The sequence below is a fragment of the Streptomyces marispadix genome (assembly GCF_022524345.1).
Lineage (GTDB): Bacteria > Actinomycetota > Actinomycetes > Streptomycetales > Streptomycetaceae > Streptomyces > Streptomyces marispadix.
On the sequence record NZ_JAKWJU010000002.1, the window covers coordinates 516228 to 631570 of the forward strand.

Consider the following 115343-nt stretch of genomic DNA (forward strand, 5'->3'; position numbering starts at 1 on the left):
TGCAGGGCCGCGTTGGACCAGGGCGTGCCGCTGCTGGGCATCTGCCGCGGCATGCAGATCCTCAATGTGCTGCTCGGCGGCACCCTCGTACAGCATCTGGAGGGCCACCGCGGCACCCCGGGAGTCTTCGGGGAGCACCCGGTGCGGCCCGTGGCCGGGACGCTGCTGTCACGGGTGCTGCCCGAGGCGGTGTCCGTGCCGACGTACCACCATCAGGCGGTGGCGCGGCTCGGCGAGGGGCTTGTGGCGGGCGCGCACGCGGAGGACGGCACCGTCGAGGCGCTCGAACTACCCGACGGGACGCACCCGTTCGTCCTCGCCGTGCAGTGGCATCCCGAGGAGGGGCAGGACGTGCGCGTCATGCGTGCCCTGGTGGAGGCCGCTCGGGAGCGCGGGCGGGAGGCCGGGCGACCGGAGAACGCGTCGCCGGGATCTCCCGCACCCCCGGAATCCGGTGAGCCCCCTGAGTCCCCTACGGCGCGTACGGCACCCGCGGCCGGCTGAGCGCTGAGCCCAGCGCCGCCGTCAGGGCTTTCGGCGCCTCGATGAGCGACGGCCCGTACCAGGTCAGGGAGCGGCCGTCGACCAGCGCGGAGGGCAGCTCCGGGAACGCCTCCGGGCCGTCGACGCCGGTGAAGCGGTAGGGCTCGTCCGGGAGTACGACCAGATCGGCGAGCCCGCGCCGGTTCAACTCGTCGATGGGGACGCGTGGATAGCGCTCGGCGTGCCGCCCGTAGACGTTGTGCACCCCGAGATGTGCCAGCAGGGCGCCCGCGAAGGTGTCCCGGCCGAGCACCATCCACGGCCTGCGCCAGACCGGGATCACCGCCCGCACGTCGAACTCCGCCCGCGCCCCTCGCCAGGCGGCCTCCGCCTCGTCCAGCCAGGCGGGACGCGCGAGGCCGCAGCCCGAGGTCAGCATCCGGTCGAGTTCGGCGAACGCCTGCTCCAGCGTGCGTACTTCGGTGACGAGGACGTCCAGCCCGGCGGCGCGCAGGGCGGCGAGATCCGCCTCCCGGTTCTCCTCCTCGTTCGCCACGACGAGGTCCGGGGCGAGGGAGACGACGCGCTCGACATCGGGGTTCTTGGTGCCTCGTACGCGGGCGACGTCCAGCCCCGGAGGATGGCTGCACCAGTCGGTGGCACCGGCCAGCAACTCCGGTTCGGTGGCGGCCAGCGCCTCGGTGAGCGAGGGGACGAGGGAGACGACGCGTCGCACGGTGCCGGTACTCGAGTGCGCCATACCGGCACCGTACGCCCCCCGTGCGGCCCAAGGTGCCGCTCCCCCGTACGGCGGCCCGCCTCCCGGTGGTCGCCCGCCTCGATTCCGGCGGCCGGAGGGCGCGTTCCTCGTACGAAGAAGAGCGTAGGCATGTATCGGCCGATGGGGCAGGGCCAATTTGCGCCATGCGCAGCCGGCGGGGAGATCCGGGGCGGCAGCACACCGGGAGCGAACGCGGCCACGGCGGCCCCAGCGGCGAGGACGGGCGCGGCCTGGCGTCCGGGGCGCGCTGTCGGACCCGTACGGCATCATCGGGACCGTGACTACGACGACGGCGCGACGCCTGATGCTCCTGGACACCTCGTCCCTCTACTTCCGTGCCTACTTCGGCGTTCCGGACTCCGTGAGGGCGCCCGACGGCACCCCGGTCAACGCCGTGCGCGGGCTGCTCGACTTCATCGCGCGCCTGGTCGCCGGCCGTCATCCGGGCTCGCTGGTGGCCTGCATGGACTTCGACTGGCGCCCCCAGTGGCGCGTCGATCTCATCCCCTCGTACAAGGCGCACCGCGTGGCCGAGGAGGTGGACGCCGGCCCGGACGCCGAGGTGATCCCGGACACCCTCAGCCCGCAGGTGCCCGTGATCGACGAGGTCCTCGACGCCATCGGCATCGCCCGCGTCGGCGCCGCCGGTTACGAGGCGGACGACATCATCGGCACCCTCACGGCCCGCGCCGCCACTCCGGTCGACATCGTCACCGGCGACCGCGACCTGTTCCAGCTCATCGACGACGAGCGGGGCGTGCGGGTGCTCTATCCCGTCAAGGGCGTGGGAAATCTCGACGTCTACGACGGCTCGGCGCTGCGTGCCAAGTACGGCGTGGACGGCGGGGGTTACGCCGATCTGGCCCTGCTGCGCGGCGACCCCAGCGACGGACTGCCCGGAGTACAGGGCATCGGCGAGAAGACGGCGGCGAAGCTGCTGGAGCGCTACGGCGACCTGGCTGGGATCGTCGCCGCCGCGGCCGACCCCGGGTCGGGGATCACACCGGCACAGCGCAAGCGCCTGGCGGAGGCCCGGGACTATCTGGCCGTGGCGCCGAAGGTGGTGAAGGTGGCCGACGATGTCGCCCTCCCGCAGTTCGACGCGTCGCTGCCGACACGGCCCCGGGACCCTCAGGCCCTGGTTTCGCTCGCGGAGCGATGGGGCCTCGGCGGCTCCCTGGAGCGGCTGCTGAACGTACTGGCGGAACGGGAGGGCTGAGCCGGGCCGGTGCGCCGACCGTGGGCTGCAAGGAGGCTTCCCCGCTGTGAAGTGGTACGTTTGGAGAACTTAGGCAAGCCTAACCACGGAGCCTCGCCGGTCCGTCGACCGGGCGGCCCCTGCGTTCCGGCTCCGTCTCCCCCGCTTCCGCGCCGCCCCTGGAGATTCACGTGGCAGACCGCACGGCCCGCAAGAACCAGGTCCACCACGCACAAGTGGTCCGCACCGAGCAGCTCACGCCCCATATGGTGCGCGTCGTACTCGGAGGTGCCGGGCTGGCGGACTTCGACGCGGGCGAGTACACGGACCACTACGTCAAGCTGCTCTTCCCCGTGCCGGGCGTGGAGTATCCCGAGCCCTTCGACATCACGCGCATCCGTGCCGACTTCCCGCGCGACCAATGGCCCATCACCCGTACGTACACGGTGCGTTCATGGGCCCCGTCCGCACGGGAGCTGACCCTCGACTTCGTCGTACACGGCGACGAAGGAGTGGCCGGTCCATGGGCACGCGCCGCCCGGCCCGGCGACGAGGTCCGCTTCCTCGGCCCCGGTGGTGCCTACGCCCCCGACCCGGACGCCGACTGGCATCTCCTCGCGGGCGACGAGAGCGCCCTTCCGGCCATCGCGGCGGCCCTCGAAGCGATGCCCGCGGACGCTCATGTGAAGGCGTTGATCGAGGTCGAGGGCCCCCAGGAGGAGCAGAAGCTGAGCCTGCCGGACACGGCGGGCGTGGTGTGGCTGCACCGAGGTGCGGCCCGTGTCGGGCAGAAGCTGGCGGAGGCCGTACGGGCGCTGGAGTTCCCGCCTGGTACGCCGCAGGCGTTCGTGCACGGCGAGGCGGGGTTCGTCAAGGAACTCCGCCGTCATCTGCGTCTCGAACGCGGCCTGGAGCGCGGTCAGTTGTCCGTATCGGGCTACTGGCGGCTCGGACATGACGAGGACGGCTGGCAGGCGTCGAAGAAGGAGTGGAAGGCACAGGTGGAGGCGGAGCAGGAGACCGCCAGTCTGTATTGATCACGAGCGTTGTTGACGCTCGGAGTCTTGATCACAGCGAAGGCCTCCGCTGTGGTGGAGCTGTCTAAGGACTGCACCGCAGGGAGGCCTTCGTGTACCACCGTAATGCCCGTTTGACCGTGATCGGTCGGCGGCTGCTGGTTGAACGAGTCGGATCCGGCCGTCCTGTCGCGCACGTCGCGGCCGAGATGGGCATCTCGCGAACCACCGCCTACAAATGGGTCCGCAGGTTCGCCGCTGAAGGCGAGGCGGGGGTTGGCGTAGGCACGGCTCTGAGCTGAACATAGCCCGGCGGCAGGGCTGTTGACCTCCGGTCTGTTTCGGGACCCGCGCGGGTCAGGCCCGCCGCGGGACCGCCGGGCGTCAGGTGGCCGTACGACGCTCCTCGCCACTGGCCTGCCGGAGCGCGTCGGTGTGGCGGGTGAGGGCGTCGACCTGCGTGGCCAGGTCGTCGTGGCTGCCGGTGAGGTAGCGACGGGCGCCGTTCAACGGCCCGAGGAGCGCGGCGGGGTCGCTGCTGCCGAGAGCTTGCGCGAGGGGAGTCCGGACCTTGGCGGGCAGGTCGGTGAGTGCGGTGACCTGCCCGGCGAGCCGGCGGAGATCGGCGGCGTTGCCGCGGGCCCAGGTGGTGACGGTGCGATCGGCCGCGCGGCGATCGCGGACGGCCCGGATGCGCTCTTCACCGTTGGCCCCGGGGGCCCCGGGGCGCAGCCGCAGATAGCGGCGTTCGGCGGCCTGGCGGCTCGCGACGCCGAGCGGGTGGGCGAGTTCGGCCCAACTGGCGCCGGCCTCACGGGCCGTTTCGATCAGCCTGGGTTCCCAGCCGGCGAGCTGATCGCGCAGTTCGCGCAGAAGCAGGAGGGCGGCCAGAGCCTGCTCGGAGCTGGCGTCGGGGCCTGGCTCCTCCTCGCGCCGCCGGGTCTGAGCGGTGCGGACGGCTTCCTCGATGGTCTCCAGCGCTGCTCTGGCGGCGAGGAAGGAGCTGGGCGAGGAGGTCGATGCCTGATCCTGTGCGGCCATGCGATCACCTTCCGCATCGTCAACCGTCGGATGACGAGCTTGCTTGTCATCGTTTCGATGACATGTTACAAGAGAGGCAGGTACCAGCGCATGGGCATGGATTACCTGGAGTGGAGGTGTTTTCACGATGCTGATGCGCACCGATCCCTTCCGTGAACTCGACCGGCTCGCCCAGCAGTTCTTCGGCAGCACATCCGGCACCTGGTCGCGCCCCGCGTCGATGCCGATGGACGCCTACCGCGAGGGCGATGAATACGTCATCGCCCTCGATCTGCCCGGCGTCGACCCGGATGCCATCGACGTCAACGTCGAGCGGAACATGCTGACGGTCCAGGCCGAGCGCCGTCCCCTCAGCAAGACCGACGAGACACAGGTGGAACTCTCCGAGCGGCCGCTGGGTGTCTTCTCACGCCAGCTGGTGCTGGCCGACACGCTGGACACCGAGCACATCAGCGCCGACTACGACGCGGGAGTCCTCACGGTGAGAGTCCCGATCACCGAGCGTGCCAAGCCGCGCAAGATCGCCATCGGCGCGTCCCCGGGACGCAAGGAGATCCGGGCCTGAGGCACGGCCTCACCGGCAGCGGCGCAGGGCGGGCTGCTCTCCCCTCCCTCCGCGACTCCCGCCCTCCGCCGCTGCGCCCTCCGCTGACGAGCCGGAAGGAGGAACGGGGCAGTCATGGTGGCCGTACGGTGGGAGGCGTTCCTTGAGCAGGTGCAGGAACGCGGCGAGTACCCGACCCATGCCGAGGCCGACCGGGCGGCGCGCACCGTACTTGCCCTGCTGGGGGCGCACTTGGTCGGCGATGTACGGGCCGAGCTGGCCGCCCGGCTCCCGGAGACCTTCGCGCTGATCCTGCTCAACCCTCTTCAGGCGGCCGAACCGCTCTCCGCCGAGCGGTTCGTGCGGGCCACTGCGGCGTGGATCGAGGGAGCCACCGAGCAGACGGCGGCCTGGGACGTGGGCGCCGTGCTCAGCGTGGCCGCCGACGCGGCAGGCGAAGAGCTGACCCGCCGTATCCTGCTCCAACTGCCCCCGGGCTACGACCTGCTCTTCGGCCGCCCCCAGGACACCACGTCCCACGAACACAGGCCGCAGAACCGGTGACCGCGCTGCCACCGGCCGACCGACACCAGCCCATCCCACAACGAGAAACGAGAAAGGTGCAGCCCGCCCATGCCGTACTCGTCGGGACACTCGACGACTGTCACGCCGACCACCACCGTCACGCCCGCCATGTCGTACGCGCAGATGCTGGAGCGCGTGCGCTACGACGGCGCCTACCCCACCTGGGAGCGGGCTGAGGAGACGCTCCGCGACGTTCTGGCCGCACTCGGTCGCCGGCTCGCCGGACAGGAGAGGGCGGAACTCGCCGCCCGCCTCCCCCGCGAGGCCTCCGCGATCCTCACCGCGCAGACACCCGAGTCCGACCGGCTGACAGGGTGGGCGTTCGTCAAGGACCTGGCCGTGCGCACCGGCGGCACGCTCGCCACCACCCGCTGGGATGTCGGTTCCGTCCTGGGCGTCGTGGCTCACCTGGCGGGCCCCGAGCTGCTCGACCGCGTACTCGCGCGGCTTCCCTCCGGCTACGCGATCCTCTTCGGCCGCGCCGAACTCGTCCAGGCGGCGTGACGGCGCCCGCGCCCGTGCCCGAGTGAGCCCGAGTGAGGCGGTCTCGACGAGCCCTCGACGAGCGTAATGCCGCCGGTGACCCAGCACGACAGGAGCCCGGCATTCCGGGGCAGGCCGACGGCAGCGCGGCACCTCGCGCGGCCTGCTCCGGAACGTGCCGGGCCGGGCGCATGGCACGCTGAACGCACCGGACGCGCTCAAGCACGCGAAGGAGACGGGGGTGGAGCGAACGGTGTTCGAGACGGTGTTCCGGGGCGCGGAACTGCCCCCGGCGGAACGGTTCGACGGATGGCGGCAACTGGCCTTCGCCAGCCATGCGCCGACCGAGCTCCGTACCGACCACGCCGACGACTTCGACGCGACGCTGCGCCTGCTGGAACTGGGCCCCGTCCAGGTGTCCGTGCTCGCCTGTCCCTCGCTGCTCGGCGACGGCTCCGAAACCCTCGTCGGCCCAACCGCCCTGCTGCCCGGCCATGTTCGCCCCCCAGTTCGCGCCTGCGATTACGCTCGCGGCGCCATCGGCCGGATCACGCTACGCGGCGGCCCCGTGGCCTCACGAATGGATTTCCCGCCCGCTGCCGGTCGCTTCCCGCCCGCCCTTGCGGGCGGCCGCCTCGCCCGGCTCAGCGCTCCAGCTCTCCCGGTGGGCACTCGGGCCGTGGCGCCGTGACCGGATTGCAGCGCACCGGGCCGCTGCCGTGCGGGAGTTCGGCCACGTAGTCGGACCCGTAGCGCGCGGCGAGACCGGGCACGGGGAAGTCGGTGGAGACCATCTGCGCACCCGAGGACAGAGCGTCGCGCAGCATGCCCTCGTCCCCGCTCTCCGCCTGATCGAGCGGCACATCGGAGCGGGTCCTGACGAAGTACCCCTTGCGCACCAGGTCCCGGATGACGGCCTTGCCGGAGCCGGTCGGATCGTTGACCTTCATGAACGCGGCGTCGGGACGGCCCGGTTCGGAATCGGTGAACAGGACCCTGCCCTGGAGGCTCTCCCGGCCTCCGGCACGGTAGGCGTCCTGAAGCCGCCGGTCGTCGTTGTCCATCAGGAACATCGCCTTGCCCCGAGCGTCGGACAGGCGCGGCCAGCCGTGCCTGAGCACCGACTCCTCCAGGGTCTGTCCGGGCCTGCGGATGTCGTCGGCGGTGATCGTGTCCTCGTCCGGGAAGACGCTGCGGATCTCCGCGTCCAGCGCGTCCAGCATCTTCGTGTCCCAGGGCGGACTCTTCGCCCCGCCGCGTGCCTCCAACTCCGGGTCGGTCTCCTTCAGTTCGAGCAGTACGGGCACCGGCACGCCACCGGGGCGGCTCTCGGACCACTGCTTGACCTGACGCAGACAGCGCCTGAGCGAGACACAACTGCTGCGGTAGTCGAAGTCGGCCCAGTGCAGCACCTTGAAGCCCGGCTCGCGCAACTCAGGGTCGGTGAGCGGGGGAAGCCCGGCCTCCTTGCGGATCAGGGGGTCGGCGTAGAGGCCGCCGTCGGGGTCGGGGAAGACGTCCAGTTCGATGCCGCGTGCCTGCTGGAGGGAGAACTGCACGGGCAGCGACGCATGGCTGTAGAGCAACGTGCGGAAGCTCGGATCGTGCTGTGCCATCAACTGCTGCTCGGCGAACGGAGCTTCACGGTGATAGCTGTTGTGCGTGGCCATCGCCTGGATCTGGGTGACGCGCAGTGAGCCCGTCCCGGCAGCCGCCTCACCGGACGGCGGGGCGGGCGCCGCCGAGGAGAGCGTCACCGTGGCGGCGAGCGCGGCGCCGGCGGCGAGGATTCGCCGTGCGGCACGGCGCCCGGCCCCCGAGCCGGACGCAAACGTGGACCTGAGCCTGGACGTGTATCCGTACGTGGTGCGCACATCGGCCTCCCGCGGCACGAGAACATCAGGCGCGATGTACATGCCCGCGCGGCGCACGGCGCCAACACCGGCCCGCGCCAAGGAAGTTCACCGGACCCCGCACTTGGACTCCCGGCCTGGGACCCCGAGCCTGGGACCCCGAGCCTGGGACCCCGAGCCTGGACGCAGGCCGGGAACCGCCCGGGGTCACCGGGTCACCGGGTCACCGGGTCACCCCACGCTCGTGTACTCCACGACGCCGCGCCGCATCGACTCCAGGGCCCTGCGCGCGTTCTTCGCCACGTCTCCCCCGGCGGGAGCGGCAACGGCGATCTGCCCCAGTACGTCGATGCACTGCTTGCACCAGCGCACAAAGTCACCGGCGGGCATATCGGCGTCGCGCAGCACGGAGTCCAGACCGTGGCCCTCGGCCCAGCGGTACGCGGCCCAGGCGAAGCCCAGATCGGGCTCGCGCTGGCCTACGCCCTCGGTCTGGCTGATGCGGTGATCCTCCTCCAGGGCGTCCAGTCGGCCCCAGATCCGCACCATCTCCTCCAGGGCTTCGCGTGCGCCGCCTCCCGGGAGCTTCGGCGGCAGCGCATCGTCGGCCGCACGCGACTCGTAGACCAACGCCGAGACGCAGGCGGCCAGTTCGGACGGCGGCAGCCCCTCCCAGACGCCGTCGCGAAGGCATTCGCTCGCCAGCAGGTCCAGCTCCCCGTAGAGCCGCGCCAGTCGCCTGCCGTCCTCCGTGACCTCGTCGCCACGTAGATAGCCCAGCTCCGTCAGCACCGCCGAGACCCGGTCGAAGGTGCGGGCGATGGTGTTCGTACGGCCCTCGATCTTGCGCTCGAGCTGACGGGTGTCCCTCTTGAGCCTGTGGTATCGCTCCGCCCAGCGTGCGTGGTTCTCCCGCTCGTCGCAGCCGTGGCAGGGGTGGCGGCGGATGTCCGCGCGCAGCTTCGCGATCTCCTCGTCGTCGGCCGCGGCGGAACGCTCCTTGCGGTGCCGTGGCGGCGCATGGTGCCCGGCCTTCGTACGCAGTGCCGACGCCAGGTCGCGCCGCGACTCGGGACTGCGGGCGTTGAACGACCGCGGAATGCGCATCCGTTCAAGCGCCTCGACCGGTACGGGGAAGTCGATGGAGCCCAGCCGCTTCACCTGCCGCTGGGCCGTCAGCACGAGCGGACGCGGCCCGTCGTGCTGATGCCAGCCGCGCTGATGCGACGGGCCACGTCCGCCACCGCCGCCCGTACCGGGGTCGAGCACCAGCGCCAGCCCCGCGAACTTGCCCGTCGGCACATGGATGACGTCGCCCGGCCTCAGCTTCTCCAGCGCTGCGGCGGCCTGCGCCCTGCGCTGAAGTGCGCCCTGCTTGGCCAGTTCGGTCTCACGGTCCTTCAGCCGGCGGCGCAGCCGCGAGTACTCCTCGAAGTCGCCGAGGTGGCACGTCATGGACTCGCGGTAGCCCTCCAGGCCCTCCTCGTTGCGCTGCACCTGCCGGGAGATGCCGACGACGGACCGGTCGGCCTGGAACTGGGCGAAGGAAGTCTCCAGCAGCTCACGCGAGGTGTGCCGCCCGAACTGCCCGACCAGGTTCACGGCCATGTTGTACGAGGGCTTGAAGGACGAACGCAGCGGATACGTACGCGTACCGGCCAGCCCCGCGAGGGCGCCCGGGTCCATGCCGCGCTGCCACAGCACGACGGCGTGGCCCTCGATGTCGATGCCGCGGCGCCCCGCCCGGCCGGTGAGCTGGGTGAACTCGCCGGGCGTGATGTCCGCGTGCTGCTCGCCGTTCCACTTGACCAGCTTCTCCAACACCACGGAGCGCGCAGGCATGTTGATGCCGAGCGCCAGGGTCTCCGTGGCGAAGACGGCCTTCACCAGGCCGCGTACGAAGAGCTCCTCCACGACCTCCTTGAAGGTCGGCAGCATGCCCGCGTGGTGCGCGGCGATGCCCCGCTCCAGGCCCTCCAGCCACTCGAAGTACCCGAGTACGTGCAGATCGGTGTCCGGGATGTCGGCCGTGCGCTCCTCGACGATGTCGCGCACCCGGGCCCGCGCCGCGCTGTCGTTGAGCCGCAGCCCGGCGTAGAGGCACTGCTGGACGGCCGCCTCGCAGCCCGCGCGGCTGAAGATGAAGGTGATGGCGGGCAGCAGGCCCTCGGAGTCCAGCCGGTCGATGACCTCCGGGCGGCCCGGCGTCCATACGCGGGAACGCCTTCGCCGCTCACGCTCGCGGTCGGCCTCCCTGCGCGGGCTGCCCCAGCCGGCGGTCGCGCGGCCCGGTCAGCCGACTGTTCTCCATGCGGGCCATGCGCACCAGGTCCGGATTGACCTCGCGCTTCTCGCCCTTCTCCTCGAAGAGGTCGTACATACGGCGGCCCGCGAGTACGTGCTGCCACAGCGGCACCGGGCGGTGCTCGGAGACGATCACCTCGGTGTCGCCGCGCACCGTGTCGAGCCAGTCGCCGAACTCCTCGGCGTTGGAGACGGTCGCCGAGAGCGAGACGAGGGTGACCGACTCCGGGAGGTGGATGATCACTTCTTCCCAGACGGCGCCGCGGAAGCGGTCGGAGAGGTAGTGCACCTCGTCCATGACCACGTATCCGAGGCCGTCGAGCGCCTGCGAGCCCGCGTAGAGCATGTTCCGCAGGACCTCTGTCGTCATCACGATGACGGGTGCCGTCGCGTTGACGCTGTTGTCGCCCGTGAGCAGGCCGACGCGGTCCGCGCCGTGCCGCTTGACCAGGTCGTTGTACTTCTGGTTGGAGAGGGCCTTGATCGGCGTCGTGTAGAAGCACTTGCGGCCCTGCGTGAGAGCCAGGTGCACGGCGAACTCGCCGACGATCGTCTTGCCGGAGCCGGTCGGCGCCGCGACCAGCACTCCCTTCCCGGCTTCGAGGGCTTTGCACGCCTCGATCTGGAACTCGTCGAGATCGAAGTCGTACAGGTCACGGAACGGGGCGAGAGCGGTGGCCTGCTCTGCGGCACGCAGCCGCGCCAGTGCGTATCGCTCTGCGGGGGACAGATCCTCGGTCATCGTGACTACGAGCCTACCGGCCACCTCCGACAGCCACTCACGATCATCATCCGCCTACGAGCAGCCGCACCGCCCTCGGCTCGACCCCCGCGGTCAGCGGCAGCGGCCCCAGCGGCTCCCCGTCCGCGTAGCCCGTCACGTCGGGCGCCTCCAGCCGCACGCTGCGCGCACGGTGAGTGGTGACGACGGGATGGGACAGATGGGTGCCCTTGTAGACGCGGGGGAAGACCCGCAGCAGCGTGGCCCGGCTGCACTCCCCCACGACCGTCACGTCGAAGAGCCCGTCGTCCATGTCGGCGCCGTGGCAGATGCGCATGCCGCCGCCGTACGAGGGGCCGTTGCCGACGGCGACCAGCGTGGCCTCGACCTCCAGCGGTTCGCCGTCGTCGAGCGTGATGCGGTACGGGATGGGCTTGAACGCGGCCAGCTCGGCCAGGATCGCCAGGTCGTACTTGGCCTTGCCCGAGGGCCAGCGCATCCGGTTGCCGCGGTCGTTGACGCGGGAGTCGAAGCCGGAGGCGAGCACCGAACCGAACCAGCGGTCCCCGGCTCTGCCGAGGTCGATGCGCCGCTCGTGCCCGGCCTTCAGGGCCTCGGCGACGAGCCTTCCGGCCTCGGCGGGCTGCCGCACCGGCAGGCCCGTGGCGCGGGCGAAGTCGTTGCCGGTGCCCACGGCCACGACGCCGAGCGGGGTGTCCGTACCGGCGACCGCCTGCAACGCCAGGGACGACATGCCGTCGCCGCCGACGGCGATCAGGGCTCCGGTGCCCGCGTGCACGGCCTCACGGGCTCTCACGAGGGCGTCGCCGGCGTCGTTGCCGACGACCGTCCGTACGGCGAACCCGGCCCGGCGCAGTGCGTCGGCGGCGGGCTGTGCGGCGCCGGCGCCCCGGCCACGGCCCGCGGTGGGATTGACGAAAAGGGTGATCTCGCTGGTCACGCGCGGACCCTACCGGGTCAGGTCGCGTCGTCGTAACCGTCCCGTCCCTCCGGGATCTCCCGGCCCGCCTGTCCGTCCCGTCCGGCCGCCTCGCCGTCGGGAAGGGCGCGGGGCGCGGGGACGGTCTCGCTCTCCTCCAGGGCGTCGGGCCCGTCGATCTGTGAGGCCTCGTCGTCGTCGAGTTCCGCGTACGGGTCGCTGCGGGCGCGGCGGCGGTCGTTGAAGAGGCAGACCGCGACGGCGCCGAAGTAGAGCAGCACGATGGGCGCCGCGAGAGCCCCCATGGTGAGGGGGTCGCCGGTGGGTGTGGCCACGGCGGAGAAGATCGTGATGCACAGCACCATCGCCCGCCACCAGCTCAGCAGCCTGCGCCCGCTGAGGATCCCGGTGAAGTTGAGCATCACCAGCAGCAGCGGCAGTTCGAAGGCGAGCCCGAAGACGATCACGAGCCGGGTGACGATGTCGAGGAAGTCGTCGAGCGGGATCAGGTTTCCGGTCCCGTCGGGGCTGAAGTCGAGCAGCGTCGCGGCGGCCTTCGGCAGTATCAGATACGCGAGGTAGGCGCCGCCGAGGAAGAGCGGCACGCCTGCTCCGACGAAGGCACGAGCGTACTTCTTCTCGTGCTTGTGCAGCCCCGGGGCGAGGAAGGCCCAGAGCTGGTGGAGCCACACGGGCGACGCGGCGACCACGCCCACGGTCAGTGCGACCTTGAGCATGATCGTGAAGGGGGCGATCAGGCCGTTGATGGTGATCTCGGCGCAGGTCTCGCCGTTCTCGGCGGCCCGCCCGAATCCCTCGGTGCAGCCGACGGACTCACGCACCGGGTCGGTGAGGAAACCGGCGATCGGCTTGTAGTAGATCATCGCCACGACGGTGACGACGAGGATCGCCAGCACCGCCTTCATCAGCCGGTTGCGAAGCTCCCGCAAATGGTCCGCGAGCGGCATCCGCCCCTCGGGGTCCTTCTCCCTCTTGCCCTCTTTACGGGCTGACTTGAGCAACCCAGGTCCTCGTTGTCTAAAGGTGTCGGAAATACCGGTCGTGCCGTGCGTCCCCTGCGGGGGCCGTACGGCGAAGTCGCACGACGGTCAGGACTGGTTCTGCTGCTTCTGGGTGCTCGGCTCGGAGACGGGCCGGGAGCTGGCGACGTCGCCTGGCGCGGCCTGGATCGTCTTCGGTGCCGCCTGCTGCGACTCGGCGGTGGTGCCGGTCTCCCCGTCGTCGCCGTCCTTCTTCATCTGCTTGGCCTCGCTCTTGAGGATGCGGGCAGACTTGCCCAGCGAACGAGCCATGTCCGGAAGCTTCTTGGCGCCGAACAGCAGCAGGATGACCAGGACGATCAGAACGATCTCCAGGGGCTTCAGGTTGCCGATCATGTGCCACTACCTTCTCGCCGGGGCCGGCGTGTGTCCTTGCCTGCCGTGTGAATCGGACGGGCTGCGTCGAGCGAGTGCTTCAGCGATCGTAACCCTGTGCCGTGAACCTCGGGCAATGCCCGTACTGGCCAGAGGTTGCGCTCGCCCCCCCGCTGCCGCGACGCGGCACTACGCAGCTTACCGCTCAAAGGTACGGGCCAGGCAGGGCGTCCGTGCACCCCGCGCTCGTGGATGCTCACGCACAACCCCCGGACAGAAAGGGTCATTTACGTACATCTACGGACGTTCGCGAGTGCCCGCGGGCCTCACATCACCGTGGACTCCGCCCTCTCCCGCGGCACCGGCCCGCCCGGCCAGCGGCACCGCGGCACGCTCCAGGTCCTCGGCGGCACGGGTGATCCGCTCGGAACCGTCACCGACGGCCCGCGCGAAACGGCGCACTTCCAGCCCGACCCGGACGGCCAGCACCCCGAGCACGGCGGTTCCGCAGAAGGCGATCGTGAGAAAGAACATGGGCCAGAGCATGAGGCGAGCCTAGTGGCACAAGAGCGGACCGCCGCCCGCCCTCGCGCCACCTGCCTTCGCGCCCCCGCCGTCATCCCGCCGGCGGGCATGCCCGCCGCGCTCACTCCCCGTAGGCCGCCAGCGCCGTGCGCGCCGCCTCCCGTGCGCTGTCGGCGAGTTCGCGCGGAGCGACGATCCTGCCGTCGTGGCCCAGCCGGAGCGCCAGCCGCCGCAGCGACGCCGGATCGGGGGTACGCAGGGTCACGCGAAGACCTCCGTCGGGCAGCTCCTCCGCGCTGTCGTACGGGTAGTACTCGGCGACCCAGCGGCCACCGGGCCCCACCTCGACGACGACCTCCGGATCGTCGGCGGAGGGCTGCACCAGCCCCTCGCTGAGATCGCGCAGCTCCACCGCGGGCGGATCGGCGGGCTCGTCCAGCAGCCGGATCGCGGCCACCCTGTCCAGCCGGAAGGTACGGCGGGCCTCCGAGAGCCGGCACCAGCCCTCCAGATACGTGTGGCCGACGGCGAAGAGACGGATCGGGTCGACCTCACGCTCGGTCAACTCGTCGCGCGCCGGGGAGTAGTAGCGCAGCCACAGCCGCCGCCGCTCGGCGATGGCACGGTCCACGTCGGCGAAGACGCCGCCCTCCGACTCGAAGGTCACCGACAGCCGCGAACTGGCGCTCGCGCTCTCCCCCGCGGCCTCCTCCAGCTTGGCCGTCGCCCGGCGCAGCGCGTCCCGGTCGCTCTCGCGCAGGCCCGGCAGGGTCGCCACCGCGCGGGCGGCGACGAGCAGCGCGGTCGCCTCGTCGGACGCCAGGCGCAGCGGCTGCGCGGTGTCGCTGCCGAGGGCGTCGGCGTTGCGCCACCAGATGCGCTCGCCGTCGGTGTCGATCTCCAGCAGGTCGCCGCCGCGGAAGCTGGTGCCGCACATCGGCAGCACGTCCAGGTCGGCGATCAGCTCGTCGGCGGTGATGCCGAAGGCGCGCGCCACATCGTCGATTCGCGCGCCGGGCCGTTCACGCAGATATGTGACCAGCGACAGCATCCGCCGGGTCTGGTCGATGGCGTTCGGTGCCACGGTCCTGTGCTCCCCCTCAGCCCTTGGCGACGGCGCGCAGCCGGTCCACCACTTCGGCCCGCAGTTCGGCCGGTTCCAGCACGATGACGTCCGGCCCGAACTCCACCAGCCAGGCGTCCAGGCCGTGACCGTACGGGATCTCCAACTCGTCCCAGCCGTCGGGCAGTTCGCGTACGTCGTTGGCCCGGGAGCGCAGCGGATAGCCGGCGCCGGCGCGCAGCCGGATGCGTGCGGTGCGCGACGCGCTCTCCCCCGCCCAGCGCTCGACGGTCTCCCTCACGGTCACCTGGTCGGGAACCGGAGCGGTGAACGCCGAGGCACGGGAGCGCACCGCACCCGTGATGCGCGAGAGGCGGAAGACGCGCTCGGCCTGCCGGTCGCGGTCGAAGCCCGCGAGATACCAGTGGCCGCGCCAGCACTCCAGCGTCCAGGGCTCGACCTGACGGCGCTCCGGGCGGGCGGCGTTGGACTTGCGGTAGTCGAAGACGACAGGACGGCGGTCACGGCACGCGAGCATCAAAGGCTCGAACGCCGCCTCGCGGGCGGGGATATGGGGCTCCAGCGTGCTGTGCGGTACGGAAGGGACGGCACCGCCGTCCTCCTCGCCGTTGTGCGGCATGCCGCCCGCGGCGTGCAGCTTCTGGAGGGCGCCGCTCGCGGCTCCGGCGAGGCGTGCCTGCTGCCATACGCGTGCGGCGAGACCGAGGGCCGTGGCCTCCTCGGCGTCGAGGGCGATGGGCGGGAGGCGGTTGCTGTCGCGCTGCGCCCGGTAGCCGATCTCGCCGTCCAGGCTCTCCACCGTGTCGATCACGAGGCCGAGTTCACGCAGATCGTCCTTGTCGCGCTCGAACATCCTGTTGAAGGCCTCGTCGCTGCCGGCCTCCAGATAGGCCTCGATCGAGGTACGCAGCTCGCGCTTGGTCAGCGGGCGCCGGGTCCCCAGCAGGCACAGCGCCAGATTCATCAGCCGCTCGGCCTTGGCAATCGCCATGGGCTCCCTCGCGCTCCCGTACTTCTCGTACTGCTCTGTGCTCTTCTCGGCAATTGACCGTACCGCTCGCGGGGTTCCGCGCAAAAGCAAGGGCGTACCGCCCGAAAACAAGACCGGAGGCCCCGCCCTCGGGCGGGACCTCCGGTCGAAGCCGCGTCGCGGCCCGGCTCAGACGGAGACCAGGTCGCAGACGAAGATCAGGGTCTCGTTCGGCTTGATGCGGCCGCCGCCCGCGCCCTGCTCCCCGTACGCGAGGTGGGCGGGGATGGTCAGCCGGCGGCGCCCGCCGACCCTCATGCCCTGCACACCGCGGTCCCAGCCGGGGATGACCTGGCCGGCGCCGAGCTGGAACTGGAGCGGCTTGCCCCGGTTCCAGCTGGCGTCGAACTCCTCGCCGCTGGAGAAGGAGACGCCCACGTAGTGGACGGAGACGTTGTCGCCGGCCTTGGCCTCGGGCCCGTCGCCCTCCCAGAGATCCACGATCTCCAGATCGGCAGGCGGCGCGCCCTCGGGAAAGTCGACCTCGGGCTTGTCGATGCTCACGAAATGGCTCCTAGCAACGAATCATTCGGACAACCGCGCCAGTGTGTCACGCGGGGTCATTTGACGCTCAGCACGTCCACCGAGAAGACCACGCCCGACGAGAACTGCTTGCGCTGCTGCTTCGGGAACTCGCTCTTGGGCACCGAGACCACGACACGGCTGCCGGCCTTCTTGCCCTTCAGCGCCTCGGCCCAGCCGGGGATCTTGTTCACGGGGATCTCCTGGGGACCGCCCTGGGCCCAGGTGTTGTCGAGCTGCCTGCCGCCCTTCCACAACTTGGCCGAGAACTGCGTCAGTACGGTGCTCTTCTCGGTGACCTTCTTGCCGTCGCCCTCGATGATCGTCTCGTCGAGCAGCTTGTCCGGGGCCTCGTCCTTGCCCTTCGGCATGGTGATCTCCGGCGCCTTGTCCGCCTCGACCTTGGTGCTCACCTTGGGCAGATCGGGGTTGTGGTCGCCCTTCACCGGCTTGCCGTCGATCTTGTTCGGCATGATCTTCTCAAGGTCGACGACGAAGACGAGGGTCGAGTTCTTCGGGATCGTGGGCGGCTGGCCCTGCTTGCCGTAGCCCTTCGACGGGGGGACGACCATCTCGACGCGACTGCCGAGCCTCTTGCCCACCAGGGCCTCGTCCCAGCCCTTGATGACCTTGCCGGTGCCGATCTGGAACGTGGCGGGCTGACCGCGCTTCCAACTGCTGTCGAATTCCTTACCGTTCCACAGCTGCCCGTGGTAATTGGCGTTGAGCGAGTCGCCCTTCTTGACCTTCTGCCCCTTGCCCTCCTTGAGGACCTTCACCTTCAGGTCCTTCGGGGGCTTGCCCTTGCCCTTGGCCACCTTGGGCTTCTTGTCGGTCGCACCGGTGACCTGCGGGGGCTGACCGTTCTCGTCCTCGCCTCCGCAGCCGGCGACCGTGGCGATCAGCGCGGGTACGGCGAGAGCCACGACGAGGCGGCGCGCGAAGCGGTTCCTGGGGCGGGGGGTCGTTCCCCGGGGGGTATGCAGCATTGTGTCCAACTCGCGGTCTAGGGATGTCCGGACGGTCGGGGGCAACCCTACGGCCCCGTCCGGACATCCCGACCCCGCATCGACACGTCTTACATTCCGGCGATGAGCTTCTCCACCCGCTCGTCGACCGACCGGAACGGGTCTTTGCACAGCACAGTGCGCTGTGCCTGATCGTTGAGCTTGAGGTGGACCCAGTCGACGGTGAAGTCCCGGCGCTGCTCCTGCGCCCGCCTGATGAAGTCGCCCCGCAGTCGCGCACGGGTCGTCTGCGGCGGCACCGACTTGCCCTCGAAGATCTTCAAGTCGTTGCAGATACGGGCGGCTTGGCCGTTGCGCTCCAGCAGGTAGTACAGCCCGCGGCGGCGGTGGATGTCGTGGTACGCGAGATCTATCTGCGCGATACGCGGGTGCGACATCGTGATGTTGTTCTTGTTCCGGTAGCGCTCGATCAACTGGTACTTCATGACCCAGTCGATCTCCGTGTTGATCTTGTCGAGTTCCTGGGTGCGGATCGCGTCCAGCGAACGTCCCCACAGCTCCAGTACGCGCTCCACCCGGCCCGTGCGGATGCCGCGGCGGTCGCAGAAGTCCAGCGCCTTCTCGTAGTACTCCTGCTGCACCTCCAGCGCGGAGGCCTCCCGTCCGCTCGCTAGGCGCACCTTGCGCTGCCCGGTGATGTCGTGGCTGACCTCGCGGATGGCCCGGATCGGGTTCTCCAGGGTCAGGTCGCGCATGACGGTGCCCGCCTCGATCATGCGCAGCACCAGGTCGGTGGCGCCGACCTTCAGCAGCATCGTCGTCTCGGACATGTTGGAGTCGCCCACGATGACGTGGAGCCGGCGGTACCGCTCGGCGTCCGCGTGCGGTTCGTCGCGGGTGTTGATGATCGGGCGGGAGCGGGTGGTCGCCGAGCTGACCCCTTCCCAGATGTGCTCGGCGCGCTGGCTGACGCAGTAGACGGCGCCTCGCGGCGTCTGGAGGACCTTCCCCGCACCGCATACGAGCTGCCGCGTGACGAGGAAGGGGATGAGCACGTCCGCCAGCCGCGAGAACTCCCCGTGCCGTGCGACGAGATAGTTCTCGTGGCAGCCGTAGGAGTTCCCCGCCGAGTCGGTGTTGTTCTTGAAGAGGAAGACGTCGCCTGCGATTCCTTCCTCGTGCAGGCGCCGTTCGGCATCGACGAGGAGGCCCTCGAGGATGCGTTCGCCGGACTTGTCATGGGTGACCAGCTCGGTCACGTTGTCGCACTCGGGAGTCGCGTACTCGGGGTGTGACCCCACGTCCAGATAGAGGCGGGCCCCGTTGCGCAGAAAGACGTTGCTGCTGCGGCCCCATGACACGACACGGCGGAAGAGGTACCGCGCCACTTCGTCGGGGGACAGACGGCGCTGACCCCGGAACGTACACGTGACGCCGTACTCGTTCTCAAGCCCGAAGATTCGGCGGTCCATGACTGAACATTACGCCTGGGGGCCGGTTCTGAAACCGGGTTGGGGTGCACCGTTGCGATCATTTTCCGCCTCGGTGACCGGCGCCGACGCAGGTCCGCGGCCCGCATCGGGGCCTCGTCCAGGACCTGATTCCGTGCCCGTCTCCGTGCCTGCGGCGGCGCTCGTAGCAGGGCCCGCGACCGGGGCGGAACCGCTGCGGAAGCCCCTCGCCGGTGCCGCCGCCAGGGCCCGTGCCGTCAGCAGCAGCACGAGAAAGGCGGCCAGCCCTCCACCGCCGACGACGGCGAAGCCCGCGGAGGACCCGCCGCGCTCGATGACGGGACCCACTACGCCCGTACCGGCGGCCGCACCCACACCGAACGTCGTCACCAGCCAGGAGAACGCCTCGGTGACCGTACCCGAGGGAGCGTGCCGGTCGACCACCACGAACGCGCAGGCCAGTGCCGGTGCGAGGAAGACGCCCGAGATCCCGGCGAGGACCGTCATCGCGACGACCCCCGGTACGAGAACGAGCGGCATGTAACCCAAGGCAAGGGCGAGAACAAGCCAGATCAGCCGGCGTTCGGGAGCGCCCGCCCAGTGCCGCGCGCCGTAGACCACGCCCCCGACGAGCGCGCCGAAGCCCAGCGCGGAGAGCAGATAGCTGGAGATGAGGGCCTCGCCGTGATCGTCGGCATAGCTGACGGAGGCGACGGCCACGGCGCCCAGCGCGAGCCCGACGAAGAAGAAGGTCCCCAGCAGCGCCAGCAGGCCCGGCGAGCGGAGCGCGCCCAGCCAGTGGGGCTCGCGAGGAGCCGACCGCCAGGCACGCGACGGCGGCGAGACCACGACCGAGAGGGCACCCAGGACGCCGAGCGCGTTGATCAGCAGCAGCGCGGCCGCCTCGTTCCACATCGCCACGAACACCGTGACCAGCAACGGCCCTACGGCGAACATGACTTCCTGGGCCACGGCGTCGAGCGCGTACGCCCTGTGCACCTTCTCGGGGCCCTTGAGCACGCTCGGCCACAGCGCCCGCAGCCCGCCTTCGAGCGGCGGTGTGCAGATCCCCGCGACGAGCACGCCCGCCGCGGCGGCCCACACCCGTCCCGTACCGGCGACCGTCAGCAGCAGCATGCCCAGAGCCGAGAGCACCGCCGCGGGAAGCATCACCCGAGGCTGCCCCCGCAGATCGACGAGGCGCCCCAGCAGCGGCTGGCCCACCGCGGTCGCGAGTCCGTAGACGGCGGAGAGCACGCCCGCGAGCGTGTAACTGCCGCCCTCGGCGCGGGTGAAGAGCACGATCGCCAGCGGGCCGGTGGCATTGGGCAGCCGTCCCGTCAGCGTGCCCGCGAGCAGGCGCATCGCATGGCGGGCACGCAGCAGTTCGGCATAGCCCGTCGCCATGGCTTCCGTCTCCTCCCGGCGCTCGCGGGGCGCCGTCCTCGGTCCGCGCACCGATACGTTGTACGTATAACGGCCGCCGTCATACGTACCATGTCGCTCACCCCACGGTCCACCCCGGCAGCCACGGGACGCCCGGGACCGGGCCACGGATGGCGAAGGAGCACGGATGGCGAGCACCAGGCGGCCCCGGCGCCCCGGCGAGGCGGACCGGCCGCCCAACGGGACCTCGGCGGGCCGCCCCACCAGCCGCGACGTCGCCCGGCAGGCGAGCGTCTCCCAGGCGACGGTCTCCCTCGTGCTGGGCGGCAAGTGGCAGGGCCGGGTCTCCCCGCGTACCGCCGAGACCGTCCGTACGGCCGCGAGGGAGCTCGGCTACCGGCCCAACCTGGCCGCACGCAGCCTCCGTCTGGGCCGCACCCGCACCGCGCTCCTCGTCGTGCCTGCCCTCACCCACGACTACTTCGCGCGGGTACACGCCGGTGCCTCCCACGTCGCCGAGGAGCACGACTTCGGCGTCGTCCTCTACCCCTCCCCCGCCGGCACAGGACCGGCCGTAGACCCCTTCGGCTCGGCACGGGCCGCGCTCGACGGCGTGATCGCCTCCTCGATGGCGGCCGACGCGCTGGCCGCCCTGGGCGAGGGCGGACTGCCGCTGGTGATGCTCGACACCGACCCGGACAGCGACCGAGCAGCCGCCACCGTGAACCTCGACATCGCCGACGGAATGCGCCAGGCCGCCGGGCACCTACTCGGGCTCGGCCACCGTCGTCTCGCGCATCTGGCCGCCGCCGTGGACACCTGGACCTTCCGCGAGCGGGCACGAGCGCTGACCGACACCGTCGCCGAAATCCCCGAAGCGTCCGTACGGACCGAGGCCAGCGCCCTCGACATCGAGGACGCCCTGCGTGCCGCGACCCGCGCCCTCACCGCCTGCCCCCGGCCCACCGCGCTGGTCTGCGACGACGATCTGCTGGCCGCCGGAGCCTGCAAGGCCGCACGGCGGCTGGGACTGCGCGTGCCCGAGGACGTGTCCGTGACGGGCTTCGACGATCTGAGCCTGGCGACCGCGCTGGAACCGGAGCTGACGACGGTACGGCTGCCCGCGGAGGAGGTCGGCGCGGCAGGCATGCGCGCGCTGCTCGCGACGCTGGAGGGCCGGGCGGCCGACGCACCAGTGCTTCCCGTGCGGCTCGTACGACGCGGCTCCACGGCTGCGCCGTCCGCCACGGACGCCCCTGGCAGTTGAGGGGCGACGAGGACCGGTCCTCAACGCCGCGTGCCCCGCGGGCAGTTGAACCCGCGGGGCACGACGTAGGCGTTTCGCTGGAGCGCTACTCCTCCGAGCCCTCGCCTGAGGACTCCTCCGAACTGTCCTCGTCCGAAGAGGAGTCAGAACTCCCCGAGCTCTCGTCCTCCCCCAGCAGCCGCCGCAACTGACTGCCCAGCACCCGCTTGAACTTGCGCTGCTGGACACGGCTGCGGTCGAGCAGCGCGACCTCCAACTGGTCGGCGGTCACCTCTCGTTCGCCGCCGTTGTTGTCGCGCGCCAGGGACTCCTTGCCGAGCTTGACGGCCTCCGCGAGGGTCATGTCGTCGCGGTGCCGCTGTTCCAGATAGCTGTTGATCTGGTCGGAGTTGCCGCCGACGGCGAGCGAGCCGTGCTCGTCGACGATGGAACCGTCGTGCGGAAGCCGGTAGATCTGGTCGTCCTCGGGGGCGGGCCCCACCTCGGCGACGATCAGCTCGACCTCGTACGGCTTCTCCGCCGCGCTGGAGAAGATCGTCCCCAGGGTCTGCGCATAGACGTTGGCGAGCCCACGGGCCGTCACATCGGCGCGGTCATAGGTGAATCCACGCAGATCCGCGTAGCGGACGCCGCCAATCCGCAGATTCTCGAACTCGTTGTACTTGCCCACCGCCGCGAACGCGATGCGGTCGTAGATCTCGCTGATCTTGTGGAGCGACCGCGAGGGGTTCTCGGCGACGAACACGATGCCGTCGGTGTACTGGAGCACGACCACGCTGCGGCCCCGCGCGATGCCCTTGCGGGCGTACTCGGCGCGGTCCGCCATGGCCTGCTGTGGTGAGACGTAGAACGGCGTCGACACCGGCTATCCGTCCCTTCCTTCTCCTGTCAGAGGGCGCTGAAGGCCCCGTGGCCTTCGTCAGGTGAGCGGGGCCTGCGGCCCGTTGGGCTGCTGGAGGCGGCCTTCGTGCATCGTGCGTACGAGCGCGGAGACGTCGTCCTCGTCGAGCTTGCGGCAGCCCTCGTCGGAGATGACCGTGAGCGTCGGATAGATCTTGCGTGCCATGTCGGGGCCGCCCGTGGCGGAGTCGTCGTCGGCGGCGTCGTAGAGCGCCTGAAGCGCCACCGTGCAGACCTGCTCCTCCGTCAGGTCGTCCCGGTGCAGCTTCTTCAGCGACCCTCGTGCGAAGACCGAACCGGAACCCACGGCGGTGAAGCCGACCTCTTCGGAACGACCGCCCGTCACGTCGTAGGAGAAGATCCGGCCCTTCTCGCGGTCCACGTCGTAACCCGCGAAGACCGGGACTACGGCCAGGCCCTGCAGGGCCATGCCGAGATTGCTGCGGATCATCGTCGAGAGGCGGTTGGCCTTGCCCTCCAGGGACAGCGTCGAGCCCTCGACCTTCTCGAAGTGCTCCAGCTCCAGCTGGAAGAGCTTCACCATCTCCACCGCGAGCCCCGCCGTGCCGGCGATGCCGACGGCCGAGTACTCGTCGGCTGGGAAGACCTTCTCGATGTCGCGCTGCGCGATGACGTTCCCCATCGTCGCGCGGCGGTCACCGGCGAGCACCACACCGCCCGAGTACGTCGCCGCGACGATGGTCGTGCCGTGCGGAGCCTGCACGGCGCCCTCGACAGCAGGCAGGGGCCGGCTGCCGGGCAGCACCTCAGGGGCGTGCTCGGACAGGAAGTCCATGAACGAGGACGAGCCGGGCGTCAGGAAGGCAGTCGGCAGACGCCCTGTGTCACGAGTGTTGGCTTCCACACGTTTCCTTCCACAGTTCGGAAGTCGGTTCAGAAGAGATCTTGGAATACTGCACGGACCCTACCCACAGGCCCGGAAGTCACCCGTCCTGCGCCCCCGGTGACCGGGGACGCAGGACGGCGATCACGCGACTACTCTCCGCCCTTCTGAACGAACGACCGCACGAAGTCCTCTGCGTTCTCCTCGAGGACGTCGTCGATCTCGTCCAGGACGGAGTCCACGTCATCCGAGAGTGCTTCCTGGCGCTCCTTGAGATCCTCGGAGACCTGCGTCTCCTCAGCCTGCTCCTCGGTGTCCTCGGTCTGGCGGGTGGCCTTCTGCTGCCCGCCGCCGGTGTCCTTGGTCGCCATATCCTCACCCCGCTCGGTTCGGTGTACGCGTGACGTACAAGATCAGACCCTACAAGCAGGGACTGACATCGGCCCTTCACTTCTCCAACGTCGGAGTACCACCCCGGTGATTCCCGCATGCGGCACCGAATAGCCGTCCTCAGCCCCCGGAAAGCACTCTCACCAGCTCCTCCGCCGTGCGGCAGCGGTCGAGCAGCTCCTTGACGTGGTCGCGGGTGCCGCGCAGCGGCTCAAGCGTGGGCACCCGTTGCAGAGAGTCACGACCGGGCAGATCGAAGATGACCGAGTCCCAGGAGGCGGCGGCGACGTCGTCCGCGTACTGCTCCAGGCAGCGGCCCCGGAAATAGGCGCGGGTGTCCTCCGGCGGCTTGCCCACGGCGCGCTGGATGTCGTCCTCCTGAAGCAGCCGCTGGATGTTGCCGCGGTTGGCCAGGCGGTTGTAGAGCCCCTTGTCGGGCCGTACGTCGGCGTACTGGAGGTCCACCAGGTGCAGCCGGGCCGCGTCCCAGCCCAGGTTGTCACGGCGCCTGTAGCCCTCCATCAGCTCGCGCTTGGCGACCCAGTCCAGCTCCCCGGAGAGGCTCATCGGGTCCTGCTCGAGCCTGGTGAGGACGTCCTCCCAGCGTGCGAGCACGTCCTTGGTCTGCTCGTCGGCGTCGGCGCCCCAGCGCTCCTCGACGTATTTGCGCGCCAGCTCGCAGTACTCCATCTGAAGCTGTACGCCCGTGAGCGTGCGGCCGCTGCGCAGCGTGATCAGCTTGCCGAGCGTCGGGTCGTGCGAGACGTGGTGCAGGGTGCGTACGGGCTGGTCGACGGCGAGGTCGACCGCGATGAAGTTGTCCTCGATCATCGACAGGACCAGAGCGGTGGTGCCGAGCTTGAGGTAGGTGGAGACCTCCGAGAGGTTCGCATCGCCGATGATCACGTGGAGCCTGCGGTACTTCTCCGCGTCGGCGTGCGGCTCGTCACGGGTGTTGATGATCGGCCGCTTCAGAGTCGTCTCCAGGCCGACCTCGACCTCGAAGTAGTCGGCCCGCTGGCTGAGCTGGAAGCCGTGCTCGCTGCCGTCCTGGCCGAGCCCGACGCGTCCGGCGCCGCAGACCACCTGACGGGAGACGAAGAACGGCGTGAGGTGCCGCACGATGTCCGAGAACGGCGTCTCCCGCTTCATCAGGTAGTTCTCGTGCGTGCCGTAGGAGGCGCCCTTGTTGTCGGTGTTGTTCTTGTAGAGGTGGATGGCCTGGGTGCCGGGGACCTCGGCCGCCCGCTCGGCCGCCTCGGCCATGATCCGCTCGCCGGCCTTGTCCCACAGGACGGCGTCCATGGGGTTGGTGACCTCGGGCGCGCTGTACTCGGGGTGGGCGTGGTCGACGTAGAGACGGGCGCCGTTGGTGAGGATGACGTTGGCCAGGCCGATGTCCTCGTCCGTGAGCTGGCTCGCGTCGGCGGACTCCCGTGCCAGGTCGAAGCCGCGGGCGTCGCGCAGCGGGTTCTCCTCCTCGAAGTCCCAGCGGGCACGGCGCGCCCGGTGCATCGCCGCTGCGTAGGCGTTGACGATCTGGGATGAGGTGAGCATGGCATTGGCGTTGGGGTGGCCGGGTACGGAGATCCCGTACTCGGTCTCGATGCCCATTACTCGCCGTACGGTCATGCGGCCCTCCTTGCCCGGCAGCGACCCGCCTGTGGGCCGCCGCTCAAGTCCCGCTGCGCATCCGCCCCGTCTGCGGTCCTTCCCTCAGCACTGCACGCAGCGGCACTACGGACGAGCCTAGAACGCACGGCCTGAAGTCGGGAGATCACTCAGCGGACTTCCTCGGACTGCTCAAAACGGATCCGGCCACGGACGCCTCCCCGCCTCGGCGGGGGTCCACCAGGGGCGTCCGCAGCCGGATCGCTGTGTGCTTACAGGTACTGACCGGTGTTGGCCACGGTGTCGATGGAACGGCCGGTGTCCGCACCCTGCTTCCCGGTGACCAGCGTGCGGATGTAGACGATCCGCTCGCCCTTCTTGCCGGAGATACGGGCCCAGTCGTCGGGGTTGGTCGTGTTCGGCAGGTCCTCGTTCTCCTTGAACTCGTCCACGCAGGCGGCGAGCAGATGCGAGACGCGCAGGCCCTTCTGGTTCTGGTCCAGGTACGCCTTGATCGCCATCTTCTTCGCCCGGCCGACGATGTTCTCGATCATGGCGCCGGAGTTGAAGTCCTTGAAGTAGAGCACTTCCTTGTCGCCGTTGGCGTACGTGACCTCCAGGAAGCGGTTCTCCTCGGACTCGGCGTACATCTGCTCGACCACGGACTGGATCATGGCGTCGCAGGCGGCGTTGGCGTTGCCGCCGTGCTCCGCGACGTCGTCGGCGTGCAGCGGGAGGTTCGCGGTGAGGTACTTCGAGAAGATGTCCTTCGCGGCCTCGGCGTCCGGACGCTCGATCTTGATCTTCACGTCGAGACGGCCGGGGCGCAGGATCGCCGGGTCGATCATGTCCTCGCGGTTGGAGGCGCCGATCACGATGACGTTCTCCAGGCCCTCCACACCGTCGATCTCGGAGAGGAGCTGCGGGACGATCGTGTTCTCCACGTCCGAGCTGACGCCAGAGCCGCGGGTACGGAACAGCGAGTCCATCTCGTCGAAGAAGACGATGACCGGTGTGCCCTCGCTCGCCTTCTCACGGGCGCGCTGGAACACGAGGCGGATGTGCCGCTCGGTCTCGCCCACGTACTTGTTCAGCAGCTCCGGGCCCTTGATGTTGAGGAAGTAGCTCTTCCCCTGGGGCTTGCCCGTGACCTCAGCGACCTTCTTGGCCAGCGAGTTGGCGACGGCCTTCGCGATCAGCGTCTTGCCGCAGCCGGGAGGGCCGTAGAGCAGAACGCCCTTGGGCGGGCGCAGTTCGTGCTCCTTGAAGAGGTCCGGGTGCAGATACGGCAGCTCCACCGCGTCGCGGATCTGCTCGATCTGGCCGCGGAGACCGCCGATCTTGGCGTAGTCGATGTCGGGGACCTCTTCGAGGACGAGTTCCTCGACCTCGCTCTTGGGCACGACCTCGAAGACGTAACCGGAACGGGGCTCCATCAGCAGGGCGTCGCCCGCGCGGAGCGTCGTCTCCAGCAGCGGCTCGGCGAGGCGGACCACGCGCTCCTCGTCGGTGTGCCCGACGACCAGGGCGCGCTCGCCGTCCTCCAGGACCTCCTTGAGCATGACGATGTCGCCCGCGGTCTCGAACTCCATCGCCTCGACCACGTTGAGTGCTTCGTTGAGCATCAGTTCCTGGCCGCGACGGAGCTCTTCGAGTTCGACGCTGGGGCTGACGTTCACGCGGAGCTTGCGTCCACCGGTGAAGATGTCGGCTGTGCCGTCTTCGTTCGCCTGAAGAAAAACACCGAATCCGGCCGGCGGCTGCGCGAGGCGGTCGACCTCTTCCTTGAGGGCCACGATCTGATCGCGCGCCTCACGGAGAGTGTTGGAGAGCCGCTCGTTCTGTGCGGAGACTCCGGCCAGATTCGTCTGAAGCTCGACGATCCGCTCCTCAAGAATCCGAGTGTGCCGCGGAGAGTCGGCGAGCTTGCGGCGCAGGACGGCGATCTCCTGCTCCAGATACGCGACCTGGCCGGACGGGTCTTCGGAACCCCGACCGGGCCGGATGCCGCGGTTGATGTCGTCGTCGTGGGCTGCCACGGTCCTCACCTCCTCCAGGGGGAGCTGGACGCTTCCTGACCCTACCTGGGCGGGTACAGGTTGAAACCCTAGATCACAAAGACGGTCGCGGTGTGTCTGATCTTCACCCTTGCGCGCTCCCTCACGCCAGGGGAATACCCACCCATGACCTTTCGAAAGCGGCCGGTTGTAGGGTCGGAACGGTCAACACCCCTTCATGGACAGCAGTTTTCCATCACGAACGCAGGAACGGCAGGCGACAGGATGAGCACCGGGGACGACGCACTCGAGGTCTGGATCGACCAGGATCTGTGCACCGGCGACGGCATCTGCGCGCAGTATGCACCCGAGGTGTTCGAGTTGGACATCGACGGCTTGGCCTATGTGAAGAGCAGCGACGACGAGTTGCTTCAGGACAAGGGCGCCACGACTCCCGTACCGCTGCCGCTACTCGACGACGTCGTCGACTCCGCCAAGGAGTGCCCGGGGGACTGCATTCACGTACGCCGCGTTTCGGACAATGTCGAAGTGTACGGCCCCGACGCGGATTAGCGCGGAGAGTCACCGACGCTCACGTTGAGTGCCCGAAGAGCGGGCGGAACACGGTGCGTTGCCGCTCAGACGCTTTCCGGGCTGCCCGGCACCGGAGCGGCTTCGAGCGCGAACTTGCCGTCCTTCCACTCCCACTTCACCTTCCGCTGCCTGTCGGGGCAGCACCTGGGCACCGAAGGCGACGAGTAGCCGAGCAGCTTGGCCGAGACCGTACGGCCGTGGACCCTCAAGTCCTGGACGCTCATCTGCTCCTTGGTGCGCAGCATCGTGGCGACGACGCGCGGGGCTTGGCCGGGACGGGCGGGGGCGCCCAGTACGAACAGTGCGCTGGGCGGTGTGCCCGTGCCGGAGTGGCAGCGTACGGAGGCGACCGTCTCGCGGCGGCCGTCGCCGTCGAAGTCCGTCGAACCCTTCTCCACGACGTCGACCTTGACGGAGGCGCTGCCGCAATCGACGGGGAAGTCGGCCTGCTTCGGGTCCGGAGCGGTGCCCGCGGCGGCCGTGGTGAGCGTCGGCTGGGCGGTGGCGTCCGCGGGCTGGACCAGGGACGAGGCTCCGACGACGGCGGCGAGGGCCACCGCGGTGCCGAGCCAGTGCACCATGCGGGTACGGGTGTGCGGCAGTTCCGTCACGCCGGGTGACTCCTGTGGGAAGTGTGCTTGGGGGTGCCCAGCATCGTGCCATACGTCACACCGCACGGGAACGGGGTGGCGGGGCGGTTCTCCGTTCTCCGTACGGTTCCTGACCGGCCGTCAGCTTCCGCGTCGCAACCGGCCCGTCCCGCCGCCCAGTTGGGAGACGGCGACGGGACTGCTCAGCGGTCGAACACGGCGCACGCACGGCGTGCGGCGCGGACGCGGAAGCCGCCTACGGCCCAACGGGGGTGTCAGGAACGGCCGGAGGTGCTGCCCGGGCCCGTGTAGTCCTCCCCGTAGGCGCCCTTGGCGGGGCGGCGGCGGCGCAGCGGCGGCTCGACACCGTCGGCGAGGCGGCGGGCCGTGAGCAGGAAGCCGGTGTGCCCGATCATGCGGTGGTCGGGGCGCACGGCGAGGCCCTCCACATGCCAGTTGCGCACCATGGTCTCCCACGACTGCGGCTCGTTGAACGTGCCGTGTTCGCGGATCGACTCGACCATGCGGGCCAGTTGGGTCGTGGTGGCGACGTAGCTGCACAGGATCCCGCCGGGGACGAGGGCCTTGGAGACGGCCTCCAGGCACTCCCAGGGGGCGAGCATGTCGAGGATGACGCGGTCGACGTCGGTGTCCGAGAGCCGGTCCTGGAGGTCGCCGACGGTGAGGGTCCACGCGGGGTGCGGTCCGCCGAAGTAGCGCTCGACGTTCTGCTGTGCGATCTCGGCGAAGTCCGCGCGGCGCTCGTAGCTGTGCAGCATGCCCTGGTCGCCGATGGCGCGCAGCAGGAACATGCTCAGCGAACCGGAGCCGACGCCCGCCTCGACGACGCGCGCCCCCGGGAAGATGTCGGCCATCGCCAGGACTTGACCCGCGTCCTTGGGATATACGACGGCGGCGCCGCGCGGCATGGACAGGACGTAGTCGGGGAGCAGGGGGCGCAGCGCGAGATAGGCGACATTTCCCGTGGTACGGACGACGCTGCCCTCGGGAGCACCGATCAGCTCGTCGTGGGGGAAGGCTCCCTTGTGGGTGTGGAAGCTCTTTCCCTCTTCGAGCGTGAACGTGTAATGGCGTCCCTTGGGGTCCGTGAGCTGGACCTGGTCCCCGACCCTGAAGGGCCCGCGACGGCGGGCCGCACCGGTCGGTTCGGACATGCGCACAGACTAACGGGTCAGGTCAGGGCGACTCACGCCGAGGGCTTGGCCATGGCCGCTACGAAGGCGCGCTCCACGTCGCCGGTGGAGAGCACGCCGTAGATCTCGCCCGTCTCCTCGACCACGAGGTACTCGGTGGCGGGCGTCGCGCGCAGATACTCCAGCAGCTCCTCCCCGGCCAGCTCCGCCGGGACGCGCATGCCCTCCTTCAGCTCCTGGGCGAGGCTGGAGACCGCGACCCAGGGGCGGCGGTGCGAGGGGACTCCGGCGATCGCTGCCTCCCTCACGAGCGCCATGGGGGCACCGGCGCCGTCCACGACCACGAGGGCACGGGCACCGGCGTCGTTCGCCCTGCGCAGCGCCTCGGAGAGGGGGGTGTTGGTGGGCACGGGCACGGCGCGCCTGGTGAGGTTGCGGGCGCGCAGCTCGGGGAGGTGCTCGCGCAGCCGCGCCATGCGGAGGCTGTTGCCGGCGCCGGTCCAGATGATCGCGGCGAGGATGGCGGCGAGCAAGGCGTCCATGATGGAGTCGACGCCGCCGATGCTCTCGGGGGTGAGGCCGCCGGCGTGCGTGGCGAGCGGCAGTCCGATCAGCACCGCGACGGCCAGCGCCCTGCCGATCCAGGCGGCGAAGACGGTGCCGGTCATCGGGCGGCCGGTCAGCTTCCATACGAGGGCGCGCAGCATCCGGCCGCCGTCCAGGGGCAGTCCGGGCAGGAGGTTGAAGACGGCCACGATGAGGTTGGACGTCATCAGCCCCGCCAGCAGCACGCCGGGTACGGTGCCGGGCCGCACCGCCTGCATCCCGGCGTAGAAGACCGCGGCGAGCAGCAGCGAGAGCAGCGGCCCGACGAACGCCAGCATGAACTCACGGCCCGGGCTCTCCGCCTCCTTCTCGATCTCGGATACGCCGCCGAAGAACTGGAGCTGGATGCGGCGCACGGGGAGCTGGAAGCGGAGCGCGGCGACCGTGTGGGCGAGTTCGTGTACGAGTACCGAGGCGTAGAACGCGACGGCGAAGAAGAGCGCGATGAGATAGCGCACGGCACCGAGATGCGGCAGCACGCGGTCCAACTGGCCGCCGAAGACCCAGGTGATGAGGGCCGCGACGAGGAACCAGCTCGGTGCGACGTAGACGGGCACGCCGAAGGGGCGGCCCATCAGCAGCCCGCCGCCGAAGGGGCGGACGCGCCGCGGCTTCTCGGCGCCGAGGGGTCCGGGGGCGGACGGGGACGCGGGGTCGGGAGCGCCCAGGGCGGGCTCGGGGGTGGGGTCGGGGGCGGGCTCGGGGGTGGGTTCGGCTGCGGCTCGGGGGCCGGGGCTGTCGCCACGGCCTGTGCCTGTGCCGGGGGCCGAACTCCGGGACGTATCAGCGCTGTCGGGGGCCTTGGCGGGAGCGGAGCCGCCGGGCGGCGTGCGATTCGGGTCCGAGCGCGTGGCCTCGGTGCGCACGGTCTCCGTCCGCGCGGCTTCCGTGCGGGGCCCGGCTTCTGACGGTCCGTTCGCCGATGCGCCGGCCGATTCGCCGGGCGCGGGGTTGGTCTTCGCGGCGGGCGCCGGTTCCGTCGTTCCGTCGGGCACGGCCACAGCCCCGTCCACGCCCCCGTCCGCGGCCCCGTCCACCGTGGCGTCCGGCCTCGTATCCGTCGCCGCGTCAGACGTCCCGTCGGAGGTCGCGTCCGGCGCCGGGGCGGCCGTCCGCTCCGGGTGCGGGTACGCCGGTGTGTCCGGACGGTCCGCCGGGAGGGACGCCGTGCCCTCCCGCGCCGTTCCGGAGTCATCGGAGCCGCCGGAGCCGCCCGTACGCGGCGTGCCGCCGTTTTCCGTGTCCGCCACCGGTTCCCCTCTGCTGCTTCCTCGCACTCCGCCGCGTCGCTCTTACGCCTTGTCCGCCGCCTCGTTCCGGCGGGCGCGCGGGGCGGATGCGCCGCCCCCGATGGTATGCGCCCGTTGTCGGTGCGGGGCCCTAGGGTCGTACGTCATGACCACCCGCGTCGCATCGCCGCCGAACTCCCTCTCGCCGTCCCGTGCCAGCGACTTCATGCAGTGCCCGCTGCTCTACCGCTTCCGGGTGATCGACAAACTGCCCGAGAAACCTTCGCCGGCGGCCACGCGGGGAACGGTCGTACACGCCGTCCTTGAGCGGCTGTTCGACGCTCCCGCGCAGGAGCGCAGTCTGCCGCGTGCACGCTCGCTTGTCGCCCGCGAATGGCAACGACTGCTCGCGAAGCGCCCGGAGTTGACCGAACTCTTCGCCGAGGAAGGGCAGGAGGCGCCGGACGAGGCCCGGCTCGCGGCATGGCTCGCGGAGGCGGAGGCGCTGGTGGAGCGCTGGTTCTCGCTGGAGGATCCGACGCGGCTGGAGCCCGCGGAGCGGGAGGGATTGTTCGTGGAGACCACGCTCGACTCGGGCCTGCGGCTGCGCGGCATCATCGACCGCGTCGACGTGGCGCCCACCGGCGAGGTCCGGATCGTCGACTACAAGACGGGCAAGGCGCCGCCGCCGCAGTTCTCCGACGGGCCGCTCTTCCAGATGAAGTTCTACGCGCTGGTGGTGTGGCGGCTGCGCGGGATCGTGCCGCGCAGGCTCCAACTGGTCTTCCTGGGCAGCGGGGACGTGCTGACGTACGACCCCGACGAGGAAGATCTGCGCCGCGTCGAGCGCAAGCTGCTCGCGCTGTGGGAGGCGATCACGAGGGCCACGGAGACGGGCGACTGGCGGCCCAGCCCCGGCAGGCTGTGCGACTGGTGCGATCACCGTGCGCACTGCCCGGAGTTCGGCGGCTCTCCCCCGCCCTACCCGCTCACGGTGCAGCCGCGGCTGCCGGAGCCGCGGTCCGAGGAGCAGGGCGAAGCAGACGGACCCGCGGACGGGCCGCAGGGACCGTCGAGTCAGGGAACGTCGAATCAGGGAACGTCGAGTGGACCGGGCGGACCGGCGGATCGGTCGCGCGGGCCGGACGGGCCGGACGGACCGGCCGAGGGTGCTTAGGCAAGAATGGAGCGCGTTCCCTGCCGCCCGCCGAAGGAGGTCCCGTGGCCATCCGCGTCCTGCTGGTCGACGACCAGCCGCTGCTGCGTACCGGTTTCCGGATGATCCTGGAGGCGGAGCAGGACCTGGCCGTCGTCGGCGAGGCGGGCGACGGCCTCCAAGCGCTCGACCAGGTACGGGCATTGCAGCCGGACGTGGTGCTGATGGACATCCGGATGCCGAGGATGGACGGCGTCGAGGCCACGCGCCGCATCACCGGTCCCGCGAAGGACGGCCCGGCCAAGGTGCTGGTGCTGACCACCTTCGACCTGGACGAGTACGTGGTGGAGGCGCTGCGGGCCGGTGCCAGCGGCTTCCTGCTCAAGGACGCCCCGGCCGCGGAGCTGGTGCAGGCGATCCGCGTGGTCGCCGCGGGCGAGGCGATGCTGGCGCCGAGCGTCACGCGCCGTCTGCTCGACAAGTACGCGGGGAAGCTGCCGTCGGGCGAGGAGCCGGTGCCGGACACGCTGCATCAGCTCACCGACCGCGAGGTGGAGGTGCTGAAGCTCGTGGCGAGGGGCCTGTCGAACTCGGAGATCGCCGCGGACCTCTTCGTCAGCGAGACGACCGTGAAGACTCACGTCGGGCATGTGCTGACCAAGCTGGGGCTGCGGGATCGTGTACAGGCCGCCGTCTACGCGTATGAGAGCGGGCTGGTGCGGCCCGGGGCGTGAGGCGGTGAGCCCTGCCGCGGGCACGCGCCCGTGCGCCCGGCGCTTCTAAGGCCCAGAAGACCCACCGGAACAGCGACCGTAGACCGCTAACGGCTTACCACTCACCGCTCGCGGCTCACCGCGCCCCGGCAGGGGCCCTGGACGCCGCCCCGTCAGCCGTCCGTGCTGCGGCCCAGTTCCCAAAGCTGAAGCACCGACGAGGAGTTGAGCGCCCACTCGACGCCCGTGATGTCGTCCCGCGCCGCGATGAACTGCTTGCCCTGCCACAGCGGCAGCACGGGGACCTCGTCGGCCACGATGTCCTGCGCACGCGCGAAGCCCTTCTCGGTGCGCACCCGGTCGGTCTTCTGCCGGGTCTCCGGGATGACCTGGTCACGTATCTCGGAGCTGATGTAGGAGCTGTTGAGGAAGTTGTTCCGCTCGAAGAAGGGCGCGATGTAGTTGTCGGCGTCCGGGAAGTCGGGGAACCAGCCGTAGCCGTAGACCTGGTACTTCCCCTTCAGCGCAGCCGTCCGGTAGGTGTCCCAGGGCAGGCCCCGCACCTTCACGTCGAACAGCCCGCTGTTGTTGAGCTGTTCCTTGAGCTTGGTGAACTCCTTGGCCGTGACGCTGCCGTAGTGGTCGGTGGTGTAGGCGAGTTCGACCTTCACAGGGGTACGCAGACCCGCGTTGCGCAGCGTGCGCCGTGCGGAGTCCGCACCGGACTCGCCGTACTTGTTGAAAAAGGAGTTGCGGTGTCCCGGCACGCCCGAGGGCACCAGGGAGTAGAGCGGGTCGGCGGTGCGGGCGTAGACGTCCCGTACGAGTGACTCACGGTCGATCAGCTCGGCCATGGCCCGCCGTACCGCCAGGCGTCCCGCGGTCTCGTCGTCGGTGTTGAAGACGAGGTAGCGGATCTCCTGGCCGGGCTGCTGCACGAGGTCGATGCGGTCCCTGGGGACCGATTCCAGCCGCTCGACCTGCTTCGGCGAGATGGTGCGGTTCATCAGGTCGATGTCGCCGTCGCGCAGCGCCTTCTCCATGGCGGTGGAGTCGGGGAATGAACGCAGTTCGACCTTCTCGCTGTGGACCTTCAACTTCCCCTTGTAGTTGTGGTTCCGGGTGAAGACCGTCTTGCCGCCCTTGGAGTCGTATTCGAGCGTGAAGGGACCCGAGCCGACCGTGCGGAAGCCCTTGGCGAAGCCCTTGGCGGGGTAGCTCTCCTGGTCGACTATCGACGCCGCCGGTGTGGCGATCTTGTACGGGAAGGTGGCGTCCGGCTTGCGGAGCTGGAAGACGACCTCGCGGTCGTTGGTGGCCTCGACCTTGGCTATGCCGCTCAGCAGCGAGGCGGGACCGTTGGCGAAGCGGATGCGCAGGATGCGCTCGATGGAGAACTCCACGTCGCGGGCGTCGAGGGTGTGGCCGTTGGAGAAGGTGAGGCCCTCGCGCAGGGTGCAGCGGTACCGCTCGTTCCGCTCGTCCGTGAAGCCGCACCGCTCCGCCGCGTCCCTGACGGGCTTGGTGCCCGAGCGGGGCATCCGCAGCAGGGTCTGGAAGGCGTTGCGCATGACGTTCCACGAGCTGACGTCGTAGGCGGCCGCCGGGTCGAAGGGCGCGGGCGTGGCCTTGCTGACCGAGAAGGCGTCGGTGGTGCCGACCACGACGGCCGGGGCGTCGCTTCCCGTGACCTCTCCGCATCCGGTGAGCAGGGACGCCAGCAGACCGGCTCCGGCGGCCAGTAGCGAAGGCTTGCTTTTCATCGGGCGCGGTCCTCTCTGACGGCCGGTACGGTCACGGCGCGAGTGGCCGGGCGGAGGACCGTCGACGGGCTCGGACGGCCGGCGTTTCCGGACATGCCGTCCTGGCAACGGACTCGGAGCCCGATGAGAACCACCTCCGGATTCGCCGTACGGTCGGCGCGGGCGGCCGCAGTATCACCGCGGGCCCGCGTGCACGAGCGCGTCAGGGAGGCGGGCAGAGACGTTCACGGCGCGCCGACGAACCCCCCTCGCACCGCCGTGACCGGTGCGGGCCGGCACCGACGCGAAGTGCCTGGTGAATGTCACAGCGCTCGTCGCTCCACGTCAAGAGGCAGAACGGACACGCGTGTTGGGCGACGCGGGGATTGTCACGAAGCGTCAAGAGACGCCCTGATGGGCCATGAGAACCATCGAGCGAAGAAAGGCGAGATTCACCTCTTCCAGTGACTCGACGACGGTCCGCCCCTCGGCGGCCTCGATGGGCGCCACGGAGGGAACGGCCACCACGCGGCAGCCTGCCGCCTCCGCCGAGGCCACTCCGGTCACGGTGTCCTCGACGACGGCGCAGCGCGCCGGATCGGCGCCCAGCCGCTGAGCTGCCGTCAGATACGGGTCGGGGTGCGGCTTGGTGCGGGTCAGTTCGTCACCGGCGACCGTGAGGTCGAAGTTCTCCCTGCCCAGGGAGACGAGCATCTCGTCCACGACGGTGCGGTGGGAGGCGGAGACCAGCGCGGTGGGCACGCCGTGCAGGGACAGTTCGGCCAGCAGCCGCCGGGCGCCCGGCACCAGCGGAACCCCTCGGCGCAGCCGCTCCACGAACTTCTCGTTCAGCAGCACGGTCAGTTCTTCGATGGTGATGTCGGCCCGTGTGGCCTCGATGAGGAAGCCCGCGCTGCGCGTCATGGGGCCGCCGACGACGACTTCGCGCCATTCGTCCTTCAGTACGTGTCCCAGCTCCGCGAAGGCCTCACTCTCGGCGTCCCACCAGAACCCTTCCGTGTCGACCAGGGTGCCGTCCATATCGAGGAGCACTGCCTGGAGCGAGGAGCCTTCGGCTGTAAGTGTGCCGATCGCGGGGCTGGAACTGGTCATCCGCGTACACCTCCGTGAGGGACGACAAGGCCGGCCGCCCACTCCGCAGGAGCGGACGACCGGCCTGTACCGGATCGACCATTCTACGTCGGTACGGCCGACCCCGTTACCGGGCGTTGAAGTACTTGGCCTCCGGATGGTGGATGACGATGGCGTCGGTGGACTGCTCGGGATGGAGCTGGAACTCCTCCGACAGCTCCACGCCGATGCGCTCCGGCTGGAGCAGATCCGCGATCTTCGCGCGGTCCTCCAGGTTGGGGCAGGCCCCGTAGCCCAGGGAGAAGCGGGCGCCGCGGTACTTCAGGTCGAACATGTCCGTCATCGCCGACGGGTCCTCGCCGGCGAAGCCCAGCTCGGAGCGGACGCGGGCGTGCCAGTACTCGGCCAGGGCCTCGGCGAGCTGCACGGAGAGGCCGTGCAGCTCCAGGTAGTCCCGGTAGGCGTCCTTCGCGAACAGCTCGGCCGTGGCCTCGCCGATCCTGGAGCCGACGGTGACGACCTGGAGTCCTACGACGTCCTGCTCGCCGGACTCCTCCGGGCGGAAGAAGTCGGCGAGGCACAGCCGACGGCCGCGGCGCTGGCGGGGAAAAGTGAAGCGGGTGCGTTCGCTGCCGTCCTCGTTGAGGAGGATCAGGTCGTCGCCCTTGGAGACGCAGGGGAAGTAGCCGTAGACGACGGCCGCCTCCAGCATGTTCTCCGTGTGCAGGCGGTCCAGCCATGCGCGCAGCCGGGGGCGTCCCTCGGACTCCACCAGCTCCTCGTAGCCGGGGCCTTCTCCCGTACGGGCCTCCTTCAGGCCCCACTGGCCCTTGAAGAGCGCGCCCTCGTCGATCCATGACGCGTAGTCCTTGAGGCCGATGCCCTTGATGACGCGGCTGCCCCAGAAGGGCGGCTCCGGCACCGGGTTGTCGACGGCGACGTCGGAGCGTACCGAACCGTCGTTGACCTCGGGCTCGGGGACCTCGCCCGCGGCGGACGAGGGGCGCTTGGGAACGCGGCGCTGCTTCAGCGGCGGCAGCTCGGCGCCGGGGACGCCGCGCTTGACGCCGATGAGGGCGTCCATCAGGCGCAGGCCCTCGAACGCGTCGCGGGCGTAGCGCACTTCGCCCTCGTAGATCTCGTGCAGGTCCTGTTCGACGTACGCGCGGGTGAGGGCGGCGCCGCCGAGGATGACCGGGAAGTCGGCGGCCATCCGGCGCTGGTTCAGCTCCTCCAGGTTCTCCTTCATGATCACCGTGGACTTCACCAGCAGCCCCGACATCCCGATGACGTCGGCCTTGTGCTCCTCGGCGGCGTCGAGGATGGCGGCGACGGGCTGCTTGATGCCCAGATTCACCACGTTGTAGCCGTTGTTGGAGAGGATGATGTCGACGAGGTTCTTGCCGATGTCGTGGACGTCGCCGCGGACGGTGGCCAGCACGATGGTGCCCTTGCCCTCGTCGTCGCTCTTCTCCATGTGCGGCTCCAGATAGGCGACCGCGCTCTTCATCACCTCGGCCGACTGGAGCACGAACGGGAGCTGCATCTTGCCGGCTCCGAAGAGCTCGCCGACGACCTTCATGCCCGCGAGGAGCGTGTCGTTGACGATGTCGAGGGCGGGGCGCTCGGTCAGCGCCTCGTCCAAGTCGGCCTCCAGGCCGTTGCGTTCGCCGTCGATGATGCGCCGCTGGAGGCGTTCGTCGAGGGGCAGCGCCGCCAGCTCCTCGGCCTTGCCGGCCTTCATCGCCTTGGTGTCGACGCCCTCGAACAGCTCCAGAAGCTTCTGGAGGGGGTCGTAGCCCTCGCGGCGGCGGTCGTAGATCAGGTCGAGCGCGGTGTCGACCTGCTCCTCCTCCAGGCGCGCGATGGGGAGGATCTTGCTGGCGTGGACGATGGCGGAGTCGAGGCCTGCCTTGACGCACTCGTCGAGGAAGACGGAGTTGAGGACGATGCGCGCGGCCGGGTTGAGGCCGAAGGAGATGTTGGACAGGCCGAGCGTGGTCTGCACGTCCGGGTGGCGCTTCTTCAACTCCCGGATGGCCTCGATGGTGTTGACGCCGTCCTTGCGGGACTCCTCCTGCCCGGTGCAGATGGTGAACGTCAGGCAGTCGATGAGGATGTCCGACTCGTTGATGCCGTAGTTGGCGGTCAGGTCCTCGATGATGCGCTCGGCGATGGCGACCTTGTGCTCGGCGGTACGGGCCTGGCCCTCCTCGTCGATGGTCAGCGCCATCAGGGCGGCGCCGTGCTCACGGGCCAGGGAGGCGACGCGGGCGAAGCGGGAGCCGGGGCCGTCGCCGTCCTCGTAGTTGACGGAGTTGATGACGGCACGGCCGCCGAGCTTCTCCAACCCTGCCTGGATCACGTCCACTTCGGTGGAGTCGAGCACGAGCGGCAGCGTGGAGGAGGTCGCGAAGCGGCCGGCCAGCTCGGTCATGTCGGCGACGCCGTCGCGGCCCACGTAGTCCACGCACAGGTCGAGCATGTGCGCGCCCTCGCGGATCTGGTCGCGGGCCATCTCTACGCAGTCGTCCCAGCGGCCGTCCAGCATGGCCTCGCGGAACTTCTTCGAGCCGTTGGCGTTGGTGCGCTCGCCGATGGCGAGATACGAGGTGTCCTGGCGGAAGGGCACCGCCTGGTAGAGGGAGGCGGCGCCGGGCTCGGGCGTGGGCGTGCGCTGTGCCTGCTCCTTGCCCCTTACCCGCTCGACGAGCTGCCGCAGGTGCTCGGGGGTCGTACCGCAGCACCCGCCGACGAGGGAGAGGCCGTAGTCGCGTACGAAGCCCTCGTGAGCGTCGCACAGCTCCTCCGGGGTGAGCGGGTAGTGGGCTCCGTCCTTGCCCAGTACGGGCAGGCCCGCGTTGGGCATGCAGGAGATCGGCACCCGGGAGTGCTGGGCGAGGTAGCGCAGGTGCTCGCTCATCTCGGCGGGCCCGGTCGCGCAGTTGAGGCCGATCATGTCGATGCCCAGCGGCTCCAGGGCCGTGAGGGCCGCGCCGATCTCGGAGCCCAGCAGCATCGTGCCGGTGGTCTCCACGGTCACGGAGCAGATCAGCGGCAGGTCCTGCGCACCGGCGGCCTCCATGGCGCGGCGGGCGCCGATCACGGCGGCCTTCGTCTGGAGCAGGTCCTGGGTGGTCTCCACCAGGAGCGCGTCGGCGCCTCCGGCGATCATGCCTTCGGCGTTCTGCTGGTAGGCGTCGCGCAGCGTGGTGTAGGGGGCGTGGCCCAGCGTCGGCAGCTTGGTGCCGGGGCCCATGGAGCCGAGCACCCAGCGGGGGCGGCCGTCGGCCTCGAACTCGTCGGCGACGTCGCGGGCGATGCGGGCGCCCGTCTCGGAGAGTTCGAAGATGCGGTCGGTGATCTCGTACTCGCCCAGGGCGGCGTGGTTGGCGCCGAAGGTGTTGGTCTCGACGCAGTCCACTCCGGCCTCGAAGTACTCGGTGTGGACCGAGCGCACGATGTCGGGTCGGGTGACGTTGAGGATCTCGTTGCAGCCTTCGAGCTGCTGGAAGTCGTCGAGGGACGGGTCCTGCGCCTGAATCATGGTGCCCATCGCGCCATCGGCGACGATCACGCGCTCCGTGAGCGCCTTACGCAGGGCTGCTCCCCGCGGGAAGGCGGAATCGGGCGTACTGCTCGGCGAGGCCATGAAGGGTTCTCCCTAAGGTGCGACGGCTGTCGGCTATGCGCGGTCCCGTCACTCGGCTGAGGACGGCGCACCTGATCAGGGTATCGGGCGAGCACAAGAGCGCAGCCGGGCGTTCCGCGGGGCGGACGGTACGAGGGCGCACGAGGCGGGTGCGAAACCTGTACGAACCGGTACGGGACGGTGCGAATCAGTGCGAGGCGGTGCGAGCACGGTTCGAAGATGCCGTATCCGGCGGGTGGTTGCGTGAGCGCGGGTTTTCCTGCGTACGGGAGCGGGCCGGGGTGTATCCGGGCGGAGAAGGGGGCGGTGGCGCCCGGGGGCGCCCCTTCGGGCACGGCCTGGCCTCCATAGGGGGCGTGGCCGAAAACCAGTGCGCGGGCCCATGGGAGGGACCGGGCTACCGTCCGCCGACATCAAGCGATACCGTTCGGCATTGTCGAACCCTATTCAGAGCGGCCCGTTGCGAGCAGGTCAGGGAGGTGCCCGGTGGCCCGGACCATCCAGTCGCTCGAGCGCGCGGCAGCCGTGCTGCGGCTCCTGGCGGGCGGCGAACGCAGACTCGGCCTGTCCGACATCGCATCGTCGATGGAGCTGCCGAAGGGCACCGCGCACGGTCTGCTGCGCACCCTCCAGCAGGAGGGCTTCGTCGAGCAGGACGGCGCGACGGGCAAGTACCAGCTCGGCGCCGAGCTGCTGCGGCTGGGCACGAGCTATCTGGACGTGCACGAGCTGCGCTCCCGTGCCCTGGTGTGGGCGGACGACCTGGCGCGCTCCAGCGGCGAGAGCGTCTATCTGGGAGTCCTGCACCAGCAGGGCGTGCTGATCGTCCATCACGTCTTCCGGCCGGACAACAGCCGCCAGGTGCTGGAGGTCGGCGCTATGCAGCCGCTGCACAGCACCGCCCTGGGCAAGGTGCTCTCGGCCTTCGACCCCGTGGCGCACAGCGAGGCCGTCGACGGCGAGCGCCGCCGCTTCACCGAGCGCACGATCACCGCGCTCGACGAGTTCGAGGACGTACTGGAGCTGACGCGGGCCCGCGGCTGGGCCGCCGACGTGGAGGAGACCTGGGAGGGGCTGGCCTCCATCGCGGCGCCGATCCGCGACCGGCGCCGCATGCCGGTCGGAGCGGTCGGTGTGACGGGCGCGGTGGAGCGGGTCTGCGAGGACGTGGCGGCGGCGGCCGGGGTCGTCGGCGCCGTGCCGCCCGGGAACGCAAGCGGTGCGGCGGCCGAGGTGGAGCTGCGTCCGCTGCTCGTCGCCGCCGTACGGGACTGCGCTCGCGCGGTCTCACGGGATCTGGGCGCGCGCAGGTTCTGACGCCGGCTTCCGGCAACGGCTTCGGGCAACCCGTCCGGCAACTGCCGCGCGGCGGGCCGGAGTCGGGCCTCCCACGGTTCGGATGCGGCGGAAGCGGGCCGTCCTACCGCGATGGAGCGGGGCGGCCGGCAGTGGTGCGGGGAGGCCCGGTGCGGCCCCGCCGCCGCCCCCTGCCCGGAGATGATCTCCCCTGCGTAGAGGTACTGCGGGAGTCCTGGGTCACACCCCTTGACGGGACCACCACCAGGGGCAAAACTGCCCCATCGGCGGTCGGCATTGTCGAACACCGGACGGAACCGGCCCGCCCTCCCCATCTGGACAAGCCAAAGGAGTCGCGGGTGTCCAGCTCCGACATCTTCTTCAGTGAAACCACAGGTACCGCTCTACTGATCCTGCTCGGTGGCGGCGTATGCGCCGCCGTGACCTTCAAGCGCTCCAAGGCGCACAACGCCGGATGGGTGGCCATCGCCTTCGGATGGGCCTTCGCGGTCCTCACCGGCGGCTACGTCGCCCAGATGTCCGGCGCCCACCTCAACCCGGCGGTCACGCTCGCCCTCGCCATCGAGGGCACCACCCCCTGGGCCGACGTCCCGGTCTACTTCGCCTCCGAACTCCTCGGGGCGATGATCGGCGCCGTGCTGGTGTGGCTCGTCTACTACGGCCAGTTCCACGCGGACCTCAACGAACCGGAGATGGCGGAGCGCAGGGGCGAGAACCCCGGCCCCGTGCACGGCGTCTTCTTCACCTCCCCCGAGATCCGCAACACCGTCCAGAACCTCGTCACCGAGATCATCGCGACGTTCGTACTCGTCATCGCGATCCTCAACCTGGGCCTCACCAAGGGCGTCGGCGTCTCCGGGACGGGAGTGCTGATAGTGGCGCTCGTCGTCGGCGGCATCGGTCTGTCGCTCGGTGGCCCGACGGGGTACGCCATCAACCCGGTCCGCGACCTCGGTCCCCGCATCGTGCACGCCCTGCTGCCCCTGCCCAACAAGGGCGGCTCCGGCTGGGCCTACTCGTGGATCCCGGTCGTGGGCCCGCTGATCGGCGGGGCGATAGCCGCCGGTCTGCACCAGGTCGCCTTCGCCTGAGCCCCCGTACGCTGCCGGGGCCGGGAGCCCGGTCCCGGCGGCGTACGAGCACAGGCCTCTCAGTCCGGACGGATCAGCCCGGACGGACGGCCCGGGCCGCACGGCCGAGAGCCCCTTCCCGACGAACCACTTGGAGCAGGACACATGAGCGAGTCAGAGAACCAGTCCGCGGGCGCTTCGCACGGCCAGGGCCCCTTCATCGCCGCCATCGACCAGGGCACGACCTCCAGCCGCTGCATCGTCTTCGACAAGGACGGCCGGATCGTCTCCGTCGACCAGAAGGAACACGAGCAGATATTCCCCAAGCCCGGCTGGGTGGAGCACGACGCCGCCGAGATCTGGACCAACGTCCAGCAGGTGGTCATCGGCGCGCTGGAGCAGGCAGGCATCACCAAGGCCGACGTGAAGGCTCTCGGCATCACCAACCAGCGTGAGACGACGCTGCTCTGGGACAAGGCCACCGGCGAGCCCGTGCACAACGCGCTGGTCTGGCAGGACACCCGCACCGACACGCTCTGCCGCGAACTCGGCCGCAACGTCGGCCAGGACCGCTTCCGCAGGGAGACCGGCCTTCCCCTGGCCTCCTACTTCTCCGGTCCGAAGATCCGCTGGCTGCTCGACAACGTCGACGGGCTGCGCGAGCGCGCCGAGCGCGGTGAACTGCTCTTCGGAACCATGGACTCGTGGGTCATCTGGAACCTCACCGGCGGCCCCGACGGCGGGCGCCACGTCACCGACGTGACCAACGCCTCCCGCACCATGCTGATGAACCTCCACTCGATGAGCTGGGACGAGAAGATCTGCAACTCCATGGGCGTGCCCATGTCGCTGCTGCCGGAGATCCGTTCCTCCGCCGAGGTGTACGGAGAGGCGAAGGGCGCGCTGGCGGGCGTCCCGGTGGCCTCGGCCCTCGGCGACCAGCAGGCGGCCCTGTTCGGCCAGACCTGCTACTCGGAGGGCGAGGCGAAGTCCACCTACGGCACGGGCACGTTCCTGCTGCTCAACACCGGCCACGAGGCGGTCAATTCGTACAACGGACTGCTGACGACGGTCGGCTACCAGATCGGCGACGAACGCCCGGTCTACGCCCTGGAGGGCGCGATCGCGGTCACCGGTTCGCTGGTGCAGTGGATGCGCGACCAGATGGGCCTGATCAGCACCGCCGCCGAGATCGAGACGCTCGCCAGCTCCGTCGAGGACAACGGCGGCGCCTACTTCGTACCGGCGTTCTCAGGCCTGTTCGCCCCGTACTGGCGTGACGACGCCCGCGGCGTGATCGCCGGTCTCACCCGCTACGTGACGAAGGCGCACCTGGCGAGGGCGGTGCTGGAGGCGACGGCCTGGCAGACCCGCGAGATCGTCGACGCGATGAACAAGGACTCCGGAGTGGAGCTGACCGCCCTCAAGGTCGACGGCGGCATGACGTCCAACAACCTGCTCATGCAGACGATGTCGGACTTCCTCGGCGCACCCGTCGTACGGCCGATGGTCGCGGAGACCACCTGCCTCGGCGCCGCCTACGCGGCCGGTCTCGCTGTCGGCTTCTGGTCCGACACCGACGAGCTGCGCGCCAACTGGAAGCGGGCGGCCGAGTGGACGCCCAGCATGGAAGCGGCCGTTCGCGACCGCGAGTACAAGAACTGGCTCAAGGCCGTGCAGCGGACCATGGGCTGGATCGAAGAGGAGAACTGAAACTGATGAACACCCTGCAGAGCGTCCCGACCCTGGGGACGCGCCCGGCTGCCGGCGGCAATCCCAGCCGCGCCGAGACCAGGGAGCTGCTCGCGGGAGCGACCTACGACCTGCTGGTCATCGGCGGCGGCATCCTGGGGACCTCGGTCGCATGGCACGCCGCGCAGTCGGGACTGCGGGTGGCGATGGTGGACGCCGGCGACTTCGCCGGCGCCACCTCCTCCGCCTCCTCCAAGCTGGTACACGGCGGCCTGCGCTACCTCCAGACCGGTGCCGTGAAGCTGGTGGCGGAGAACCACCACGAGCGCCGGGTGCTGGCCAAGGACGTGGCGCCGCACCTGGTCAACCCGCTCAAGTTCTATCTGCCCGTCTACAAGGGCGGGCCGCACGGCGCGGCGAAGCTGGGCGCCGGTGTCTTCGCCTACAGCGCGCTCTCCGCGTTCGGCGACGGCGTCGGCCGCGTCGTCTCGCCGTCGCGTGCGGCGGCCGACAACCCGGGGCTGCGTACGGAGAACCTCAAGGCCGTCGCGGTCTACGGCGACCACCAGATGAACGACTCGCGCATGGCCGTGATGACGGTGCGCGCCGCCGTCGACTCCGGTGCCGTCGTCCTCAACCACGCCGAGGTGACGGGGCTGCGCCGTACGGTCGGCCGCGTCACGGGGGCGGAGCTGCGCGACCGCGTCGACGGCACCGAGTTCGGCGTGGACGCGCGTCTCGTCCTCAACGCGACCGGACCGTGGGTGGACCACCTGCGCAGGATGGAGGACAAGGGGGCGGCGCCCAGCGTCCGCCTGTCCAAGGGCGCACATCTGGTGCTGCGCCGAAAGGCGCCCTGGCGGGCGGCGATGGCGACGCCGATCGACAAGTACCGCATCACCTTCGCGCTCCCCTGGGAGGACCAGCTTCTGCTGGGCACCACCGACGAGGCGTACGAGGGCGATCCGGCCGACGTCCGCGCGACCGAGGCCGACATCCAGCAGATCCTCGACGAGGCGGCCTTCTCCGTACGGGACGAGCACCTCGGCCGGGATCTGATCAGCTACGCCTTCGCGGGGCTGCGGGTGCTGCCGGGCGGCCCCGGCGGCGTGACGGCCGCCAAGCGGGAGACGGTGGTCAGCGAGGGCATCGGCCGGAATGCTCTCGGTGGCGGGCGGCAAGTGGACCACGTACCGGCACATCGGCCGTGCCGTGATGGACAAGCTGGCCAAGCTGCCGGGCGGTTCGCTCGCCCAGGACATGGAGCCCGTAAGGGAGTTGGTGCGCCGCACCCCGCTTCCCGGTATCTCCAACCCGAACGCGGTGGCCCATCGCCTGCTGGTGGACCGCGAGCGCGAACCGGGCCCTCGCATGGACCCGATGACCGCCCGCCACCTGGCGACGCACTACGGCTCGCTCTCCTTCGACATCGCGCGGCTGGTCAACGAGGACCCGTCGCTGGGCGAACGCATCCACCCCGACGGCCCGGAGATCTGGGCGCAGGTCGTGCATGCCCGCGATCACGAGTGGGCGGTGACGGCGGACGACGTGCTGCGGCGGCGCACCACCCTCACCATCCGCGGTCTGGACACCGCGGAGGTACGGGAGCGCGTGGAGAAGCTCCTGGAGGAGCGCAAGGGCTGACGCGTGGCGGTCCCGGCGTCCCCTGGGTCCGGTACGCCGGCGGTCCGGTGCCGACCGGCCCTGTGACAGAGGGACTTGAGGGGCCGGGACTTGGGCCGGAACCGGGGGCCCGGAGCTTGAGTGGCCCGGGCGGCGGCTGACCAGGGCCGGGAACCAAGCCCGAGGGGGTGAGAGGCGCCCCGTGCGGCCGTGACGGGACCGCACGGGGTACGCAGGCGGGCGGGCCGACGCCGGGGCGCGGCCCGCCCGCCGTCCTGCGTGGGGTCCGTACGGGGATGCGGGGGCGTTCGGCCTGACGCGGATCACAGACGTACGGCCCGCGCCAACTTCCCTTGGCGGCCTGTCAGTTCACGTAGCCGGACGGCCCCGTTCCCCCGGCTCGGTCCCGCGCCGACGGGTCCAGCCACACCGCGGTGTCGGGTGCCAGCGTCCCGTCGCCGTGCCGGTACGCCGCCGGTTCGCTCGTCAGCAGGGGTACGGCACCGGACGGCAGCGGCACGGGCCGGTCCGAGAGATTGATCCGGCATTCGAGCAACTCGCCCCTGCGGAAGGCCAGTTCGCCATCGGCGGCGTCCAGCCACTCCAGTGCGCCGCCGCCCTCGCGGCCCTCCGAGCCGCGGAAGCCGCGGCGCAGCCTCAGCGCCGTCCGGTACAGCTCCAGGAAGGAACCCTCCACTCCGCTCTGCGCCTCGGCGGAGTGCGCTCCCCATCCCTCCGGCTGCGGCAGCCAGCTTCCGCCGGGTCCGAAGCCGTAGGAGGGGCCGTCCTTCCGCCACGGCAGCGGAACCCGGCAGCCGTCGCGGCCCTTCTGCCGGTGCCCGGTGCGCTCCCACATCGGGTCGCGCAGCGCGCCGGGCGGCAGGTCCGCGACCTCCGGCAGGCCCAGCTCCTCGCCCTGGTAGAGGTACGCGGTGCCCGGCAGCGCCAGGGTGAGCAGCGCGGCGGCACGGGCCCGGCGACGTCCCCGCTCGTGGTCGGGGGCGGGCTCACGCCCGTCGGCGGCCAGCCACTCCGTGAAGTCGGTGCCTTCGGGGAGGGCGTAGCGGGTGGCGTGCCGTACCACGTCGTGGTTGGAGAGCACCCAGGTCGGCAGGGTGCCCACGGAACGCGCCCCTTCGAGTGAGGTGTCGATGACGCCGCGGAAGGAGGCGGCGTCCCAAGGGCAGCGCAGATGGAAGAAGTTGAACGCCTGGTGGAGTTCGTCGGGGCGGGTGTAGAGCGGCAGCCTGGCGGCGCTGACGCCTGCTTCGGCGACGGCGATACGGGGCGGCTCGTAGGAGTCGAGGATCTTCCGCCAGTGCCGGTAGACCTCGTGCACCTGGTCGCGGTCCCAGAAGGGGTGATCGTCGCCCTGGGGCGGGGAGTTGAGCGGTGCCGCGTCGTTGCCGCGGGTGTCGCGAAGCGGCTGCCGCAGGTCCTTGCGCAGACCGTGTGCGACGTCGACGCGGAAGCCGTCGACGCCCAGGTCGAGCCAGAAGCGCAGGGTGCGCTCGAAGTCGGCGGCGACCTCGGGGTTCTCCCAGTTCAGATCGGGCTGTTCGGCCGCGAATATGTGCATGTACCACTGCCCGTCGGGGGTGCGTTCCCAGGCGCCGCCGCCGAACTTCGACTGCCAGTCCGAGGGCGGCTCGCTGCCGTCGGGCCCGCGGCCGTCCAGGAAGTGGAAGCGTTCGCGTGCGGCGGAACCCGGCGGCGACGCCAGCGCCTCCGCGAACCACGGGTGCCGGTCGGAGCAGTGGTTGGGGACGATGTCGACGATGACCTTCAGTCCCAGCGCGTGCGCGCGGGCGAGCAGTTCACGGAAGTCGTCGAGCGTGCCGTGGCGGGGGTCGACGTCCCGGTAGTCGGAGACGTCGTAGCCTCCGTCGGCCCAGGGCGAGGGGTAGAAGGGCGTCAGCCAGACCGCGTCGGCGCCGAGCCCTGCCAGATGGCCGAGGCGGTCGGCGACGCCGCGCAGGTCGCCCATTCCGTCACCGTCGGAGTCGGCGAAGCTCGGCACGTAGACCTGGTAGACGACGGCTTCACGCCACCAGTCGTCGGCGGCTTCGGCGGGCTGCGGGGACGTGCTGGCTGTCACGGTGTCCTCTCTGAAGTGGCTTACGCGGCGGGCCCGTTCCGCTTGCACGCCGGTACGGGGGGCGGCAGAACGCGGGCAGTCGGGCCGGGCGGCGAAGCGCACCGTAGGGCGGGGGCCACGGCGCTCGTGCGCCGGTGCCCGGTTGTCGTGATCGAGCCTCATCAGTAACACCGTGCAGGTCAAGGGGGTGCTACGGGTCCCGGTCGCGACGGGGCCCGGCCGTGTGCGCTGCCGTGCCCGCCGGCGGGCGCCGCCCGCTCGTTACGGTGCGGCCAGGGCTGCGGCATGCGCCCCCTCACGCCGTAGGCTGGTTGCCGCACGGAACGGAACGGCAGCCGGGTGCGCGTCGACGCACACCACCCGGCCGGAAGGAGGCGCTGGGTGATCGAGCTCGAGGGAGTTCCCGAGCTGGTCGACCCGGTCATGGTGGCCGCGTTCGAAGGCTGGAACGACGCCGGCGACGCCGCCTCCACCGCGGTCGGGCACATGGAGCGCGAGTGGAAGGGCGAGGTCTTCGCGGCACTGGACGCCGAGGACTACTACGACTTCCAGGTCAACCGGCCGCAGGTGTGGCTGGACGGCGGCTCGCGCAAGATCACATGGCCCACGACGCGGCTGGCGGTCGTACGGATCGACGACGCGGGCGGCAAGGAAAACCCCGTGACCTGGTACTGGTGCGGGGCATCGAGCCGAGCATGCGCTGGCGCTCCTTCTGCAACGAAATCCTGGGCTTCGCCCATGAGTTGGGCGTCGAGATGGTGGTGGTGCTGGGCGCGCTGCTCGGTGACACCCCGCACAGCAGGCCCGTGCCCGTGACGGGCGTCACCTCCGACCCGGACCTGGCGCGCACGATGAACCTGGAGGAGTCGCGGTACGAGGGCCCGACGGGCATCGTCGGCATCCTCCAGGAGGCGTGCACGCACGCGGGCGTACCGGCGGTGAGCCTGTGGGCGTCGGTGCCGCACTACGTCTCCCAGCCGCCGAACCCGAAGGCCACCCTCGCGCTGCTCAACCGGCTGGAGGACCTGCTGGAGCTGAACGTGCCGCTCGGCGAGCTACAGGAGGACGCAAGGGCCTGGCAGCTCGGGGTGGACCAACTCGCGGCGGAGGACAGCGAGGTCGCCGAGTACGTGCAGTCGCTGGAGGAGGCGCGGGACACGGCCGAGCTGCCGGAGGCCTCCGGCGAGGCCATCGCGAAGGAGTTCGAGCGCTATCTGCGGCGGCGCGACGGCGGGTCCCCCGGCGGCGCCCGGGACTCCGGTCATGGGCCGGGGGCCGGTCCGGTCCCGGGGCCCAGCGCGGGTGCCGACTTCGGCGGGGAGACCCCCAAGCGCGGTGCGGGCGGCGGGCGTTCCCTTCCGTCGAGACGTACGTCCACGGGCGGCGGCAAGGAGGCCCGTAAGGACAAGGACGCCGAGAACGGGGCGGATGCCGGTACGGGCGATGCGGAGGCCGAGGCGGACACCGGCGCGGACCCCGGAAGCGCCGACGAGGAGAAGGACGTCGGGACGGCCGGTAAGCGGGGCGGCAAGCAGACCGGCAAGGGCGCGGAGGACGCAGGGAACGCCAACGACGCGGAGGGCACGGAGGAGACGAAGGGCGCGGAAGGCGCGGAGGGCGCCAAGGGTGCCGAGCGCGCCAAGCCCGCCCGGCGCTCCGGCACCACGGGCACGGGCAGGAGCGGCAGCAGAAGCACGCGCGGCACCGGCAAGGGAAGCCGTGCCCGGAAGCCCGCCGAGCAGGCCGGGGAGGCCAAGGACTCCAAGGAGGCCAAGGACGCCGAAGACGCCGAGGACGGCGCGAAGGACTCCGACGGCAGTCGCAAGGGGGAGAGCGGAAAGGCGAAGCCGAAGCGGTCCTCGTCCAAGTCCCCGGCCAAGCCCCGGTCCAAGCCCTCGTCGACGTCCACGTCCAAGTCCCCGTCGAAGAACGGCGACAGCGGCGCCGAGGACACGAGCGCCGAGGACGGCGGCGTGGACGACGGCGGGACCGCCGGCAGCAACGGGAACGCCGAGAACACCGGGAAGACCGGAGGGGCCGGAAAGACCGGCAACGCCAAGAACCGCGGCAGCGGCAAGGAACGGGGGAAGGGCAAGGACTCCGGCGAGGAGTGAGCCCACCGTGTCCGGCCCCGTACACATCGGAGGGGACACAACGGAGGGGGCCGCCCCGTGCGCACCGCGCGGGGCGGCCCCTCCGTATGTCGTGGCAGTCCCGGGGCTGCCCCGGGACCAAGGGGACTACTCCAGGACTGGCCCGGGACTGCCCCGGAACTACAGGGCCACGCCCAACAGCGCGTCCACAGCGCGCGAGACGACGCCCGGGGCGCCCTCGTCGCTTCCTCCCCCGGCCTCCTGTTCGGCGGCCCACCGGTCGACGGCGGCGAGCGCCGCCGGTGAGTTCAGATCGTCCGCGAGCGCCACGCGGATCTCCTCGACGACGGATTCGGCGGGGGGCCCGTCGGGCCGTGAGACGGCCGCACGCCAGCGTGCGAGCCGCCGCTGTGCCTCGTCCAGCAGAGCGGCGGTGTACTCCCAGTCCGACCGGTAGTGGTGGGCGAGGAGCGTCAGCCGGATCGCGGCGGGGTCCACGCCGTCGCGGCGGAGCTGTGAGACGAAGACCAGGTTCCCCTTGGACTTCGACATCTTCTCGCCGTTCAGTCCGACCATCCCGGAGTGCACATACGTCTGTGCGAAGGGATGCTCGCCGGTGAGCGCCTGCGCGTGGGAGGCGCCCATCTCATGGTGCGGGAAGGCGAGATCCGACCCTCCGCCCTGTACGTCGAAGCCCATGCCGAGGTGTTCCAGGGCGATGGCCACGCACTCGATGTGCCAGCCGGGGCGTCCGGGGCCGAGTGAGGCGCCGTCCCACTGCGGTTCGCCCTCGCGGGCCGCACGCCACAGCATCGGGTCGAGCGGGCTCTTCTTGCCGGGCCGCTCGGGGTCGCCGCCGCGCTCGGCGGACAGTATCCGCATGGTCTCCGCGTCGAGACGTGATACGCCGCCGAAGTGCGGGTCCGCCTCGACGGAGAAGTAGACGTCGCCTTCGAGTTCGTAGGCGGCGCCCTGGTCACGCAGCCGCTCCACGAGCGGGACGATGCGCGGAATCGATTCGACAGCACCGACGAACTGCCGCGGCGGGAGCATCCGCAGGGCCGTCATGTCCTCCCTGAAGAGCGCCGTCTCACGCTCCGCCAGCTCCGCCCACTCCTCGCCCGTCGCCCGGGCCCGCTCCAGCAGAGGGTCGTCGATGTCGGTGACGTTCTGTATGTAGTGAACCTGGCGCTTGGTGTCGAGCCACACGCGCTGTACGAGGTCGAAGGCGTTGTAGGTCGCCGCGTGCCCCAGGTGGGTGGCGTCGTACGGGGTGATCCCGCAGACGTATATGCGGGCGACGGGACCGGGGGCCAGAGTGACGCGGCCGCCCGTCGAGGTGTCGTGGATCTCCAGGTCGCGGCCCTGACCAGGCAGGGCGGGGACCTCGGAAGCGGGCCAGGCATGCATTCCTTGAGACTAACCCGGACAGGAGTTCGCCATTCGGACGGGACGGCCGCACTCCGGGCCGGACCTGTGGAAATGGCCGAATAGGCGGTCTTGACCGCGTACGGCCGGACGCGTACCCGGCCGCCGTACGGACTGCGATGTCGTACGACCCTGAGCGTCAGACGGGAGGCCAGGGGATCGCGGGCCAGTCGCCGCTGGGGAGCGGATGACGGCCGGAGCTGATCAGCCCGCCGACCCGCTTGCGGAGGGCCTCCAGTTCGGCCGCGGTGATCAGCTCGGAGAGCCGTACCGCGAGAGGCGCGCCCTCGGCGAGCGCCGCGGCGAGCCCGCGCAGGGTCGCGACGGCCTCGGAGGTCAGGTCCTCGCCCGCCCAACCCCACAGCAGGGTGCGGAGCTTGTCGTCGACGTGGAAGCTGACGCCGTGGTCGATGGCGTACAGCTCGCCCGTGGGGAGCGTCAGCAGATGGCCGCCCTTGCGGTCCCCGTTGTTGATGACCGCGTCGACCACGGCCAGCCGCCGAAGCCGGTCGTCGTCGGCGTGTACGAGCAACGCCGGCCGCGCCGTGCCCGTGTCCACGTACCCGACGGGCTTCCAGCCCTCCCCCGGTTCGTCGCCCTCGACGATGGCGAGGAGTTCCCCGCCGCCGTCCGAGCCGCCGGACTCGTCGGCGTCGTCGGCGTCCGAGGCGTCGTCGGCCTCGGCGTCGCCTGGGGTCTCCTCGCTGCTCTCGCCCCCGAAGTCCCCCTCCCCCACGGCGACTTCGGAAGCCGCACCGTCCTCGGACTCCTCGCCGTCCTCGGGCTCCGCGCCCGGCAGCGGCCCCACCCACGCCTGGCACATGCCCTCGCCGAACGGCCCGTCCCTCAGCACCGTCGCCGGAACGAGGTCCCAGCCCGTCGCACGGGAGATCTCGTACGCCGCCACCTCACGCTGTGCGAGCGTCCCGTCGGGGAAGTCCCACAGCGGGCGTTCGCCGGCCACCGGCTTGTACACGCACGGCACCCGCCGCCCCTCGTGCTCGACCTCGCCGAAGAGCACGGCGTTGGATGCCTGCCGGATCTGACCCAGTACGTTCAGCGTGCCCAGGGCGAGACGGGTACGGGTCTCATCGGCCGTCGGCGAAGGGGCCGAATCCGCCGGGGCGCCCGGATCGGCCTCCCTCGGCATGCGGCCGGAGTCGGCTGTCGGGTTCATTCGCCGCGCCGGTATCCGTTCTGACGCGGGCACACATGCCCCTCGGGGTCGAGCGGAAGGCTGCACAGCGGGCACGGCGGGCGGCCCGCGTTGACGACTTCCAGCGCACGCTTGGCGAAGGCGCGGGCCATGGTGCCGTCCAGCCGCACCCGGAGCATCGGCGGACCGTTCTCGTCGTCCTGGAGCAGCCGTTCCTCGGCGTCGGCGAGGTCCTCGTCGGAGTCGGCCTCCAGTTCGACGACGGCCTGTGCCTCCACGACCATGCGCTCGCCGTCGCCGTCCCAGGCCAGCGCCATGGTGCCGACGCGGAACTCCTCCTCGACGGGCGTCTCCAGCGGTTCCGTGTCGTCCAGTTCGGCGGGCGCGACGGCCGGTACGGGTGCGTTGCCGCCGGAGCGGCGCACGACCTCGTCCAGCAGCTCGTCGATCCGCTCGGCCAGTGCCTCCACCTGTGCCTTCTCCAGGGCGACGCTGGTGGTACGGCCGGAGGCCGACGCCTGGAGGTAGAAGGTGCGCCGTCCTGGCAGCCCGACGGTACCGGCGATGAATCGGTCCGGCGGGTCGTAGAGGAACACCTGACGGGACACGTCCTGCTCCGTTGTCTCGACGTCTATTCGGTCTAAGGCACCCTACTGCCCGCGCCGATCTTCCTGCTCAGGCTCCGCCCCCCACGGTGGCGTCGCTGCCCTGCCGTCCGGGGCCTCCCCGGTCACGGGGGCCGCGCGGGCCGTCACCGGCGGAGGCTTCTCCACCGGGACGCCCTTCTCCTTCCCCGTTCTCGTCGCCCGCACCGTCCTTCTTCTCGTTCCCGGCCTCTTCCTCGTTCGAAGGCTCCGGCGGTCGCAGGGAGTCGAGTTCGCCGGTCTCGCCGAGCCGCAGCAGAAAGGGCCGCAGCGGGGTGTAGCGGATGACGGTCAGCGAGCAGGGGCCGACGGCGATGCGCTGGAAGAGGTCGAGATGCATCCCCAGGGCGTCGGCCACGACCGACTTGATGATGTCGCCGTGCGAGCACATCGCGTAGATGGCGTCCGCCCCGTGCTCGTGCTCGATCCGGGCGTTCCACTCCCGTACGGCCTCCACGGACCTCGACTGCATCGCGCGCATCGACTCCCCGCCGGGGAAGGCCGCCGCCGAGGGGTGCTGCTGCACCGTCGTCATCAGCGGCTCGTCGGCCAGTTCGGCCAGCTTCCGCCCGCTCCAGTCGCCGTAGTCGCACTCGGCGACGCGCTCCTCGCTGTGCACGGGGACGTCGGCCCGTGCGCGGAGCAGCGGTTCGACGGTCTCCCGGCAGCGCTGCATGGGGCTGGTGACCACGGCGGCCAGGGGCAGGGCGTCCAGTCGCCCGGGCAGTGCCTCGGCCTGGGCGCGGCCGTGCTCGTCCAGTGCGACTCCCGGCGTGCGCCCGGCGAGCACCCCGGAGGTGTTGGCGGTGGAGCGGCCGTGCCTTACGAGGATGAGCGTGGGCATGCGTGCCAGCGTAGGCGAGGGCTTCGAAGCGGCTGCCGGTGGTTGTATCGGCCGCTTCGGGGCACAATGACCAGTCGTGATCGTGGACTGCGCCATCTACCGGGACGGACGCCGCATGGAGCGGCCGGCCGACTACTCCGATGCCCTCGACGAGGCCAGGGAGACCGGTGACGCGTTTCTCTGGATCGGGCTGCACGAGCCGACCGAGGCCGAATTCGACCACGTCACCAGCGAGTTCGACCTGCATCCCCTCGCCGTCGAGGACGCGCTCCACGCCCATCAGCGGCCGAAGCTGGAGGTCTACGAGGACTCCCTCTTCCTCGTACTCAAGCCCGTCTCCTACGACGAGTCGACGACGGTCGTCTCGACCGGCGAGCTGATGCTCTTCGTCGGGGACTCCTTCGTGGTGACCGTGCGGCACGGGAAGGCCAATCCGCTCGGCGAGGTGCGTGAGCGGCTCGAGCACGACCCCGAGGTGCTGCGGCACGGGCCGACGGCGGTGATGTACGCGGTGGCCGACGCCATCGTCGACCAGTACATGGAGGTGGCCGCCGATCTCCAGGTCAGTCTCGACGAGTTGGAGGAGGAGGTCTTCTCCCCCGAGGCTCTGGCCGCCCGCGACATCGCCGGACGGATCTACGCCTTCAAGCGCCAGGCGCTGGGCTTCCGCCGGGCCACGGGCCCGCTCGCGGAGCCGCTGGAGCGGCTGACGAGGCCGGGGGTGCCGTTCGTGCATGAGGACTCGCGGCCGTTCTTCCGTGACGTCAGCGACCATCTGACAAGGGTCAACGAGCAGGTGGAGGGCCTCGACCGGCTGCTGTCGGACATCCTCTCGGCGAACCTGGCGCACATGAGCGTCCGGCAGAACGACAACATGCGGAAGATCTCGGCATGGGCCGCGATGTTCGCGATCCCCACCGCCATCGCCGGCATCTACGGCATGAACTTCGAGCACATGCCGGAGCTGCACTGGGTGTGGACGTATCCGGCGGTGCTGGCGCTCATCGCGGGGGCGTGCCTGACGCTCTTCCGTGTCTTCAAGCGCCGCGGCTGGATGTGAGAGGGCTCCCTCTCGTCGCCCCTCGGCTCCGCTCGGCCGCGTCCCGGTGCGTAACCCTTGCGCGTACGGCGCGTTGAGCCGCGTAACGGCCGTGGCGGGGATGACCCCCGAGCCCCCTCCACGGCCGTAAGCATGCCCGCGGGCCCTCCCCTACGAGGCGACACCCGCCTTCTCCAGGGCCTCGACTCCCGCGCGCAGCCCCGCGATTCGCTCCTCCCTGGTGAAGCCCGCGGGCGCGAGGGAGAGGGTGGTCACACCGGCCTCGGCGTAGGCGCGCATACGGTCGGCGATGCGGTCGACGGAGCCGAGGAGAGTGGTGGAGTCGATGAGTTCGTGCGGCACGGCGGCCGAAGCGCCGTCCTTGTCCCCGTCCAGGTACTTGTCCTGGATCACGGCGGCTTCCCGCTCGTAACCCATGCGCTGTGCGAGCCGGTTGTAGAAGTTCTGCTTGCGGCTGCCCATGCCGCCGACGTAGAGGGCCGTGTACGGACGGAACTGGTCGGCCAGCGCGTGTACGTCGTCCCCGACGGCCATCGGAACGGTCGGGCAGACGTCGAAGCCCGTCAGTTCCTTGCCGGCCTTCTCTCGTCCGGCGCGCAGATGCCGCAGCGTGGTCTCCTCGGCGTGCTCGGGCGAGAAGAAGATCAGCAGCGCACCGTCGGCGATCTCCCCGGTCTGTTCGAGGTTCTTGGGCCCGATGGCCGCGATGTAGAGCGGGATCTCCTCCCGTACTGGATGCACCGTCAGCTTGATGGGCTTGCCGGGGCCGTCGGGCAGGGGCAGCGTCCAGTGCTCGCCCTCGTGGCTGAGGCGCTCGCGGGACATGGCCTTGCGGATGATCTCGACGTACTCGCGGGTGCGGGCCAGCGGCTTGTCGAAACGCACCCCGTACCACCCCTCGGAGACCTGCGGGCCCGAGACGCCGAGGCCGAGCCGGAAGCGCCCGCCGGAGAGGGAGTCGAGGGTGGCGGCCGTCATCGCGGTCATCGCCGGTGCGCGGGCGGGGATCTGGAAGATGCCCGAACCTACGTCGATGCGCTCGGTCTGCGCCGCGACCCAGGACAGGACCGTGGGCGCGTCGGAGCCGTAGGCCTCGGCGGCCCAGCAGACGGAATAGCCGAGCCGGTCGGCCTCCTGGGCGACGGCGAGGTTGTCCGCGTCCATCCCCGCGCCCCAGTAGCCGAGGTTGATGCCGAGCCGCATACCGGCCCCCTTACTGATCAGTAACGTCACTGTCCCGGGGACTCTAGCGCGCCCTCGCCAGTAACCTCAACGCCCATGGAGGCAAGGCACCTCGGCCGTACCGGCCTGCGCGTATCCCGAATCGGTCTCGGCACGCTCACCTGGGCACGGGACACCGGGGAGCGGGACGCCGCCGACCAGCTCAAGACGTTCTGGGAAGCGGGCGGCACGCTGGTCGACACCGCGGACGTCTACGGGGACGGCGGCGCCGAATACCTCCTGGGCAGGCTGCTGGAGGGCCTCGTGCCCCGGCGTGACCTGGTGCTGGCGACGAAGGCGGGGAGCGTGCCCGACCCCGACCGGCGCTTCGACTGCTCCCGCGGGCATCTCCTCGCGGCGCTGGACGCGTCCCTGGAGCGGCTGCGCACCGACTACGTCGACCTGTGGCAGGTGCACGCCTTCGACCCGGCCACTCCGCTCGACGAGACGCTCCAGGCGCTGGACATCGCGGTCAGCACGGGACGTGCGCGCTATGTGGGCGTCTCCAACTTCAGCGGCTGGCAGCTCGCCAAGGCCGCCACATGGCAGCTCGCAGCCCCCGGTACACGCACCCGGCTCGCGAGCACACAGATGGAGTACTCCCTGCTCCAGCGCGGCGTCGAGCGCGAACTGCTGCCCGCCGCCGTCGACTTGGGGCTCGGGCTGCTGCCCTCGTCGCCGCTGGGGCGCGGTGTGCTCACGGCCAAGTACCGTCGCTGCGACCCTCCGCCGGACTCGCGCGGCGCCTCCGAGCACCTCGCGCCGTTCATCGCCCCGTACCTCGACGAGACGGCCGGGAGCATCGTCGACGCCGTCTCGACCGCGGCCGACGGACTGGCCGTATCGCCGCTGCTCGTCGCGCTGGCCTGGGTACGGGACCGGCCGGGAGTGACCGCTCCGATCGTCGGGGCGCGCACCGCCGCGCAGCTCTCCGAGGCGTTGTCAGTGGAGGGTCTTACTCTTCCTGACGAGATCTGCCGCGCGCTGGACGACGTCTCGGCGCCGGTGCACCGCTACCCCGACCAGGACTGGAGCGAGCTGTGACGGACGACAAGGCAGCCGAACTCCTCGCGGCGGTAAGGGCTGTGGAGAGCGGCGAGCGTTCAGCCGCGTCGTTCTTCACCGACACCGCACAGCCGCCTGCCGCGCCGCGACCGCAGCGCCCGGCGACGCCCGCGGGGCCGCGGACGGCTTCCCCGGGGCCGGACAGGCGGCCGGGCCCGGCCGCCGTGCCCGACGGGCTGCGCGAGGTGCTGGCGGCGGGCGGCGCCCCCGAGGCGCTGGCGCCCCGTGTCGCCGAATCCCTCGGCGAGCAGGCCGGGCCGCTGCTGCGTGAGGACCCCTGGCAGTTGCTCTCAGTCCCCGGCGTACGGCCGGAGCAGGCGGACGGCTTCGCACGCGCCCTGCTGGGCGATGACAGCGGCCCCGGCGACGAGCGCCGCGCACAGGCGCTGGTGGTGTGGCTGCTGGAGCGAGCGGCACTGAAGGGGCATACGGCCCTGGAGCCTGCCGCGCTGTCGAAGGGCCTGTCGCAGTACGCGGTTCCGGAGCCCGACGAGGCGGTGCGTACCGCCGTCGACGCGGGAGCCGTCCTGGTCTTTGAAGACGCGCTCGACGCCATGCCCGCGGGCGGCGGCCCCTCCCCGGGCGCCGCGGCGCAGAGCGGGGAAGGCGACGACGGGGCCGAAGAGCGGCCCGTACGGCTGCTGTTGGGGCTGGACCGCTATGCGCTGGCGGAGGAGAGCCTGGCGGACGGGCTGGCGCGGGTGATCAACGGCGCAGGTCAGGGCACAGCCCCCGGGGAGGCGCCCGATGCGTGGGAGAGCGCCGCGGCGTCGGCCTCGTCGCCGTCGGCGGCGGAGCTGATCCGTGCGGTGGCCGGTCATGGGCTGGTCGCACACACCGGCGGCGAGGCCGCACGAGCCGAGCCTGCCGCTCTTCTCGCCGCCGCGGAACGGCTGGGGCTGCGCGCATGTGCAGCCGCGCACACCGCCGGCGGACGCGACCGCCTCGCCGCGCTTCTCGCCGACGCGGCCGGGAGCGAGGGCGTGCCCGGCCCGTCAGAGCAGAAAGAGCCGGGAGAGCGAGCAGATCCGCGCGAGCAGGGCGAGCGGGACCGGCAGGCGGTCGTCACCGTCGCAGGGCTGCTGGACGGCCGCGAGGGTCCGGCCCGTGACGCGGAAGGCGCGTGGGCGCTCGATCTGCTGATCGTCTGCGACGCCCCCCAGCTCGACGCGGAGACGGCCGCCGCCCTCGTAGAGTCCCTTCCCGACGGGGCTCGCCTGGTGCTCAGCGGCGACCCGGGCGTGCTGGGCGCGGCCGGTCCCGGCCAGGTCTTCGCCGATGTGATCGCCTCGGGAGCCTGCCCGCGCGTGGCCTCGCGTACGCCGGACCCCGGGCCGATCGGCGAGCTGGTCTCCGGAATCGGCATCGGCGAACTGGGCCAGGTCGACGCCCCCGGCAAGGAGGTCGTGGTCGTACCGGTGCGGGACGCGGGCGAGGCCGTGCATCGCACCGTTCAGCTCGTGGCGGACTCGGTGCCGCGTGCCATCGGCGTTCCCGTGGAGGAGACCCAGGTGATCACGACGGGCCACGGCGGAGCGGCGGGCACCAGGGCGCTGAACGCCGCCCTGAAGGAGCGGCTGCGCCCCGGCCCGGGCCGCTTCGACGGTTTCGACCCGGGCGACCGCGTCGTCCACAGCCCGTCCCGTGGCCGTACGACACCGGCAGTGGTCGTATCCGGCGAGGAGGAGGGCCTGCGCCTGGAGCACTCCGGCACGGGCGAGCAGGTCGTCGTCGCACGCGACCGCGTCGCGGACGAGGTCAGGCACGGCTGGGCGATCACGGCCCATCAGGCGGTGGGCATGCGCTGGCCCGCCGTGGTGGCGGTGCTGCCGGGCGATGCGACCGAGGCGCTCGACCGCGAGTGGGTCTACACGGCGTTCGGGCGCGGCGAGCGTCATCTGTCGGTCGTACAGGGCGCGGAGGACGCGCTTCCGAGGGCCGTGGCTTCGGTGACCGCCCCGCCTCGCACGACGCGGCTGCGTGTGCTGCTGACACAGTCCGCCCGAGCGGCCGAGGCCGCGACGGCTTCACCGGCTGGGAGCGCGGCGGGCGGCGGCCCGGAGTAGGAGAGCCGCCCGTGCGCCCGCTGGCCGCGGCGGTACGGGTGCGCGTCAGCCGCGGCGATAGGGGCGCGACGCACCGCGGGGGCCGCTGAACTCGGGCGGCGGACGAGCCAGTTCATGGCGAGCCGATGCGCAGACGCGGTGTGCGGCCACCGGCCGCGGCGGCCCGGCAGCCGGCCGCCGAGCGCACGCCCCGCCTACGCCCCTGCCCTCACTCCTCGTCGTCCAGCTCGATGTCCGTCTCGTCGAATACGGAGCTGACGTCGAAGCGGCAGATCACCCTTTCGGGGTCGGCCTGCTCGAACGGCGCGCTCAGCCACTCCCCCGGCTCGCTCGGCTCGTCGGCCGCGGTCACCCACAGCGTCGAGTCGCCCTCGTCCAGGCCGAACTCCTTGTGCCGGGTGGCGATTTCATCGGCCTCGTACTCGCCGAAGAGGATGCCGAGCGCCGCGTGCACGCTGCTTCCCGCCGAGCCCGCGGCCTGCTCGTCCTCGTCCGCCGAGTCCGGGTCCAGGTCGGTGACGCGCTGGGCCTGCGCCAGCAGCCGCTGCGGCTCGACGACGCTGTAGTCGCGCCGGATCAGCACACTCAGCGCGCTGGGGACTTCCGGACCCGTGTAGGCGGGCATGGAGTCGCCGCCGGGAATCTCGAACGGAGTGACTTCGTCGTACGTTTCGTAGAGCAGCTCGTCGTAGGCCTCGCCCGCTGCGGCCAGCTCGTCGAAAGCGGCGTAGACGGCGGTGTCGGAGGCGCCGTTCTCGGTGTCCTTCCCAGCGCCTTCCGCACGGCTCTCGACCGCCTCGAGGTGCCGGTCAATCGCGGCTTTCACCGCTTCGGCGGCGGCGCGTACGTCGGCAGCGGTGGGCTGCTCAGCATCAGACATAGTGCAGACGCTATCCGTATCCGTCCTCTGCCCGCACAATAGATGAGATGCCGGAATACGAATTTCGCGATGTGTACGTGCCTCGCGGGGTCTCCCGCAAGGCGGCTACCCGACTGCTGACCGACCATGCCGAGTACGGGCACTGGGAGTTGGCCCGTACACGCCTGTACCCGGACGGCAGCCGCAGGGTGCGGCTGCGCCGCCGGATCATCCGCCAGCTCCACGCGACGTGGTGAGGTGACCTGGTGAGCCTTCCCGCCCCGGAGGGCGGCAGGACAAGGCGGCGGAGCGGGCCCCACCCGTGTGGTGCCCGCTCCGCCGTCTCTCAGGCTGTGCCCGCTCAGCGCTGCGCGAGGCGCGAGGCCCGCCGGTAGAGCACGAAGCCCCCGATCAGCAGGCCCGCGCTCACCGGCGCGGCGACGCCGATCATGTCGCCGGCGCCGGTGTGCGCCAACTCTCCGGCACCGGACTCGGACTGGGACTGGGTCCGCAGGTCGGAGGCCGAGGTGACGTCCGAAGTGCCCTCGGAACCGCCGCCTGCCGGGTTGTCGGCGCCCGGCCGCTCCGAACCCGGGGCGGTGGGCGTCGAGTTGCCCGGCTGCTCACTGCCGGGCGGCGTCTCCTCCTCCGGCCCATCGCAGCCGTCCCCGGTGTTGCCGAGGCCGACGACGTTGACGGAGTTGCCGCACGCGTCGATCGGTGCGTTGATCGGGGCCTCGATGTTGTTGCCCGAGCCGATGCCGTCGGAGGCGCCGGCCTGGCCGTCGGCCGACGGCGCCCCGCCGCCGCCTCCGCGGCACCCGGCCGCGGAGTTGAGGGAGCCGAGGACGTTGATGGTGTTGCCGCAGACGGTGATCGGGGCGTTTACGGGCGCGTTCACGTTGTTGCCGGAGAGCGCCCCGGATCCCGCGGCCGAGCCGGCTGCCGTGTCGGCGAACGCCGTGCCTCCCGAGAACGTGGCGAGCACGCCGCCCGCCGCGGCCACGGTGATCAGGCCGTTTCTTGTGACCTGTCTCATGGTTCTAATCCCCTGCCTTGCTTTCTGCCAGTGGGTATTACAAGGGCGCACAAGGGGGGTGGATTTGCGGATTCCGCGTCTCCGCCCCGGAAGGACCAGGCGGCGCCGGGGCCGTGTTCGTCGCGCACGGCACCGTCCGTTCTTCGCTTCCTCATGCGTTCGAGAACGACTTCAGTTGCCGCGGCAGGTTTCGCCGCCGGCGGTGTTCAGGCCACCGAGCACGGTTGTCGTGTCGCCGCAGACGTTCACGGGGGCGTCGACGGGTACGCCGACTCCGTTCCCGGACGCGGTGCCGGGAAGTATCCCGGCGGCGCCCCGGTCCCCTTGGCCGGCGGCGGCTACGTCTGCGCCGGCGAGCATCAGCCCGCCGCGGCGGCAGCCGTGGCAGCGGCGACCTTCTTGATCATTGATTCCTCCTAGTTGGCATGCAGTTCAAACCACGAACCGCATCCCCTGTAACGAAGACGGAGGAATCCGGGTACGAGCGGATGCTCGCATTCACCCTTTCCGGGCGGCTGCGTACAACCGCCCGAATTCCCGTTCCATACGGGCGTGTTGGCGGCAGCGCACGGGCAGGGGCGGCGCTGCCCGCCCGTTTGGAACGGCGGGAGGGCAGGTAAGTGCGTTCAGCTCAGCACTGGTCGAGGAAGCGGTCGAGTACGCGCACCCCGAACTTCAGGCCCTCCACGGGCACTCGCTCGTCCACGCCGTGGAACATCCCGGCGAAGTCCAGCTCGGGCGGCAGCTTCAGCGGCGCGAAACCGAAGCAGCGGATGCCCAGATCGTCGAAGGACTTGGCGTCCGTACCGCCGGAGAGCATGTACGGCACCGCGTGCGCGGCCGGGTCCTCGGCCTTGAGTGAGACCTGCATCGCGTCGACCAGCGCGCCGTCGAAGCTCGTCTCCAGCGCCTTGTCGGCGTGCACGTCCTCGCGGCGTACGCGGGGCCCCAGTACGCGGTCCAGGTCGGCGAGGAACTCCTCCTCGTGGCCCGGCAGGAACCGTCCGTCGACGTGCGCCGTGGCCTGGCCGGGGATGACGTTGACCTTGTAGCCCGCACCCAGCTGGGTTGGAGCCGCGGTGTTCTGGAGAGTGGCGCCGATGATCTTCGCGATGCCGCCGAGCTTGGCGAGCGTCTCCTCCATGTCCTCGGGGTCGAGTTCGGTGCCGAGCGCGTCGGACAGCTCGTCGAGGAAGGACCGTACGGTCTTCGTCACCCGCACGGGGAACTTGTGGCGGCCCAACCGCCCTACTGCTTCGCACAGTTCGGTGATGGCGTTGTCGTTGTTCGTCATCGAGCCGTGCCCGGCCGTGCCGTCGACCGTGAGCCGCATCCAGTGCATGCCCTTCTGGGCGGTCTCCACCAGATAGAGACGCAGGTTCTCGTTGACGGTGAAGGAGAAGCCGCCGACCTCGCCGATGGCCTCCGTCACGCCGTCGAAGAGGTCGCGGTGGTTGTCGACCAGGTGCCGTGCGCCGTAGACGCCACCGGCCTCCTCGTCGGCGAGGAACGCCAGCACCACGTCGCGCGGGGGCCGCCGGCCGCTGCGCAGCCGGTCCCTCACCACGGCGAGGGTCATCGCGTCCATGTCCTTCATGTCGACTGCGCCGCGTCCCCATACGCAGCCGTCCGCGATCTCCCCGGAGAAGGGGTCGTGGGTCCAGTCCTCGGCGTTGGCGGGGACGACGTCGGTGTGGCCGTGGATCAGCAGCGCGGGTCGGGAGGAGTCCTCACCCTCGATACGGGCCACGGTGGAGGCGCGGCCGGGGCGGGATTCGAAGATCTCCGGTTCGAGTCCGGCCTCCGCGAGCTTCTCCGCGACGTACTCGGCCGCTGCCCGCTCACCCGGCCCCTCATTGCCGCCGTAGTTGCTGGTGTCGATCCGGATGAGGTCACGGCAGAGGTCGACGACCTCACTCTCGGCGCTCGCTCCGGCACCGGTCGGTGCAGGGGTCGACTGGTTCACACTGCCTCCTCGTATCGCCGCGGGGGTCCGCACCCATCCTCCCGCCTACGGGGCGGCCTCCCAAGGGCGGGAGCATGAGCGGGGCGGGAGCGGGGCCGGAGCGTAGGGGTCGGCGGGGACCGAGCCGGGGCGAGACGGGGGCGAGTCGGGGCCGGGCGGGCGGGCAGCGGGGGTGATCGGAGGGGTGCGATCCAGTGTTAAAGTTGGCTCTGCCGCACGCCGATGGCGGGCGGTGCACCTTGTCGGGGTGGCGGAATGGCAGACGCGCTAGCTTGAGGTGCTAGTGCCCTTTACAGGGCGTGGGGGTTCAAGTCCCCCTCCCGACACCAGCTAAGGCCCCTGTCGATCAGGGGCCTTCTCTTTGGTCCCTGTCGCGTGACCGGTTTCGTCGGTCCCTGCGTGTGGTAAGCCATGCTCCGCAGGTCACCCCGTGGTGACGGCAGCCCTCATCGCCTTCAGCGGCTCTCGCAGTTCACGGTCGTAGAAGTCGAGGAAACCGTCCGGGTCCGGGCCGGCGTTCATCAGGACGAGGCGGTCGAAACCGGCGTCCGTGAAGCGTCGGGCGGCGTGGAGACAGCGCTTCGGGTCCGGGCCGCAGGCGAACGTCTCGGTGATGTCCTCCATGCGTACGGAGGCGGTGGCCGCTGCGAAGTTGACGGGGTTGGGCAGTTCGCTCATCACCTTCCAGCCGGTCAGCGCCCAGCGTGACGTCTCCAACGCCGCCCGTGCGGCCGCCTCTTCCTGAGGGGCCCAGGCCACGGGCACTTCGGCATAGCCGGGCCCGTCGCCTCCGGCCTCGCGGTAGTGGCGCATGATCTCCGGCCTGTCCTCGGTCGCGAACAGTCCGTCGCCGAGTTCCGCGGCGATACGCGCGGCGTCCCGGCCGCCGGCCGCCACCGCGACGAGCGGCGGACGCGGCGGCAGATCGAAGATCCGCGCGTCCTCGCAGCGCAGATGGGTGCCCTCGTAGGTCTGGTAACCGCCCTTCCACAAAAGGCGGATGATGTGCAGTGCTTCGCGCAGCATCTCCTGGCGCACGCGGATCGAGTCCGGGAACTCACGCCCCACGACATGTTCGTTGAGGCGTTCCCCGGAACCGACGCCGAGGACGAAACGGCCGTCCGACACCAGGGCCATGGTGGCCGCGGCCTGGGCGACGACGGCCGGATGGTAGCGGAGAGTCGGGCAAGTGACGCCCGTCGCAAGCCCGATGCGTTCGGTCCTGGCCGCGACGGCGCCGAGGACGGACCACACGAACGGCGAGTGGCCCTGGCTCTCCAGCCAGGGGTGGAAGTGGTCGCTCATCTCCACGAAGTCGAAGCCCGCCGTCTCGGCGGCCACCGCCTGACGGATGAGTTCCTGCGGGCCGAACGCCTCGGCCGCCAGCTTGTAGCCGATCTCCATGCTGCCTGCCCTCTCTGCTGCGCTTGAGCGGTTGGTCCGCACGGTCGTGTACGTCGCCGGATGCCGGTCTTCCCGACTCCCGTTCCCGTTCCGGCGATTGAAGCCCGGACAACTCGGAACCCCGCCTACGAAAGACAGTCGAGCCGAAGGAAAGGAGCGGCTCGTGGACTGGCGACACCACGCGGCCTGCCGGGACGAGGACCCCGAACTGTTCTTCCCGATCGGTACCACCGGTCCGGCGCTGATGCAGATCGAGGAGGCCAAGACGGTCTGCCGCCGCTGCCCCGTCGCGGAGCACTGCCTGAGCGCGGGCTTCGGCCAGTACTACGGCATATGGGGCGGCGTCTCCGAGACTGAGCGACAGTCGATGCGGCATCGCGCCCGTAAGGCGGCACTTCGGCATCGCGGCTGACACGGCCTCCTCTCGGTGGGCTCCCGGATGGGCTTCCGGTGGCCCGCGTGGGCTCGTGCGCCCGCGAGCCGGTACGGCGTGAGCGGCCGCACGGGAGCGCCTGAGCCGACGGGGACCTGGGTACCCGCGAGAGCCAGGTCATGCGAGGCCCGGCCGTGCCCGGCAGCCATGCCCGGCACGGGACGGCTTCGAGCACGAGGCCGAGCCGAGGAGGCGATGAGGATGCCGGAGCCCGGTAGCAAGGCCTACGACAAGAAGCGTGCGCGGCTGCGGAAGGACGCCGAGAAGGAGCAGCATCACGCGTCCGATCAGGAGGCCGACGAGGAGGCGAAGAAGAGGCTGGAGGAGGAGCCGCGGTGGCGTCCCTCCGGACCCCGTACGGAGCGTGGCCGGGGGCCGAAGGGCGAACGGTAGGCCTGAGCCTGGTGCGGGCCGGACCCGGGCCCCCGATCCTGCGCCCGGGCCGTCGACCAGCGGCCCAGGCCCGCTCCCGTACCCGCCCGGACCCCCGGGTTTCCGGGCGGGCGGCACGGTGACCCGAGTCGCATGGCTACCGCGAACGCGATGACGTACGGATACTTCCTGACGTGTGAGGACCACGGTCCACGGGCGCTGCTGGAGCAGGCCCGCATGGCCGAGGACGCGGGCTTCACCTCGCTGTGGATCTCGGACCACTACCACCCGTGGACCACCACGCAGGGACACTCGCCCTTCGTATGGTCGGTGATCGGGGCCCTGGCCGAGGCGACTTCCCTGCCTGTGGAGACCGCGGTGACCTGCCCCATGCTGCGTACTCACCCCGCCGTCGTCGCACAGGCGGCGGCGACGTCCGCGGTGTTGCTCGGCGGCGACCGCTTCAGGCTGGGCGTGGGCAGCGGCGAAGCGCTGAACGAACACATCCTGGGGACGGTCTGGCCGGAGGCTCCGGTGCGTCTGGAGATGCTGGAGGAGGCCGTCGCCGTCATCAGGAAGCTGCTGAGCGGCGACGAGATCAGCCATCACGGCAAGCACTACACCGTGGAGAACGCCCGCCTGTACGACGTGCCCGACGAGCCGGTGCCCATCGACATCAGCGGATTCGGGCCCGCCGCCGTGGAGTTGGCCTCCCGCATCGGCGACGGTTTCATCACCATGGAGCCGGACGGGGATTCCGTGGCCCGCTTCCGGCGCGGCGGCACGGGCCGCCCGGCACTCGGCGGTCTGAAGGTGTGCTACGACACGGACCGCGGAGTCGCCGTACGTACGGTCCACGAACGCTGGCCGAACATGTTCCTGCCCGGCGAGCTGGGCCAAGTGCTCCCCACGACCGCGCACTTCGAGCAGGCGAGCGGCCTCGTGACGGAGCAGCACGTGAAGGACGCGGGCATCCCGTGCGGCGACGATCCCGAGGAGCACATCCGCAATGTGCGGGCCTATGCCGACGCCGGATTCGATGCCGTCTTCGTCAATCAGATCGGTCCCGACCTGCGTGCGTTCTTCGACTTCTACCGCACCAAGGTGCTGCCGCAGCTTCCGAGTTGAGCGGGAGCCGGGCGCGGCCGGCGGCCGGACTCGCACAGCCGCGAAGGCGCGGTGGAGCCACGGACCGTCACTCCGGTACCGCCAACGCCGTTTCCCACGTTGGAGTGAACGCTGTATGCCCTCGCGTGAGATTCGGCGGCCGGTGAGTACGTTCGGGATGGGCCCCTGGCTCCCAGCGGGGCCGTGCGCGTTGCGCTCTGAGAAGAGGAGATGTCCCGCCTGGAAGCCAGGAAGGTTGCCGTATCGATGACGGAACAGGCACCGATCCGCTGCCCCTCGTGCGAGGGCTCCGGCGAAGGACGGACCGTCATGACCGGGGACGGCCCGTACAGCGAACCGTGCGCGTTGTGCTCAGGGGCAGGGCAGCGGCTCAGACCGGGCACCACGGCCGCCGCCCTCGTGCGGACCGCGGTCGCCTCCGGCCGTAGCCTCTTCGCCACACAACCCCTGCTGGTGCGGAGAAAGCGCCGGGGGCTGGAGGCCTGAGACGTTCAGTGCGGGTGAACTCGCGTGTGTGCGGGGCGAGTTCGCAGACGTCTCGTATGCCTCTCGTACGCCCCTCGTGTCGTACGCCCCTCGTGCGCGTCAGGGTCGCGTCAGGGGCGCGGCGCCGGGCGCGTGGGGTACGGCCCGGCATCGCGCCCCGCAGCGCTCAAGTCCCGGCCGTGCCCGTGCTGCCGGAGAAGAGAATGGAGGCGAGTTCCTCGTCCAGGGACTGCCGGATGCGGTCGGTGAGCCCGCCCTGGGTCGCCTCCTCCAGGACCTCGACCACGCTGCGGGCCTCGTGCACGGCCTTCGGGGTATCGGCCCCGGCGCGTTCGGCGACCCTGTCGAAGAACTCCTGGCGGCTCATCCGTACGCCGGTCTGCGGCACGTCCGGTGCGTACTCGACCCGGCGCAGGTGCTCGCCCAGCTCCCCCGGCAGTTGTGCGGCCAGATTGTCCGCCATCGCGGCCGGGATTCGTTCCGCCAGCGTCTCAAGGGTGGCGCGGGTGCCGGCCTCGGCCGCTCCGCGGCTGTCCAGGTGGGCGCGGGCCTGCACCTGGCCGATGAACTCGTCGTGCTGCATGACTCCCTCTCCTCACTCGAGGGTGTGAGAACCCGAGTCGTCACTCCAGCATGCGTCCGGCCGACGGACGTCGCATGTGCGGGCGTGGGGCGGGCCGCGACGGCTCTTGCCGTCCCTGCCGGTGCGGCCGCAAGAGACCGCCCGGACGTCTGGGACGACGGACGGTGAAGGGGCGAACACAGCGCCCGGGTGAGCGCATTGGGGCGGCTCGGCGGGCGGACCCGCCGTAGCGGCACGGGGGGCACCGAGCCGGTGACGAGGCGTGAAGACCTCGCAACTGCCCTACGCGCAGGGCGCGTTGAGGAAAGCGATCGACTCCGCGGTGCTCGCCGGGATCGATCCGCGACCGAAGGCGTGAGCGTCGTTTCACGCCTCGCTGTTTCGCCGAGGGCGGCGTGCGATCGGCCGGTGGGGGTACCACGGCTTTCGTCCCGGTTTGCGCCCCGGCTTTCCCTTGCGATCCGGCGGACCGGGGCGGCTGCGAAAGCCGGGCACCGCCGGAGACGTTCCCACGATCCGACGCCCTGGAGGGAAGACATGGCACAGCACATCGGCGAGATCATGACCCCCGACCCCGTGACGGCGACGCCCAGAGCGTCCATCGCAGAGATCTCCCGCATGATGCGCGAGGGGGACATCGGTGAGGTGCTGATCGTCGAGAACGGGAAAGTCCGCGGCATGGTCACCGACCGTGACCTCGTCGTCCGCGCCGTCGCCGACGCCCTCGACCCCGAGACCACCGTCGCCCAGGACGTGTGCAGCGCCGATCTGGCGACGTGCCCGCCCGACGCGGAGATAGACGAGGCCGTCCAGCTCATGCGGGACAACGCGATACGCCGTCTCCCCGTGATCGAGGGCGACAGGCTCGTCGGCACCGTGAGCATCGGTGACCTTGCCATCGAGCGCGACAGAAGCTCCGCGCTCGCGGACATCAGCGCGGCTTCGCCCAACCGCTAGGGCTCGCCGGGCGGTTGATCACGTTCGCGTACCCGGAACGGAGGCGAAGGCGGGCCGGAAAAACGCGAACGGGCCGGGGTGCGGTGCCTCCGCCGTCCCCGGCTCCCGTCCCGCCTTCGCATCCCTCGACATCCCCTCGGCAGCTCCGGCATCCCCCGGCGTCCCCCAACTCTCCGCATCGCCGGGCGGACTTCACATGCGTGCGTGGAGGCGGCGTGCCAGCTCCACCATGCGGGACGCCTTCTCCCGGGGGGTCGCGTACGACGTCAGATCGGCGAGCGGTGCGAAGCGACGTACCGTGATCGCCTGCGGGGACGCGAATGCGTGCAGGCCCTCCTCGCCGTGTACACGGCCGTAGCCGGAGTCGCCCGAGCCCCCGAACGGCAGTGACGGAATCGCGGCGAAGCCGAGCACGGACCCCACCGAGACGACACCGGCACGCAGCTTCGAAGCCGCCTCCTGCCCGGCGCGGGCGGAGCCGGTGAACACGGCGGCGCCGAGGGCGTATGAGGAGGCGTTGGCGCGTTCAACGGCCTCGTCCAGGTCGCTTACGGAGTTCACCGCGACGAGGGGGCCGAAGGTCTCCTCCCGCATGACGGGCGAGTCCTCCGGCACGTCCGCCAGCACCACGGGGTGGACGTACGGCGCACGCACCGACTCCGGCCCGCCGAGCAGCACGCGGGCGCCCGCGTCGGCTGCCTCCTTCAAGTGGTGTTCGATCGTGCCCAGTTGGGAGGGCAGCGTCATCGGGCCGTAGTGGGCCTCGTGTCCGGCGGCGCGGCCGTCGCCCCCTTCGCTCTCGGCGTCCCCGCCGCTCCCTTCGCCGTCAGGCCCCGGCTGCGAAGGTCCCGTCACGACCTGCTTCGCCCGCCGCACGATGCGCTCGCACAGCGCCTCGTGCACCGATGCGACCGCGTACACGCGTTCCACGCCCGCGCAGGTCTGGCCCGCGTTCGACATGGCGCCCCACACGACGGCCTCCGCCGCCCGGTCCAGCCCGGCGTCGTCCAGGTCGCCGCCGACGAGCACCGCGTCCTTGCCGCCGCCCTCGGCCGTCAGCGGGGTCAGGGTCTCCGCGCAGGCCGCGGCGACCTTGCGGGCGGTGGCCGGTGAACCGGTGAACGCCACCTTGTCCACGGCGGAGCGTGCCAGCGCCTCCCCGGTGGGGCCCTCGCCGGTCACGGTGCACAGCAGGTCGGTGTGTTCCGGGAGGGTCTCGTTCCAGATGCGCGCGAGCAGGACGCCTGTGCCCGGGGTGAGTTCGGACGGTTTGAAGACGACGCCGTTGCCTGCGGCCAGCGCGTAGCCGATGGAGCCCATGGGCGTGTAGACGGGGTAGTTCCACGGGCCGATCACGCCGACCACTCCGAGCGGCCGATATGCCAGCAGCGCCCGCTGATGCGCCGACAGCAGGCCCGGTGCGACCCGGCGGCGGCCCAGCACACGCCGGGCGTGGCGGGCCGCCCAGTCGAGGTGGATGACGGCCAGCAGCACCTCACTGCGCGCGTCGTGGTCCGGCTTGCCGGTCTCGGCCGCGATGACTTCGGCGATCTCACCGGTACGGGTGGCCAGCGCGCGTTTGTAGGCGAGCAGCGCCGCCCTGCGTCCCTTCCAGCCCGCCCGCGCCCAGGACTTGGCCGCCTCCCGGGCGCGGCCCACCGCTGCCGCCACCTCAGCGGGGCCGTCCACCGGGTAGTCGGCGAGCTTTGCCCCGGTGGCGGGAGAGAAGGAGGCGAGACGTCCGGTGCCGGTCATGGGGCTTCCTCGGTGGCAGGGGGTGCGGGCGGTCGGTTGTGCGCCCTTGGGCCCTGCCCGCCGGGAGCTGCGCGGCGGGCGTGACGGGCCGGGCGGGCCCGGGGGGCACAGCGGCGCAGGCTACCAGCGAGGTGCGTGCGTCAAGTGGCTTCGGCGGTACGTGAGTTGACGGGGTGCCTGCCGGGTCCCGCACCGAAGCCCCCGAAGCCCCGAAGCCCCGAGGCCGTGAAGCAGACCGTACGGAGAGGGAGGACCTGCGGGGCCGGGCGGGCGAAGTCCCGTCAGGGGCCCGGCCGTTGGGACGTACCCGCCGAAGCCTCGATGGTCTCTGTCTCGTCCTCCTGCGGGACGGGGCATGCGTCCATGGTCGAAAGGCGGCGCAGCGCGGCCTCCGACAGCAGCAGCACGGAGGCGACGGCGACGAAGGGCTGCAACGGCGCCCAGTAGCTGAGCGCTCCGGAGGTGCCCAGCAGGAGCAGTACGAGCTTGTTGCACACGGGGCAGCCCACGGCGACGAACGACAGCACGCCGCCCACGGAGCCGAGTCGGCGGCCCGCCTCCGGCACGGGTGTCCCGGGTTCGGGTGTCCCGGGCTCGCGGGCAGGGGGCGCGGCGGCGTCGGGTCCGGAGGCGTGGGTCTTCGGGTCGCGCATATAGGTGGCCAGCACGACGCCCCCGAGTACGGCGGTCAGCGCCAGCGTCGGATAGCTCCACCACTGCACCGGCACGGCTCGGGAGAACAGCGGGCTGGGCACCACGGCGGTGGGGAGCCCCACCAGCAGCGCGGTGCCGACGGCCGCGGCGGCGGCGCCGGTCCAGCGGCGCGGCGACCATCCGCGCAGGGCGAGTGCCGCCCGGCGAGGGGATCTTGTGGCAGAGGGCATGGTTGCCGTCTCCGATCGAGGCGTGGGCCGACGTGAAGAGAAGCGCCTTGCACGGTGCCGACGGAATCACATCCGTGCGGGAGGAATCGAGGGCGTCGTCGTCAACGGCCGGGAAGAGGCGGGCAGTTCGGCTCCACGTCGTCGTCGCGGGGTGTTCAGTCCGGTGTGTCCTGCGCGCCGTCGGTGAGGACCTCCGACAAGTAGCGCAGCATCTCGGGCTGCCGCTCGTGAAGGAAGAAGTGGTCGCCCTCGATCACCTTCAGGCTGAAGCCCGCGCTGGTGTGGCGCCGCCACTGGGCCACCGACGACACATCGACCTCTCCGTCCTCGCTGCCCGCGAAGGCCGTGATGGGGCAGCTCAGCGGACGGTCCCCGCTGAAGCGGTAGGTGTCGGCCACCGCGAGGTCGGCACGGAGTATCGGAATCATCAGCTCCATGAGCGACTCGTCCGCCAGCACAGCCTCGGGGGTGCCGTTGAAGGAGCGCAGCCGTTCGCGGAACAGCGGCTCGGGCAGGTCGTAGTCGGGAACGGCCGTACGCCGCATATGCGGTGCGCGGAACGCGCCGACGCACAGGTGCACCGGAGGGCGGCCGTGGCGCTGCTCCATGGTGCGGGCGAGTTCGAAGGCGACGAGCGCCCCGAGACTGTAACCGAACAGCGCATACGGGGAGTTGCGCGCTTCGGCGACTTCGGGAAGCAGATCCGCGACCAGCGGTCCGATGCGGTCGTGCGGTGTCTCGCGGAAGCGCCTGCCCCGGCCGGGCGGCTCGACCGGCCGTACGCGGACGTGCGGGGGAAGCGCACTGTCCCAGTCGGCGTACAGGCGTGCGGAGCCTCCCGCGTAGGGGAAGCAGAACAGTTGCAGGGGTGCGGGGGCGGCGGGGTGGGAAGTGGCCACCGAACCCCGTCGCGGATCGGTGTCGTGAACCATCGCCGCTCATTCCTTCCCGAATGCCTGGTCGTTACGGGGGTGTTCGGGACGTGCGTGTCCTGAAGGTCCTGAAGGTGCGTGTGCTCGACTCGCGTGTTCACCGGTGCCGTCCTGACGTCCGGAGAGCAGCGAAGCGATCGTCTTGAACTGGACGTTGGAGGTGCCCTCGTAGATCGAGCCGATCTTCGCGTCGCGGTAGAGCTTCTCCACGGGGTGCTCTCCGGCGAACCCGGCGCCGCCGAGGGTCTCCACCGCCTGCGACGCCGCGCGTTCGGCGACGGCGGAGGCGATGTACTTGGCCATGGACGTCGCCTTGATGCGCTCGGCCTGCGGTGCCCCGCCCTGGAGCAGACGTGCGGTGTTGTACAACAGCACGCGGGCCGCCTCCAGTTCGGCGGCCGTACGGGCGAGCGGGAACTGCACCCCCTGGAAGTCGATGATCCTCGTGCCGAACTGCTCCCGCTCCTCCGCGTGTTGAAGGGCGTGGGTGAGCGCTCCGTCGGCGAGGCCGACGAGTTGGGCGGCGATTCCGAGCTTGCCGATGTCGAGGGTCTCCACCATCAGTACGCCCCCGTCGCCGGGGCGCCCGATCAGGCTCCCCCGGTCGACGTGGACGTCGTCGAACGTCACCTCGCACGTGGAACTCGCACGAATCCCCATCTTCGGCACCGGCTCGCCCACCGTGAGGCCGGGAGCGTCCCGGTCGACGAGGAAGGCGCTGAGCGCGGACGCCGATGCCGAGGGGCCTTCCCCGGTGCGGGCGAAGACCAGGAACAGCCCGGCCTCGGCGGCGCTGGTGATCCAGCGCTTGCGGCCGTTGACGACGAACCCGTCGCCGGTCCGCTCGGCCCGGGTCTCCAGTGCGAAGGCGTCGCTGCCCGCGTGCTCCTCCGAGATCGCGTACGCGCCGACCTGGCCGCCCGCGAGCCGCGGCAGATGGCGCCGCTTCTGGTCGCCGCTGCCGTGCCGGAGGAGGGCGCTGACGACCAGGGCGTTCTGCACGTCGACGAAGACGGCGGCGGAGGGGTCGTGCCGGGCGATCTCCTCGATGGCGAGCACCACTTGGAAGAGGTCGCCGCCGCTTCCTCCGTAGACCTCGGGGATCTCGATGCCCATCAGGCCCTCGTCGAACAGCTCCTTGACGAGCCCGTCGTCGAGCCGCCCGGCCACGTCCATCGCACGGGCGCGGGGCGCCACGGACTCCTGGCCGAAGCGGCGGACCTTCTCACGCCAGGCCCGCGCCTGCTCCGGCAGCGTGGTCAGGGCCGGGGGGCACTCCCCCGGTGCGGGTGTCGGCATCCGGTGTCCTCTCACGTTCGGCGGGACGGACGGTAGGGCGTAGGGGGTCGGTTGGGACGTACGGAGTCGGTCGGGGCAGGGCGGCCGGGACGAGTGCCCGGGAGTGGCGCGGCCCGTACGGGCACCGGACAGCAGTCGGCCCGAAAGGGACGCTCACGACGGGCAGTCGAGGCGCCCGGCGGGCTATCACGAGGGCACGCGCACGGTCATCGGCTGCCCGCGGCGTTCACCGCCGACGTGTGGTGCAGCCGGGGCGGCTGCTGAAGGCCGCGCCACATGGCCTCCTGGGTGCGGTGCGCGAAGAAGGTGGTCATGCGGAGGAAGAGCGGCCTCAGCAGCGGATTGTCGACCTGCGGTGCACCGGCGACCTTGAAGATCGTGTCCCGCACCCAGCGGACCCGCTCCAGCCGTGCCTGCTCATACGCCCGCAGTGCCGCCACGGGGTCGCCCGGCTCGGCGGCCATCTCGTCGGCGAGGACCACACCGTCCTCGATGGCCTGGCACGCTCCCTGACCGAGCACGGTCGTCACCGCGTGCGCGGCGTCCCCGAGGAGGGTGACGCGGCCCTTGCTCCAACGGTCGCGCCACTCCCCGTAGTAGAGGTCGGTGCGCAGCAGCCGCTCCTCGGGGGTGTTCTCGACGAGGCAGCGGGGAGGGCCCTCGAAGCGTCCGGCCAGTTCCATGACGTGTGCCCGGCGGGTGCCGGGCTCGTCCTCGCCGCCCGCCGGGGCCGGGTGCCCGATGGTCCAGGTCACGCGGCCGTCGGCGATGTGCCAGGCGCCGCCGTTGACGCCGTGTCGGGTCTGGAACAGGTGGACCGTGCCCTCGGGGACGCCGCAGGCGCTGTCGCTGACGCCCCGGTATGTGGTGACGCCGGTGTAGACGGGCTCGGACACGCCGAAGAGTTCGGCGGCGATGCCGGTCACCCCCGACTTCAGCCCGTCCGCGCCGATCAGCACGTCGCCCTCGGCCTGGGAGCCGTCGTCGAAGCGGACCACGACCCGGTTCTCACCGGAGGAGAAGCCCGTGATGTTGGCGCCGAAGTGGACCTCCACGTCGAGGCTTTCGCATCCCTCGGTCAGGACCCGGGCGAGGTCACCGCGGGCGATGGTGACTCCGGGGGTGCTGCCGGGCGCGGTGAAGTCCTGCACGGGGGTGCGGATGACGGACACGTCGCGTTCCGTCATCACCCGGCTTCGCTCGATGGGGATGCCGTACTCGAAGAGCTGCTTCTCGACGCCGAGTGCCGCGAGTGCCGTGGTGGCGTTGCTCCAGATCGTGACGCCGGTGCCGCTGGTCTCGACGCGGAGGCCGCTGCGCCGCTCGTACACGCGTACAGGGAAGCCCTGACGGCCGAGGGCGAGCGCCGCCGTCAGCCCTCCGATGCCTGCGCCGACGACGAGAACGGTGGGTTTGGCTGTCATCTCATGCCTTTCGCGTGGCGGGTGGCAGGTCCGGGGTGGCAGGTCCGGGTCCGAGGACGGGAAGCCCAAGTGCCCGGCGGTGTACGGCGGTTCAGGCGCCGTCGGGCCGGTCCATGCGGCGGTGCCTGGGGCGGGGCTTCAGGGGGCGGCGGCAGGAAGCCGATCGCCGTCAGCTCCCGCAGATAGCTTCCGAGCAGTGCGTCGTCCACCGTCGGCGGGCGGCGGCCACCCGTCACCCGCAGTGTGTTGGCGGTGTCGAAGACCGGTTCGCGCAGTCCCCTGCGGTCGTCCTGTACGCGCTTGCCGAACAGGGAGAGCGTGGGGCCGAGTTCGCTGCCGGGATGCCGGTCGGCGTGGCCGCGGCACGCCTCGTACCAGTCCTCGAAGGTGTCCCAGCCGGCCGGGTGCCCGGCCAGCCGCAGCGCTCGGTGCACGCCTTCGAAGCTCAGCCGTTCGGTGCCGCCGAACTGGTATGTCCTGCCGAGGTGTTCGCGGCCGCGGGCGGCCTTTGCGACGACGTGCGCGATGTGGTCGACGGGCACGATGTCGGTGCTGAAGTCCAGCGCCGGGACCGAGCCCACCAGGGCGCAGGCACGCAGGATGTGGGTGAAGACGTCGTCGGCACGCCACACCCCGGTGGTGCTGTCCCCGGCGATACGGCCGGGACGGTAGACCGAGACCGGCAGGCCCCGTTCACGCGCGAGGGCGACGATCTGCTCGGCCGCCCACTTGCTCTGGTTGTAGCCGTTCTCGGCGGGCGGTGCCTCGGCGGGCAGCTCGTCCTCGCGTGCGGGCGGATCGCCGTCGCGCCGCAGCGTGAACACCGAGAGGGTCGAGACATGGTGTACGGGCTTGACCGGGCCGGTGCACGCCAGCCGCAGGATCTGCTGCGTACCGCCGACGTTGGTCTCGCGCAGGGCCGAGTAGGGCTTGGCGAAGTTGACGGCCGCTCCGCTGTGGTGGATCTCCTCGACGTGGTGGGCGAGTTGGCGGAAGCCGTCCGGCCCCAGCCCGAGGTGGGGTTCGGCGAGGTCGCCGGGCAGCGCCGTTATCCGCTCCCGCGTCGCCTCGTCCCACCTGTCCCACAGCTTGAGGTCGCGCAGATGGCCGACGAGCTTGTCCCGGGCCGCACTCGAGGTCTCCGCCCTCACGAGACAGACGATCTCGGCACGGGTGCTCGTCAGCAGCGCGTCGAGGAGGAACGCGCCGAGGAATCCGGTCGCTCCCGTCAGCAGCACGGCACGCGGGTCGGGGTTCCACTCCCAGGTGCCGTCCACCCGGATCGCGGGGTCCAGTACGACGTCCTCGGCAGGGTCGGGGCCGTCGCCTGCCGCGTCGTCGCGTGTGACGGCCTCGGCCAGCGCATGAGGGGTGGGACGTTCGAACAGCAGCCGCAGCGGCAGCCCGGCGCCCGGCCAGTCGTCCCGCACGGCGGCGTGAAGACGCGTCGCCGACAGGGAGTTGCCGCCGAGTTCGAAGAAGTCGTCGTGGGCGCCGACCTCCTGGACGCCGAGCACCTGGGCGAAGAGCTCCGCGACACGTGCCTCGGCGGGTGTGGAAGGCGCCGCCTGCCCACCGCGTGCCGCCGTGGCACGGCCCGTCGCGGGAGCGGGCAGGGCGGCGCGGTCCGTCTTGCCGCTGGGGGTACGGGGGAACTCGCGCAGCACGGTCAGATGGGCGGGCACCATGTACTCGGGCAGCCGCTCACGCGCCAACTCATGCAGTTCGGCGACGAGTTCGCCGTGCTTGGCGTGGGTGGCGTGCGCGGTGACGTCGGCGTGCGCGCCCTTCGCGTCGCCCCCGCCCTTCGCGTCGCCCCCGCCCTCGCCGTCCGGGCTCCCCTCGCCGCCTTCGCCGTCCTCGCTCTCCCCGGCCTTCGTGTCCCCTGGCTCGGTGCCCGTACTGACGTATGCCGCGAGCCGGGGATCGCCGGGGACGTCCTCTCGTACGACGGCGACCGCGTCCCGCACCGAGGGGTGAGTGCGCAGCACCTCCTCGATCTCGCCCGGTTCGATGCGGAAGCCGCGGATCTTGACCTGGTCGTCCTCGCGTCCGAGGTACTCCAGCTCGCCGCCGGGCAGCCAGCGCACGAGGTCGCCCGTGCGGTAGAGGCTGCTGCCGGGGCGGTCCGGATCGGGCGGGAAGCGCTCGGCGGTCAGCTCGGGACGGCCCAGATAGCCGCGTCCGACGCCGGGCCCTCCCACATGCAGTTCGCCGGGAACGCCGATCGGCACGGGACGCCCGTCCGGATCGACGACGCGGAGCCGGGCGTTGGGCACCGGACGGCCGATGGGCGGGTGCCCCTCGCCCGGGAGAGGCCCGGAGAGCGTGGCGTAGACGGTGATCTCCGTGGGGCCGTAGGCGTTGACGAGCCGGACGTGTCCTGCCCAGCGGGCCGCGACCGCGGCGGGGCAGTCCTCACCTCCGGAGACGACCGTACGCAGCGAGGGCAGCTCGCCCGGGTCGAGCAGGGCCAGCAGCGACGGCGGGAAGAGCGCGACCGTCGCACCGCCGGAGCGCACCTCCGACGCCAGGTCCTCCCCCGCCAGGGCCGCACCGGCATCGGGGATCACCAGGCAGGCCCCGCCCAGCAGTGCCATGACCCACTCCCACACGGAGGCGTCGAAGCTGGTCGATGCGAACGCCAGCATCCGGTCGTCGGGGCCGACGCCCACCAGGTCGCGGGTCAGATGGAGATCGGCCACTCCACGGTGGGTGATCATCGTGCCCTTGGGGCGGCCGGTGGAGCCGGAGGTGTAGATGACGTACGCCAAGTCGTCCGGCCCGGCGAGGGGTTGGAGATCGCGCTCGTCCTCCCGACCGGCCCCGTGTCCGTTCTGCTCGCCTTCAGCCGGGGGCTCCTCGTCGACGAGGACGATCCTCGCGCGCTCGCCCGTGCCGTCACCGAGGCCACCGCCGAGTCCGTCACCATCGCCGCCACCGTGTCCGCCGCCCGGCCCGTCACCCAGCAGCTCGCTCGCGCGGCCGAGCAGCCCGGACCGTGTCAGTACGACCGGCGCCCCGCAGTCGGCGAGCATGAACCGGACCCGCTCGGACGGGTATCCGGGATCGACGGGCACATAGGCACCGCCCGCCTTGAGCACCGCGAGAATCCCCACGTATGTCTCCACGGAGCGGCCCGTGAGGAGCGCGACGAGGGTGCCCGTGCCCACGCCGAGGCCGCGGAGCCGCCGGGCCAGGCGGTTGGCGCGGGCGTTGAGCTGCCCGTAGGTGACGGTGGCGGCGCCGCTGCTGAGCGCCGCCGCGTCCGGGCGGGCGGCGGCCTGCTCCTCGAAGAGCACATGCGCCGCGACCTCCGGGACCGGCCGCGCCTCGCCACGCGACCAGGACTCCAGGTGCTCGCGGTCCGACTCGGGGAGACGGGGCAGCCCGGAGAGCGGGGCCCGAGGAGCCCGCGCCACCGCGTCGAGGAGTTCGAGATAGTGGTCGAACAGCCGGTCCACGGTGGCCTGTCGGAACAGGTCGGTGTTGTACTCCATCGCCGCGCGCCAGCCGTCCCCGCGCGGCACGATCTCCAGTACCAGGTCGAACTTGGAGGTTCCGGAGTGGACGTCGAAGGGACGCACATCGGCGTCTCCCATACGGGCCTGCGGCACCTCGACGTTGCCGAAGGAGAACACCGTCTGGAACAGCGGGGTACGTGACAGGTCGCGTGCCGCGCCGACCTCGTCGACCAGCCGCTCGAACGGGACGTCGGGGTGTGCGTAGGCACCGACGCAGGTCTCGCGCACGCGGGCCAGCAGTTCGGTGAAGGCGGGGTCGCCGGAGAGGTCGGTGCGCAGCACGAGGTTGTTGACGAAGAAGCCGATGAGGTTCTCCGACTCGGGACGGCCGCGGCCCGCGACGGGCGACCCCACGGCCACGTCCTGCCTGCCGCTGTAGCGCTCGATCAGCACGTCGAACGCGGCGAGCAGCACCATGAACAGCGTGGCGCCCTCGCCGCCGCCGATCTCCTCCAACTTCCGCATGAGCGTGCCCGGGACGGGCCGGTAGCGGATGTCGCCGCGGAACGTCTGCACCGGTGGCCGGGGGTGGTCGGCGGGCAGTTCGACGGGCGTCAGATCGCCCAACCGGTCTTTCCAGTAGGCCAGTTGGCGCTCGGTCTCCGGGGCGGTGAGCTGCCTGCGCTGCCAGTCGGCGTAGTCGCCGTACTGCACGGGCAGCTCGGGCAGTTCCGGCTCCCTTCCGCCGAGTAGCGCCTCGTAGAGGGTCACGAGTTCACGCACGAAGACCGAGACGGACCACCTGTCGCACACGGCGTGGTGGAAGACGAGCGACAGGACGCGGCGCTCCTCGCCGGTGCGCAGCACCGTCACCCGCATCAGGGGCGCATGTGCGAGGTCGAAGGGGCGGGTGGCGGCGTCCCGCAGGATGCGTTCCGTCTCCCGCTCGCGCTCGCCGTCGACCGCGCCCCTCAGGTCGATCCGGTCCAGGGGGACGCTCACGTGCGGGTGTACGGCCTGACGCAGCTCCCCGTCCGTCTCGACCAGGGCCGTACGAAGGGTCTCGTGCCGCTCGGTGAGGCGGGCGAGGGCGTCGGTCAGCGCCGATTCGTCGACGGGGCCGGTCAGTTCGACCTGGGCGGACATCAGATATGCGCGTGTGCTGCCCGGGTCGAGTTCGTGGAGGAACCACAGTCGCGACTGTCCGAGGGAGCTGGGCAGCAGCACGGCCTCCTCGCCGGGCGCGGCGAGGCGGGGCAGCGGTGCGGGCCCCTCGGGGCCGGGGCCCGGGGCGAAGGGGTCAGGGCCGGGGGCGGGACCCTCAGGGCCGGGGGCGGGCGGTTCCTCCTTCTGTGGGGCGGCTCCGCCCGGCGTCTCACGCGCCTGACGAGCAGCCGTGCCCGGCTCCTCCGCCTCCTCTGACGCGTCCAGCTCCTCCGCGAGGGAGGCGACGGTGGGCCGGTCGAAGAGCAGGCGGACGGGAATCCTGCGGCCGAAGCGCTTGCTGAGCTTCCCGGCGACCCGTCCGGCCAGCAGCGAGTGCCCTCCGAGGGCGAAGAAGTCGTCGTCGGCGCCTATCCGTTCGACGCCGAGGATCTCCGCCCATAGGTCCGCGAGATACTCCTCGGTCTCCGTACGGGGCGCGGTGAAGGTGTCAGCCGACGCACGCGCGGTGCCGTCCGGCACGGGCAGGGCGGCCTTGTCGACCTTGCCGTTGGGGGTCCTGGGCATGGCGTCCAGCACCGCGACGGAGGCGGGCACCATGTACTCGGGCAGCCGGGCCAGCGCCAGGTCCCTCAGTTCGCCCACGAGTCGGCCGGGGTCGTCCGGCATGGTGCCGGGCACGACGTACCCGGTGAGCCGCCGGTCCCCGGGTGTGTCCTCCCGCAGGACCACCACGGACTCGCTCACGGCCGCGTGTTCGCGCAGCACCGCTGCGACTTCGCCGGGTTCGACGCGGAACCCCCGGATCTTCACCTGGGAGTCCGCACGCCCGACGAACTCCAGCCGTCCGTCGCTCCGGTAGCGCACCAGGTCGCCCGTCCGGTACATGAGGGCTTCGGCTTCCCCGGGCTCCGGCACGAAGTGGCGTGCTGTCAGCTCCGGTTGGCCGTGGTAGCCGCGTGCGACGCCGGGGCCGCCGATGTACAGCTCTCCGGCGACGGTGACCGGCACCGGGCGTCCGGTCTCGTCCAGCACGCGGAAGCGGGTGTGCGTCAGTGGCCGTCCGAGGGGCACGGGCGACTCGCCCCGGCGTGCGCGGTGGCAACTCGCCCACACGGTGGTCTCGGTGGGCCCGTACACCTGCCATGCCTCGACGCCGGCGGCGGCCATCCGTCCGGCCGTCTCGGGCGTCAGCGGCTCGGCGCCGCACAGGCCGCGGAAGGGATGGGCGGCCTGCCAGCCGGTGTCGAGCAGCAACTGCCAGGCGGCCGGGGTGGCTTGCCAGTACGTGGCCTTCGTGGCGGTCATCCGGGCGGCGAGCCGTTCGCCGTCGACGACGTCGGCGCGGGGGAAGAGCGCGACCGTCGCGCCCGTGGTCAGCGGCAGGAACAGGTCGATCACGGACATGTCGAAGGCGTGCGTGATCGTGGCGGCGACGATGTCGTCCTCGTCGAGGCCCGGTTCGTTCCGCATGGAGTCGAGAAGGTTCGGCAGCCGCCCGTGGGGGATCATCACGCCCTTGGGCCTGCCGGTGGAGCCGGAGGTGTAGATGACGTACGCCAAGTCCTCGGGCCCGGCGAGGGGTTCGGGGTCGGTGGCAGGCTCTCCGGCTGCGGGCCAGGGGTCGTCGTCGAGGTGGATCGTCTCGGCGTCGTGGCGTGGAAGCCGCCCGGCGAGCGTGCGATGGCTGAGCAGCACGGTGATGCCGGAGTCGTCGAGGAGGTAGCGGACCCGTTCGGGCGGGTATTCGGGGTCGATCGGCACATACGTGCCACCGGACTTGAGCACCGCGAGCAGGGCGACGACGAGATCGGGTGTGCGTTCGGTGCACACTCCCACCCGGACCGACGGGGCCACGCCGCGGCGACGCAGCAGATGGGCGAGGCGGTTTGCGCGCTCGTTCAACTCGCGGTAGCTGAGGGCCTGTTCGTCGAGGAAGACGGCGCACTTGCCGCCGAGGCGTGCGGCCTGCTCCTCCACCATGTGGTGCAGGGGCAGATCGCGCAGCGGGGCGCCGGTGTCGCCGGTGCCCCACTGCCGTAGCCGCTGCAGTTCCCGCTCGGGCAGCGCGGGCAGCCGGGACAGCCGCTTGCCGGCCGCGGCGGGGGCCTCTCTCAGGAGCATGCAGAAGTGGTCGAGCATGCGGTCGGCGGTGGCGGCGTCGAACAGGGCCGTGTCGTATTCGAGTTCGGCACGCAGGCCGTCGCCCTCGGGTACGAGTGCGAGGAACAGATCGACCTTGGCCGTGCCGGGGTCGACGGGCACGGGCTCCACTGTCAGGCCCGGCAGGCGCAGTTCGTCGGGCGGGGTGTTGCCCAGCATCAGGATGGCCTGCGCGAGGGGTGCCCTGGACAGATCGCGCTCCGGCCGCAGCTCCTTCACGAGCTGCTCGAACGGCACGTCGGCGTGGGCGTAGGCGCCCAGACACACCTCGCGGCAGCGGTCGACGAGTTCACCGAAGGTGGGGTCGCCGCCCAAGTCCGCACGGAGGACGAGGGTGTTGATGAACATCCCTATGAGGTTCTCCAGTTCGGGCCTGTCGCGGCCCGCGACGGAGGTGCCCACGGGGATGTCGTCCTGCCCGGAGTAGCGCGAGAGCAGCAGGCAGTACGCGGCGTGCAGCACCATGAAGAGGCTGGCCCTGCGCTCCCCGGCGAACTGCTGCAACCGCGCGACCGTCTCCGGCGGTATGTGCGCGATGCGGGTGGCGCCCTGGAAGGACTGCGTCGCGGGGCGCTGCCGGTCGGTGGCCAGGTCGAGCGCCGGGAGGTCCTCCAGCGTCATGCGCCACCAGGCGAGCTGGCCCAGAAGCTCACCGCTGTCGAGGCGCCGGCGCTGCCATGCGGCGTAGTCGCCGTACTGGACGGCGAGCGGGGGCAGATCCGGCTGCCCGCCGGTGACGAACGCCTCGTAGCAGGCGGCGAGTTCACGTACGAACACCGCGCCGGACCACATGTCGCCGATGCCGTGGTGGAAGGTGACGACGAGCACGTGGTCGTCGTCTGCGAGCTTGATGAGCGACACCCGGGCAAGGGGGGCCTCGTCGACGGCGAAGGGTGTCGAGGTCTCCTCTGCGAGCGCCTCCCTCAGGGCGGGGCCGGGGTCGTCGGCGTCCGTCAAGTCCCGTTCGCCCACGGGGAGCCGGCACCGCGGCCCGGGGTCGTGGACGAACTGCACCGGTTCGCCGTCGTCCACGCCGAAGCTCGTACGCAGTGTCTCGTGCCGCTCCACCAGTGCGTCCACGGCTCTCTGGAGGGCAGCGCGGTCCAGGGTGCCGCGCAGATGTGCCGCGCCGTAGCCCAGATAGGCGGCTGCGCTGCCGGGGTCGAGCTGTGCGAGGAACCACAGCCGCTGCTGTCCCGAGGACATCGGCAGCACGAACGGCTGTTCCGTCTCCCCGGCCGCCAGGACTCCGGGCTCCGCTCGCTCCGTCGTCACGTCAACTCTCCTTGCTGTTACGGGCCTTGACGCCCGCCGTCCGCCGCGGGCGTGATGTGCGGGGAGTCGCCACCAGCTCCGGACCGCCGGAGCCGGCCGGGCCCGCCGAAGGCTCCGCGAGCTCCTTCAGCTCCTCTGCGAACTCCGCCAGCACCGGCCGTTCGAAGAGGGTGCGCACCCGAACGTCCCTGTGCAGGGCGGCTTTGAGCCGGCCGGTCACGCGGGTGGCCAGCAGGGAGTGGCCGCCGAGTTCGAAGAAGTCGTCGTAGGCGCCGACTCGGTCGACGCCGAGGAGTTCGGCCCAGACGCCGGCGATGCGCTGCTCCAGCTCGTCGCGTGGGGCTACGTACTCCCCCGCCGCCGTACGGCCGGTGCCGGGCGCGGGAAGGGCCCGCCTGTCGACCTTGCCGTTGGCGGTCAGCGGCAGGGCGTCGAGGAGCACGGCGGCCGAGGGCACCATGTACTCGGGCAGCCCGGCACGCGCCAGCCGGAGCAGCTCGGCGGTCAACTCCTCGCGGGCCTGCGGCTGTCGGGCCTCCGCGTCCGGTACGACGGCGTAGGCGACGAGCCGTACGTCGCCGGGGCGGTCCTCGCGTGCCACGACAAGGGCGTCGTGCACCGCGTCGTGGGCCTTCAGCACCTGGGCGATCTCCCCCGGTTCGACGCGGAAGCCGCGGACCTTGACCTGGTCGTCGACCCGTCCCAGGACCTCCAGTTCGCCGCTGTCGAGCAGCCGCGCCAGGTCGCCCGACCGGTACATACGCTCGCCGCCGCCCGCGAACGGGTCGGGCAGGAACCGCTGTTCGGTCAGCTCGGGCAGATTGCGGTAGCCGCGGGCCACGCCGGGCCCGGAGACGTACATCTCCCCCGCAACCCCCTGCGGCACGGGGCGCAGATGCGGGTCGAGGAGGCGGATGCGCAGGTCGGGCAGCGGACGCCCGATGTTGCTGCGTACGCCCGAGGCCGTGTCCTGCCGGGTCACCCGGTGGAATGTGGCGTGCACGGTGACCTCGGTGATGCCGTAGAGATTGACCAGCCGCGGCTCGTCGTCGCCGAAGCGGCCGAACCAGGGGGCCAGCGCGGGCACGTCCAGATATTCGCCCGCGAACAGCACGTATTTCAGGGGAGGTTGCTTGTCCTCGCTGTCGATGGCGTGCTGCATGTACGGGCGGAACGCGGACGGCGTCTGGCTGAAGACCGTCACGCCCTCGTCGGCGAGCAGGGCGTGCAGCGCGTCGGGGGCGCGCACCGTCTCGCGTGGAACGACCACGAGGCGTGCCCCCGTTGCGAAGGCGCCCCACATCTCGTAGACCGACACGTCGAAGGCATAGGAGTGGCACAGGCTCCATACGTCCCCGGCGTCGAGGTCCATGAGCCGTTCCGCGCCGCGCACCAGGCGGACGACGTTGGAGTGCGGCAGCTCCACTCCCTTCGGGCGGCCAGTGGACCCCGAGGTGTAGATGACATACGCGAGGTCGGAGGGCTCGGTGCCCGGCGCGGGCGCCGTGGTCCCGTGTGCACCTATCGCCTCCGCGTCGGCGTCCAGGTCGACGGTCCGGCCGTCGAAGCGGGGTGCGCGGTCCGCGGCGGCCCCGTGGGTGACCAGCAGTGAGGCGCCCGCGTCGGCGAGTACGTAGGCCATGCGCTCACGGGGCTGGGCCAGGTCGAGCGGCACGTACGCCGCGCCGCTCTTGAGCACGCCGAGGACGCCCACGACCAAGTCGGCGGTGCGCTCCAGGCACAGGCCGATCCGCTCCTCCGGTCCGGCGCCCAGCTCGCGCAGACGGTGCGCGAGCTGATTCGCGCGCTCCTCCAGCTCACGGTAGGTGAGGGTGTCGGTGCCGCTGACGAGGGCGACGGCGTCCGGCGTGCGGGCGGCCTGGCGGCTGAAGATGTCGTGGAGGCAGACGCCGGAGTCGTCCTCGACCGGCTGCGGTTCGTGTCCGCCGTCCAGCAGCCTGATGCGCTCCTCGGGCGTGTACGGCTCGATCTCGCCGAGGGTTCCCTCCGGGTTTCCGGCCATGCCGCCCAGCAGGTTGTCGAAGTGGGTCAGCAGCGTCTCCGCGACGGGCCCGGGGAAGCGGCGCCGGTCGTGCACCAGGCGGGGCGGCAGCTCCTCCTGGGGGAAGACGACCATGGTCAGCGGGTAGTGGGGCCTGCCGTCGTAGGAGAAGCCGGTGATCTCCAGCCCGTGCAGGGCCATTTCGGGCGGCGGGGTGTTCTCGAAGGCGAGGTCGGTCTCGAACAGCGGCTGCCCGCCGGGCAGTTCGGCCCAGCGGGGGAAGAGGTGCAGGGGGACGTCGGCGTGTTCGCGTGCGGCGGTCATCGCCTCCTGTAGGCGCCGCAGCCACGGCAGCAGCCGCTCGGCGGGGTCGATGCGGGCCCGTACGGGCGTCGTGGTGATCATCGGGCCGACGATGGTCTCCGCGCCGGGCAGCCCGGTGGGCCGGTGGGTGGAGGTGGCGCCGCTGACGACGTCGTCGCGGCCGGTGTAGCGGCCCAGCAGCAGCAACCAGGCGCCCTGCACAAGGGTGTTGAGCGTCAGCCGGTTCCCTCGGGCGAGGTCGTCGAGGTCCCGTACGAGCGAGCCGAGGGAGCGGTCGGGTACGAAGCTGTGCGTGGGGCCCTGGGGCTCCGGCGCGGGCGGGCCGATCTCCAGCGCGGGGGGCGGCACGTATCCGGCCAGTTCGCGGCGCCAGAACTCCTCGGCCCCCGCCGTGTCCTGCTGCTTCCACCACGCCACGTAGTCGCGGTAGGAGGAGGCGGGCGCCAGACCGGCAGGCTCCGCGCGGCAGGCGGCGGCGTACAGCGCGGCGAACTCCTGGAGGACCAGGCCGAACGACCAGCCGTCCATGACGAGATGGGGGAAGCTCCAGAAGAAGCGGTACTGCTCGTCCTCGAAGCGGATCAGGGCGAGCCTCATCAGCGGGGGCCTGCGCAGATCGAAGCCCAGCCGCCGCTGTTCGGCGCGGAACGCCTCGTAGCGCTCCTCCCGTTCGCCGGGTGCCACCGACCGCCAGTCGTGCTCCTCGACGGGTACGTCGACATGGCGGTGCACGGCCTGGAGGGACTTGCCGACCTCCTCCCAGTGGAAGCCGGTACGCAGGATCGGATGGCGTGCGGCGACGTCCTGCCACGCCTTGCGGAAGGCCGCCGGGTCCAGGTGCCCGCTGAGGGTGAAGGAGAGCTGTTCCAGGTACACGCCGGAGGAGGGGGCGAAGAGGCTGTGGAAGAGCATCCCTTCCTGGATGGGCGTCAACTCGTAGACGTCCTGGAGGTTTTCGGGCTTCACAGGGCCTCCTCGGCGTGTGCGGTCGTGCCGGTTCGGGACGGGGAGGTCCCGGAGGTCTCGCCGTTCCCGGCGAGGGCGCCGAGGAACGTGTCGAGGGTGTTCTGGTCCAGCCCGGCGAGGGGGAAGTCGTCGGGGCCGACGACCGCCCGGTCGGTGTCGCGGCAGTGTTCGGCGATCCGCCGGAAGGCGTCGGGAAGCGCCTCGCTGAGGGCGGCCAGCCGTGCACCGGACGGCTCGCCCGCGCGGCAGGCGAGCGTCGCCCGCAGTCGGCCCTCCTCCAGGTGGGTGCTGAGGACGACGGGGTGGTCCGCGCCGTTCAGCGCCGGGGGACCCGTGGGCCGCAGGCGCCCGTCGGCGGGGAGGTCCAGTTCGCCGAGGTGGCGGACCAGGACCTGCGCGGGCGGGGACGCGGGGGCGTTCTCGTCCGAAGTACCGCGGCGGGACTGGTCCTTGACGGTACGGAGCAGGGCGCCGACGTCGGCGGAGCGATCGGCGCCGGTCGGGTCGGCGGCGGTGTCGGCTGTGGCGTCGGCTGTGGTTTCCGCGGCGGCGCGCCCGCCGCCGTCGGCTGCGGTGCCGGCACCGCCGTCCCCGTCGCCGTTGCCATTGCCGTCCCCGTCGCCGTCGCTGCCCGTGCTGAGTGCCAGCGGGACAAGGGAGTTGAAGCTGCCTGCTGTCGACTCCGCGCCCGCACCGGCCTCCTCACTGCCGCGCAGATCGTTCTCCAGGTCGTAACGCAGCAGCCGTGGCCCGCCGCCGGCGGAAGCGGCCAGCGCGAAGGCCGCCGCGACCGCCTCGGAGGGCGTGAGCCGGTATGCCGCCGACGTGCTCTTCAGCAGCTCCGCCGTGTCCTCCTCGGGGAGTTCCACCTGGAGGGCGTGCTCGATGTCGCCGTCCGCGAGTTCCACGACGCGGAGCGGCGCCGGTTCGTCCGCCGTTTCCGCGTCCTCGGCCGTATGGGCGCCGTCGCCGCCGGGCGCTTCGCCGGGCTCGTGCCCCGCGCCCGCCAGCGCGGCCAGGGCCCGCATCCGCTGCGGGTCCTGTGCGGGCAGCGCCGGGTCCTCTCCGTTCGCGGCGGCCTCGACGGCCAGGCAGAGGTCGCCGAGGAGCACCCGCCAGGACCCGGCGTCGACGAACAGTTCATGGACGAGCCACACCATGCGCCGCTCCGACTCCCCCAGGCGGAACAGCGCGGCCTTAGCCACCGGCCCGGACCGCGGGCACAGTTCGCCCCGCATCTCCTCGACCATGCTCGTGAAGGCACGCTCACGCCGGTCCTCGGGCAGCGCGGTCAGATCGATGTCGGGCACCGCGGACTCGTCCGCGTCCGGGGTCTTGCGGACGGTCCGCCAGCCGCCGTCCGCTTCGGCCAGCCGCATGTGGAGCGCCGTATGGTGCCGCGTCACGGCGGCGAGCGCCGATTCGAGCCAGGCGGGCCGCACTTCGGCGGCGACGTGCAGCTCCGCACGGTGAACTCCCGCCGGCAGCCCGGGAGTCGCCCACTCGACGAGCTGCCGCTGGCGCCGTGTCAGCGGCTCCGTAGCGGCCGAACCGGTCACGGTGGCGCCGCGCGACTCCAGTTCGGCGGCGAGTTCCTCGAGCGTCTCGTGCTGGAAGAGGTCGGCCGCGGTGAACTCCAGGCCCTCGGCGTTGGCGCGGGAGACGATCTGGATGCCCATGATCGAATTGCCGCCCACCGAGAAGAAGTTGTCGCTAGGCCCGATCCCGGAGACCCCTACGACCTCCGCGACGATCTCCACCAGCCGCGCCGCGACAGGTCCCGCGGCGGCGCCGGAGCCGCCCTCGGCACGCACCGGGTCGGGCAGCGCCGCACGGTCGACCTTGCCGTTCGCACTGAGCGGCAGCCGGTCCAGTACGAGGAAGACGGACGGCACCATGTAGCTCGGCAGCACCCGCTCCGCCAGGGCCCGCACCTCGTCGAGCAGCGCCTCCTCCGACTCGGGCGTACGTCCGGCGTCCGCCGTGCCGGGCTCCCCCGGCACGGCGGACGCGGCGGGCTCGGCGGGCACCACATACGCCACGAGTCGACGGTTGTGCCGGTCGCCCGGCGCGGCCGCCACGGCGGCGCTCACGCCCTCGTGCCGCGCCAACGCGGCCTCGATCTCGCCGAGTTCGATACGGAAGCCGCCGATCTTGACCTGGAAGTCCTCGCGGCCGAGGAACTCCAGTGTCCCGTCGGGCAGCCGCCGCCCCAGGTCGCCGGTGCGGTAGAGCCTCTCGCCCGTCTCCGGCCAGGTGACGAAGGACGCCCGCGTACGCTCCTCGTCCCGCCAGTAGCCCATGGCCAGTCCGGCACCGCCGATGTACAGCTCGCCGGTGACCCAGACCGGGCAGGTCTCCATACGGTCGTTGAGCACGTGGAAGGTCTGGTTGCGCAGCGGCGTGCCGTACGGGACGGAGTCGCGGGCGCCGTCCCTGTCCGGGTCGATCGGATGCCAGATGGACCACACCGCCGCCTCGGTGGCGCCGCCCAGGCTGACCGGCTCCAGGTGCGGGATCAACTCCCGTAGCTGTGCGGGGAGTTCGACGGGAATCCAGTCGCCCGACATCAGGGCGAGCCGCAGCGGGTTACCGGCCGCCTCGTGCCTTGCGGACCGCTCGCTTTCGCCGTCCGCGCCGCTGAGCCCCGAGAGGTGTTCGGCGTACATGCGCAGCAGCGCCGGAACGCTGTTCCACAGCGTGACCCGGTGCCTTCGCACCAGCTCGTCCCAGTGGCCGGGGTCGCGGCTCGTGCCCGGCAAGGGGAGGACGAGCCTGCCTCCGGCGCCCAGGACTCCGAAGATGTCGTACACGGACAGGTCGAAGCTGAGCGACGAGAGGCCCAGCACGGCGTCCTCGGGGCCGACGGAGAAGCGCTCGTTGATGTCCGTCAACGTGTTCAGCGCGGCCTGGTGGGAGAGCATCACGCCCTTGGGTTCGCCGGTGGAGCCCGAGGTGAAGATGGTGTAGGCGAGGTCGCCGGGTGCCTGTACGGGCTCGGGCGGTGTGCCGTCGGCGCCGGGCCCTTCCGGGTCGGCGCCCGGCTCGACGGCGACCTCGACCTCGCGGATGCCCTCGGCCCAGGCGTGCCCGGAGCCGCCCTTCGGCACGAGCACGAGCCGTACCTCGCCGCGTTCGCACAGATGGTCCTGCCGTTCGGCGGGCAGGGCCGGGTCGACCGGCAGATAGGCGGCGCCCGCGAGCTGCACGGCGAGCGCCGCGACGATCTGCTCGCAGCTCTTCTCGACGGCCACGGCGATCAGCCGACCGGGACCGGCGCCCAGGGCGCGCAGCCGGTGCGCCAGCACACACGCGTGCGACCGCAGCCGTCCGTATGTCAGCTCGGCGCCCGAGGCGGAGACGACCGCGACACGTTCGGGATGTTCGGCCGCCCTCGCCATCAGCGGCGCGTAGAGGAAGTCCTCCTGGAGAGGCCCGCCGGTGGCGTTGACGCTCTCGGTGAGCTGACGCTGCTCCTCCGGCAGCGGGCAGCGCGGGGTGTCACGCCACGCCTCGTCCGATGCCGCCAGGTCCGTGACCAGCCGGTGGAAGGCGTCGAAGACCGCCTCGATCACGCCCTCGGGGAAGAGCTGCCTGACCCAGTGCCAACTGAGCTGCACGCCTTCGGCGTTCTCCATGACGGCGAAGTCGAGCCACACCTGCGGCGTCTGGGCGATCTCGTGCTCCATGGTGCCCAGCCAGCCGAACATGGAGGCGTCCTCCGCCTCGTTCTCCTGCACGAGGGTGCTGGTGAAGACGACGGGCATCACCGAGCCGCTGGTGCCGCCGCGCCGCCGGGCCATCTCGCGGAGGATCTCCACCCCGTTGAGGTAGCGGTGCTCCAGGTCGGCCCAGCTCTGCCGCTGCATGGCGGTGGCGAGTTCGCCGAAGCTCCGCTCTCGCGAGAGGTCCACGGGCAGCAGGTCGAACGAGGCGAACTCGCCGACGAGGTCGCGGACGTCCTCGTGTACCTGGAGACGGTTGATCACGGTGACGTTCAGAGTGAAGGACGCCGACCGCGACCAGGTGCCCAGCGCCGCCGCGTAGGCGGTGAGCATCGCCGCGGACGGTGTGACACCGGCCGCCGCGGCGCGCTCCTTGAACGCGTCCCACTGTGCGGTCGCCAACTGGGCGTTGCGGGCGGTGAATTCGGGGTCCTTGAGGGAGCCGGGGCTGAGTGCCAGCGGAAGGTCGGGGCCGGGCGGCAGCTCGGCCACGCGTTCGCGCCAGTACGCCAGTGAGCGCTCGTAGAGTGCGGTGCCGCGCAGTTCCTCGGATGCGAGTACATAGTCGCGGTAGGAGATGCGCAGGGGACGGATCTCGTCCTCGCGGCCCTGGTAGTACCTGCGCCAGTCCCGCACCAGCAGCCGGATGCTGCCGATGTCGGCGATCAGCAGGTCGAAGCTGAAGTGCAGCCGGGCGCGTTCTTCGGGGAGCAGCGTGACCCGCACGTCGAACAGGGGCCACTCGTCCGCGGGCCGCACCTCCCGGGAGTGCTTCTCCCGCAGCTCCGCCAGGCGCCGTTCGCCTTCCTCGGCGGGGGCGTCGCGCAGGTCGAGCAGCCCGAAGCGGTAGGGCCGGGTGCCGGGCAGGATGTGCTGGCGGCCGTCGTTCCCGATGACGGCACGCAGCATGTGGTGGCGTTCGACGACCTGCTGCCAGGCCGCCTCCAGCCGTGCCAGGTCGACGTCGGGGGCGAGTTCGACCTCCCAGTAGACGTGTGCCGCGACGTTGCCGCCCTCGAAGCTGTCCTGGCGGCCGATCCACTGGGCCTGCTGCATCTCCGACAGCGGGAACGGCTCGTGGAGGTGTTCCGAGTCGGGCCGCGCCACGGGCAGTTCGCCACCGCGGGACTCCGGGTCCTCCGTGCTTACGGCCCTGCCGCCGGTCGTCGCTTCCGGGGCGGCGGGCTCGCCCGCGCCGGCTCCGTTCTCCGCGAGCAGTGCCGCCAGTCCCGCCACGGTGGGTTCGGCGAGCAGGTCGCCGAGCTTCACGCCGACGCCGAGGCCGGCCTTGACGCGTTCGACCATGCGCGCCGCGAGCAGCGAATGCCCGCCCAGTTCCATGAAGTTGTCGTGGACGCCGACGGGTGCGACGCCCAGCAGCTCCTGCCACACGGCCACGAGCCGCCGGTCGAGGTCGTCGCGGGGTTCGGCGTACTCCGTGGTCAGGGCCGGCCTGGGATCGAAGGCGCCCATCGGCGCGGGCCCGCCGTCGCCGGTCTCCTCCTCCGGCTCGGCGGCCTGGAGGACATAGCCGCCGGGCTTGGCCCGCCGACCGCCGGGAGCCGCCTCGATCCAGTAGCGGCGCCGCTCGAACGGATACGTCGGCAGTCCCGTGCGGCTGGCCGTGCCCCCCTGCACCCGGTCCCAGTCGATGTCGCCGCCGGCCGTCCACAGCCTGCCGAGTCCCAGCATGAACCGCCTTACGTCGTCCCCCTCTTCGCCCGCCGACGGCAGCAGCGGAACGGTGACCGAGCCCCGGCCGCGCGCCGTCGAGCGGGCCAGGGTGCTGAGCGTGGACCCGGGCCCGGCCTCCAGCAGAACGCAGGGGCCGGACTCGGTGAGCTTCAGTACGCCGTCGCTGAAGCGGACCGGTTCCCGGATGTGGTGGACCCAGTGGTCGGGGTCGGTGGCACGCTCCGGGGTGATCCAGTCGCCCGTGCGGTTCTCCACGTAGGGGACGGCCGGTTCATGGAAGTCGACGCACGACAGCTCGTCGGCGAAGCGGCTCATCATCGGCTCGACCATGGCCGAGTGGAAGGCGTGCGAGGTGTGCAACTCCCTTACGGGCGTGCCCTGTTCGCCGAGGAGCCGGGCGAAGGAGCGAAGCTTCGGCTCGGGTCCGGAGACCGCGCACACGTCGGGTGCGTTGACCGCCGCCAGGGAGAGCCCCTCGGGCAGCCGCTCGATCACCTGCTCCTCGGGCAGGGCGACGGACAGCATGCCGCCGGGCGGCAGCTCCTGCATCAGCCGCCCGCGTACGGCGACGAGCCGCAGCGCGTCCGGCAGTGAGAAGACCCCGGAGCGGCAGGCCGCGACGATCTCGCCGACGCTGTGGCCGATCATGGCGTCCGGGCGGACGCCGACGCTCTCCAGCAGCCCGGCGAGGGCGTAGCCGATGACGAAGAGCGCGGGCTGGGCGAGGGACGTCTGGCGCAGCAGACCCGCCGCCGCGCCCGGATCGGTGGCGGCGGCCGGGTGGATCACCTCGCGGAGGTCGTGGCCGAGTTCGTCGAAGAGCAGGTCGGCGCAGGTGTCCACGCAGTCGCTGAACACCGGCTCCTGCTCGTACAACAGCCGTGCCATGCCCGGGTACTGGCTTCCCTGCCCGGGGAACATCAGGGCGATGCGAGGCTCGGGGACGGCCGCCGACGTGGCTGTCGACGCGGAGTCCCTTGTCTCCAGGGCCTGTCGGGCCTCCGAGGCACCCGCGGCCACGACGAGCCTGCGGTGCCGGTGCGCGGTCCGCCCCTGCTGGAGGGTGGTCGCGGTATCGGAGAGGTCTTCGGTCTCCGTGGCGGTGAGGGCGGCGGCGAGGCCGTCGGTGGCCGCTTCGAGGGAGGCGGGCGTGCGCGCCGACAGCGGCAGCAGGAACAGGTCCCGGGTGAAGGGCACCGAGGGTGCGGGCTCGGGCCCCTCTTCCAGTACGACGTGGGCGTTGGTGCCGCCCATGCCGAAGGAGCTGACGCCGATGCGCCGCGGCATGGCGTCGGGCCGCCAGTCCTCCAGCTCCGTGACGACCCTGAACCGCGTCTCGTCCAGGCGTAGTTCGGGGTTGGGCCGGTCGAAGTTGAGGCTGGGAACGAGCTGCCGGTGCCGTAGCTGGAGCACGCTCTTGATGAATCCGGCGATGCCTGCCGCCTCCGCCAGATGCCCGACGTTGGACTTCACCGAACTCAGCGCGCACGACGCGGAGGAGGCCGTGCGCCTGCTGAACACCCGGCTGAGCGCGGTGACTTCGATGGGGTCGCCCAGCGGCGTGGCCGTGCCGTGCCCTTCGAGCGCGGTCACGGTGTCCGGCTCGACCTCGCCGACGCCGAGGGCACCGGCGATGGCGCGGGCCTGGCCGTCCACGCCCGGAGCCGTGTAACCCACCTTCGCCGAGCCGTCGTTGGTGACGGCGGAGCCCTTGACCACGGCGTCTATCCGGTCGCCGTCGGCGATGGCGTCCACCAGCCGCTTGAGTACGACGGCGCCCACGCCGCTGCCGAACATGGTGCCGCTGCACTCGGCGTCGAAGGACCGGGTGTGTCCGTCCGCGGAGAAGATCATCCCCTGGCGGTGGAGATAGCCGCGCCCCTGGGGCAGCCTCAGCGAGGCGCCGCCCACGAGGGCGATGTCGCACTCGTGCCCCAGCAGTCCCTGTACGGCCATATGCACCGCGACCAGCGACGACGAGCACGCCGTCTGCACGGACACGGCGGGCCCGTCGAGGCCCAGGCCGTAGCTGATCCGGCTGGCGAGATAGTCCTTGTCGTTCGTCGTGAGGAGTTCCGTCACGTCGGCGATGTCGTCGAACCCCGGCCCGGCGGTGAGCAGATGGGAGATGAGATACGTGGACAGGCTGCTCCCCGCGTAGACGGCGATGGAGCCGGGGAAGACGGCGGGCACGCACCCGGCGTCCTCCAGCGCGGCGTGTGCCGTCTCCAGCAGCATCCGCTGCTGGGGGTCGACCATGGCGGCGTCGCGGGCGTTGTAGCCGAAGAACGCGGCGTCGAAGAGTTCGGGCCCGTCGAGCACGGAGCCGGCCTTCACGAACGCCGGGTCGGCGAGCAGTTCCTCGGCGACGCCCTTCTCCCTCAGTTCGGCGTCGTCGAAGAAGGTGACCGACTCCGTCCCACTGCGCAGGTTCTGCCAGAAGCGCGCCACGTCGGCCGCGCCGGGGAACCGCCCGGCCATGCCGATGACCGCGATGTCGCCGTCCGCGGCGGGCTCCGAGGGGGTGCTGTTGTGGGATGTGGTCATGCCCGGGCTCCTCCTGTGTGTGCGGTGACGGCCCGGTGCGCCGGGCCGCCCCTTTCGAGGAGCGGTGAGGGCGTCCCGGGCCGCGGTCGCACGCCGAACGGCGGCCTGGTCGTACGGAAGGCCGGACGTGATCGGTGCCACGGTCCGGCCACACAGCGAGGATGCAGAGATCGCCGGGATCAGTCGCACCTCGTTCAGAGAGGTCCTTCGTACCGCCGGGAGGGGCCCCGTCGGACAGCCACAACTGCCGGGGCCGATGGCGTCGCCGGTGCGGCCCCCGGCCCGTGCCCTTCTCCCCGGCCCGATCGGGCACCCCGGCCGGGCTCCTCGGCGGGGGCTGGTGTCCGTGAGTGAGAGCGCGGCGCCGCGCGGGGCCGTCGCTCACGGGCCCGTGGGCGGCGGGAGGCGGTGCCGTAGAAGGGTGCGGTGGCAATCCGGGTACGTCGGTCGGCCGCCCAGGAAGCGGATTGCCGTCCATGAGGCCGACTCTCAGTCTGGGGCCCGGAGTTGAGGCGAAATCGCGAGCTAAGGAGCACCGATGAAAGGCTCGACCGCCGGTTCCGGGACAGCGGGCGTGAACGGCTGCCCTGTGGCGCACCAGCCCTCCGGTGCCGGCGACGCGGGACCCGGCTACGGCGACCTTCTCCGCCTTGACGAGCTGCTCGCTCTCCCTCCCGGGCCCACGAAGCTCCACGACGAGCATCTGTTCTACGTCGCGCACATGGTCTACGAGCTGTGGTTCAAGGTGATCCTCGACGAGCTGGAGTGCGCCCGCGACGGGATGTTCACCGGCGACGTGCCGCGTGCCCTCTACTGTCTCCGGCGGGTGGCGACGATCGAGCGCGTGATGGTCCAGCAGGTCGAGGTGCTGGAGACCATCAGCCCGGGGAGTTTCGCCAGGCTCAGGCCGTTGCTGTACCAGGCGAGCGGCATACAGTCCGTGCAGTTCCGGGAGATCGAGTTCCTCTCCGGCCTCAAGGACGAGCGTCATCTGGGGCGCGGCGATCTGCGCCCGGCGGACCGGGAGTCACTGAGGCGCCGACTCGCCGAACCGACTCTGGGCGACGCCTTCCGTGAACTGCGCCGGAGGCGGGGCGACCCGGACCTGCTGGAGCTGCTACGCGAGGAGATACCCGACTCCGAACTGCTCTCCGTCGCCGAGGCGTTGACGGACCACGACGAGCAGTTCAGCGTCTGGCGTTCCCGGCACGTGCACATGGTGGAGCGGATCATCGGCGCGAAGCCCGGCACGGGCGGATCGAGCGGCGTGCACTATCTGCGTTCGACGCTCGACGAGCGCTTCTTCCCCGAGCTGTGGGAGCTGCGCACCCGCCTTTAGCCGTGCCGCGGCTCGCTGCCGGACCCCGGCCGCCGGCCGTACCGGACCCACCCCCCAACCCCGGGGGGGGCGTCCGCACCGAGTGCGGGCCGCTGCCCTCCCCCTCAGTCGAGAGCCGTCGAGATCACTGACGCACTCACTTACGGACCATCAGAAAGCACGCCATCTTCGAATCGAGCGGCGGCTCCGGAAGACGCTCGATGGTGAAGTCGTCGCCGAACAGCTCGTGTTCCTCGCCCGGGCGTATGCCGCTGAGGAACCGGGAGACGCCCTGGAAGGCGAACCTGGGCAGTTCCTCGTCGTCGCTCTCGGTGTAGAAACACCACAGCACGACCATCGACCCGGGATGGGAGAACCGCTTGAAGTTGGCGGCCATGTCCAGCCTGTCCTGGCCCGTCAGGTCGTCGAGTGTGCCGAAGTCGAGCAGCAGGTCGTAGGTTCCCTCGACGCCGGGGATGGACGGCCGGGTGAGGTTCCCCTTGACGAAGCGGACGCGGTCCGTGACTCCCGCGGCGGCGGCGGCCTTACGTGCCTTGCGCAGGGCGACGGGCGTGAAGTCCACGCCCGTCACGTCGTCGAAGCCCTGCTCGGCGAGGTAGACGGAGCAAGTGCCGCTGCCGCAGCCCAGGTCGAGTACGCGCTTCTGCTCGGTGGGCGAGATCCGGTTCTCCTTCACCAGCTCCACGAGGTTCTCCCGTACGCCTCCTTCCCAGGGGGCCCCGACCCGGTACAGCACGTCGTACATCCAGCGTTTGACAGTCACGAGTTCTCCCTCTGGTGACGTTCGGGCGCGCAGCGCTGTTCACAGGCGCATGGTCGCCAGGGCGCGACAGACCGGACAACCGCCATGAGCGCGCACGAAAGACCAAGGGCGCAGGTAGCTGATCACCCCCTCGCCCGGGGAGTGCCCACATGGGTACGTGCGGCCGCGCACCCGGAGGCAGCCGGTCCCGCCGAAAGCCCGTCCCGCCGGTGTCGCTGCTCGCCCACGCCACGCAGGGCAACGGGCACGCCGGACCTGCCCCGGCACCGCGCGGCGGCTCGTGTCCGCCGGCAGCGCCCGCCTTCGAGCCCTCGACTCCCCACGCATTCAAGGCGCTTGTGCCGGGACTCGCGCGGGGCCCCGTCCACGCCGCCGCCCAGGCCCGAACCAGGGCCCGTCTGGAAGTGCATGGCATTCGGGGTGCGGCTTCCGTACCCGTTCGGTCACCTCTCCCGGGGCTTGGGCGGTGCCCGTGCCGCCCGCATGATCCTGCCGGGACGCGTACGTGCCGCTTCGACCGCGCGCACGCCGCCAGACCGTCGAGATTGGGGAACAGCGTCATGACTGTCAGCATCCCGTCCGGCACCGGGCTTCCCGCCGGGAGCCTCCTCGACATCCTCCGCGTGCGGACCGAACAGGCGCCTGACGCACCGGCGTTCAGCTTCCCCGCCTTCGACGAGCGGTCGGGTCGCCCCCTGCCCGCCGCGGGTCTCACCCGGCAACAGCTCGACACCAGAGCACGGGCGGTGGCCGCCACGCTTCAGCAGAGCGGCGCACGGGGCGAACGCGTACTGCTGCTGCTGCCGCCCGGACCTGACTTCGTGGCAGGCCAGTTCGGCTGCTACTACGCGGGCGCCTGCGTCGTGGCCTGTGCGCCTCCGAAGGGCGCGCCCGACACCGTGCAGGGTGAGCGCTTCGTTCAGATCGGCCTGGACGCGGGAGTCTCCGCCGTGGTCTGCCAGGCCGGGCGCGGCGGCGAACTCCGCGCCGCCTGGCGGGAGTCGGGTGTGGCGGACGTGCCGTGGATCGAGGTGGACGGTGAGCTGGCCGACCCGGATCTGTGGACCGCGCCGAAGGTCGCGGGCGGCGATCTGGCGCTGATGCAGTACACCTCGGGCTCCACGGGCTCGCCCAAGGGCGTCATGGTCTCCCAGGACAATCTCCTCGAACAGCTCCGTGTCTTCCGCGACTTGGCCGAACTGCCCGACGGCGCCGAGGTCGTGACCTGGATGCCCGTCTACCATGCGCTGGGCATCGCCGGGACCGTCACGATGTCCCAGTTCATCGGCGGACGGTGCACGCTTCTCACGCCGGAGGACTTCGTCGCCGAGCCGTTCCGCTGGCTCAAGGCGATCTCCGAAGCCGACGCCCCGGTCTTCAGTTGCGGCCCCAACTTCGCCTATGACCGCTGCGTCGAGCATGTGACGCCCGAGCAGCGCGAGCAACTCGACCTGAGCCGCTGGCACTCCGCCTTCAACGCCGCGGAGCGCATCCAGGCCCGCACTGTCGAGGAGTTCACCCGTGCCTTCGCCCCGCACGGTTTCCGGCGGGAGGCGTGGTTCCCGGGCTACGGGCTCACCGAGGTGACGCTCGGCATCAGCGGAAGGCGCAGCGCGGACCCGCTGGCCCTGTCCGTCGACGCCGCCGAGCTGGAGCAGGGCCGGGTACGCCCCGTGGAGGCCGGCTCCGGGGCGCGTACCGCCGAACTCGTCGGCTGCGGCCCCGCCCACCCCCGGGTCCGCATGCTCATCGTCGACCCCGCGACGCGCCGCGAGTGCCCCTCGGGCGAGGTGGGCGAGGTGTGGGTCAGCGGCGACGTCGTCAACCAGGGCTACTGGCAGCGCCCCGAACAGACCGAGGAGACCTTCGCCGGTGAACTCGCCGACGGCTCGGGTCCGTTCCTGCGCACCGGGGACCTCGCTTTCCGGCACGACGACGAGATCGTGGTGTGCGGGCGGCTGAAGGAACTCATCATCGTGCGGGGACGCAACATCCACCCGCAGGACGTGGAGGCCGCCGCCCGCCGGGCGCACCCGTCGCTGGCGACGGCACCGGCGGCGGCGTTCTCCGTGGACGCCGAGGAAGGCGAACGCCTCGTACTCGTCCAGGCAGTCGAGGACGCCGGGGATCTCGACCTCGCGGCGCTCGGTGCCCGTATCCGTACGGCCGTCGCCGCCGACGAGGAAGTCGAGCCGCACGCCGTGGTGTTCGTCAAGCCCGACGGGATTCCGATGACGGGCAGCGGCAAGATCCGCCGCACCACCTGCCGCCAGTCGTATCTCGACGGTGAGATCGACGCGCTGCACACCGACGTCAGCCGCCCACGCACCACGGCACCCGGCCCCGCGGCGGAGGAGACTTCGGCCGCCCCGCTGCGGGACATGGCCCTCGCCCTGCCCGACGAGCTGCGCGGCCAGGTGGTGACGGCGGAGGTGCGCCGCCGCATCGCCGCGGCCCTGGGTACGTCGCAGGACGAACTGCCCGCGGACACACCGCTGATCGCGCTCGGCCTGGAGTCGCTGCGCATCGTGGAGCTGCGCTACGCCCTCGGCCGGGACTTCGACGTGTCGCTGCCCATGGCGGACTTCGTCCGAGGCAGCGTCACGGACGTGGTGACGCGGCTGCTGCGGGGACTTCAGGGCGACAGCCCGCAGGGCATCGCCTGGCCCGAGGTGACCGCCGACCCGGCGAACCGGCACGAGCCGTTCCCTCTCACCGAGATCCAGCACGGCTACCTCGTCGGCCGCAGCAGCGCCTACGACCTGGGCGGCTCCTCCATCCACCTCTACACGGAGTACGACTGCGCCGATCTGGACCTGGAGCGGCTGCGCCGGGCACTCGACGCCCTGGTGCGGCGGCAGGAGATGCTCCGTGCCGTGATCTCGGCGGACGGCCGTCAGCGCATCCTGCCCGACGTGGGCGAGGTGCCCGTCACGGTCTACGACTACCAGGGCTGCGAACGGGCCGCGCTCGACGCGCACTTGGCGGAACTCCGGGAGGAACTGGGCCATCAGGTACTGCCGTTGGACCAGTGGCCCATGTTCGACGTACGGGTCACCTGGACCGGCGACCCCGGCAGCACACGGGCCCGTGTGCATGTGAGCCTCGACCTGCTGGTGGCCGATGTCGCGAGCGTCCGGCTGTTCTTCCTGGAACTCGGCGACCTCTACGCCGACCCCGAGGCTCAACTCCCGCCCTTGCAGGTGTCGTTCCGCGACTATGTCATCGCCGCGCAGGCCCTGCGGGACACCGACGCCTACGCCCGCTCCAAGGCGTACTGGCTCGACCGCATCGACACGCTGCCGCCCAACCCCCGGCTCCCCCTCGTGCCAGGCGGTCTCCCCGACGGCGCACGCCCCGAACGCAAACGCCGCCTCAGCAGACTCGACGCCCCGCGCTGGAGCCGCGTGAAGGAGCGTGCCGCCGCACACGGCATCACCCCCTCGGCGGTTCAACTCGCCGCCTACGCCGCCGTGTTGGGGACCTGGAGCCGTAGCGGGCACTTCACCGTCGACGTACCTCTCTTCAACCGGCACCCGCTGCATCCGGACATCGACCGGATCATCGGCGACTTCACGTCGGTGACGCTGCTGGAGGTCGATCTTCGTCCCGGCGGCGGCTTCCTCGCCCTCGCCCGGCGCATCCAGCAGCAGCTCTGGCGGGACCTGGACCACCGCTTCTTCAGCGGAGTCGAGGTGATGCGTGAGATCACCCGCAGCCGCGGCGTCCCCGTCGGCTCCTACGCCGGGATCGTCTTCGCCAGCGCCCGCGAACAGGGCCGCGACCAGGACTTCCAGCAGGGCGAACTCGGGGCGGACTGGCTGGGCGAGACGGTCTACGCGGTCTCCCAGACGCCGCAGGTCCTCCTCGACCACCAGGTCTACGAGGAGCGGGGCGCGCTGTCGTACAAGTGGGACGCCGTCGAGGCGATGTTCCCGCCGGGCGTCATGGACGAGATGTTCGGCGCCTACGACCGGCTCCTGCACGCCCTCGCCGACGGCGAGGACGCATGGGGACCGGACGGCACGGACCTACTTCCGCCCGCGCAGCGGCAGTTGGCGGACGAGGCCAACGACACCGCGGGCGAGTCACCCGACGAGCTGCTGTGCACCGCCGTCGTGGAACAGGCCGTCCGGCACCCCGGCCGTGTCGCCGTGATCGCCTCCGGGGGCTCCCTCACCTACGGCGAGCTGTACCGGCACGCCTGCCGCCTGGGGCGCCGCCTCCGCGAACTCGGCGCGGCTCCCGGCGAGTTGGTCGCGGTGTCGCTTCCCAAGTGCGTGGAGCAGATCACCGCCGTGCTCGCCGTCCATCTCTCCGGCGCCGCCTACACACCGCTCGACCCCGACCTGCCGAAGGAACGCCAGGACAGGCTGCTGGCACACTCCGGCGCACGGCTCGTGCTGACGCCGGCTGGGCGGCTCCGGGCTGGACCGTCCCGGTGACGTGACCGAGGTGCCCGTCGATCTCGACGGCACCGGTGACGACTCCCCGCTCCCCACCGTGCAGCATCCGGACGATCTCGCCTACGTCCTCTACACCTCCGGCTCCACCGGCGAGCCCAAGGGCGTGGCACAGTCGCACCGCTCGGTGCTCAACACCGTCGCGGACTTCGCCGACCGCTGCGCGCTCACCCCCGACGACCGCGCGCTGGGCCTCTCCGCCCTCAGCTTCGACCTGTCCGTGGGGGACCTCTTCGCCACGCTGCGCAGCGGCGGCGCCCTGGTGCTGCCGGAACCCGACGCCCTCAAGGACCCCGGCCGATGGCTGGAGTTGATGGCCGAACACCGCGTCACCGTGTGGAACTCCGTACCCGCGCTGATGCGGATGCTCGTCGAGCACGTAGGAGTCCCGGCGGTGTGGAGCGGCGCCGCGCATCCCGGCCTGGAGGCGCTGCGCGTGGTGTGGTTCTCCGGCGACTGGATTCCGGTCGACCTGCCCGGGCGCGTACGGACGATCGCACCGCACGCACGTGTGGTGGCCTCCGGCGGCCCGACCGAGACGGCGATCTGGTGCGTCGCCCACGAGGTGACCGACGACGACGCCGACCGCGTGTCCATCCCCTACGGCCGCCCGATGCGCAACCACACCATCGACGTCCTCAACGACCGAATGCAGCCGTGCCCCGTGTGGGTGACCGGCGAGATGTACATCGGCGGCAGCGGACTGGCCGACGGCTACTGGCGTGACCCGGAACGCACCGCGGAGTCCTTTGTGACCGACCCCGCCTCCGGGCGCCGCCTGTACCGGTCGGGCGATCTGGGACGCCGGCTCCCGAACGGCGAGATCGAGATTCTCGGCCGTGAGGACTTCCAGGTGAAGATCCGCGGCCACCGCATCGAACTCGGCGAGATCGAGGCGGCGTTGCTGCGCCACGACGACATCCGCTCGGCCGCGGTCACTCCCGTGGGCGAAAGCCACGAGAGCGCACGACTCGCGGCCGTCTACGTCGCCGGCTCCCGCCGGGCCGCGGTGGCGGACGAGGACCGTACCCGTACGGACGGTACGGACGACAAGCCCGCACCCGGCGGTCACGACGTCTACGACGAGGCGCTGGGCGACGTCGTGACGGATCCGATGAAGCGGCTCGAATTCAAGGCGCGCCGCCCCGGCCTGCGTACGGATCTCGAAGGAGACGCACACCCGCTCGCCACCGCGGCCCCGCCCACTACGCAAGAGGAGCCCACGGCGCAGGAGGGACGGTCCGGCGTTCCGCCCCGCCGTAGCCGACGCACCTACGGCGCCGGGCAGTTGAGCCTGTCCGCTCTCGGACGGCTGCTGGAACCGCTGCGCACCGAGGCGGACCCCGGAGGGATGCTGCCGCGCCGCCGCTACGCCTCCGCCGGAGCCCTCTATCCCGTACAGACCTATCTCTACGTCGCCGACGGCCGCGTCGAGGGACTGGCCGGAGGCACCTACTACCACGACCCCGACGGTCACCGGCTGGTGGAGGTGAGGCCCGGAGCGCTGCTCGACGCCGGCATCCACGCTCCCGACAACCAGGAGACGCACCGCAACGCCGCGTTCGCGCTCTTCCTCGTGGCCCGACTCGACGCCATCGAGCCGCTGTACGGAAAGCGGGCCCGGGACTTCAGCGTGCTCGAAGCGGGCCTGATGACCCAGCTTCTGGACAACGCGGCACCCGAGAACGGCATCGGACTCTGCCAGGTCGGCTACTTCCACGACACCGAAGCGCTGCACACGGCACTGGAGTTGGGGCCGTCGGCGGACGTGGTGCACGGGATGCTCGGCGGCGTCCTCACCGAGGAGCCCGAGAGCCGCGAGGGCGGCGAAGGGGGCGAAGGGGGCGCCGAAGTCGCCACCGCCCGGGGGCAGTCGGGCGCGTCGGCCACGCCCCGGGGGCGGCTGGCGGACGAGCTGCCCGGCTATCTCGCCGCCTCGCTGCCCGGCTATATGGTGCCCGCCACCTATGTGGAGGTGCCCGAACTCCCGCTCACGGCAAGGGGGAAGCTGGACCGCGCCGCCCTGCGGCGGCTCGCCGAGGAGGCGGGCAGCGCCGCCACCGCAGCGGAGGAGGGCGCCGGTGGCGACGGCGGCGCGGAGAACGAGACGGAGGCGGCGATCCTCTCCGTCTTCCGTGCCGAACTGGGCGCGAGCGCCGCGATCACGGTCCGCGACCGGTTCTTCGACATGGGTGCCGACTCCGTGGCACTGGTGCGCGTGCACCGGGCGCTTCAGGCGGAGTTGGGCCGGGAGTTCCCGCTGATGACCATGTTCGAGCACTCCACGATCCGGCGCCTCGCCGGCTTCCTGGCCGGGGCGCGGCCCGAACAGGACACCGTGGACGAGGCGTTCGCCCGTGCTCGCCGCAGGTCACGGCGCCGCCGTCCGTCGGGGCGGCATGAGTGAGCCGGTACACGGACCGGGCGCAGCGGCGCCGCGCCTGCCCCCTGGTGCGCCGCTGTGCCGAGTCCCGTTTCTGGCGGCGGAGTTCCACGGCGCGGTGCGGTTCGGCTGCGACGTCCGCTGGCGGGCGGGACGGTCCCTCGTCGACTCGGTCGCGGGCTTCGCCGATGCCGTCGCGCGGCATGCCCGCCGTCTTCGGGCGGCGGGCGTACGGCCCGGCAGCGTCGTAGCGGTGATCAGGCGCAATCACGCAGACCTTCAGGCGCTGCTGTACGCGGCGCTGCACGTCGGGGCCGTCCCTGCGCTGCTGCCGCTGCGGCTGGGACGGGATCGGCTCCTGGACTGCCTGGGCGCGTTGGACCGTCCGCATCTTCTCCTGGACGTCGCTGGTGTGGTGCGGCTGGACGGGGCGGAGGAGGCGGTGCGCAGCCGCTGCGGCAGGGTCTTCACGCTGTCGGTGGTGGACGAGTCGACGCATTGGTGGGCTCCGCCCCTTCCGCACGGCGGTGACGAGGCGCCGCACGGAGGCGGCGGAGCGCCGCACGGCAGCACACCGGAAGACCCGGGCTCCGGCCCCGGCGCCGAGCCCGTCAGCGGCCCCCGCCTCAGCGGCCGTCGTACCGGCTCCGGTCCCTGTCCCGACTCCGGTCCCGGTCCCGGTCCCGACGAGGTCGTCACATACGACCTCCGCGACGGCAGGCTGAGGGCGCTCAGCGGCGGCGAACTGCGGGCACGCGCCGACCAGTCGACGTCGGGCCGCCCCGCAAGGGGGCCCGGCGCCGACGCCGCCCACTTCGACTTCTGCTCCCCCGACGCCTGTGCGACCGTACTCGGGGCCCTTGTGCACGAGGTGCCGTTCCTCGCGCTGACGCGCACCGAGTCGCCCACGCTGGAGGCGTTCCTTCGCGACCACCGTCCGGTCTCGCTGGAGGCTCCGGCCGAAGTCCTCGCCGACTGGGCGCCGTTGGCCGCCGCGCCGACGATGCCGTTCTCCTCGGTGCGCAGATTCGTCGCCAGCGACGGGCCGTTGGACCGGCGGACGGTACGGACGCTGCTCGACGCGTCCGCCGCGCCCCGCCCTTTCTTCGTTCAGCGGGGCGCCGCGGAGGCGCCCGCCGTGCGATGAGAGCGACCTGCTTACGGCCGTACGCCGCCGGAGATGAAGTAGGAGACGACGGGGTCGGCTCCGCCGCCGGAGCGCACATACGCCTCGAAGCGTTCCTGGTGCACCCGGTGGGTGAAGTTCCAGGTGAGGGAGACGCTGTCCTGGAGCGCGATGGCCGTGTGGTACCAGCCCTGCGGGATGAAGATGGCGTCACCGGGCGAGAGGACCTCGTCGAGTACGGGGACGGCATCCCGCCAGCGCGGGAAGCGTGCGTCGTCCGGATCGTCGAGGTCCACCGTGCCGCCCTCTCCGTCGGTGAGCAGCTCACCTGCCTCCGGCGGATACATGATGAAGCGCTTGTCGCCGGTCGCCTGGCACAGACAAGCGTCGCTGGCCCATGGATCGACGTGCAGCCGGGTACGTCCGCCCGTGCCGCAGACGAACAGGCCCCTGGCGGGGAACGGGTCCCTGGTGGCGTCGAGTTGCCCGTCCGCGGGCGGGAAGACGTAGTCGCCCTCGGGCAGCCATGACGGCATCGCCCAGTCGTCGGCCAGTTCCTCGAAGGCGTCGTCGGCGGTGATCGTCTGGTCCTGGCGCTGCCGGGTGAACCAGCGCAGATACGGCGGTATCGAGGTGCCGCCGTCCCGGCCGGTGTGGGTGTCGACGTAGTCGGCGAAGGTGACCAGCTCCTCCAGCTCGAAGAGCGTGTCGAACAGCGGCACTTCGAAGTCGCCGAAGCGTTCCCTGAGCGATGCGAGGTCCCAAGGAGGCGGCACCTTCCAGCCGTTCAGGGCTCCTCTGACCACGACCGGTCTGCCGGGCCGCAGGTGGTTGTCGAGAAAGTCCGTCGCGGTGAGCGAGTCGACCACGTGAGAGCGTGACATGCGCTCCTCCGTCCGTCTTCTTGGCCGAGGGCCCCGTCCCCGGGGGCCCGTTGGACGCCGCTGCGGCACGGTCCCCCGTGCGGCGAAAATCTACGGCGCCGGGCCGCGGTGTCCCGTAGCCGCCGAGGGCGTCTCTTCTTCTTGACCACAGTGCGACCTCCCCGAGCCCCGGACGGCGTGACCGATCGGGCACCCAGTTCGGTCGCTCTTTCGTGACTTTCGCCAAGTCGTGTGCTGAGTACGGTCGTTCGCACGGATCGCCGATCGCCGACCCGACCGCCGCACTCGTCACGTCACGGAGGGACAGTTGGGACATCCGCGGGGCACCGCACGTACCTGGGCGCTCGCGGCGCTGTGCGCGGCCCAGTTCATGTCGATGCTCGACAGCACGGTGGTCAACCTGGCGATGCAGAGCATCCGCGGGGACCTCGACGCCGGCGTATCGGGTCTTCAGTGGGTCGTCGGCGCGTATGTGCTGGCGTTCGCCTGTCTGCTGCTGACCGGTGGCTCGCTCGGCGACCGCTTCGGCCGCAAGCGGATGTTCCTGTCGGGCCTGACGGTCTTCACCGGCGGGTCCCTGCTGTGCGCGGCGGCGCAGACACTGCCGACTCTCGTACTGGGCAGGGTCGTTCAGGGACTCGGCGCGGCCCTGTTCGTGCCGACCACTCTGGCCGTCCTCACCCACCTCTTCCCGGAACCGAAGGAGAGGGCCCGTGCGATCGGCGTCTGGGCGGGCGTCTCCGCGCTGGCGCTGCCCCTCGGCCCGCTGCTCGGCGGCTTCCTGGTGGACGGCTTCGGCTGGCCCAGCGTGTTCCTGGTCAACGGGCCCGTCGGCATTGCCGCGCTGGCCGTCTCGTACCGTGCGCTGCCCGAGACGCCGATGACGCGGCGTCCGGTCGACCTGCCCGGTCAGGTGCTGGGCATCTGCTGGCTGGGCGGTGTGACCTATGCCCTGATCGAGGCGGAGCACGAGGGCTGGGGCTCCCCTCGGATCGCGGCGCTGCTCGCTCTCGCAGTGGTGGCTCTTGCCCTGTTCCTCGTCGTGGAGAAGCGTGCCGCCCAGCCCATGGTCCCCCTCGGGCTGTTCCGCGACGGGCGCTTCGCCGCCTGCAACGGCGTGCTGTTCGCCGTCGCCTTCGGCCTGCTCAGCTCGTTCCTCTTCCTCTCGCTCTTCCTCCAGCAGGTGCAGGAGTACACCCCGGCCGAGGCGGGACTGCGCATGCTGCCGCTGCTGCTGCCCGCTGCCGCCGCCGCTCCCGTGGCGGGACGGCTTGCGGGACGGTACGGCCCTGTGCTGCCGATGACCTGCGGGCTGGTGATGGCGGGCGGCGCGCTGCTGGCCCTGTCCGCCGCGGACGCCACCACGCCCTACGCGCGGTGGTGGCCGGTGCTGGTGCCGCTGGGAGCGGGGGTCGGGATGACGGTGACGCCCACCAACGCGGCGCTGATGGCGAGCGTGGAGCAGGCCAAGGCGGGGATCGCGTCGGCAACTTCCATAGCCAGCCAGCAGGTTGGCAACGTGCTCGGCATCGCGGTCGTCGGCGCCGTGGTCACCATGGGCTTCTCGGCGTCGCTGACGGAACGTGCCGCTCAGCTCGACATGTCCCCCGGGGCCGCGGAGCGGCTGGTGGACGCCGCGGTCGGGAGCAGCCTCGGCGTGGGGCGCTCGGAGCGCGGCGGGCAGGGAGAGACGATCGACAGGGCCTTCGCCGACGGCATCGGCCAGGGGCTCGTGGTCAGCGGCTCCGCCTATCTCTTCGGCGCCGCGCTGACGCTGGCGTTCGTACGTGAGCGCGAGCAGCCGCAGTCGTCCGGGGCGGCGCTCGCCGGGAGCCGGAAGCCGTAGGCCGCAGAGCCGTAAGAGCCGCCGCGTCCGGCTCTCGCGCGAAGCGACGAATTCCATCACGAGCCGACCGGACACTGAGCTGCCCAAACGCCGGGCCAACAATTCACGGCGTACTCGCGAACGACGGAATTCGCATTCCCACGGACTCCAGGTATATACTTTCACGGCCCTCGGAGGAATGACGTACGCAAATTCGACATTCCCCGCGGGCCGCTCAATCGTTGTCTTTGCAATTCGTTCCGCGCAGGGCGCCTCCAATCGAGCCACCTTCCTCGCGCAACACCGCGCCGGACTTGTCGCCCGGTGTTCGCTCCCGCGATTCGACCCCTTGCGGTATTCGAGTCGTATCGGCACGAACAGGAGGAAACTTCCCGGGCAGTTGACACCTTTTGCCAGATCCTTGCCGTAGCCCTCCTTGCGGACGGCCGCTGAAATTACGCGTACCTCCCCGAGGTGCACAAACACTACAACGTGGGAAATTCACGGCCCTTAAATTTGCCTGTGAAAACAATACCCTCACTTGCGCTACTGCCGTACGATGACTCTCGATCGAGGTCGGCTTCGGACGGCACAATTTCATCACACACCAGAAACAGGCCGCTGTACGAAGTCCCGTTCGGAACCTGTTGGCCCGCGACGCGTTCACCTGGAACGGAATCCTGGGGAGTCCGAATGCCTGATACCGGCAAGCAGAGGTACACGCACACGAGCTCTCGATCGGCCAGACCGCGACTGAGAACCGCCGGCGTCCACACGCACGCCGAGACCGAGGAACGCAGCACCGCCGACCCGGGGGGCCTGCGCGTCTTCGTCGTACATCCGCACCAGATGGTCAGGTGCGGGCTTGAAGCGATGATGAGCGATCTGACCCTCGTGGAGAACGTACGTGTCTTCGCCGATGTCGAGACGGCGCGCCGGCGGCTGGGACTCGCACACCCCGATGTGCTCATCTGCCGCGGCGCCGCCACCGACGACGTAAGGGATCTCGCGCTGAGCTGCCAGGAGCAGGGAACGAAGCTGCTGTCGCTGCTGGAGGGCCCGGAGGAGCAGCAACTCGCCCTGGCTTCCGAGGTTCCGGCCGACGGTTTCCTCCTCGCCGCGGACCTCACGGTCGAGTCGCTGGGTGAGTCGCTGACACGGCTGACGAGCGGTGAGATGCCGCTCCCGGCATCGCTGTCCCGCTGGCTGCTCGGGCAGTTGCGGGAGGGCGCCCCGCACCGCTCGGAGCGCTCCTATTCGCTGACGCCCCGTGAGAGCGAGACTCTGCACCTGCTGTCGAAGGGCCTGAGCAACAAGCAGATCGCGAGATCGCTGCACATCTCGCAGCACGGGGCGAAGCGTCACGTCGCCAACGTCATCGCCAAGCTCAACTGCCCCAACCGCACGCTCGCGGTGGCGCTCGCACTGCGCGAGGGCCTGATCGAGGACTCGGGCGACGAGGGCGTCTGAAGGTGGGCCCCTCGCTTGCGGCGAGCGGCGGTCGGTCCGGGGCCGATCGCTCCGCATCGCACGTCCCCCGTGGGTCGTCGATGCGGAGCGGGCCCGCCGCAGTAACGTCCAAGTGGCGTGCGGGCGTGGGGCGTTCACACGGTGCCGTACGGGCATCCGTACGGAGTCGACTCTGCGGTTTGTGAGGCTTTCTGACGCATGCATGAGAACGATCGGCCCCTCTCCCGGCCCGGCACCGGGGTCCGCCGGCCTCCCCTGGCGCTGACCACCGACATACCGGTGCTGGTGATGCTCGTGGCCTGCTGGATGCTGGTGCCGGTGGCGTGGGCGCATCTGGCGACGGGCTTCGCGCTGGCCGCCCTGATCCTCGTTCATCTGTGGACCAGGCGGGGCCTGGTCGCCGGGCTGTTCCGCGGAGACCGGCGCACCAGAGGACACCGCTGGGGCAGGCGGCTGGCGTACGGGCTGTTCTTTCTCGCCGCGATCGCGATGACGGTGTCGGGGGTGATGCGCTGGGCGGGCATGCCGCCGGAGCACACGGCGCACGCGGCCACCAGCACCATGCTGCTGGCCGGCGCCCTCGTGCACCTCTGGGCGAGCAGGCGTGCGCTACGGGCCCGGCTGCGCCGTGACGGCTCGACTTCGGCTACGGCAACGGCGAACCGTCAGCGCAGCTCCGCGACGACCCGCTGACCGGCCGAGGCCGGGTCCCGGCCGCAGGGCGAAGTACCGCCCGCCGGAAGGACGTTCGGGAACGGGGTCACCGCTGTGCGAGGGCCGCCCGCCGGAGGGTCGCGACCGCGCGTCCGTCGCGACGCGCCCGGTACAGCGCGAAGAGCGCGGCGGCGCCCGCGAACACCGCGAGCGGCGGCTCGATCATCAGCAGTGCCCCGCCGAGGAGGACGCCCACCGCGCCGATGACCTGCCACTGCCGAGCGGAGGTGCGGTACCGCTCCAGCGAACGCCGCGCCACGGCCGGGTCCGGCCCGTACGCCGCAGAGCCCGCAGCACCGGCCGCACCGACCGCCGGGCCCGAAGCCGCCGGGGCCCCGACTGCCGTGCCCGGCACCGCCGTTCCGCCTCGGCCGCCTGCCTCGGCCCGCCGCGCTCCCTCGTGCACGGCGAGCCAGAAGTCGACCGCCGCCGCCACCGCGAACACCGCGGCCCACACCGGCTCCCCCTGCGCCGCCCTCGTCCCGGCCAGCCCCACGAACCCCAGGCCGACAGCCACATAGCGCCATTCCACGGGCCGGTTCATGAGACGACCCCGGTTCATGAGACGACCCCCGCGTACGAGAGCATCGCCACGACCCCGCACACGGTGAGGAACACCGACCCGACTGCGACGAGCGTGCGCGTCAGCGGACTCATCCGGTACTCCGCCGGCATGTTGACCTTGTCGACGTAGAGAAGCCCGGCGCCGTAGATGCCGCAGGCGAAGACGCCGCCCACGATCGACGCGGGAGTGATGAGCGCCAGGAAGCTCGCGCCGGTGGCGATCATCAGCAGCGCACCGATGCCCGTCCACGCGTAGACGAAGGGCCTGATGCCACGCTGCCCGCGCGAGCGCACCTTCTCGGAGACGGCGGCGAGGCTTTCGTACGTCGTCCAGGAGTACGCCTCCCACACGGCGTAGACGGTGCCGAAGAGCACCATCACGATGGCGACGATGTAGAAGTACTCGAACACCTGGGCAACGGAGGCGAGGAACTGCGACTGGTACGTCAACACGTCGTTGCCCTCGGGCACTTGGTGCTTCTCGCCGAGGATCGCGGCGCCGTTGATCATGAAGGCGGCGGCGATGACGGCCAGCGCCAGGAACGCGGCCAGCATGTCGAAGAGCGGCGCACGGCTCCAGGCACGCGCCTTCGCCACGTCCTGAGCATCCGTCGACAGCGGTATCCGCTCCCCCGCGTCCATCGCCGCCAGGCGCCGTCCGATCGCGTCGACCTCGTCGTGCCCGAGCATTCCCCACCTCTTCTCGCGCAGCATGCCGGTGTAGCCGATGTAGTCGTACATGCCTCCGCCGAGTCCGCCCATGAAGACCACGAGCTCGACCCAGACCGAAGTGGCGGTGATGTCGGGGTACTTGTCGGCCACGAACGGCGCGTAGTCGAAGCTGCCGGGTATCAGCCCGCGCAGCACGCCGAGCCAGTCGGGCTGCGCGACGAAGACCGCGACGAGCACGAGCACCACCATCAGACCGGCGATCGCGATCTGCACCCGCTCCAGCAGGCTGTAGCCGCCGACCCAGGACAGTACGGCGCCGAAGATCAGGATTCCTACGGCGTATGCGGTGGCGTCGCCGGCGCCCTGCGATTCGAGGAAGTCGCCCAGCGCCACGGCCACTCCGCTCGCCCAGCCGGGGAACGACGCCAGGCAGATCAGCGCGAGCAGTACGGGGAACCAGCCGCGCGGACCGGGCAGCACCTTGGCGAACCGCGTCATCGGGTGCTCGCCGGTGAGCGTGATGTGGCGGTTGGAGGCGTAGACGAGCGCGCCCTTGGCGATCGTCCCCACGACCACGGCCCACAGGACGGTGTAACCGAAGACGGCTCCCTCGCGTGAGGCGAGGATCGATTCGCCGCTTCCGATGGTGAGCGAGGCGATGACCGCGCCGGGGCCGAAGAACTTGAGGACCGTGGCGACGCTGAAGCGTCCCTTCCCCAACTCCGGTGGGGGTTCCGGGAGACGCAGCTCCGAGTCCGCGTTACGACCGATTTCTTCTGTCGTCATGGCAGTCCAGACGATCGGGCTTCGTATATCCTATAGGATACGGCTGGCAGGTCGCGATTATTCGAGCGGGCCCGCTGCGGCGTCAAGGGAGTGGACCGCTCTCGTTCTCGCCGGGTGAGGGCCGACGTCGAATCCGGCAGACTCGGTTCGCAGACTCAGGGGGAGAGACCATGGACGGCCGACCGGTGACGAGAACACCGCAGGGTGCCGAGCAGAGCGCGGCAGGAGCCGCGGAGCGGGCGGCCGCACTGCCCCGGCGGCAGATGCTCACCGACGACGTCCACGAGGCGATCAAGGCACTGATCATGGACCATGCGATCGAGCCGGGCGCCCGCGTCTCGATCGACGGCCTCGCCCGTGAGCTGGGCGTCTCCCCCACCCCCGTACGGGAGGCGCTGGCACGCCTGGAGACGGCCGGCCTCGTCGTCAAGGAACCCCTGCGCGGATACCGGACCACGCCGCTCCTCGACCGTGAACAGCTCGCGGATCTCTATGAGTTCAGGCTGCTGATCGAGCCGTGGGCCGCCGCACGCGCCGCCGAGAAGGCGGACGGGCCCGGCCGGGAGCGCCTCCGTGCGGAGATGGCCGCGTGCGATGCGCCGCGAGAGGCCACCTACGACGCGTACAAGGCGCTCACGGCGCACGACACCCGCTTCCATGTGCTGGTCGCGGAACTGGCGGGCAGCGCGCAGGTGCGGCTCGCCTTCGAGCGCACCCACTGCCACCTCCATATCTTCCGGCTCTACTACGACCGCGGCATAGGGCAGCGGACGCTGGAGGAGCACCGCGTGATCACCGACGCGGTGCTGGCCGGTGATCCGGAGAGGGCCGAGGCGGCGATGCGCACCCATCTGGAGACCGCGTACTACGAGCGGCTGCGGCCGGTCTCGGAGGAACCGGAGAGGGGCGGAGGTTCCGGTACCGGGCGCTCCGGGACTTGAGACCTCGGGGCTCAGGGCTCCAGGGCCTGGGGCTTCGGGCCTTGGGGGCTTACGACTTGGGGGGCTGGGGCTCCCGCACTTACGACTTCGGGGCCTGCCCGCTCCCGGACCCGGGCCTCCCGCGCTCCGGGCGTCATCGCTCGAACTCCTTGCGCAGCCCTGTCAGATACGCGCGGGAGTCGGGTATGTGCTTCGCGGCGAGCTGGGACATCCGGGTGTGCGTCTCCAGATGGGGTACGACGTCGCGGCGCTGGTCGTAGTAGAGCGCGCTGGTCAGACCCACCTCGGTGTAGACGATGTCCTGCAACTCCCGCTCCTTGAACCGGAAGTACGTGAAGTGGCCGCTGGTGCCGGAGTGCGCCCCGGCGGCCAGCGGGAGGATGCGCAAGGTGATGCCGGGGTGGTCCAGCACCTCGATCAGCCTGCTGATCTGGCCGCGCATCACACTCGGCGCTCCCACGAGGCGGCGCAGCGCCGCCTCCTCCAGCACCACCCAGAGCACCGGCGCCTCGGCGGAGTCGAGCATGTCCTGGCGGCGCAGCCGCAGATCGACGCGTTGTTCCAGTGCGTCCTTGGGGTCCTCGGGGAAGCCGGGCGCGTATCACCGCGCGTGCGTATTCGCGGGTCTGCAACAGGCCGGTGACGTAGTGCGGTTCGTAGACGCGCAGCACACAGGCGGAGGTCTCCAGGCTGATGTACGCGCGGAACCAGTCGGGCAGCGCCTCGCGGAACGGGTGCCACCAGCCCGGCTTGTTGGCCTTCTCGATCATGCCCGTGAACTCGCCGGCCTCCGCGGCAGGCACCCCGTAGAGCTCCAGCAGCAGTCTGACGTAGGGCAGTTTGAAGCCCACCTGACCGCTCTCCATGCGGCGCACCGTCAACTGGTTGACGTCGAGGACGCGGGCGGCGTCGCCGAGGCCCAGCCCGCGCTCCTCGCGCAGCTCACGCAGCCGCTTGCCCAGGATTATGCGCAGCACCGTGGGCGCGCTCTGACCGCTCGGCAGCGAGCCGCTCACCGCGCTACCTCCCTGATGGGTGACAAGTGCGTGCGGGGGTACCGCAGTTGAACGGCATGGCTGTGAACTCCAGCCTGATGCCGTCGAGTTGAAAATATCAGGAACTGCTGGGCGCGCTGAAGGGCCAATCACCCATCAAGTACATGTCCGGCAGGGAAGGTTGGGGCCGGTTGTCCTGGACCGGGCCGTGGGTCAGGCGTGCCGTGCGGCTGCTAGGCGGGGCAAGGAACGGGCGGGTCCGAGACCGGTGCCGTTGCCGGTGCCCGAGCCGGTGCCGGAGCCGGTACGCGTCTCGTCTACGAATCGGCCTCGTCGAGCCGGTCGAGCCAGCCCGTGGTGATGAGGTACTGCCCGAGGATGTATCCGGCCATGATCAGCAACTCCTGAGAGGGCACTCGGCGGCCGGACGCCTGAAGCCCGATCAGCAGATCCGAACCGACGAAGGCGGCAGCACCGGCCGCGACCCGGCCGCCGACTCCCAGGGCAGCCGCGCCCATCACGGTCAGGGCGAGGCTGTAGCCCGCGACGGGCAGCCGCAGCCGCTTCTCCATCGACGGGGCGAGCACCGCGTTCGCGGCGGCCCAGCCCGCGAGGCAGCCCGCCGCGGTCCAGGGCCTGCGCCGCAGGCCGCGCAGCGCGCCGAGCCGTGCGTAGCCCGCGGTGTAGCTGACCTGGGTGCCGAGGAAGGCGGCCATGCCGAGGAGAAAGGCCGGTTCGTGCTCGTCGAGGAGGAGCGCGGTGTCTCCGGCCGTCGCGCACGCCAGCCCCGCCATGAGCGTCGCCGGGACGGGCGTCCGCTCGTCGGCACGGCGGCGCAGAGCGTACGAGGCGAGCGCGGGCATCAGCAGAGGCTTGGCGGCGCGGCGCGGTCCGCGCGTACGGTCGCCCGCGACGGCTACGAGATCCGCGGCGGCGAGGGCGCCGAAGGCGACGAGGGCACCACGGCCGTGGCCGTCGGGCCTGGTGGCTCGCGCGGCGGCCTCCGCTGCCGCCCTGCGGATTCTTCGTCCCGTCGAGCGTCTCGTGATCATCATGGCGGGCAGTCTTGCCGGAGCCCCGCGACCGGTCAACACGGCCGCCGCGGGCAGCGACAAGGGCGCCGCCGAACCGGGACGGTGCCCGGCCGAGAGCTCGCGGAGCCGGAAGGGACGCACCTGCGGGGCATTCGGTCGAAGGGGGCGAGTGGCGCGGACGGGCCGTGGGAGCGCGTTCCTACGGTCGTCGTGATGGGCCGGATAGGCCGTGCCCCGTCCATGGATCGGAGCGCAGATGACCACTCATCCCCCGTGCAGGCCCGCGAACGCCCCGCTGCTGATCCCACTGCCGCCCACGCCGCCCCCCGCACCGCCTTCCGTACTGCTTCCCGCACCGCTTCCCGTACTGCCGGGGAGGAGCGGATGACGCCGCCGATCGTCGTGCACCCGCCGACCCCCGGGGGCGGGCGCCGAGTCACCGCGCACACCGAGCAGTTGGGCATCGCGTTCCGTCCCGAGGACGTCAGCGAGTTCCTGAGGAACGCGGGCCTGAGCGAAGACGAGATCCAGCTCGACGACCCGAACCTCATCGAGTGGCGCGGGGGCGGAATCGACGTCTGGGAGTAGGCGGGGCGCGGGCGCCGCGCCCGCGTCCCGTTTCGTTCCGTCCCGTCCCCGTACGCTGCCGGGCGGTCGCGAGTGCGCGCGGCCGGGCAGGCGAGGGGAGCGACCGTGCGCTGACCCACAGCGAGGCCGTCGCAGATCTGGCTGTGTGACCAGGCTGAGGTTTTCGGCCTGTTGTCCCCGGCCCGCATGGCACCTGCTGGACTGTCCGGGCTTGACGCAGGTTGAACGGTCGTCCTGACTGGCCCTCAGCCCGTGCGGCACAATCGGCACATGTCCCGTTCCATAGATCACTTAGTAGCGTTTGTGTCCCGCCGGAATCTGCATTACGTGGCGGTCTTCGGAGCAGAGGCTGTAGGGAAGACCACCCTCCTGCGCTTCTGGCGCGGTCAATGGAACGACGATCGGCCATACAGCGCCACACAGGTCGAAGAGAATCTAGGGACTGCCAAGACCAAGGTGAATGGTCGTCGACTGATGCTGCCTTCCCTGGTCGACCTGAGTGGTGATGAAACCGCGCACGAACAATGGAGGACACAGGCCCAAAAGGCCGACACCTGCATTTATTTGATCAATGCCGAGCATTTGTGCCAGTTCGAGCGGACCGGTCAGGCCACCGAGGCCTGGCAGCGTATCGAGGATGACGCCGGCCAGATTGGGCGCTGGCTCCAGAAAGCCTCGGAGCAGGAGGGCGGAAAGCGTTCGTTGTGCATCTTGGCGGTCACTCACCGGGACCTGGACGAGAGGT

General features: G+C 71.1%; 81 protein-coding genes, 1 tRNA gene and 6 pseudogenes (2 of these 88 cut by a window edge). 37 read left to right on the top strand and 51 right to left on the bottom strand.

What is annotated here, in order from left to right:
• Positions 1-504, top strand: the 3' portion of a protein-coding gene (locus tag MMA15_RS02280; RefSeq protein ID WP_241057252.1) for a gamma-glutamyl-gamma-aminobutyrate hydrolase family protein. Its footprint begins 297 nt before the window's first position; 504 of the gene's 801 nt are visible here — the last part of the coding sequence; its start codon lies off the left edge, out of view; the stop codon is at positions 502-504.
• On the opposite strand, the gene MMA15_RS02285 is transcribed toward MMA15_RS02280, so the two are convergent.
• Positions 473-1243 (bottom strand): helical backbone metal receptor, encoded by a 771-nt coding sequence (locus MMA15_RS02285; protein WP_241057253.1) that lies wholly within the window; start codon positions 1241-1243, stop codon positions 473-475. The two genes, MMA15_RS02280 and MMA15_RS02285, sit on opposite strands and share 32 nt — an antisense overlap.
• Before the next feature lie 325 nt (positions 1244-1568).
• Between MMA15_RS02285 and MMA15_RS02290 the strand changes: the two genes are divergently transcribed.
• From MMA15_RS02290 to MMA15_RS02300, 3 genes and pseudogenes are all read left to right on the top strand, one after another.
• Positions 1569-2483 (top strand): 5'-3' exonuclease, encoded by a 915-nt coding sequence (locus MMA15_RS02290; protein WP_241062930.1) that lies wholly within the window; start codon positions 1569-1571, stop codon positions 2481-2483.
• A gap of 170 nt (positions 2484-2653) precedes the next feature.
• Positions 2654-3499: a siderophore-interacting protein gene (locus tag MMA15_RS02295; RefSeq protein ID WP_241057254.1), complete on the top strand. Its 846-nt coding sequence runs from the start codon at positions 2654-2656 to the stop codon at positions 3497-3499.
• A gap of 92 nt (positions 3500-3591) precedes the next feature.
• Positions 3592-3756 (top strand): annotated as a pseudogene (locus tag MMA15_RS02300) (helix-turn-helix domain-containing protein); the annotation flags it as partial.
• 106 nt (positions 3757-3862) lie between these two features.
• Here MMA15_RS02300 and MMA15_RS02305 read toward each other — a convergent pair.
• Positions 3863-4519 carry a type III effector protein gene (locus tag MMA15_RS02305; RefSeq protein WP_241057255.1) on the bottom strand — a complete coding sequence of 219 codons (657 nt, stop codon included), beginning with the start codon at positions 4517-4519 and terminating at the stop codon, positions 3863-3865.
• 127 nt (positions 4520-4646) lie between these two features.
• Between MMA15_RS02305 and MMA15_RS02310 the strand changes: the two genes are divergently transcribed.
• The 4 genes from MMA15_RS02310 (at position 4647) to MMA15_RS02325 (ending at position 6822) form a co-directional block, all read left to right on the top strand.
• A complete protein-coding gene (locus tag MMA15_RS02310; RefSeq protein WP_241057256.1) occupies positions 4647-5084 on the top strand; it encodes an Hsp20/alpha crystallin family protein in 438 nt (145 codons plus the stop codon).
• A 114-nt stretch (positions 5085-5198) separates the two neighbouring features.
• On the top strand, positions 5199-5627 hold the full coding sequence (locus tag MMA15_RS02315) for a DUF2267 domain-containing protein (RefSeq protein WP_277399992.1): 429 nt from the start codon (positions 5199-5201) through the stop codon (positions 5625-5627).
• A 129-nt stretch (positions 5628-5756) separates the two neighbouring features.
• A complete protein-coding gene (locus MMA15_RS02320) occupies positions 5757-6152 on the top strand; it encodes a DUF2267 domain-containing protein (RefSeq protein ID WP_372498313.1) in 396 nt (131 codons plus the stop codon).
• A gap of 220 nt (positions 6153-6372) precedes the next feature.
• Complete coding sequence (locus tag MMA15_RS02325) at positions 6373-6822, top strand: hypothetical protein (protein WP_241057258.1); 450 nt, start codon at positions 6373-6375, stop codon at positions 6820-6822.
• Here the strand turns inward: MMA15_RS02325 and MMA15_RS02330 are convergent.
• The 12 genes and pseudogenes from MMA15_RS02330 to MMA15_RS02385 all read right to left on the bottom strand — a co-directional run bounded on the left by MMA15_RS02330 (position 6776) and on the right by MMA15_RS02385 (position 20312).
• Positions 6776-8005, bottom strand: a complete 1230-nt coding sequence (locus MMA15_RS02330) for a phosphatidylinositol-specific phospholipase C1-like protein (protein ID WP_241057259.1) — start codon at positions 8003-8005, stop codon at positions 6776-6778. The genes MMA15_RS02325 and MMA15_RS02330 overlap by 47 nt on opposite strands.
• A gap of 210 nt (positions 8006-8215) precedes the next feature.
• Positions 8216-11030, bottom strand: a pseudogene (locus tag MMA15_RS02335) (DEAD/DEAH box helicase).
• Between the two features lie 46 nt (positions 11031-11076).
• Positions 11077-11970 (bottom strand): diacylglycerol kinase, encoded by an 894-nt coding sequence (locus MMA15_RS02340; protein ID WP_241057260.1) that lies wholly within the window; start codon positions 11968-11970, stop codon positions 11077-11079.
• Between the two features lie 17 nt (positions 11971-11987).
• The gene (gene tatC, locus MMA15_RS02345; protein ID WP_241057261.1) at positions 11988-12971 is read right to left on the bottom strand and encodes a twin-arginine translocase subunit TatC; all 984 of its coding nucleotides are present in this window, start codon (positions 12969-12971) and stop codon (positions 11988-11990) included.
• A gap of 87 nt (positions 12972-13058) precedes the next feature.
• Entirely contained in the window at positions 13059-13346 is a 288-nt protein-coding gene (gene tatA, locus MMA15_RS02350) for a Sec-independent protein translocase subunit TatA (RefSeq protein WP_241057262.1), read from the bottom strand.
• A gap of 276 nt (positions 13347-13622) precedes the next feature.
• Positions 13623-13871, bottom strand: coding sequence for a hypothetical protein (locus MMA15_RS02355; RefSeq protein WP_241057263.1), 249 nt, complete (start codon positions 13869-13871; stop codon positions 13623-13625).
• Between the two features lie 100 nt (positions 13872-13971).
• Positions 13972-14934 (bottom strand): helix-turn-helix transcriptional regulator, encoded by a 963-nt coding sequence (locus MMA15_RS02360; protein ID WP_241057264.1) that lies wholly within the window; start codon positions 14932-14934, stop codon positions 13972-13974.
• A 16-nt stretch (positions 14935-14950) separates the two neighbouring features.
• Positions 14951-15925: a helix-turn-helix transcriptional regulator gene (locus tag MMA15_RS02365; RefSeq protein WP_241057265.1), complete on the bottom strand. Its 975-nt coding sequence runs from the start codon at positions 15923-15925 to the stop codon at positions 14951-14953.
• Between the two features lie 168 nt (positions 15926-16093).
• The gene (locus MMA15_RS02370) at positions 16094-16468 is read right to left on the bottom strand and encodes an FKBP-type peptidyl-prolyl cis-trans isomerase (RefSeq protein WP_241057266.1); all 375 of its coding nucleotides are present in this window, start codon (positions 16466-16468) and stop codon (positions 16094-16096) included.
• A gap of 56 nt (positions 16469-16524) precedes the next feature.
• Positions 16525-17475, bottom strand: coding sequence for an FKBP-type peptidyl-prolyl cis-trans isomerase (locus tag MMA15_RS02375; RefSeq protein ID WP_241057267.1), 951 nt, complete (start codon positions 17473-17475; stop codon positions 16525-16527).
• A gap of 89 nt (positions 17476-17564) precedes the next feature.
• Positions 17565-18926 carry a Pup--protein ligase gene (gene pafA / locus MMA15_RS02380; RefSeq protein WP_169137720.1) on the bottom strand — a complete coding sequence of 454 codons (1362 nt, stop codon included), beginning with the start codon at positions 18924-18926 and terminating at the stop codon, positions 17565-17567.
• 9 nt (positions 18927-18935) lie between these two features.
• On the bottom strand, positions 18936-20312 hold the full coding sequence (locus MMA15_RS02385) for an MFS transporter (RefSeq protein WP_241057268.1): 1377 nt from the start codon (positions 20310-20312) through the stop codon (positions 18936-18938).
• A gap of 166 nt (positions 20313-20478) precedes the next feature.
• Here MMA15_RS02385 and MMA15_RS02390 point away from each other — a divergent pair, with 166 nt between their 5' ends.
• On the top strand, positions 20479-21558 hold the full coding sequence (locus tag MMA15_RS02390; protein WP_241057269.1) for a LacI family DNA-binding transcriptional regulator: 1080 nt from the start codon (positions 20479-20481) through the stop codon (positions 21556-21558).
• Positions 21559-21643: 85 nt separating this feature from the next.
• Here the strand turns inward: MMA15_RS02390 and prcA are convergent, their stop codons facing one another.
• The 5 genes from prcA to arc form a co-directional block, all read right to left on the bottom strand.
• Positions 21644-22420 (bottom strand): proteasome subunit alpha, encoded by a 777-nt coding sequence (prcA, locus tag MMA15_RS02395; protein ID WP_241057270.1) that lies wholly within the window; start codon positions 22418-22420, stop codon positions 21644-21646.
• Between the two features lie 57 nt (positions 22421-22477).
• On the bottom strand, positions 22478-23323 hold the full coding sequence (gene prcB / locus MMA15_RS02400; protein WP_241057271.1) for a proteasome subunit beta: 846 nt from the start codon (positions 23321-23323) through the stop codon (positions 22478-22480).
• Between the two features lie 131 nt (positions 23324-23454).
• On the bottom strand, positions 23455-23673 hold the full coding sequence (locus tag MMA15_RS02405; protein WP_181764673.1) for a ubiquitin-like protein Pup: 219 nt from the start codon (positions 23671-23673) through the stop codon (positions 23455-23457).
• Between the two features lie 139 nt (positions 23674-23812).
• Complete coding sequence (gene dop, locus MMA15_RS02410) at positions 23813-25324, bottom strand: depupylase/deamidase Dop (protein ID WP_241057272.1); 1512 nt, start codon at positions 25322-25324, stop codon at positions 23813-23815.
• A 251-nt stretch (positions 25325-25575) separates the two neighbouring features.
• Positions 25576-27342 carry a proteasome ATPase gene (gene arc / locus MMA15_RS02415; RefSeq protein ID WP_241057273.1) on the bottom strand — a complete coding sequence of 589 codons (1767 nt, stop codon included), beginning with the start codon at positions 27340-27342 and terminating at the stop codon, positions 25576-25578.
• Positions 27343-27585: 243 nt separating this feature from the next.
• Here arc and MMA15_RS02420 point away from each other — a divergent pair, with 243 nt between their 5' ends.
• On the top strand, positions 27586-27873 hold the full coding sequence (locus MMA15_RS02420; RefSeq protein ID WP_241057274.1) for a ferredoxin: 288 nt from the start codon (positions 27586-27588) through the stop codon (positions 27871-27873).
• Positions 27874-27938: 65 nt separating this feature from the next.
• Here the strand turns inward: MMA15_RS02420 and MMA15_RS02425 are convergent, their stop codons facing one another.
• The 3 genes from MMA15_RS02425 to MMA15_RS02435 form a co-directional block, all read right to left on the bottom strand.
• Positions 27939-28505, bottom strand: coding sequence for a hypothetical protein (locus MMA15_RS02425; RefSeq protein WP_241057275.1), 567 nt, complete (start codon positions 28503-28505; stop codon positions 27939-27941).
• A 254-nt stretch (positions 28506-28759) separates the two neighbouring features.
• Complete coding sequence (locus MMA15_RS02430; RefSeq protein WP_241057276.1) at positions 28760-29659, bottom strand: tRNA (adenine-N1)-methyltransferase; 900 nt, start codon at positions 29657-29659, stop codon at positions 28760-28762.
• Positions 29660-29691: 32 nt separating this feature from the next.
• The gene (locus MMA15_RS02435; protein ID WP_443732559.1) at positions 29692-31257 is read right to left on the bottom strand and encodes a site-2 protease family protein; all 1566 of its coding nucleotides are present in this window, start codon (positions 31255-31257) and stop codon (positions 29692-29694) included.
• Positions 31258-31639: 382 nt separating this feature from the next.
• Between MMA15_RS02435 and MMA15_RS02440 the strand changes: the two genes are divergently transcribed.
• Together MMA15_RS02440 and MMA15_RS02445 are read left to right on the top strand one after the other, a co-directional pair.
• On the top strand, positions 31640-32650 hold the full coding sequence (locus MMA15_RS02440; protein ID WP_241057278.1) for a RecB family exonuclease: 1011 nt from the start codon (positions 31640-31642) through the stop codon (positions 32648-32650).
• A gap of 44 nt (positions 32651-32694) precedes the next feature.
• Positions 32695-33363 carry a response regulator gene (locus MMA15_RS02445; protein WP_241057279.1) on the top strand — a complete coding sequence of 223 codons (669 nt, stop codon included), beginning with the start codon at positions 32695-32697 and terminating at the stop codon, positions 33361-33363.
• A gap of 152 nt (positions 33364-33515) precedes the next feature.
• On the opposite strand, the gene MMA15_RS02450 is transcribed toward MMA15_RS02445, so the two are convergent.
• The 3 genes from MMA15_RS02450 to metH form a co-directional block, all read right to left on the bottom strand.
• Positions 33516-35105: an ABC transporter substrate-binding protein gene (locus tag MMA15_RS02450; protein WP_241057280.1), complete on the bottom strand. Its 1590-nt coding sequence runs from the start codon at positions 35103-35105 to the stop codon at positions 33516-33518.
• 378 nt (positions 35106-35483) lie between these two features.
• Positions 35484-36197 carry an HAD family hydrolase gene (locus MMA15_RS02455; protein WP_241057281.1) on the bottom strand — a complete coding sequence of 238 codons (714 nt, stop codon included), beginning with the start codon at positions 36195-36197 and terminating at the stop codon, positions 35484-35486.
• A gap of 106 nt (positions 36198-36303) precedes the next feature.
• Positions 36304-39828 (bottom strand): methionine synthase, encoded by a 3525-nt coding sequence (gene metH / locus MMA15_RS02460; RefSeq protein WP_241057282.1) that lies wholly within the window; start codon positions 39826-39828, stop codon positions 36304-36306.
• Between the two features lie 486 nt (positions 39829-40314).
• On the opposite strand from metH, the gene MMA15_RS02465 reads away from it, so the two are divergent.
• The 4 genes and pseudogenes from MMA15_RS02465 (at position 40315) to MMA15_RS02480 (ending at position 45551) form a co-directional block, all read left to right on the top strand.
• Positions 40315-41145 carry an IclR family transcriptional regulator gene (locus MMA15_RS02465; protein ID WP_241057283.1) on the top strand — a complete coding sequence of 277 codons (831 nt, stop codon included), beginning with the start codon at positions 40315-40317 and terminating at the stop codon, positions 41143-41145.
• Positions 41146-41483: 338 nt separating this feature from the next.
• Positions 41484-42236 carry an MIP/aquaporin family protein gene (locus MMA15_RS02470; RefSeq protein ID WP_241057284.1) on the top strand — a complete coding sequence of 251 codons (753 nt, stop codon included), beginning with the start codon at positions 41484-41486 and terminating at the stop codon, positions 42234-42236.
• 144 nt (positions 42237-42380) lie between these two features.
• On the top strand, positions 42381-43928 hold the full coding sequence (gene glpK, locus MMA15_RS02475) for a glycerol kinase GlpK (RefSeq protein ID WP_241057285.1): 1548 nt from the start codon (positions 42381-42383) through the stop codon (positions 43926-43928).
• A gap of 5 nt (positions 43929-43933) precedes the next feature.
• A pseudogene (locus tag MMA15_RS02480) lies at positions 43934-45551 on the top strand (glycerol-3-phosphate dehydrogenase/oxidase).
• Positions 45552-45894: 343 nt separating this feature from the next.
• On the opposite strand, the gene MMA15_RS02485 reads toward MMA15_RS02480, so the two are convergent.
• Entirely contained in the window at positions 45895-47628 is a 1734-nt protein-coding gene (locus MMA15_RS02485) for a glycoside hydrolase family 13 protein (RefSeq protein WP_241057286.1), read from the bottom strand.
• Positions 47629-48009: 381 nt separating this feature from the next.
• Between MMA15_RS02485 and MMA15_RS02490 the strand changes: the two are divergent.
• Positions 48010-49112 (top strand): annotated as a pseudogene (locus tag MMA15_RS02490) (PAC2 family protein); the annotation flags it as partial.
• A gap of 789 nt (positions 49113-49901) precedes the next feature.
• Here the strand turns inward: MMA15_RS02490 and mshC are convergent.
• From mshC to MMA15_RS02510, 4 genes are all read right to left on the bottom strand, one after another.
• Complete coding sequence (mshC, locus tag MMA15_RS02495; protein WP_241057287.1) at positions 49902-51131, bottom strand: cysteine--1-D-myo-inosityl 2-amino-2-deoxy-alpha-D-glucopyranoside ligase; 1230 nt, start codon at positions 51129-51131, stop codon at positions 49902-49904.
• A gap of 157 nt (positions 51132-51288) precedes the next feature.
• Positions 51289-52359 (bottom strand): SCO1664 family protein, encoded by a 1071-nt coding sequence (locus MMA15_RS02500; protein WP_372498164.1) that lies wholly within the window; start codon positions 52357-52359, stop codon positions 51289-51291.
• Entirely contained in the window at positions 52323-52913 is a 591-nt protein-coding gene (locus MMA15_RS02505; protein ID WP_241057288.1) for a DUF3090 domain-containing protein, read from the bottom strand. The genes MMA15_RS02500 and MMA15_RS02505 overlap by 37 nt, the downstream gene beginning before the upstream one ends.
• A gap of 67 nt (positions 52914-52980) precedes the next feature.
• On the bottom strand, positions 52981-53793 hold the full coding sequence (locus tag MMA15_RS02510; protein WP_241057289.1) for a histidine phosphatase family protein: 813 nt from the start codon (positions 53791-53793) through the stop codon (positions 52981-52983).
• Between the two features lie 76 nt (positions 53794-53869).
• On the opposite strand from MMA15_RS02510, the gene corA reads away from it, so the two are divergent.
• On the top strand, positions 53870-54853 hold the full coding sequence (gene corA / locus MMA15_RS02515; RefSeq protein ID WP_308290496.1) for a magnesium/cobalt transporter CorA: 984 nt from the start codon (positions 53870-53872) through the stop codon (positions 54851-54853).
• A gap of 150 nt (positions 54854-55003) precedes the next feature.
• On the opposite strand, the gene MMA15_RS02520 is transcribed toward corA, so the two are convergent.
• Positions 55004-56056, bottom strand: a complete 1053-nt coding sequence (locus tag MMA15_RS02520; RefSeq protein ID WP_241057290.1) for an LLM class F420-dependent oxidoreductase — start codon at positions 56054-56056, stop codon at positions 55004-55006.
• A gap of 75 nt (positions 56057-56131) precedes the next feature.
• Here MMA15_RS02520 and MMA15_RS02525 point away from each other — a divergent pair, with 75 nt between their 5' ends.
• Positions 56132-57118: an aldo/keto reductase gene (locus MMA15_RS02525; protein ID WP_241057291.1), complete on the top strand. Its 987-nt coding sequence runs from the start codon at positions 56132-56134 to the stop codon at positions 57116-57118.
• Positions 57115-59205 (top strand): helix-hairpin-helix domain-containing protein, encoded by a 2091-nt coding sequence (locus MMA15_RS02530; RefSeq protein WP_241057292.1) that lies wholly within the window; start codon positions 57115-57117, stop codon positions 59203-59205. The genes MMA15_RS02525 and MMA15_RS02530 overlap by 4 nt, the downstream gene beginning before the upstream one ends.
• A gap of 208 nt (positions 59206-59413) precedes the next feature.
• Here MMA15_RS02530 and MMA15_RS02535 read toward each other — a convergent pair whose 3' ends face one another.
• Positions 59414-60085 (bottom strand): hypothetical protein, encoded by a 672-nt coding sequence (locus MMA15_RS02535; RefSeq protein WP_241057293.1) that lies wholly within the window; start codon positions 60083-60085, stop codon positions 59414-59416.
• A 47-nt stretch (positions 60086-60132) separates the two neighbouring features.
• Between MMA15_RS02535 and MMA15_RS02540 the strand changes: the two genes are divergently transcribed.
• A complete protein-coding gene (locus MMA15_RS02540; protein ID WP_037976561.1) occupies positions 60133-60321 on the top strand; it encodes a DUF5703 family protein in 189 nt (62 codons plus the stop codon).
• A 104-nt stretch (positions 60322-60425) separates the two neighbouring features.
• On the opposite strand, the gene MMA15_RS02545 is transcribed toward MMA15_RS02540, so the two are convergent.
• The 3 genes and pseudogenes from MMA15_RS02545 to MMA15_RS02555 all read right to left on the bottom strand — a co-directional run bounded on the left by MMA15_RS02545 (position 60426) and on the right by MMA15_RS02555 (position 63069).
• Positions 60426-61103: a chaplin family protein gene (locus tag MMA15_RS02545; protein ID WP_241057294.1), complete on the bottom strand. Its 678-nt coding sequence runs from the start codon at positions 61101-61103 to the stop codon at positions 60426-60428.
• Between the two features lie 171 nt (positions 61104-61274).
• Positions 61275-61510: pseudogene (locus MMA15_RS02550) on the bottom strand (chaplin).
• A gap of 224 nt (positions 61511-61734) precedes the next feature.
• Complete coding sequence (locus MMA15_RS02555; RefSeq protein ID WP_241057295.1) at positions 61735-63069, bottom strand: M20/M25/M40 family metallo-hydrolase; 1335 nt, start codon at positions 63067-63069, stop codon at positions 61735-61737.
• Between the two features lie 241 nt (positions 63070-63310).
• On the opposite strand from MMA15_RS02555, the gene MMA15_RS02560 reads away from it, so the two are divergent.
• Positions 63311-63398, top strand: a tRNA-Leu gene (locus MMA15_RS02560).
• A 94-nt stretch (positions 63399-63492) separates the two neighbouring features.
• On the opposite strand, the gene MMA15_RS02565 is transcribed toward MMA15_RS02560, so the two are convergent.
• Entirely contained in the window at positions 63493-64473 is a 981-nt protein-coding gene (locus tag MMA15_RS02565) for a TIGR03557 family F420-dependent LLM class oxidoreductase (RefSeq protein ID WP_241057296.1), read from the bottom strand.
• 163 nt (positions 64474-64636) lie between these two features.
• Between MMA15_RS02565 and MMA15_RS02570 the strand changes: the two genes are divergently transcribed.
• The 4 genes from MMA15_RS02570 (at position 64637) to MMA15_RS02585 (ending at position 66892) form a co-directional block, all read left to right on the top strand.
• A complete protein-coding gene (locus MMA15_RS02570; protein ID WP_241057297.1) occupies positions 64637-64885 on the top strand; it encodes a WhiB family transcriptional regulator in 249 nt (82 codons plus the stop codon).
• A gap of 222 nt (positions 64886-65107) precedes the next feature.
• Positions 65108-65299 carry a hypothetical protein gene (locus MMA15_RS02575; protein WP_241057298.1) on the top strand — a complete coding sequence of 64 codons (192 nt, stop codon included), beginning with the start codon at positions 65108-65110 and terminating at the stop codon, positions 65297-65299.
• A gap of 132 nt (positions 65300-65431) precedes the next feature.
• Entirely contained in the window at positions 65432-66406 is a 975-nt protein-coding gene (locus tag MMA15_RS02580; protein WP_241057299.1) for a TIGR03557 family F420-dependent LLM class oxidoreductase, read from the top strand.
• A 246-nt stretch (positions 66407-66652) separates the two neighbouring features.
• The gene (locus MMA15_RS02585; RefSeq protein WP_241057300.1) at positions 66653-66892 is read left to right on the top strand and encodes a hypothetical protein; all 240 of its coding nucleotides are present in this window, start codon (positions 66653-66655) and stop codon (positions 66890-66892) included.
• A gap of 166 nt (positions 66893-67058) precedes the next feature.
• Here MMA15_RS02585 and MMA15_RS02590 read toward each other — a convergent pair whose 3' ends face one another.
• Positions 67059-67475 carry a DUF2267 domain-containing protein gene (locus MMA15_RS02590; protein WP_241057301.1) on the bottom strand — a complete coding sequence of 139 codons (417 nt, stop codon included), beginning with the start codon at positions 67473-67475 and terminating at the stop codon, positions 67059-67061.
• 537 nt (positions 67476-68012) lie between these two features.
• Between MMA15_RS02590 and MMA15_RS02595 the strand changes: the two genes are divergently transcribed.
• On the top strand, positions 68013-68432 hold the full coding sequence (locus MMA15_RS02595; protein WP_241057302.1) for a CBS domain-containing protein: 420 nt from the start codon (positions 68013-68015) through the stop codon (positions 68430-68432).
• A 192-nt stretch (positions 68433-68624) separates the two neighbouring features.
• On the opposite strand, the gene MMA15_RS02600 is transcribed toward MMA15_RS02595, so the two are convergent.
• The 8 genes from MMA15_RS02600 to MMA15_RS02635 form a co-directional block, all read right to left on the bottom strand.
• Positions 68625-70187, bottom strand: coding sequence for an aldehyde dehydrogenase family protein (locus MMA15_RS02600; protein WP_241057303.1), 1563 nt, complete (start codon positions 70185-70187; stop codon positions 68625-68627).
• 281 nt (positions 70188-70468) lie between these two features.
• Positions 70469-71071 (bottom strand): hypothetical protein, encoded by a 603-nt coding sequence (locus tag MMA15_RS02605; protein ID WP_241057304.1) that lies wholly within the window; start codon positions 71069-71071, stop codon positions 70469-70471.
• Positions 71072-71226: 155 nt separating this feature from the next.
• Entirely contained in the window at positions 71227-72003 is a 777-nt protein-coding gene (locus MMA15_RS02610; protein WP_241057305.1) for a thioesterase II family protein, read from the bottom strand.
• Between the two features lie 6 nt (positions 72004-72009).
• A complete protein-coding gene (locus MMA15_RS02615; protein ID WP_241057306.1) occupies positions 72010-73302 on the bottom strand; it encodes an acyl-CoA dehydrogenase family protein in 1293 nt (430 codons plus the stop codon).
• 206 nt (positions 73303-73508) lie between these two features.
• Complete coding sequence (locus MMA15_RS02620; RefSeq protein WP_241057307.1) at positions 73509-74726, bottom strand: FAD-dependent oxidoreductase; 1218 nt, start codon at positions 74724-74726, stop codon at positions 73509-73511.
• Positions 74723-82792 (bottom strand): non-ribosomal peptide synthetase, encoded by an 8070-nt coding sequence (locus MMA15_RS02625; protein ID WP_241057308.1) that lies wholly within the window; start codon positions 82790-82792, stop codon positions 74723-74725. Before MMA15_RS02625 ends, MMA15_RS02620 begins: the two co-directional genes overlap by 4 nt.
• A gap of 1 nt (position 82793) precedes the next feature.
• Complete coding sequence (locus MMA15_RS28135) at positions 82794-86084, bottom strand: non-ribosomal peptide synthetase (protein ID WP_241057309.1); 3291 nt, start codon at positions 86082-86084, stop codon at positions 82794-82796.
• A complete protein-coding gene (locus tag MMA15_RS02635; protein ID WP_241057310.1) occupies positions 86081-94051 on the bottom strand; it encodes a non-ribosomal peptide synthetase/type I polyketide synthase in 7971 nt (2656 codons plus the stop codon). The genes MMA15_RS28135 and MMA15_RS02635 overlap by 4 nt, the downstream gene beginning before the upstream one ends.
• Positions 94052-94589: 538 nt before the next feature.
• Between MMA15_RS02635 and MMA15_RS02640 the strand changes: the two genes are divergently transcribed.
• The gene (locus MMA15_RS02640) at positions 94590-95390 is read left to right on the top strand and encodes a tryptophan 2,3-dioxygenase (RefSeq protein WP_241057311.1); all 801 of its coding nucleotides are present in this window, start codon (positions 94590-94592) and stop codon (positions 95388-95390) included.
• Positions 95391-95526: 136 nt separating this feature from the next.
• On the opposite strand, the gene MMA15_RS02645 is transcribed toward MMA15_RS02640, so the two are convergent.
• The gene (locus MMA15_RS02645) at positions 95527-96153 is read right to left on the bottom strand and encodes a class I SAM-dependent methyltransferase (protein ID WP_241057312.1); all 627 of its coding nucleotides are present in this window, start codon (positions 96151-96153) and stop codon (positions 95527-95529) included.
• Positions 96154-96713: 560 nt separating this feature from the next.
• Here MMA15_RS02645 and MMA15_RS02650 point away from each other — a divergent pair.
• Genes MMA15_RS02650 through MMA15_RS02660 form a run of 3 tightly spaced genes read left to right on the top strand, consistent with a single transcriptional unit; the run spans position 96714 to position 104146 of the window.
• Positions 96714-100598, top strand: coding sequence for an AMP-binding protein (locus MMA15_RS02650; RefSeq protein WP_241057313.1), 3885 nt, complete (start codon positions 96714-96716; stop codon positions 100596-100598).
• A 1-nt stretch (position 100599) separates the two neighbouring features.
• Entirely contained in the window at positions 100600-103023 is a 2424-nt protein-coding gene (locus MMA15_RS02655) for an amino acid adenylation domain-containing protein (RefSeq protein ID WP_241057314.1), read from the top strand.
• Positions 103016-104146, top strand: a complete 1131-nt coding sequence (locus tag MMA15_RS02660; RefSeq protein WP_241057315.1) for an AMP-binding protein — start codon at positions 103016-103018, stop codon at positions 104144-104146. The genes MMA15_RS02655 and MMA15_RS02660 overlap by 8 nt, the downstream gene beginning before the upstream one ends.
• Positions 104147-104157: 11 nt before the next feature.
• On the opposite strand, the gene MMA15_RS02665 is transcribed toward MMA15_RS02660, so the two are convergent.
• Complete coding sequence (locus MMA15_RS02665; RefSeq protein WP_241057316.1) at positions 104158-105009, bottom strand: cupin-like domain-containing protein; 852 nt, start codon at positions 105007-105009, stop codon at positions 104158-104160.
• Between the two features lie 307 nt (positions 105010-105316).
• On the opposite strand from MMA15_RS02665, the gene MMA15_RS02670 reads away from it, so the two are divergent.
• The 3 genes from MMA15_RS02670 (at position 105317) to MMA15_RS02680 (ending at position 108997) form a co-directional block, all read left to right on the top strand.
• A complete protein-coding gene (locus MMA15_RS02670) occupies positions 105317-106855 on the top strand; it encodes an MFS transporter (protein WP_241057317.1) in 1539 nt (512 codons plus the stop codon).
• Positions 106856-107710: 855 nt separating this feature from the next.
• A complete protein-coding gene (locus MMA15_RS02675; protein WP_241057318.1) occupies positions 107711-108304 on the top strand; it encodes a helix-turn-helix transcriptional regulator in 594 nt (197 codons plus the stop codon).
• 198 nt (positions 108305-108502) lie between these two features.
• Positions 108503-108997: a hypothetical protein gene (locus MMA15_RS02680; RefSeq protein WP_241057319.1), complete on the top strand. Its 495-nt coding sequence runs from the start codon at positions 108503-108505 to the stop codon at positions 108995-108997.
• A gap of 67 nt (positions 108998-109064) precedes the next feature.
• On the opposite strand, the gene MMA15_RS02685 is transcribed toward MMA15_RS02680, so the two are convergent.
• Together MMA15_RS02685 and MMA15_RS02690 are read right to left on the bottom strand one after the other, a co-directional pair.
• On the bottom strand, positions 109065-109562 hold the full coding sequence (locus MMA15_RS02685; protein WP_241057320.1) for a hypothetical protein: 498 nt from the start codon (positions 109560-109562) through the stop codon (positions 109065-109067).
• A 14-nt stretch (positions 109563-109576) separates the two neighbouring features.
• Positions 109577-111040: an Nramp family divalent metal transporter gene (locus MMA15_RS02690; RefSeq protein ID WP_241057321.1), complete on the bottom strand. Its 1464-nt coding sequence runs from the start codon at positions 111038-111040 to the stop codon at positions 109577-109579.
• Between the two features lie 170 nt (positions 111041-111210).
• On the opposite strand from MMA15_RS02690, the gene MMA15_RS27750 reads away from it, so the two are divergent.
• Positions 111211-111981 carry a GntR family transcriptional regulator gene (locus MMA15_RS27750; RefSeq protein WP_277399996.1) on the top strand — a complete coding sequence of 257 codons (771 nt, stop codon included), beginning with the start codon at positions 111211-111213 and terminating at the stop codon, positions 111979-111981.
• Between the two features lie 133 nt (positions 111982-112114).
• Here the strand turns inward: MMA15_RS27750 and MMA15_RS02705 are convergent.
• Both MMA15_RS02705 and MMA15_RS02710 read right to left on the bottom strand, forming a co-directional pair.
• Positions 112115-112997: pseudogene (locus MMA15_RS02705) on the bottom strand (Sco1979 family transcriptional regulator).
• Positions 112998-113293: 296 nt separating this feature from the next.
• Positions 113294-114031 (bottom strand): lysoplasmalogenase, encoded by a 738-nt coding sequence (locus MMA15_RS02710; RefSeq protein ID WP_241057322.1) that lies wholly within the window; start codon positions 114029-114031, stop codon positions 113294-113296.
• 363 nt (positions 114032-114394) lie between these two features.
• Between MMA15_RS02710 and MMA15_RS02715 the strand changes: the two genes are divergently transcribed.
• On the top strand, positions 114395-114598 hold the full coding sequence (locus tag MMA15_RS02715; protein WP_241057323.1) for a hypothetical protein: 204 nt from the start codon (positions 114395-114397) through the stop codon (positions 114596-114598).
• Positions 114599-114868: 270 nt separating this feature from the next.
• Positions 114869-115343, top strand: the 5' portion of a protein-coding gene (locus MMA15_RS02720) for a Rab family GTPase (protein WP_241057324.1). 167 nt of this gene lie beyond the right edge of the window; 475 of the gene's 642 nt are visible here — the first part of the coding sequence; its start codon is at positions 114869-114871; its stop codon lies beyond the right edge, outside the window.

Bases quoted from the DNA above. Each gene is read 5' to 3' on its own strand.
- MMA15_RS02285 (WP_241057253.1), bottom strand. From the start codon at position 1,243: ATGGCGCACTCGAGTACCGGCACCGTGCGACGCGTCGTCTCCCTCGTC.
- MMA15_RS02290 (WP_241062930.1), top strand. From the start codon at position 1,569: ATGCTCCTGGACACCTCGTCCCTCTACTTCCGTGCCTACTTCGGCGTT.
- MMA15_RS02305 (WP_241057255.1), bottom strand. From the start codon at position 4,519: ATGGCCGCACAGGATCAGGCATCGACCTCCTCGCCCAGCTCCTTCCTC.
- MMA15_RS02310 (WP_241057256.1), top strand. From the start codon at position 4,647: ATGCTGATGCGCACCGATCCCTTCCGTGAACTCGACCGGCTCGCCCAG.
- MMA15_RS02315 (WP_277399992.1), top strand. From the start codon at position 5,199: ATGGTGGCCGTACGGTGGGAGGCGTTCCTTGAGCAGGTGCAGGAACGC.
- MMA15_RS02320 (WP_372498313.1), top strand. From the start codon at position 5,757: ATGTCGTACGCGCAGATGCTGGAGCGCGTGCGCTACGACGGCGCCTAC.
- tatA (WP_241057262.1), bottom strand. From the start codon at position 13,346: ATGATCGGCAACCTGAAGCCCCTGGAGATCGTTCTGATCGTCCTGGTC.
- MMA15_RS02355 (WP_241057263.1), bottom strand. From the start codon at position 13,871: ATGCTCTGGCCCATGTTCTTTCTCACGATCGCCTTCTGCGGAACCGCC.
- MMA15_RS02365 (WP_241057265.1), bottom strand. From the start codon at position 15,925: ATGGCGATTGCCAAGGCCGAGCGGCTGATGAATCTGGCGCTGTGCCTG.
- MMA15_RS02375 (WP_241057267.1), bottom strand. From the start codon at position 17,475: ATGCTGCATACCCCCCGGGGAACGACCCCCCGCCCCAGGAACCGCTTC.
- pafA (WP_169137720.1), bottom strand. From the start codon at position 18,926: ATGGACCGCCGAATCTTCGGGCTTGAGAACGAGTACGGCGTCACGTGT.
- MMA15_RS02385 (WP_241057268.1), bottom strand. From the start codon at position 20,312: ATGGCGACGGGCTATGCCGAACTGCTGCGTGCCCGCCATGCGATGCGC.
- MMA15_RS02390 (WP_241057269.1), top strand. From the start codon at position 20,479: ATGGCGAGCACCAGGCGGCCCCGGCGCCCCGGCGAGGCGGACCGGCCG.
- MMA15_RS02405 (WP_181764673.1), bottom strand. From the start codon at position 23,673: ATGGCGACCAAGGACACCGGCGGCGGGCAGCAGAAGGCCACCCGCCAG.
- dop (WP_241057272.1), bottom strand. From the start codon at position 25,324: ATGACCGTACGGCGAGTAATGGGCATCGAGACCGAGTACGGGATCTCC.
- MMA15_RS02420 (WP_241057274.1), top strand. From the start codon at position 27,586: ATGAGCACCGGGGACGACGCACTCGAGGTCTGGATCGACCAGGATCTG.
- MMA15_RS02430 (WP_241057276.1), bottom strand. From the start codon at position 29,659: ATGTCCGAACCGACCGGTGCGGCCCGCCGTCGCGGGCCCTTCAGGGTC.
- MMA15_RS02440 (WP_241057278.1), top strand. From the start codon at position 31,640: ATGACCACCCGCGTCGCATCGCCGCCGAACTCCCTCTCGCCGTCCCGT.
- MMA15_RS02450 (WP_241057280.1), bottom strand. From the start codon at position 35,105: ATGAAAAGCAAGCCTTCGCTACTGGCCGCCGGAGCCGGTCTGCTGGCG.
- MMA15_RS02455 (WP_241057281.1), bottom strand. From the start codon at position 36,197: ATGACCAGTTCCAGCCCCGCGATCGGCACACTTACAGCCGAAGGCTCC.
- metH (WP_241057282.1), bottom strand. From the start codon at position 39,828: ATGGCCTCGCCGAGCAGTACGCCCGATTCCGCCTTCCCGCGGGGAGCA.
- glpK (WP_241057285.1), top strand. From the start codon at position 42,381: ATGAGCGAGTCAGAGAACCAGTCCGCGGGCGCTTCGCACGGCCAGGGC.
- mshC (WP_241057287.1), bottom strand. From the start codon at position 51,131: ATGCATGCCTGGCCCGCTTCCGAGGTCCCCGCCCTGCCTGGTCAGGGC.
- MMA15_RS02510 (WP_241057289.1), bottom strand. From the start codon at position 53,793: ATGCCCACGCTCATCCTCGTAAGGCACGGCCGCTCCACCGCCAACACC.
- MMA15_RS02520 (WP_241057290.1), bottom strand. From the start codon at position 56,056: ATGCGGCTCGGCATCAACCTCGGCTACTGGGGCGCGGGGATGGACGCG.
- MMA15_RS02525 (WP_241057291.1), top strand. From the start codon at position 56,132: ATGGAGGCAAGGCACCTCGGCCGTACCGGCCTGCGCGTATCCCGAATC.
- MMA15_RS02535 (WP_241057293.1), bottom strand. From the start codon at position 60,085: ATGTCTGATGCTGAGCAGCCCACCGCTGCCGACGTACGCGCCGCCGCC.
- MMA15_RS02540 (WP_037976561.1), top strand. From the start codon at position 60,133: ATGCCGGAATACGAATTTCGCGATGTGTACGTGCCTCGCGGGGTCTCC.
- MMA15_RS02545 (WP_241057294.1), bottom strand. From the start codon at position 61,103: ATGAGACAGGTCACAAGAAACGGCCTGATCACCGTGGCCGCGGCGGGC.
- MMA15_RS02565 (WP_241057296.1), bottom strand. From the start codon at position 64,473: ATGGAGATCGGCTACAAGCTGGCGGCCGAGGCGTTCGGCCCGCAGGAA.
- MMA15_RS02575 (WP_241057298.1), top strand. From the start codon at position 65,108: ATGCCGGAGCCCGGTAGCAAGGCCTACGACAAGAAGCGTGCGCGGCTG.
- MMA15_RS02580 (WP_241057299.1), top strand. From the start codon at position 65,432: ATGGCTACCGCGAACGCGATGACGTACGGATACTTCCTGACGTGTGAG.
- MMA15_RS02585 (WP_241057300.1), top strand. From the start codon at position 66,653: ATGACGGAACAGGCACCGATCCGCTGCCCCTCGTGCGAGGGCTCCGGC.
- MMA15_RS02590 (WP_241057301.1), bottom strand. From the start codon at position 67,475: ATGCAGCACGACGAGTTCATCGGCCAGGTGCAGGCCCGCGCCCACCTG.
- MMA15_RS02595 (WP_241057302.1), top strand. From the start codon at position 68,013: ATGGCACAGCACATCGGCGAGATCATGACCCCCGACCCCGTGACGGCG.
- MMA15_RS02600 (WP_241057303.1), bottom strand. From the start codon at position 70,187: ATGACCGGCACCGGACGTCTCGCCTCCTTCTCTCCCGCCACCGGGGCA.
- MMA15_RS02605 (WP_241057304.1), bottom strand. From the start codon at position 71,071: ATGCCCTCTGCCACAAGATCCCCTCGCCGGGCGGCACTCGCCCTGCGC.
- MMA15_RS02610 (WP_241057305.1), bottom strand. From the start codon at position 72,003: ATGGTTCACGACACCGATCCGCGACGGGGTTCGGTGGCCACTTCCCAC.
- MMA15_RS02615 (WP_241057306.1), bottom strand. From the start codon at position 73,302: ATGCCGACACCCGCACCGGGGGAGTGCCCCCCGGCCCTGACCACGCTG.
- MMA15_RS02620 (WP_241057307.1), bottom strand. From the start codon at position 74,726: ATGACAGCCAAACCCACCGTTCTCGTCGTCGGCGCAGGCATCGGAGGG.
- MMA15_RS02635 (WP_241057310.1), bottom strand. From the start codon at position 94,051: ATGACCACATCCCACAACAGCACCCCCTCGGAGCCCGCCGCGGACGGC.
- MMA15_RS02640 (WP_241057311.1), top strand. From the start codon at position 94,590: ATGAAAGGCTCGACCGCCGGTTCCGGGACAGCGGGCGTGAACGGCTGC.
- MMA15_RS02650 (WP_241057313.1), top strand. From the start codon at position 96,714: ATGACTGTCAGCATCCCGTCCGGCACCGGGCTTCCCGCCGGGAGCCTC.
- MMA15_RS02660 (WP_241057315.1), top strand. From the start codon at position 103,016: ATGAGTGAGCCGGTACACGGACCGGGCGCAGCGGCGCCGCGCCTGCCC.
- MMA15_RS02665 (WP_241057316.1), bottom strand. From the start codon at position 105,009: ATGTCACGCTCTCACGTGGTCGACTCGCTCACCGCGACGGACTTTCTC.
- MMA15_RS02675 (WP_241057318.1), top strand. From the start codon at position 107,711: ATGAGCGATCTGACCCTCGTGGAGAACGTACGTGTCTTCGCCGATGTC.
- MMA15_RS02680 (WP_241057319.1), top strand. From the start codon at position 108,503: ATGCATGAGAACGATCGGCCCCTCTCCCGGCCCGGCACCGGGGTCCGC.
- MMA15_RS02685 (WP_241057320.1), bottom strand. From the start codon at position 109,562: ATGAACCGGCCCGTGGAATGGCGCTATGTGGCTGTCGGCCTGGGGTTC.
- MMA15_RS02690 (WP_241057321.1), bottom strand. From the start codon at position 111,040: ATGACGACAGAAGAAATCGGTCGTAACGCGGACTCGGAGCTGCGTCTC.
- MMA15_RS27750 (WP_277399996.1), top strand. From the start codon at position 111,211: ATGGACGGCCGACCGGTGACGAGAACACCGCAGGGTGCCGAGCAGAGC.
- MMA15_RS02710 (WP_241057322.1), bottom strand. From the start codon at position 114,031: ATGATGATCACGAGACGCTCGACGGGACGAAGAATCCGCAGGGCGGCA.
- MMA15_RS02715 (WP_241057323.1), top strand. From the start codon at position 114,395: ATGACGCCGCCGATCGTCGTGCACCCGCCGACCCCCGGGGGCGGGCGC.